This is a genomic window from Aeromonas sp. DNRA1 (assembly GCF_963888745.1).
In the GTDB taxonomy this organism is placed as follows: domain Bacteria; phylum Pseudomonadota; class Gammaproteobacteria; order Enterobacterales; family Aeromonadaceae; genus Aeromonas; species Aeromonas hydrophila.
This window is the reverse complement of record NZ_CAWPKQ010000006.1, coordinates 171,695-259,979: the sequence shown is the minus strand read 5'-3', so window position 1 is coordinate 259,979 and position 88,285 is coordinate 171,695. Positions and strand designations below refer to the sequence as shown.

Annotated in this window: 83 protein-coding genes and 4 tRNA genes (1 of these 87 only partly in view); 25 read left to right on the top strand and 62 right to left on the bottom strand. The window is 60.0% G+C overall.

Annotated elements, in window-relative coordinates; genetic code table 11:
* Positions 1-270: 270 nt before the first annotated feature.
* The 22 genes from gmhB to AACQ43_RS19150 all read right to left on the bottom strand — a co-directional run bounded on the left by gmhB (position 271) and on the right by AACQ43_RS19150 (position 21,675).
* Positions 271-813 carry a D-glycero-beta-D-manno-heptose 1,7-bisphosphate 7-phosphatase gene (gene gmhB, locus AACQ43_RS19255; RefSeq protein WP_168968340.1) on the bottom strand — a complete coding sequence of 181 codons (543 nt, stop codon included), beginning with the start codon at positions 811-813 and terminating at the stop codon, positions 271-273.
* A gap of 112 nt (positions 814-925) precedes the next feature.
* Positions 926-2,110, bottom strand: coding sequence for an elongation factor Tu (gene tuf, locus AACQ43_RS19250; RefSeq protein ID WP_011707694.1), 1,185 nt, complete (start codon positions 2,108-2,110; stop codon positions 926-928).
* Between the two features lie 54 nt (positions 2,111-2,164).
* Entirely contained in the window at positions 2,165-4,270 is a 2,106-nt protein-coding gene (gene fusA / locus AACQ43_RS19245) for an elongation factor G (protein WP_011707695.1), read from the bottom strand.
* 75 nt (positions 4,271-4,345) lie between these two features.
* Positions 4,346-4,816: a 30S ribosomal protein S7 gene (gene rpsG / locus AACQ43_RS19240; protein ID WP_005306266.1), complete on the bottom strand. Its 471-nt coding sequence runs from the start codon at positions 4,814-4,816 to the stop codon at positions 4,346-4,348.
* Between the two features lie 93 nt (positions 4,817-4,909).
* Positions 4,910-5,284, bottom strand: coding sequence for a 30S ribosomal protein S12 (gene rpsL / locus AACQ43_RS19235; protein ID WP_005306278.1), 375 nt, complete (start codon positions 5,282-5,284; stop codon positions 4,910-4,912).
* A 183-nt stretch (positions 5,285-5,467) separates the two neighbouring features.
* On the bottom strand, positions 5,468-5,746 hold the full coding sequence (gene tusB / locus AACQ43_RS19230) for a sulfurtransferase complex subunit TusB (protein WP_168968338.1): 279 nt from the start codon (positions 5,744-5,746) through the stop codon (positions 5,468-5,470).
* Positions 5,747-5,753: 7 nt separating this feature from the next.
* Complete coding sequence (tusC, locus tag AACQ43_RS19225; RefSeq protein ID WP_168968335.1) at positions 5,754-6,110, bottom strand: sulfurtransferase complex subunit TusC; 357 nt, start codon at positions 6,108-6,110, stop codon at positions 5,754-5,756.
* 9 nt (positions 6,111-6,119) lie between these two features.
* Complete coding sequence (gene tusD / locus AACQ43_RS19220) at positions 6,120-6,512, bottom strand: sulfurtransferase complex subunit TusD (RefSeq protein ID WP_168968333.1); 393 nt, start codon at positions 6,510-6,512, stop codon at positions 6,120-6,122.
* 86 nt (positions 6,513-6,598) lie between these two features.
* Entirely contained in the window at positions 6,599-6,979 is a 381-nt protein-coding gene (locus AACQ43_RS19215) for a RidA family protein (RefSeq protein ID WP_011707699.1), read from the bottom strand.
* Between the two features lie 25 nt (positions 6,980-7,004).
* Positions 7,005-7,721, bottom strand: coding sequence for a helix-turn-helix transcriptional regulator (locus AACQ43_RS19210; RefSeq protein ID WP_005306294.1), 717 nt, complete (start codon positions 7,719-7,721; stop codon positions 7,005-7,007).
* Positions 7,722-7,918: 197 nt separating this feature from the next.
* Positions 7,919-12,223, bottom strand: a complete 4,305-nt coding sequence (gene rpoC, locus AACQ43_RS19205; RefSeq protein ID WP_011707700.1) for a DNA-directed RNA polymerase subunit beta' — start codon at positions 12,221-12,223, stop codon at positions 7,919-7,921.
* A gap of 80 nt (positions 12,224-12,303) precedes the next feature.
* A complete protein-coding gene (gene rpoB / locus AACQ43_RS19200) occupies positions 12,304-16,332 on the bottom strand; it encodes a DNA-directed RNA polymerase subunit beta (RefSeq protein WP_010635847.1) in 4,029 nt (1,342 codons plus the stop codon).
* Between the two features lie 224 nt (positions 16,333-16,556).
* Positions 16,557-16,922: a 50S ribosomal protein L7/L12 gene (gene rplL / locus AACQ43_RS19195; protein WP_011707702.1), complete on the bottom strand. Its 366-nt coding sequence runs from the start codon at positions 16,920-16,922 to the stop codon at positions 16,557-16,559.
* 51 nt (positions 16,923-16,973) lie between these two features.
* Positions 16,974-17,474 carry a 50S ribosomal protein L10 gene (gene rplJ, locus AACQ43_RS19190; protein ID WP_011707703.1) on the bottom strand — a complete coding sequence of 167 codons (501 nt, stop codon included), beginning with the start codon at positions 17,472-17,474 and terminating at the stop codon, positions 16,974-16,976.
* 256 nt (positions 17,475-17,730) lie between these two features.
* Positions 17,731-18,432, bottom strand: a complete 702-nt coding sequence (gene rplA, locus AACQ43_RS19185) for a 50S ribosomal protein L1 (protein ID WP_011707704.1) — start codon at positions 18,430-18,432, stop codon at positions 17,731-17,733.
* A gap of 4 nt (positions 18,433-18,436) precedes the next feature.
* Entirely contained in the window at positions 18,437-18,865 is a 429-nt protein-coding gene (rplK, locus tag AACQ43_RS19180; RefSeq protein ID WP_005318556.1) for a 50S ribosomal protein L11, read from the bottom strand.
* A 133-nt stretch (positions 18,866-18,998) separates the two neighbouring features.
* Positions 18,999-19,550 (bottom strand): transcription termination/antitermination protein NusG, encoded by a 552-nt coding sequence (nusG, locus tag AACQ43_RS19175; protein ID WP_005306318.1) that lies wholly within the window; start codon positions 19,548-19,550, stop codon positions 18,999-19,001.
* 9 nt (positions 19,551-19,559) lie between these two features.
* The gene (gene secE / locus AACQ43_RS19170; protein WP_011707705.1) at positions 19,560-19,931 is read right to left on the bottom strand and encodes a preprotein translocase subunit SecE; all 372 of its coding nucleotides are present in this window, start codon (positions 19,929-19,931) and stop codon (positions 19,560-19,562) included.
* 60 nt (positions 19,932-19,991) lie between these two features.
* A tRNA-Trp gene (locus AACQ43_RS19165) sits at positions 19,992-20,068 on the bottom strand.
* 53 nt (positions 20,069-20,121) lie between these two features.
* Positions 20,122-21,306, bottom strand: a complete 1,185-nt coding sequence (gene tuf, locus AACQ43_RS19160; RefSeq protein ID WP_011707694.1) for an elongation factor Tu — start codon at positions 21,304-21,306, stop codon at positions 20,122-20,124.
* A gap of 171 nt (positions 21,307-21,477) precedes the next feature.
* Positions 21,478-21,552 (bottom strand) — tRNA-Gly (locus tag AACQ43_RS19155).
* 38 nt (positions 21,553-21,590) lie between these two features.
* Positions 21,591-21,675 (bottom strand) — tRNA-Tyr (locus AACQ43_RS19150).
* A 262-nt stretch (positions 21,676-21,937) separates the two neighbouring features.
* Here AACQ43_RS19150 and coaA point away from each other — a divergent pair.
* Entirely contained in the window at positions 21,938-22,876 is a 939-nt protein-coding gene (gene coaA, locus AACQ43_RS19145) for a type I pantothenate kinase (RefSeq protein ID WP_011707706.1), read from the top strand.
* Positions 22,877-22,951: 75 nt separating this feature from the next.
* On the opposite strand, the gene birA is transcribed toward coaA, so the two are convergent.
* Positions 22,952-23,917 carry a bifunctional biotin--[acetyl-CoA-carboxylase] ligase/biotin operon repressor BirA gene (birA, locus tag AACQ43_RS19140; RefSeq protein WP_024945204.1) on the bottom strand — a complete coding sequence of 322 codons (966 nt, stop codon included), beginning with the start codon at positions 23,915-23,917 and terminating at the stop codon, positions 22,952-22,954.
* Positions 23,914-24,951 carry a UDP-N-acetylmuramate dehydrogenase gene (gene murB, locus AACQ43_RS19135; protein ID WP_168968331.1) on the bottom strand — a complete coding sequence of 346 codons (1,038 nt, stop codon included), beginning with the start codon at positions 24,949-24,951 and terminating at the stop codon, positions 23,914-23,916. Before murB ends, birA begins: the two co-directional genes overlap by 4 nt.
* 127 nt (positions 24,952-25,078) lie before the next feature.
* Here murB and AACQ43_RS19130 point away from each other — a divergent pair, with 127 nt between their 5' ends.
* A complete protein-coding gene (locus AACQ43_RS19130) occupies positions 25,079-25,732 on the top strand; it encodes a potassium channel family protein (protein WP_168968329.1) in 654 nt (217 codons plus the stop codon).
* A complete protein-coding gene (locus AACQ43_RS19125; RefSeq protein ID WP_011707710.1) occupies positions 25,729-27,084 on the top strand; it encodes a TrkH family potassium uptake protein in 1,356 nt (451 codons plus the stop codon). Before AACQ43_RS19130 ends, AACQ43_RS19125 begins: the two co-directional genes overlap by 4 nt.
* 27 nt (positions 27,085-27,111) lie before the next feature.
* Here the strand turns inward: AACQ43_RS19125 and AACQ43_RS19120 are convergent, their stop codons facing one another.
* Complete coding sequence (locus tag AACQ43_RS19120; RefSeq protein WP_168968327.1) at positions 27,112-27,939, bottom strand: AraC family transcriptional regulator; 828 nt, start codon at positions 27,937-27,939, stop codon at positions 27,112-27,114.
* A 101-nt stretch (positions 27,940-28,040) separates the two neighbouring features.
* On the opposite strand from AACQ43_RS19120, the gene AACQ43_RS19115 reads away from it, so the two are divergent.
* Both AACQ43_RS19115 and AACQ43_RS19110 read left to right on the top strand, forming a co-directional pair.
* On the top strand, positions 28,041-28,574 hold the full coding sequence (locus tag AACQ43_RS19115; protein WP_049045960.1) for a carboxymuconolactone decarboxylase family protein: 534 nt from the start codon (positions 28,041-28,043) through the stop codon (positions 28,572-28,574).
* 10 nt (positions 28,575-28,584) lie between these two features.
* Positions 28,585-29,019 (top strand): DUF417 family protein, encoded by a 435-nt coding sequence (locus tag AACQ43_RS19110; protein ID WP_168968325.1) that lies wholly within the window; start codon positions 28,585-28,587, stop codon positions 29,017-29,019.
* A 41-nt stretch (positions 29,020-29,060) separates the two neighbouring features.
* On the opposite strand, the gene AACQ43_RS19105 is transcribed toward AACQ43_RS19110, so the two are convergent.
* Positions 29,061-31,028 carry a DNA topoisomerase III gene (locus AACQ43_RS19105; RefSeq protein WP_168968323.1) on the bottom strand — a complete coding sequence of 656 codons (1,968 nt, stop codon included), beginning with the start codon at positions 31,026-31,028 and terminating at the stop codon, positions 29,061-29,063.
* Between the two features lie 363 nt (positions 31,029-31,391).
* On the opposite strand from AACQ43_RS19105, the gene AACQ43_RS19100 reads away from it, so the two are divergent.
* A complete protein-coding gene (locus AACQ43_RS19100) occupies positions 31,392-32,522 on the top strand; it encodes a NapC/NirT family cytochrome c (RefSeq protein ID WP_168968321.1) in 1,131 nt (376 codons plus the stop codon).
* Between the two features lie 22 nt (positions 32,523-32,544).
* Entirely contained in the window at positions 32,545-35,025 is a 2,481-nt protein-coding gene (gene torA / locus AACQ43_RS19095; protein WP_168968319.1) for a trimethylamine-N-oxide reductase TorA, read from the top strand.
* A 142-nt stretch (positions 35,026-35,167) separates the two neighbouring features.
* Here the strand turns inward: torA and AACQ43_RS19090 are convergent, their stop codons facing one another.
* The 4 genes from AACQ43_RS19090 to AACQ43_RS19075 all read right to left on the bottom strand — a co-directional run bounded on the left by AACQ43_RS19090 (position 35,168) and on the right by AACQ43_RS19075 (position 38,133).
* A complete protein-coding gene (locus AACQ43_RS19090; RefSeq protein WP_010635837.1) occupies positions 35,168-35,629 on the bottom strand; it encodes a hypothetical protein in 462 nt (153 codons plus the stop codon).
* A gap of 41 nt (positions 35,630-35,670) precedes the next feature.
* Positions 35,671-37,020, bottom strand: a complete 1,350-nt coding sequence (locus AACQ43_RS19085; RefSeq protein ID WP_039212974.1) for a sensor histidine kinase — start codon at positions 37,018-37,020, stop codon at positions 35,671-35,673.
* A 37-nt stretch (positions 37,021-37,057) separates the two neighbouring features.
* On the bottom strand, positions 37,058-37,714 hold the full coding sequence (locus AACQ43_RS19080; RefSeq protein WP_011707717.1) for a response regulator transcription factor: 657 nt from the start codon (positions 37,712-37,714) through the stop codon (positions 37,058-37,060).
* An 86-nt stretch (positions 37,715-37,800) separates the two neighbouring features.
* A complete protein-coding gene (locus tag AACQ43_RS19075; protein WP_049045946.1) occupies positions 37,801-38,133 on the bottom strand; it encodes a PepSY domain-containing protein in 333 nt (110 codons plus the stop codon).
* Between the two features lie 63 nt (positions 38,134-38,196).
* Between AACQ43_RS19075 and AACQ43_RS19070 the strand changes: the two genes are divergently transcribed.
* Positions 38,197-38,442 (top strand): PepSY domain-containing protein, encoded by a 246-nt coding sequence (locus tag AACQ43_RS19070; protein ID WP_010635834.1) that lies wholly within the window; start codon positions 38,197-38,199, stop codon positions 38,440-38,442.
* Positions 38,443-38,486: 44 nt separating this feature from the next.
* On the opposite strand, the gene msrQ is transcribed toward AACQ43_RS19070, so the two are convergent.
* Both msrQ and msrP read right to left on the bottom strand, forming a co-directional pair.
* On the bottom strand, positions 38,487-39,119 hold the full coding sequence (msrQ, locus tag AACQ43_RS19065; protein ID WP_011707719.1) for a protein-methionine-sulfoxide reductase heme-binding subunit MsrQ: 633 nt from the start codon (positions 39,117-39,119) through the stop codon (positions 38,487-38,489).
* A gap of 19 nt (positions 39,120-39,138) precedes the next feature.
* Positions 39,139-40,140 carry a protein-methionine-sulfoxide reductase catalytic subunit MsrP gene (gene msrP, locus AACQ43_RS19060; RefSeq protein WP_043164186.1) on the bottom strand — a complete coding sequence of 334 codons (1,002 nt, stop codon included), beginning with the start codon at positions 40,138-40,140 and terminating at the stop codon, positions 39,139-39,141.
* A gap of 370 nt (positions 40,141-40,510) precedes the next feature.
* Here msrP and AACQ43_RS19055 point away from each other — a divergent pair, with 370 nt between their 5' ends.
* Positions 40,511-40,993, top strand: coding sequence for a DUF1097 domain-containing protein (locus tag AACQ43_RS19055; RefSeq protein WP_168968317.1), 483 nt, complete (start codon positions 40,511-40,513; stop codon positions 40,991-40,993).
* Positions 40,994-41,064: 71 nt separating this feature from the next.
* On the opposite strand, the gene AACQ43_RS19050 is transcribed toward AACQ43_RS19055, so the two are convergent.
* The 4 genes from AACQ43_RS19050 to cydH all read right to left on the bottom strand — a co-directional run bounded on the left by AACQ43_RS19050 (position 41,065) and on the right by cydH (position 44,457).
* Positions 41,065-42,345, bottom strand: coding sequence for a sigma 54-interacting transcriptional regulator (locus AACQ43_RS19050; RefSeq protein ID WP_024945193.1), 1,281 nt, complete (start codon positions 42,343-42,345; stop codon positions 41,065-41,067).
* A complete protein-coding gene (locus tag AACQ43_RS19045; RefSeq protein ID WP_011707723.1) occupies positions 42,342-42,857 on the bottom strand; it encodes a hypothetical protein in 516 nt (171 codons plus the stop codon). Before AACQ43_RS19045 ends, AACQ43_RS19050 begins: the two co-directional genes overlap by 4 nt.
* A gap of 8 nt (positions 42,858-42,865) precedes the next feature.
* Entirely contained in the window at positions 42,866-44,266 is a 1,401-nt protein-coding gene (locus AACQ43_RS19040) for a sensor histidine kinase (RefSeq protein WP_011707724.1), read from the bottom strand.
* Positions 44,267-44,364: 98 nt separating this feature from the next.
* Positions 44,365-44,457, bottom strand: a complete 93-nt coding sequence (gene cydH / locus AACQ43_RS19035; protein WP_017409791.1) for a cytochrome bd-I oxidase subunit CydH — start codon at positions 44,455-44,457, stop codon at positions 44,365-44,367.
* Positions 44,458-44,586: 129 nt separating this feature from the next.
* On the opposite strand from cydH, the gene folK reads away from it, so the two are divergent.
* The gene (gene folK / locus AACQ43_RS19030) at positions 44,587-45,102 is read left to right on the top strand and encodes a 2-amino-4-hydroxy-6-hydroxymethyldihydropteridine diphosphokinase (RefSeq protein ID WP_168968315.1); all 516 of its coding nucleotides are present in this window, start codon (positions 44,587-44,589) and stop codon (positions 45,100-45,102) included.
* A gap of 2 nt (positions 45,103-45,104) precedes the next feature.
* On the opposite strand, the gene AACQ43_RS19025 is transcribed toward folK, so the two are convergent.
* Positions 45,105-45,809: an SDR family oxidoreductase gene (locus tag AACQ43_RS19025; RefSeq protein ID WP_168968313.1), complete on the bottom strand. Its 705-nt coding sequence runs from the start codon at positions 45,807-45,809 to the stop codon at positions 45,105-45,107.
* Positions 45,810-45,928: 119 nt separating this feature from the next.
* Between AACQ43_RS19025 and AACQ43_RS19020 the strand changes: the two genes are divergently transcribed.
* Positions 45,929-46,333: a CBS domain-containing protein gene (locus tag AACQ43_RS19020; RefSeq protein WP_076362071.1), complete on the top strand. Its 405-nt coding sequence runs from the start codon at positions 45,929-45,931 to the stop codon at positions 46,331-46,333.
* Here AACQ43_RS19020 and AACQ43_RS19015 read toward each other — a convergent pair.
* Entirely contained in the window at positions 46,330-46,866 is a 537-nt protein-coding gene (locus tag AACQ43_RS19015; protein WP_168968311.1) for a DUF2301 domain-containing membrane protein, read from the bottom strand. The genes AACQ43_RS19020 and AACQ43_RS19015 overlap by 4 nt on opposite strands.
* Before the next feature lie 85 nt (positions 46,867-46,951).
* Here AACQ43_RS19015 and AACQ43_RS19010 point away from each other — a divergent pair, with 85 nt between their 5' ends.
* Positions 46,952-47,716, top strand: a complete 765-nt coding sequence (locus AACQ43_RS19010) for a substrate-binding periplasmic protein (RefSeq protein ID WP_168968309.1) — start codon at positions 46,952-46,954, stop codon at positions 47,714-47,716.
* A gap of 93 nt (positions 47,717-47,809) precedes the next feature.
* Here the strand turns inward: AACQ43_RS19010 and asnC are convergent, their stop codons facing one another.
* Positions 47,810-48,271 carry a transcriptional regulator AsnC gene (gene asnC / locus AACQ43_RS19005; protein ID WP_011707730.1) on the bottom strand — a complete coding sequence of 154 codons (462 nt, stop codon included), beginning with the start codon at positions 48,269-48,271 and terminating at the stop codon, positions 47,810-47,812.
* Positions 48,272-48,424: 153 nt separating this feature from the next.
* Here asnC and asnA point away from each other — a divergent pair, with 153 nt between their 5' ends.
* Positions 48,425-49,417 (top strand): aspartate--ammonia ligase, encoded by a 993-nt coding sequence (gene asnA, locus AACQ43_RS19000; RefSeq protein WP_016352287.1) that lies wholly within the window; start codon positions 48,425-48,427, stop codon positions 49,415-49,417.
* 209 nt (positions 49,418-49,626) lie between these two features.
* Here asnA and AACQ43_RS18995 read toward each other — a convergent pair whose 3' ends face one another.
* The 4 genes from AACQ43_RS18995 to rluD form a co-directional block, all read right to left on the bottom strand.
* A complete protein-coding gene (locus AACQ43_RS18995) occupies positions 49,627-50,451 on the bottom strand; it encodes an MBL fold metallo-hydrolase (RefSeq protein WP_168968307.1) in 825 nt (274 codons plus the stop codon).
* Positions 50,452-50,511: 60 nt separating this feature from the next.
* Positions 50,512-53,085 carry an ATP-dependent chaperone ClpB gene (gene clpB / locus AACQ43_RS18990; RefSeq protein ID WP_073352100.1) on the bottom strand — a complete coding sequence of 858 codons (2,574 nt, stop codon included), beginning with the start codon at positions 53,083-53,085 and terminating at the stop codon, positions 50,512-50,514.
* Positions 53,086-53,361: 276 nt separating this feature from the next.
* A complete protein-coding gene (gene pgeF, locus AACQ43_RS18985; protein ID WP_168968305.1) occupies positions 53,362-54,099 on the bottom strand; it encodes a peptidoglycan editing factor PgeF in 738 nt (245 codons plus the stop codon).
* Positions 54,100-54,351: 252 nt separating this feature from the next.
* The gene (rluD, locus tag AACQ43_RS18980) at positions 54,352-55,332 is read right to left on the bottom strand and encodes a 23S rRNA pseudouridine(1911/1915/1917) synthase RluD (protein WP_011707736.1); all 981 of its coding nucleotides are present in this window, start codon (positions 55,330-55,332) and stop codon (positions 54,352-54,354) included.
* 117 nt (positions 55,333-55,449) lie between these two features.
* On the opposite strand from rluD, the gene AACQ43_RS18975 reads away from it, so the two are divergent.
* On the top strand, positions 55,450-56,205 hold the full coding sequence (locus AACQ43_RS18975) for an outer membrane protein assembly factor BamD (RefSeq protein WP_017409782.1): 756 nt from the start codon (positions 55,450-55,452) through the stop codon (positions 56,203-56,205).
* 148 nt (positions 56,206-56,353) lie between these two features.
* Here AACQ43_RS18975 and AACQ43_RS18970 read toward each other — a convergent pair whose 3' ends face one another.
* From AACQ43_RS18970 to yqhD, 7 genes are all read right to left on the bottom strand, one after another.
* The gene (locus AACQ43_RS18970) at positions 56,354-57,682 is read right to left on the bottom strand and encodes a CoA-disulfide reductase (protein ID WP_168968303.1); all 1,329 of its coding nucleotides are present in this window, start codon (positions 57,680-57,682) and stop codon (positions 56,354-56,356) included.
* Positions 57,683-57,775: 93 nt separating this feature from the next.
* A complete protein-coding gene (locus AACQ43_RS18965) occupies positions 57,776-59,176 on the bottom strand; it encodes an L-cystine transporter (protein ID WP_065475185.1) in 1,401 nt (466 codons plus the stop codon).
* Between the two features lie 165 nt (positions 59,177-59,341).
* Complete coding sequence (locus tag AACQ43_RS18960; RefSeq protein WP_041216800.1) at positions 59,342-60,649, bottom strand: L-cysteine desulfidase family protein; 1,308 nt, start codon at positions 60,647-60,649, stop codon at positions 59,342-59,344.
* Between the two features lie 310 nt (positions 60,650-60,959).
* Positions 60,960-61,712, bottom strand: coding sequence for a substrate-binding periplasmic protein (locus AACQ43_RS18955; RefSeq protein ID WP_168968301.1), 753 nt, complete (start codon positions 61,710-61,712; stop codon positions 60,960-60,962).
* Between the two features lie 95 nt (positions 61,713-61,807).
* Complete coding sequence (pntB, locus tag AACQ43_RS18950) at positions 61,808-63,292, bottom strand: Re/Si-specific NAD(P)(+) transhydrogenase subunit beta (protein WP_041216802.1); 1,485 nt, start codon at positions 63,290-63,292, stop codon at positions 61,808-61,810.
* Between the two features lie 11 nt (positions 63,293-63,303).
* Positions 63,304-64,830: a Re/Si-specific NAD(P)(+) transhydrogenase subunit alpha gene (gene pntA, locus AACQ43_RS18945; protein ID WP_168968299.1), complete on the bottom strand. Its 1,527-nt coding sequence runs from the start codon at positions 64,828-64,830 to the stop codon at positions 63,304-63,306.
* Positions 64,831-65,337: 507 nt separating this feature from the next.
* The gene (yqhD, locus tag AACQ43_RS18940) at positions 65,338-66,501 is read right to left on the bottom strand and encodes an alcohol dehydrogenase (RefSeq protein ID WP_168968297.1); all 1,164 of its coding nucleotides are present in this window, start codon (positions 66,499-66,501) and stop codon (positions 65,338-65,340) included.
* Between the two features lie 146 nt (positions 66,502-66,647).
* On the opposite strand from yqhD, the gene AACQ43_RS18935 reads away from it, so the two are divergent.
* Positions 66,648-67,550: an AraC family transcriptional regulator gene (locus AACQ43_RS18935; protein WP_168968295.1), complete on the top strand. Its 903-nt coding sequence runs from the start codon at positions 66,648-66,650 to the stop codon at positions 67,548-67,550.
* A 17-nt stretch (positions 67,551-67,567) separates the two neighbouring features.
* A complete protein-coding gene (locus AACQ43_RS18930; protein WP_168968293.1) occupies positions 67,568-68,080 on the top strand; it encodes a lipocalin family protein in 513 nt (170 codons plus the stop codon).
* 65 nt (positions 68,081-68,145) lie between these two features.
* Here the strand turns inward: AACQ43_RS18930 and AACQ43_RS18925 are convergent, their stop codons facing one another.
* Together AACQ43_RS18925 and AACQ43_RS18920 are read right to left on the bottom strand one after the other, a co-directional pair.
* Positions 68,146-70,038: a methyl-accepting chemotaxis protein gene (locus tag AACQ43_RS18925; RefSeq protein WP_076362093.1), complete on the bottom strand. Its 1,893-nt coding sequence runs from the start codon at positions 70,036-70,038 to the stop codon at positions 68,146-68,148.
* A 209-nt stretch (positions 70,039-70,247) separates the two neighbouring features.
* Positions 70,248-70,745, bottom strand: a complete 498-nt coding sequence (locus AACQ43_RS18920; RefSeq protein ID WP_113740328.1) for a lactoylglutathione lyase family protein — start codon at positions 70,743-70,745, stop codon at positions 70,248-70,250.
* Positions 70,746-70,845: 100 nt separating this feature from the next.
* On the opposite strand from AACQ43_RS18920, the gene AACQ43_RS18915 reads away from it, so the two are divergent.
* Positions 70,846-71,718, top strand: coding sequence for a LysR family transcriptional regulator (locus AACQ43_RS18915; protein ID WP_168968291.1), 873 nt, complete (start codon positions 70,846-70,848; stop codon positions 71,716-71,718).
* 41 nt (positions 71,719-71,759) lie between these two features.
* Here AACQ43_RS18915 and AACQ43_RS18910 read toward each other — a convergent pair whose 3' ends face one another.
* From AACQ43_RS18910 to AACQ43_RS18900, 3 genes are all read right to left on the bottom strand, one after another.
* Entirely contained in the window at positions 71,760-72,638 is an 879-nt protein-coding gene (locus AACQ43_RS18910) for a DUF2971 domain-containing protein (RefSeq protein ID WP_168968289.1), read from the bottom strand.
* 122 nt (positions 72,639-72,760) lie between these two features.
* On the bottom strand, positions 72,761-74,137 hold the full coding sequence (locus AACQ43_RS18905; protein ID WP_168968287.1) for a phosphatidylserine decarboxylase family protein: 1,377 nt from the start codon (positions 74,135-74,137) through the stop codon (positions 72,761-72,763).
* A 292-nt stretch (positions 74,138-74,429) separates the two neighbouring features.
* Positions 74,430-74,506: transfer RNA gene (locus AACQ43_RS18900), tRNA-Trp, on the bottom strand.
* A 208-nt stretch (positions 74,507-74,714) separates the two neighbouring features.
* Between AACQ43_RS18900 and AACQ43_RS18895 the strand changes: the two genes are divergently transcribed.
* The 5 genes from AACQ43_RS18895 to AACQ43_RS18875 all read left to right on the top strand — a co-directional run bounded on the left by AACQ43_RS18895 (position 74,715) and on the right by AACQ43_RS18875 (position 77,642).
* Positions 74,715-75,257 carry a hypothetical protein gene (locus AACQ43_RS18895; RefSeq protein WP_016352300.1) on the top strand — a complete coding sequence of 181 codons (543 nt, stop codon included), beginning with the start codon at positions 74,715-74,717 and terminating at the stop codon, positions 75,255-75,257.
* Positions 75,258-75,356: 99 nt separating this feature from the next.
* Positions 75,357-75,551 (top strand): hypothetical protein, encoded by a 195-nt coding sequence (locus tag AACQ43_RS18890; protein WP_123785055.1) that lies wholly within the window; start codon positions 75,357-75,359, stop codon positions 75,549-75,551.
* Positions 75,532-76,452, top strand: coding sequence for an aspartate carbamoyltransferase (gene pyrB / locus AACQ43_RS18885; protein ID WP_016352301.1), 921 nt, complete (start codon positions 75,532-75,534; stop codon positions 76,450-76,452). The genes AACQ43_RS18890 and pyrB overlap by 20 nt, the downstream gene beginning before the upstream one ends.
* Before the next feature lie 16 nt (positions 76,453-76,468).
* The gene (gene pyrI, locus AACQ43_RS18880) at positions 76,469-76,933 is read left to right on the top strand and encodes an aspartate carbamoyltransferase regulatory subunit (protein ID WP_011707750.1); all 465 of its coding nucleotides are present in this window, start codon (positions 76,469-76,471) and stop codon (positions 76,931-76,933) included.
* Positions 76,934-77,150: 217 nt separating this feature from the next.
* Entirely contained in the window at positions 77,151-77,642 is a 492-nt protein-coding gene (locus AACQ43_RS18875; protein WP_016352302.1) for an arginine repressor, read from the top strand.
* A 177-nt stretch (positions 77,643-77,819) separates the two neighbouring features.
* Here AACQ43_RS18875 and AACQ43_RS18870 read toward each other — a convergent pair whose 3' ends face one another.
* From AACQ43_RS18870 to arcA, 4 genes are all read right to left on the bottom strand, one after another.
* Complete coding sequence (locus AACQ43_RS18870) at positions 77,820-79,223, bottom strand: YfcC family protein (RefSeq protein WP_011707752.1); 1,404 nt, start codon at positions 79,221-79,223, stop codon at positions 77,820-77,822.
* Between the two features lie 123 nt (positions 79,224-79,346).
* On the bottom strand, positions 79,347-80,351 hold the full coding sequence (gene argF, locus AACQ43_RS18865; RefSeq protein WP_033114793.1) for an ornithine carbamoyltransferase: 1,005 nt from the start codon (positions 80,349-80,351) through the stop codon (positions 79,347-79,349).
* A gap of 101 nt (positions 80,352-80,452) precedes the next feature.
* Complete coding sequence (gene arcC, locus AACQ43_RS18860) at positions 80,453-81,379, bottom strand: carbamate kinase (protein ID WP_005356275.1); 927 nt, start codon at positions 81,377-81,379, stop codon at positions 80,453-80,455.
* Positions 81,380-81,441: 62 nt separating this feature from the next.
* Positions 81,442-82,662, bottom strand: coding sequence for an arginine deiminase (gene arcA / locus AACQ43_RS18855; protein WP_011707755.1), 1,221 nt, complete (start codon positions 82,660-82,662; stop codon positions 81,442-81,444).
* A 745-nt stretch (positions 82,663-83,407) separates the two neighbouring features.
* Here arcA and AACQ43_RS18850 point away from each other — a divergent pair.
* The 3 genes from AACQ43_RS18850 to AACQ43_RS18840 all read left to right on the top strand — a co-directional run bounded on the left by AACQ43_RS18850 (position 83,408) and on the right by AACQ43_RS18840 (position 84,702).
* The gene (locus tag AACQ43_RS18850; protein WP_017409769.1) at positions 83,408-83,584 is read left to right on the top strand and encodes a hypothetical protein; all 177 of its coding nucleotides are present in this window, start codon (positions 83,408-83,410) and stop codon (positions 83,582-83,584) included.
* Positions 83,585-83,684: 100 nt separating this feature from the next.
* Positions 83,685-84,332 carry an AAA family ATPase gene (locus AACQ43_RS18845; protein WP_011707757.1) on the top strand — a complete coding sequence of 216 codons (648 nt, stop codon included), beginning with the start codon at positions 83,685-83,687 and terminating at the stop codon, positions 84,330-84,332.
* Between the two features lies 1 nt (position 84,333).
* A complete protein-coding gene (locus AACQ43_RS18840) occupies positions 84,334-84,702 on the top strand; it encodes a CopG family transcriptional regulator (RefSeq protein ID WP_011707758.1) in 369 nt (122 codons plus the stop codon).
* 601 nt (positions 84,703-85,303) lie between these two features.
* Here AACQ43_RS18840 and AACQ43_RS18835 read toward each other — a convergent pair.
* The 3 genes in view from AACQ43_RS18835 to mglA are tightly spaced (at most 51 nt apart) and all read right to left on the bottom strand, a layout consistent with a single transcriptional unit that may run on beyond the window.
* Positions 85,304-87,037: a methyl-accepting chemotaxis protein gene (locus AACQ43_RS18835; RefSeq protein ID WP_168968285.1), complete on the bottom strand. Its 1,734-nt coding sequence runs from the start codon at positions 87,035-87,037 to the stop codon at positions 85,304-85,306.
* 51 nt (positions 87,038-87,088) lie between these two features.
* A complete protein-coding gene (mglC, locus tag AACQ43_RS18830) occupies positions 87,089-88,099 on the bottom strand; it encodes a galactose/methyl galactoside ABC transporter permease MglC (protein ID WP_040069707.1) in 1,011 nt (336 codons plus the stop codon).
* Between the two features lie 16 nt (positions 88,100-88,115).
* Positions 88,116-88,285 carry the end of a galactose/methyl galactoside ABC transporter ATP-binding protein MglA gene (mglA, locus tag AACQ43_RS18825; RefSeq protein ID WP_029302302.1) on the bottom strand. The gene runs 1,351 nt beyond the window's last position, so 170 of the gene's 1,521 nt are visible here — the last part of the coding sequence; the start codon falls outside the window, past its right edge; its stop codon occupies positions 88,116-88,118.

Here is an 88,285-nt window from a genome sequence, read left to right as displayed (position 1 = left end):
ACACAGATTGCTTGATTCAAATTGTTAAAGAGCGACGCAGCTTTTGCTGCTGCGGGAGTGGCATTCTACTCAACCGCCTTCTCGAGTCAAGCCTTATTTACAAAGGCTTTTCGAGGCTACCGACTCGGCTTTCTGCGTTGCCGCTTGCCGTGTCGATGGAGGCGCATTATAGGGAGTGAATTAGTTCTGGCAAGCAGATAATTGCAAAAAGATGGCTTTCATCATTCAACCGCTCACAAAGCCACCAAAAAGCATTTAAAACCAGCAAAATCAGCCCACGGTGGGGACTGCTACGGCAAAATCATGCAGATTGTCATAGATGGCATCGGCCAGCTCGACACCAGCATCCGTTACCGGCTTGCCCGTTCTGACCATGATCTTGTGACCAACCCCGGCATTGATGGCAGCTTTTAGATCGGAAGGCTTGTCACCCACCATATAAGAGCGGCTCATATCGATGTTCAGTTCTTGCTTGGCAAGCAGCAACATTCCCGGTTCTGGTTTGCGGCAGTCACAGGGAGCACCATGCTCCGGATGATGCGGGCAGAAGTAGATACCATCGAGATCCACGTCGCGATCGGCCAATGACCAATCCATCCACTCGGTCAGATTCATGAAATCATCTTCGCTGAAATAACCGCGGGCGATACCAGACTGGTTGGTGACAACGACCAGCAGATACCCTTTCTTCTTCATCAGCTGCAGGGCTTCGATGACCCCGGGCAAAAAGTGGAAGTCATCTACCTTGCTGACATAACCGGTGTCTTCGTTGATGACACCATCACGATCCAGAAAAATGGCTGGTTTGCTCACAGAAACGACCTCTATCAATGATTTCGCAAAGTATCTCACAGGCCATTTAAAGCCCCAAAAGTAAAAGGGGTGGCCGAAGCCACCCCTTTCATGTGCGTATTTAAAGTATCGATTAAGCGATAACTTTAGCTACAACACCAGCACCTACGGTACGGCCACCTTCACGGATGGCGAAACGCAGGCCGTCGTCCATCGCGATCGGTGCAATCAGGGTAACAACCATCTTGATGTTGTCGCCCGGCATTACCATCTCTACGCCTTCCGGCAGCTCGATGGTACCGGTCACGTCGGTAGTACGGAAGTAGAACTGCGGACGGTAGCCTTTGAAGAACGGGGTATGACGACCACCTTCTTCTTTGGACAGCACGTACACTTCAGATTCAAACTTGGTGTGCGGCTTGATGGTGCCCGGCTTGGCCAGTACCTGACCACGCTCTACGTCTTCACGCTTCACGCCACGCAGCAGTGCACCGATGTTCTCGCCTGCACGACCTTCGTCCAACAGCTTACGGAACATTTCAACGCCGGTACAGGTGGTCTTGGTGGTATCTTTGATACCAACGATTTCCACTTCTTCACCAACTTTGACGATACCGCGCTCTACACGACCGGTTACTACGGTACCACGGCCAGCGATGGAGAATACGTCTTCGATAGGCATCAGGAACGGCAGGTCGATTGCACGCTCCGGCTCCGGAATGTAGGTGTCCAGGTGGCCAGCCAGTTCCAGGATCTTCTCTTCCCACTGAGCTTCGCCTTCCAGCGCTTTCAGTGCGGAACCACGGACTACCGGCAGGTCATCACCCGGGAAGTCGTACTCGGACAGCAGTTCGCGAACTTCCATCTCGACCAGTTCCAGCAGCTCTTCGTCATCTACCATGTCACACTTGTTCATGAACACGATGATGTACGGAACGCCTACCTGACGACCCAGCAGGATGTGCTCACGAGTCTGCGGCATCGGGCCGTCAGTCGCTGCTACTACCAGGATCGCGCCGTCCATCTGGGCAGCACCGGTGATCATGTTTTTAACGTAGTCGGCGTGACCCGGGCAATCTACGTGGGCGTAGTGACGGGTAGCGGTGTCATATTCTACGTGGGAGGTGTTGATGGTGATACCACGCTCACGCTCTTCCGGTGCCTTGTCGATCTGGTCGAAGGCGAAAGCCTTACCACCGAAGTGCTTGGCCAGCACGTTGGTGATAGCGGCAGTCAGGGTGGTTTTACCGTGGTCAACGTGGCCGATGGTACCGACGTTTACGTGCGGTTTATTACGCTCAAATTTTTCTTTAGACACGACGTAGTCCTTCTAGGTTAAACCCGCCTACCGTCGTAGGCGGGGAATCTTAAATTACTTGGATTTGCGCTCTTCGATCACGGCCTGGGCGACGTTGGTCGGTGCATCGTGATACTTGGCGAATTCCATGGCGTAGGAAGCACGACCCTGGGTAGCAGAACGCAGGGCGGTAGCGTAACCGAACATCTCGGCAAGCGGCACCAGGGCACGAACGATCTTGCCGGACGGGCCATCTTCCATACCTTCGATCAGGCCACGACGACGGTTCAGGTCACCGATCACGTCGCCCATGTAGTCTTCCGGAGTCTCGACTTCTACTTTCATGATCGGTTCGAGCAGAACCGGGTTGGCCTTCATGAAGCCAGCCTTAAAGGCCATGGAAGCAGCGATCTTGAACGCCAGTTCGGAAGAGTCGACATCGTGGTAGGAACCGAAGTGCAGACGCACGCCCAGATCCATTACCGGATAACCTGCCAGCGGGCCGGACTTCAGCTGCTCGCGGATACCCTTGTCAACACCCGGGATGAACTCACCAGGAATGACGCCGCCCTTGATGTCGTTGACGAATTCGTAGGCTTTGCCTTCTTCCAGCGGGTACATGTCGATCACAACGTGACCGTACTGACCACGACCACCGGACTGCTTGGCGTGCTTACCTTCGATATCCTTGACGGTGTTACGAATGGTTTCACGGTAGGCAACCTGCGGCTTACCTACGTTCGCTTCTACCTTGAACTCGCGACGCATACGGTCAACGATGATGTCCAGGTGCAGCTCACCCATACCGGCGATGATGGTTTGGCCAGACTCTTCGTCAGTCCATACGCGGAAGGACGGGTCTTCCTGAGCCAGACGGCCCAGAGCCAGGCCCATCTTCTCTTGGTCAGCCTTGGTTTTCGGCTCAACTGCGATGGAGATTACCGGTTCCGGGAATTCCATACGCTCGAGGATGATCGGCGCTTTTTCGTCACACAGGGTGTCACCGGTGGTCACGTCTTTCAGACCGATGGCGGCAGCGATGTCGCCTGCGCGAACTTCTTTGATCTCTTCACGCTTGTTGGCGTGCATCTGAACGATACGGCCAAAACGCTCGCGCTTCTCTTTAACGGAGTTCAGCACGGAGTCACCGGAGTTAACCACACCGGAGTAAACGCGGAAGAAGGTCAGGTTGCCTACGAACGGGTCGGTAGCAATCTTGAATGCCAGAGCAGCAAACGGCTCGTCATCAGAAGCATGACGCTCGTCTTTGGTCTCGCCATCCAGCTTCAGACCGTCGATGGCTGCTACGTCGGTCGGCGCCGGCAGATAGTCAACCACGGCATCCAGCATGGCCTGTACGCCCTTGTTCTTGAACGCGGAGCCACAGGTAACCAGGATGATTTCGTTGTTCAGAACGCGCTGACGAAGAGCTTTCTTGATCTCTTCCTCGGTCAGTTCTTCACCACCCAGGTATTTTTCCATCAGGTCTTCAGACGCTTCAGCAGCGGCTTCAACCAGGGTCATGCGCATCTCTTGCGCTTTTTCCAGCAGCTCAGCCGGGACGTCTTCGTAATCGAAGGATACACCCTGGTCAGCTTCGCTCCAGTTGATGGCTTTCATCTTGACCAGGTCGATAACGCCCTTGAAGTTCTCTTCTGAACCGATGTTCAGTTGCAGCGGAACCGGGTTACCTTTCAGACGGGTCTTGATGTGCTCAACGCAGCGCAGGAAGTTGGCACCGGTACGGTCCATCTTGTTGACGAACGCGATACGGGGAACCTTGTACTTGTTAGCCTGACGCCATACGGTTTCAGACTGTGGCTGAACGCCACCTACGGCACAGTACACCATCACGGCGCCGTCCAGAACACGCATGGAACGCTCTACTTCGATAGTAAAGTCAACGTGGCCCGGGGTATCGATGATGTTGATACGGTGCGGTTGGAACTGTTTGCCCATACCGGACCAGAAAGCGGTGGTCGCGGCGGAGGTGATGGTGATACCACGCTCTTGTTCCTGTTCCATCCAGTCCATGGTGGCAGCGCCATCGTGAACTTCACCGATCTTGTGACTTACACCGGTGTAAAACAGAACGCGCTCGGTAGTAGTAGTCTTACCGGCGTCGATGTGAGCGGAGATACCGATATTACGATAACGCTCAATGGGGGTTGTACGAGCCATTGTCATCCTCTTACTAGGGCACTTGTCCCCAGATAATTAAAGGTGCGCAGAGCCAAAAGACCCTGCGCAAGCGGATTACCAGCGGAAGTGAGCGAAAGCCTTGTTCGCTTCAGCCATACGGTGTACGTCTTCACGTTTCTTGACAGACGAACCCTTATTGTCAGCGGCATCCAGCAGCTCGCCAGCCAAACGCTGAGCCATTGATTTTTCACCACGTTTACGAGCGGCATCAACCAACCAGCGCATTGCCAGGGCATTGCGGCGAACCGGACGAACTTCTACCGGTACCTGATAGGTTGCACCACCGACACGACGAGATTTAACCTCGACGGCCGGACGAATGTTGTCCAGGGCTTCTTCGAATACGGCCAGGTGCTCTTTGCCAGTCTTGGTGGCAATGATGTCCAGCGCGCCATATACGATGGCTTCGGAAACAGATTTCTTACCGTCAACCATTACTACGTTGACAAATTTAGCCAGCAGCTCTGATCCGAACTTGGGATCCGGCAGGATTTTACGCTGACCAACAACACGACGTCTTGGCATTTCAAATTCTCCGTAACTTCAGGGGTTACCCAAAACTAGAAAGTTATCTAACTAGAAACGAATTAACGTTTGGCCTTACTTAACGGAGAACCATTAAGCTTTCGGGCGCTTCACGCCATACTTGGAGCGAGCCTGCTTACGGTCTTTAACACCGGCACAGTCCAACGCACCACGAACGGTGTGATAACGAACACCTGGCAAGTCTTTTACACGACCGCCACGGATCAGAACAACAGAGTGCTCTTGCAGGTTGTGACCTTCACCGCCGATGTAGGAGGTGACTTCGAAGCCGTTGGTCAGACGTACACGGCATACTTTACGCAGTGCAGAGTTAGGCTTCTTCGGGGTGGTGGTGTATACACGGGTGCACACGCCACGCTTCTGAGGGCACGCTTCCAGCGCCGGCACGTTGCTTTTCACAACGAGCTTGATGCGTGGCTTGCGAACCAACTGGTTAATAGTTGCCATCAAAAGGCTCCTGATAATGACTTCATAAACATGTGAAAAATCCTCCCCGCAGATACGGGGACGCGAAATTTTATGCCCTGTTGTCAAGGGAGTCAAGATTTATACAATCCGAGCCAGGAAAGGCAGTGAGGGAGCCTTGGCAAATATCGGTAACCGTCTGAAATGGTTATATAAAACTGGCAGTTAGCCAGCCCAGGTCTGCGGCGAGCCTTTTTCCGCAATCAGGACCACCAAGCCGGCCATGTCCAGATCCAACCCGATCCGTTGTTGCAACCCCCTAGCCTGCAGGTCTTCCCGCATGACATAGAGCGGCACTCCAGCCAACCGCGCACACCACTGAGGGGCCGTGGCAGCGACGACGGCATCCTGCATCAGCACCAACACATCCTCCGGCTGGCGGTAGGTCAGCGCCTGCTCCAGGTCCTGGCTCTGGAAGGGAGAGGTCAATATCAGCTGTATCATGGTCACCTCAAAAGCAGATATGGGTAGCACAGGCATCCCACTGGTGCCGGATGTCGGTGCGGGACAGACCGGTCACGGGGATCAGCAGGTCAGCCACCGTCAGGCCACGCTCGGCCAGCGAGTCGGTGCACACATAGACCTCCTCAATGTCATAGAGCTCGAGCAGTTTGAAGGTCGGCGCATAGTGACGCTGCAAGATGGCCTGCGGCTGCTGCTCCTTGAGCAGTTGCAGCACACCATCCCCGATGAGGAACAGGGCCAGCGACTCGGTCATGGCCGAAGTGGCCAGCAGGGCATCCAGACCTTCCCGCCCGGCGGCAGTACCGTGCGGTCCACGCCGGCAAATAAACGCTATCTTGTGCATGGCTGCCTCTTAAAACTGGACGAATCGATCGGCGGTCAGGCTGGCCTCCGCCAGCTGACCCAGGCCACTCAGGCAAAATGGCGGCTCCAGGTTGAAGTGTGCCCTGCCCAGCCCCTTGGCCTCCTGCTCATCCAGCACACCGCGCCGCATGGCGGCAGCGACGCACACATCGATACGGATCCCTTGCTGGTTGGCCAATTCACGCCACAGGGCGACCAGGTTGCTCTCATCGGAGGCGGGAGCATGCAGCCCGTTACCGTTGTAGACCCCATCCTGGTAGAAGAACAGGTGAGACAAGCAATGGCCCTGCTCGATGAGGCTCAAGGCAAAACGATAGGCGGTGCTGGCCGACTGGGTGCCATAGGCGGGCCCCGTTACCAGCAGGGCAAAATTCAGACTCATATCCGGACTCCTGCGCATGTGTTCGTCCATTCTACGCCAAACACAAAAAAGCCCCTCCTGGGAGGGGCTCTTCGTGCAGCCTTGGATCAGACGTAAGCGATGGCTTCGACTTCAACCAGCACATCCTTCGGCAGACGCGCCACTTCCACGCAGGAGCGGGCAGGAGCGGCGTCACCGAAGTAACGGGCATAAACCTGGTTGAAGGCAACAAAGTTGTTCATGTCGCTGAGGAAACAGGTGGTCTTCAATACCTTGCCGGTATCGGCTCCCGCTTCTTTCAATACTGCAACCAGGTTCTTCATCACCTGCTCGGCCTGCGCTTCGATACCGCCAGCCACTATCTCCATGGTGGCCGGATCGAGCGGGATCTGCCCGGAGGTGAAGACCAGCTCGCCCAGTTTGGTGGCCTGAACATACGGGCCAATTGCGGCAGGCGCCTTGTCGGTTGCAATAACTTCTTTAGCCATTCTTGTCTATCCCCTTCTATGGCGCTTACTCGTTTTCGTCTTCACCCTGCTTGCGCTGTCGGATGTACAGATAAACGGTATGTTTGGAAATGTTCAGCTTGTCGGCGACCAGGTTGATCGAGTCCTTGATATCAAATATGCCCTTCTCGAACAGCTGGGTCACGATAAACCTGTTTTTAGCGTTGTTGGCAACGGTTGGATCGCGGTTGATCTCGTCGATGGTATTGTCCACCGTCTGGGCAACCAGCTCTTCCACACTGTTGGCAAAGGTCTCCGGCGACTGACGCTCGACTTGTTGCGGTGTCGGGAAAAATTCGGCGACGAACTCGTGAAAAGGCGCGTTGATATGCAGGTTGATACAGATGAGGCCGATCACCTGCTTGTCGCTGTTCCTGATGGCGATGGTACTCGACTTCATCAGGGCACCGGTACGGCTGCGAGCAAAATAGCTCTGGGTGTAATCCTGGCCGGTATTCTCGATGTCCTTGAGCATACGCAGCGCGAGATCGGTAATGGGGGCCCCCTCATTCCGTCCCGTATTGAACCCGTTGGCAATCTTGATCACGGACTCGTGCAGATTTTCCAGGGAGTGAAGCACCACTTCACAGTGCTTGCCGAACAACTCGGCCAAGCCATCGATCAGCCCATCGTATGAGCGCAACAATTCCCTGTCTTCGTCTGTAAAAGTGCGACCGATCAGTTGCTCTTCGGGAAGCATCACTTCCTCGATACCGACAGTCATGTTCTACCCCTGTAATACCCATTCAACTTTCCCGAGTTTTCAGTTGCGAGAGTGCAATGTCAACTTTTTTTGATTTTTTACTCTGCAACCTTGCTCTGGATCATCCGAATATCCGCGTGGCGTCTGGCTTTGACGAGAAAATCGACAATAAAAAAGGGCCCCATGAAGGGGCCCTTTTCATTCACTACAGCGGAAGATTACTCTTCGTCAAAACTGCCGGCTGCATTGAGCAGATCCGCCAGGTTTTGCTGAGCTTCATCGGCAGTCACCTGCGGTACGCCAACAGCACGGGCTGCGGCGGCACGCTGGTTGATCCGGCCGTGGTGGTAGGCAAAGCCGGTACCAGCCGGGATCAGACGACCCACGATCACGTTCTCTTTCAGGCCACGCAGTTCATCACGCTTGCCGCCAACGGCTGCTTCGGTCAGAACACGGGTGGTTTCCTGGAAGGAAGCCGCGGAGATGAAGGACTCGGTGCTCAGAGATGCCTTGGTAATACCCATCAGGATGTGACGGAAGGTGGCCGGGGTCTTGCCCTCAGCAACCAGCTTACGGTTGGCAATCTTCACGCGAGCCACTTCAACCTGTTCGCCTTCGATCAGGTCGGTGTCGCCAGCGCTCAGGATCTCGCACTTGCGCAGCATCTGACGCACGATGACTTCGATGTGCTTGTCGTTGATCTTAACGCCTTGCAGACGGTAAACGTCCTGCACTTCGTTGGCGATGTAGTTGGCGACCGGGCTGATACCGCGCAGACGCAGAATGTCGTGAGCAGACTCAGGACCGTCCGCCAGCACTTCACCCTTCTCAACTTTTTCACCTTCGAACACGTTCAGGTTACGCCACTTCGGAATCATCTCCTCGTAGACATCGCCACCATCGGTCGGGGTGATGACCAGACGGCGTTTGCCCTTGGTCTCTTTCCCGAAGGAGATGGTACCGGAGATCTCGGCCAGAATTGCCGGTTCCTTCGGTTGACGTGCTTCGAACAGATCCGCAACGCGCGGCAGACCACCGGTGATGTCCTTGGTACCGCCGGACTCTTGCGGGATACGCGCTACCGCGTCACCCACGCCCACGTTGGCACCATCTTCCAGGTTCACGATCGCCTTGCCCGGCAGGAAGTACTGGGCGGCTACATCGGTACCCGGGATCATCACGTCCTTGCCGTTCAGGTCGACCAGTTTAACGGTCGGACGCATCTCTTTACCGGCACTCGGACGCTCGTTGACATCCAGCACGACGATGGAGGAGAGACCGGTCAGCTCGTCGGTCTGACGAGTAATGGTCACGCCATCGATCATGTGTTCGAAGTGCAGGCGACCTGCCACTTCGGTGATGATCGGGTGAGTGTGCGGATCCCAGTTGGCGACGGTTTCACCAGCGTTCACGGCCTGGCCATCTTTCACTTCCAGCACGGAACCGTAAGGCAGCTTGTGGCTTTCCTTGGTACGGCCCATCTCGTCCATGATGGTCAGTTCGGTAGAACGGGAGGTGATAACCAGTTTGTCGTCACTGTTGTGAACGAACTTGGCGTTCTGCAGCTTGATGCTACCGGTGTTCTTGACCTGGATGCTGCTCTCGGCAGCGGCACGGGATGCGGCACCACCGATGTGGAAGGTACGCATCGTCAGCTGGGTACCCGGTTCACCGATGGACTGGGCGGCGATAACACCGACAGCCTCACCCTTGTTAACCAGGTGACCACGGGCCAGATCACGGCCGTAGCAGTGAGCACAGTTACCGAAGTCGGTCTCACAGGTGATGGCAGAACGTACCTTCACGCGGTCAACGGAGTTGCGCTCCAGCAGGTCACACAGCTGCTCGTCGAGCAGGGTGTTGCGTGCTACCAGCACTTCGTCTTCAGTACCCGGCTTGATCACGTCATCGGCAACCACACGGCCCAGCACGCGCTCACGCAGCGGTTCCACCACGTCGCCACCTTCGATCAGCGGAGTCATCCACAGACCTTCGGTAGTGCCGCAATCGTCCTCGGTGATCACCATGTCCTGTGCCACGTCAACCAGACGACGAGTCAGGTAACCGGAGTTCGCAGTCTTCAGTGCGGTATCCGCCAGACCCTTACGAGCACCGTGAGTGGAGATGAAGTACTGCAGTACGTTCAGACCTTCGCGGAAGTTCGCGACGATCGGGGTTTCGATGATGGAACCATCCGGCTTGGCCATCAGGCCACGCATACCGGCCAGCTGACGGATCTGGGCTGCGGAACCCCGCGCACCAGAGTCGGCCATCATGAAGATGCTGTTGAACGAGGCCTGCTCTTCTTCTTCACCCAGCGAGTTGACGTTACGCTCTTTGGACAAGTTCTCCATCATGGCCTTGGAGACGCGCTCGTTGGCGCTGGCCCAGATATCGATAACCTTGTTGTAGCGTTCGCCCGCGGTCACCAGACCGGACAGGAACTGGTCCTGGATCTCGGCAACTTCGGCTTCTGCAGCGGCGATGATGTCTTTCTTGGCATCCGGGATGACCATGTCATCGATACCAACGGAAGCACCGGACAGGGCCGCATAGTGGAAACCGGTATACATCAGCTGGTCAGCGAAGATGACGGTGTCCTTCAGGCCCTGCTTGCGATAGCAGGTGTTCAGCAGACGGGAGATGAGCTTTTTGCCCAGCGCCTTGTTGGATACGGATTTGATCCAGTTCTGCGGGTTGGCATCCAGGTCAGCCTGCTCTGCAGCAGTCAGCACCTTCGGCTCGTCGATCAGCGCGTATTCCATGCCTTTCGGCAGGATCAGGCTCAGGATCGCACGACCAACGGTGGTGTTCTTCATCTCGGTGTGAGCACGCAGCGAACCGTCTTCCTGACGCAGGTATTCGGTGATGCGAACTTTCACGCGAGCATGCAGATCGGCCAGACCGGCGCGGTACACTTTCTCGGCTTCTTTCGGGCCGGACAGCACCATACCTTCGCCCTTGGCGTTGATACGAGCGCGGGTCATGTAGTACAGACCCAAGACCACGTCCTGAGACGGAACGATGATCGGCTCACCGGAAGCAGGCGACAGGATGTTGTTGGTGGACATCATCAGCGCGCGCGCTTCCAGCTGGGCTTCCAGGGTCAGCGGTACGTGGACCGCCATCTGGTCACCGTCGAAGTCCGCGTTATAGGCGGCACAGACGAGCGGGTGCAGCTGGATGGCCTTGCCTTCGATCAGGGTCGGTTCAAACGCCTGGATACCCAGACGGTGCAGGGTCGGTGCACGGTTCAGCAGAACCGGATGTTCGCGGATCACTTCGTCCAGGATGTCCCAAACGACAGCTTCTTCGCGCTCCACCATCTTCTTGGCGGCCTTGATGGTGGTCGCCAGACCGCGGGATTCCAGCTTGCCATAGATGAAGGGCTTGAACAGCTCCAGCGCCATCTTCTTCGGCAGACCGCACTGATGCAGACGCAGAGTCGGACCTACGGTGATAACGGAACGACCGGAGTAGTCGACACGCTTACCGAGCAGGTTCTGACGGAAACGACCTTGCTTACCCTTGATCATGTCGGCCAAGGATTTCAGCGGGCGCTTGTTGGAGCCAGTGATGGCACGACCACGACGGCCGTTGTCCAGCAGGGCATCGACGGACTCTTGCAGCATGCGCTTTTCGTTGCGCACGATGATGTCCGGAGCAGCCAGATCCAGCAGGCGCTTCAAGCGGTTGTTACGGTTGATCACGCGACGGTACAGATCGTTCAGATCGGAGGTCGCGAAACGGCCGCCGTCCAGCGGTACCAGCGGACGCAGGTCCGGCGGCAGCACGGGCAGCACTGTCATGATCATCCACTCCGGCTTGTTGCCGGACTGCAGGAAGGCTTCCATCAGCTTCAGGCGCTTGGTGGTCTTCTTGCGCTTGGTCTCGGAGTTGGTCTGATCCAGCTCTTCGCGCATGGTGCGCACTTCGCCTTCCAGATCGATGGCGCGCAGCAATGCCAGGATTGCTTCGGCACCCATCTTGGCGTCGAATTCGTCGCCCCACTCTTCCAGTGCGTCCAGGTACTGCTCTTCGGACAGCATCTGGCTGCGCTCGAGGTTGGTCATGCCGGGTTCGATCACTACATAGGATTCGAAATACAGCACGCGCTCGATGTCACGCAGGGTCATGTCCAGCAGCAGACCGATACGGGACGGCAGGGACTTCAGGAACCAAATGTGGGCAGTCGGGCTGGCCAGCTCGATGTGGCCCATACGCTCACGACGGACCTTGGTCTGGGTCACTTCTACGCCGCACTTCTCACAGATCACACCACGGTGTTTCAGGCGCTTGTACTTGCCGCACAGACACTCGTAGTCCTTCACCGGTCCGAAGATACGGGCGCAGAACAGACCATCACGTTCCGGCTTGAAAGTCCGGTAGTTGATGGTCTCAGGCTTTTTGACCTCACCGAATGACCAGGAGCGGATCATGTCAGGAGAGGCCAGACCGATCTTGATACTGTCAAACTCTTCGGTCTTGGTCTGAGCCTTCAAAAACTTGAGTAAGTCTTTCACGTGTTTCCCCTGTCAGGAGTCTAACCTCGGCGCCCCTTTCGGGGCGCCCACGTCAATTCTCGAACAATAAGAGCGAGCTCTTACTCTTCGTCCAGCTCGATGTTGATACCCAGAGAGCGGATTTCCTTCAGCAATACGTTGAAGGATTCGGGCATGCCCGGCTCCATACGGTGGTCGCCATCCACGATGTTCTTGTACATCTTGGTACGGCCGTTCACATCGTCAGACTTGACGGTCAGCATCTCCTGCAGGGTATATGCCGCACCGTAAGCCTCCAGGGCCCACACTTCCATCTCACCGAAACGCTGACCACCGAACTGTGCCTTACCACCCAGCGGCTGCTGGGTAACCAGGCTGTAAGAACCGGTAGAACGCGCGTGCATCTTGTCGTCTACCAAGTGGTTCAGCTTCAGCATGTACATGTAACCCACGGTGACCTTACGCTCGAAGGCGTTACCGGTACGACCGTCGAACAGGGCGATCTGACCGGATTCCGGCAGGTCGGCCAGCTTCAGCAGGGCCTTGATTTCACGCTCTTTGGCGCCATCAAAGACCGGCGTAGCGACCGGCAGACCCTTGCGCAGGTTACCGACCAGGGTACGCACGTCGTCGTCGGACAGCTCGGCCACGTTCACTTGCTGGGTGTCTTTCTCGCCCAGGTCATAGACCTGTTGCAGGAAGTCACGCATCTCGTGCAGTTCGCGCTGTTCCTTGACCATGCGGTCGATCTTCTCGCCGATACCCTTGGCCGCGAGGCCCAAGTGCACTTCGAGGATCTGACCGATGTTCATACGGGACGGTACGCCCAACGGGTTCAGAACGATGTCGACCGGACGGCCGTACTCGTCATGGGGCATATCCTCGACCGGACAGATCTTGGAGATAACACCCTTGTTACCGTGACGCCCCGCCATCTTGTCACCCGGCTGGATGCGACGCTTGACGGCCAGATAGACCTTGACGATCTTCAGTACGCCCGGCGCCAGGTCATCGCCCTGGATGATCTTGCGACGCTTGTTCTCGAATTTCTTGTCGAACTCGGCCTTCAGCTCAACGTGCTGTTCAGCGATCTGTTCCAGCTCGATTTGCTTGGCTTCATCTTCGATGGCCAGTTCAAACCACTTGGAGCGATCGAGCTTGTTCAGACGGTCTTCGCTGTAACCGGCGGCCAGCAGCAGGTTGCGGGAGCGGCCGAAAATGCCGTCTTCCAGGATCTTGAACTCTTCGGTCAAGTCCTTCTTCGCTTCCTTCAGCTGCATCTCTTCGATTTCTTTGGCGCGCTTGTCTTTTTCCACGCCATCGCGGGTAAAGACCTGCACGTCAACCACGGTACCGTACACACCGTTCGGCACTCGCAGGGAGGAGTCCTTCACGTCGGACGCCTTCTCACCGAAGATGGCGCGCAGCAGCTTCTCTTCCGGCGTCAGCTGGGTTTCACCTTTCGGCGTTACCTTACCGACCAGAATGTCGCCGCCCTTCACTTCAGCACCAACGTAGACGATACCGGACTCGTCCAGCTTGGACAGAGCGGCTTCACCCACGTTCGGGATGTCAGCAGTGATCTCTTCCGGACCCAGCTTGGTGTCACGGGAGATACAGGCCAGTTCCTGGATGTGAATGGTGGTCAGGCGATCTTCCTGAACAACACGCTCGTTCACCAGGATCGAGTCTTCGAAGTTGTAACCGTTCCACGGCATGAACGCGACGCGCAGGTTCTGACCCAGCGCCAGTTCACCCAGGTCGGTGGACGGGCCGTCAGCCAGCACGTCGCCCGCCATCACCGGCTCCCCCAACATCACGCACGGACGCTGGTTGATACAGGTGTTCTGGTTGGAACGGGTGTATTTGGTCAGGCTGTAGATGTCGATGCCGGCTTCGCCAGGCAGCAGCTCATCTTCGTTGACCTTGATAACGATACGGGAGGCATCGACGTAGTCGATCATGCCACCACGCTTGGCCACTACGGTAACACCGGAGTCAACGGCCACAGCGCGTTCCATACCGGTACCAACCAGCGGCTTGTCGGCGCGCAAAGTCGGTACAGCCTGACGTTGCATGTTTGAACCCATCAATGCGCGGTTCGCGTCATCGTGTTCCAGGAACGGGATCAGGGCCGCTGCCACAGATACGATCTGCTGCGGGCTCACGTCCATATACTGGATCTGGTCGGCGTTCATAAAGGTGGATTCACCTTTGTGACGGCACGGGATCAATTCATCTTTCAGACGGCCATCTTCGGTGGTCGCGGCGTTAGCCTGTGCGATCACGTACTTGCCTTCTTCAATAGCAGACAGATAGTCCACTTCGTCGGTGATCACACCGTCAATGACCTTGCGGTACGGGGTCTCGAGGAAACCGTACTCGTTGGTACGAGAGTACACGGACAGCGAGTTGATCAGACCGATGTTCGGACCTTCAGGAGTTTCGATGGGGCACAGACGACCGTAGTGGGTCGGGTGTACGTCTCGAACTTCAAAGCCGGCACGCTCACGAGTCAAACCGCCCGGGCCCAGCGCGGAAATACGACGCTTGTGGGTCACTTCGGACAGCGGGTTGTTCTGGTCCATGAACTGGGACAGCTGGCTGGAACCAAAGAACTCTTTGACTGCGGCGGAGATCGGCTTGGCGTTGATCAGATCCTGCGGCATCAGGGTGTCCAGGTCGCCCAGGGAGAGACGCTCCTTGACCGCACGCTCGACACGCACCAGACCGACACGGAACTGGTTTTCAGCCATTTCACCGACAGAACGGATACGACGGTTACCCAGGTGGTCGATATCGTCCACTTCGTCGTTACCGTTACGGATGTCGATCAGGCGCTTCATCACATCGACGATGTCGTCTTTGGTCAGAGTACCCACGCCGGTCTCGTCTTCACGAGCCAGACGGCGGTTGAACTTCATCCGACCTACGGTAGACAGGTCGTAACGCTCGGAAGAGAAGAACAGGTTCTCGAACAGCTGTTCTGCGGCTTCGCGAGTCGGCGGCTCACCCGGACGCATCATGCGATAGATTTCAACCAGAGCTTCCAGGCGGCTGGAGCTGGAGTCGATACGCAGGGTCTCGGACATGTAGGCACCGTGATCCAGTTCATTGGTGAACAGAACCTCGAAGTGCTTGAAGCCGGCTTGGGAGAGGTTGGCTACCGCTTCCAGGCTCAGCGCCTGGTTGGCAGTCACTACCATCTCGCCAGTTTGCGGATGTGCGTAGTCCTTGGCAGCAACTTTGCCAACAACATACTCAACCGGTACCTCAATCTGGGTAACGGAATCTTTTTCCAACTGACGGATGTGACGCGCAGTCACTCGACGACCGGTCTCAACCACCACGGCGCCATTGGCCACGATGTCAAAGGTCGCAGTTTCACCACGCAGGCGCTCCGGCACCAGATCCATCATCAACTTGCCATCTTTGACTTCGAAACCGATGGTCTCGAAGAAGGTGGCCAGAATCTGTTCGGAACTGAAATCCAGGGCACGCAGAATAATGGATGCCGGCAGTTTACGACGACGGTCGATACGGACAAACAGGTTGTCTTTCGCATCGAACTCGAAGTCCAGCCAGGAGCCACGGTAGGGAATAACGCGCGCGTTATACAGCACCTTACCGGATGAATGTGTTTTGCCTTTATCGTGGTCGAAGAAGACGCCCGGGCTACGATGCAGCTGGGAGACGATTACCCGCTCGGTACCATTGATAACAAAGGTGCCGTTCTCGGTCATGAGCGGAATTTCGCCCATGTATACTTCTTGTTCCTTGATGTCTTTGACGGTGCCGGCAGCTGCTTCACGGTCGTACAGAACCATACGAAGCTTGACACGCAGCGGCGCGGAGTAGGTCACTCCACGGATCTGGCATTCTTTTACGTCAAATACCGGCTCACCCAGGCGATAGCTGACATACTGAAGCTCAGCACTACCGGAGTAACTGGTGATCGGGAAAACGCTACGGAAAGCGGCCTCTAGGCCATATTCACCTTCCGGGTCAGCCTCGATGAACTGCTTGAAGGAGTCCAGCTGAATGGACAACAGATAAGGCGTGTCCAGTACCTGGTCTCGCTTACCGAAGTCCTTACGAATGCGTTTTTTTTCGGTATAAGAGTAAACCATAGGGTTCCTCAGCTCGCTGATAAGTGACCCACTCTGTCCCACGGGACAGCTCTGTCTCAACACCGTTTTGTGTTGGCCCGGACGAATGAAAACAGTCCGGATTGCTGGTGCACCGAGAGTCGTAAACGGTGTGAAATGCTCTCAGTCTACAGCGCAAAAAGGCTGGTGAACAAAAATTCACCAGCCCTAGCCTGTTTTATCAGGCTAATCTACATAAATGCAGATTATTTGATCTCAACAGAAGCACCGGCAGCTTCCAGCTCTTTCTTCAGAGCTTCAGCTTCGTCTTTGGAGACGGCTTCTTTCAGGTTAGCCGGAGCAGCTTCTACCAGGTCTTTGGCTTCTTTCAGGCCCAGACCGGTGGCGCCACGAACGGCTTTGATGACGGCAACTTTGTTGGCACCGGCAGCAGTCAGAACTACGTCGAACTCGGTCTTCTCTTCTACTGCTTCAGCAGCAGCCGGGCCGGCCATTACGGCAGCAGCGGCAGAAACACCGAACTTCTCTTCCATAGCTTCGATCAGCTCAACAACTTCCATTACGGACATGGAAGCAACAGCTTCGATGATTTGGTCTTTAGTGATAGACATGACAAAAATTCCTGATGTTGAATAAACTCAAACAGCCTAGATAGGCGAGAATCAAGCAGCAGCTTGTTTCTGGTCGCGAACAGCAGCGATAGTACGAACCAGCTTGCCAGCAGAGGCTTCCTTCATGGTAGCCATCAACTTCGCAATTGCTTCTTCGTAAGTCGGCAGCGTGGCCAGACGATCAATTTGTGCTGCGGCGATAAACTCACCGTTAAAAGCGCCAGCCTTGATTTCGAACTTTTGGTTCGCTTTGGCAAACTCTTTGAACAGACGAGCGGCAGCGCCCGGGTGTTCGTTAGAGAAAGCAATCAAGGTAGGACCGGTAAATGCGTTGTTCAGGCACTCGTATTCGGTACCTTCTACCGCGCGACGCAGCAGGGTGTTACGCACAACGCGCATGTACACACCGGCTTCACGAGCGGTTTTACGCAGGACGGTCATCTTGTCTACAGTCACGCCGCGAGAATCGGCAATCACTGCAGAAAGAGCGCCTTTGGCAGCTTCGTTGACTTCAGCAACAATTGCCTTTTTGTCTTCGAGTCCCAATGCCATTGGCTTAACTCCTGGATTGAATCCGGGTCAAATGACCCAGTACTGACACATCCCCCCTACCTTTACAACAGAGGGGAACGATGCGGTAGCAGGATTCCAGAAGAGAAAGAATCTTTCTCGCTGGGTTTCCGGCACCGTCTACGCAGGAAGTATTAAGGCCTTACAGCCTCCTGCGGTCTTGGACGGAGGTCGAAGCCCCCAACCAATCAAGGCGCAAAATTATAGATTAAATTTTGCGCCTTGTAAAATCCATCAATTAGGCCTGAGCTTCCAGAGAAGCTTGGTCTACGGCAACACCGGCACCCATGGTGGTGGAGATGCTGACTTTTTTGATGAATACACCCTTGGCGGAAGACGGCTTGGCCTTTTTCAGGGCAACCAGCAGAGCTTCCAAGTTTTCTTTCAGCTGAACTTCATTGAAAGAAACCTTGCCCAGGGTGGTGTGAATGATACCGTTCTTGTCATTACGGTAACGAACCTGACCAGCCTTGGCGTTCTTGACGGCTTCGGCAACGTTAGGAGTTACAGTACCAACTTTCGGGTTCGGCATCAGACCGCGCGGGCCCAGGATTTGACCCAGCTGACCAACAACGCGCATGGCATCCGGGGATGCGATAACTACGTCGAAGTTCATCTCACCTTTCTTGACCAGATCGGCCAGATCGTCCATACCAACCAGTTCAGCACCGGCAGCTTTGGCAGCTTCAGCGTTGGCACCTTGGGTGAATACGGCTACGCGCACTTCGCGACCGGTACCGTGCGGCAGTACAGTTGCACCACGTACGTTTTGGTCGGATTTACGAGCATCGATACCCAGGTTAACGGCAACGTCAACGCTTTCAACGAACTTGGCAGTAGCCAGTTCTTTCAGCAGGGCAATGGCTTCGTTGATGGAGTACTCTTTGGTACCGTCAACTTTTTCGCGAATAACGCGCATACGCTTGGAAAGTTTTGCCATTGTCTTAATCCTCCACTACCAGGCCCATGGAACGAGCGGAGCCGGCGATGCAACGTACTTTTGCATCCAGATCGGCACCGGTCATATCCGGCTCTTTGGTCTTGGCGATTTCTTGCAGCTGAGCCACAGTCACCTTACCAACCTTGTCTTTGTTCGGCTTGGCAGAACCAGACTGGATACCAGCAGCTTTCTTCAGCAGGAAGGCAGCGGGCGGAGTCTTGGTTTCGAAGGTGAAGGAACGGTCGCTGTAAACGGTGATCACGACCGGAGTCGGTGAGCCTTTTTCCAGCTTTTCTGTACGGGCGTTGAACGCCTTACAGAATTCCATGATGTTCACACCATGCTGACCCAGAGCAGGACCAACGGGAGGGCTGGGGTTAGCACTGCCAGCCTTAACTTGCAGCTTGATATAAGCTGTGACTTTCTTAGCCATTACAAAAATACCTCAGAAATGGGTTCTAACGCCTCGGAGACATGCTCCTGCAAACGGCTCCCCAACTAATAAAGGGGCAGCGAATTATAATGACATTCGCTGCCCCTGACAACCGTTAACGAACAGAGTTTAATCAGCCCTTTTCGACCTGACCAAAATCCAGCTCTACCGGTGTAGAACGACCGAAGATCAAAACGGAGACCTTCACGCGGCTCTTTTCGTAGTCCACCTCTTCAACGGTACCGTTGAAGTCAGCGAACGGACCATCGGCAACCCGCACCATTTCACCCGGTTCAAACAGGGTTTTCGGACGCGGCTTGTCGTGGGCATCTTGCAGACGATTGAGGATGGCATCCGCTTCTTTATCAGAGATAGGAGCAGGACGATCAGAGGTGCCACCAATGAAGCCCATGACGCGCGGTACGTTGCGTACCAAGTGCCACGTGGTCTCATCCATGATCATCTGAACCAGGACGTAGCCCGGGAAAAACTTGCGCTCACTCTTGCGCTTCTGGCCAGCGCGCATCTCGACCACTTCTTCGGTCGGGACCAGCACTTCACCGAACATGTCTTCCATGCCATGCATCTTGATATGTTCACGCAGGGATTTGGCAACACGGCCTTCATAGCCGGAAAACGCCTGCACCACATACCATCTCATACGTTGTTCACGTTGTTCAGTCATGGCTTATCCTTACACACCGGTAATCAGGTTGACCAACCAGACCAAGGCACCGTCCAGAATGAACAGCAACAGCCCCATCACGGCAGTCACCGCCAGCACAATCAGGGTTGTCTGAATGGCTTCCTGGCGGGTCGGCCATACGACCTTGCGGACTTCCAGGCGAGACTCACGGGCAAATGCCAGTGTCGCCTTTCCCTTGGTGGTTTGCAGGGCTACTGCACCGGCAGCAGCAATGACAACGACCACACCCAGGGCGCGGACGGCAGCGACGACATCGTTGAGCAGGTAATTACCCACTACAGCGGCCGCCAGGATAATGAAAACCAGGCCCCAAAGCAGGGTATCCTTGCTTCCGCCCTGGCTCTCAGAACTAACACTCATACAACCCACCTGTATCTGACGTAACCAAAGACACAAAAGCCCCGTACGAGACGAGGTATATGGCAGGGGCGGCAGGACTCGAACCCGCAACCATCGGTTTTGGAGACCGCTGTTCTACCAATTCGAACTACGCCCCTGCATAAGAAAGCCCCTATTATAGGGGCTTTGCTTTATTTATGTAAGCCAAAGATTAAGCGATAACTTTAGCTACAACACCAGCACCTACGGTACGGCCACCTTCACGGATGGCGAAACGCAGGCCGTCGTCCATCGCGATCGGCGCAATCAGGGTAACAACCATCTTGATGTTGTCGCCCGGCATTACCATCTCTACGCCTTCCGGCAGTTCGATGGTACCGGTCACGTCGGTAGTACGGAAGTAGAACTGCGGACGGTAGCCTTTGAAGAACGGGGTATGACGACCACCTTCTTCTTTGGACAGCACGTACACTTCAGATTCAAACTTGGTGTGCGGCTTGATGGTGCCCGGCTTGGCCAGTACCTGACCACGCTCTACGTCTTCACGCTTCACGCCACGCAGCAGTGCACCGATGTTCTCGCCTGCACGACCTTCGTCCAGCAGTTTGCGGAACATTTCAACGCCGGTACAGGTGGTCTTGGTGGTATCTTTGATACCAACGATTTCCACTTCTTCACCAACTTTGACGATACCGCGCTCTACACGACCAGTTACTACGGTACCACGGCCAGCGATGGAGAATACGTCTTCGATAGGCATCAGGAACGGCAGGTCGATGGCACGCTCCGGCTCCGGAATGTAGGTGTCCAGGTGGCCAGCCAGTTCCAGGATCTTCTCTTCCCACTGAGCTTCGCCTTCCAGCGCTTTCAGTGCGGAACCACGGACTACCGGCAGGTCATCACCCGGGAAGTCGTACTCGGACAGCAGTTCGCGAACTTCCATCTCGACCAGTTCCAGCAGCTCTTCGTCATCTACCATGTCACACTTGTTCATGAACACGATGATGTACGGAACGCCTACCTGACGACCCAGCAGGATGTGCTCACGAGTCTGCGGCATCGGGCCGTCAGTCGCTGCTACTACCAGGATCGCGCCGTCCATCTGGGCAGCACCGGTGATCATGTTTTTAACGTAGTCGGCGTGACCCGGGCAGTCTACGTGCGCGTAGTGACGGGTAGCGGTGTCGTATTCTACGTGGGAGGTGTTGATGGTGATACCACGCTCACGCTCTTCCGGTGCCTTGTCGATCTGGTCGAAGGCGAAAGCCTTACCACCGAAGTGCTTGGCCAGCACGTTGGTGATAGCGGCAGTCAGGGTGGTTTTACCGTGGTCAACGTGGCCGATGGTACCCACGTTAACGTGCGGTTTATTACGCTCAAATTTTTCTTTAGACATGATCGTCCCTCTAAACTAACGCTGAGTACGCGGTGGCAAGCTAACCACAGAACAGTTTATATGATGGATTTGAATCTGGTGGGGAAGAGAGGCTGGTGCTGACAGGCAGGTTCGATTGCCGAACTCACCCTAAGGTGTGGCTCTGCTATCGCCTGAGCCGTATCAGCATCTTGGAGCGGGCAGCGGGAATCGAACCCGCATCATCAGCTTGGAAGGCTGAGGTAATAGCCATTATACGATGCCCGCATTTCTCTAACCCAAAGAACTCAAACCGCAGAGAAATATGGTGGAGGGAGAAGGATTCGAACCTTCGAAGGCAGAGCCGTCAGATTTACAGTCTGATCCCTTTGGCCGCTCGGGAACCCCTCCAGTTGCATAAATGCCACAACGGTAATTCTGCTTGCACCCGTTGTTTTATCGCTTTTGCCGAGCAAATAGACGACAGACATCTAAGCGTCGCGCATTTTATGGTAAGCATTTTGGGGATGCAACCATTGCGCCTTGCAAAATGTGCATTATTGCCGGGAACCAGGCAAAAAAGGACTCACTCTCCGCTCGAAACCGTCGCTTCTCTTGTCGCTCCCCACCCCTTGGTGTATGGTCGCCCTGCCCAAGAAACAGTGATGACACCATGACGACAGAGCATAACCCCTATCTGCAATTCACCCGCGAACAATGGGCGTTATTGCGCGACTCGGTCCCTTTAACCCTGACCGAGCACGATCTGCAGACCCTGCGCGGGATCAATGAAAAGGTGTCATTGCAGGAGGTGGAAGAGATCTACCTGCCCCTCTCCCGCCTGCTCAATCTCTACGTCAAGGCCAAACAGCGCCGCAGCCGGGTACTGGAACAGTTTCTCGGTCAGTCCCGCGGCAAGGGTACCTACATCATCAGCATCGCCGGCAGCGTGGCGGGCGGCAAGAGCACCACGGCGCGCATCATGCAGGCATTGCTGGAGCGCTGGCCGGAACACCCGCGGGTGGAGCTGGTCACCACCGACGGCTTTCTCTATCCAAACAAGGTGCTGGAAGAGCGCGGCCTGATGCGCCGCAAGGGCTTCCCGGAGTCCTACGACATCCGTCATCTGGTGGAATTTGTCGCCAACATCCGCGCCGGCCACGAAAAGGTCGAAGCGCCCGTCTACTCCCACCTTATCTACGACATCATCCCTGATGAGAAGAAGGTGGTGGAGCAGCCGGACATCCTGATCCTCGAAGGACTCAATGTACTGCAGAGCGGCATGGATTATCCGCAAGAGCCTCACCGGGTCTTCGTCTCCGATTTCGTCGACTTCTCCATCTATGTGGATGCCGAGGCCGAGCTGCTGCGCACCTGGTATATCGAACGCTTCCTCAAGTTTCGCAGCGGTGCCTTCTCGGATCCCGACTCCTACTTCCACCACTACGCCAAACTGGCGGAGAGCGAAGCAACCAAGATCGCCAACAACATCTGGCAAGATATCAACTATCTGAATTTGAAAGAGAACATACTGCCGACCCGGGAGCGGGCCAACCTCATTCTGACCAAGGGCAACGAGCACGCCATCGAGCAGATCAAGCTGCGCAAGTAGCAGCTACCAACACGAATCAACATGAAGAGGGGGCCCGCAGGCCCCCTCTTCTATTCATGACGATCGCCACCGCCTTCAGTCGCCCCGGCGCAGGGAGATTTCGCCCCCAAGGTAGAACTTGATCCCCTCTGCGGTCTCCAGCCGCAGGGCGCCGCGATCATCGATGCCGCGCGCCACGCCGCGGATCTCCTGCTCGCCCATCAGCAGCCGCACCGGCCGGCCGGCGAAGTGGTCGAGCCGGTTCCAGTCCGCCACGAAGCTAGCGAGACCACTCTGCTCGAAGGTGAGCATGGCCTGCTGCAGGTGATCGAGCACCCTGCCGGCCAGCAGATTACGATCCACCAGTTCCGGCTGGATATGGCGCAGTTCGGACCAGGCCTGATCGATCCGCTCCCCCTCCCGGCTCGGCATCGCCAGATTGAGGCCGACCCCGATCACCAGATGGCAGCTGGCACCGGCACTGCCGCTCATCTCCACCAGAATGCCCGCCAGTTTGCGGCCCTGATAGTAGAGGTCATTGGGCCATTTCAGCTCCACCCCCGGATAACCGAGGGATTCCAGCGCCTGCACCACGGCCACGCCGACCGCCAGGCTCAGTCCCATGGCAGCGGCCATGCCCTGCTCGAGCCGCCAGTACATGCTGAGGATCAGCTGGCACCCGAAGGGGGAGACCCAAGGCTTGCCGCGCCGGCCACGACCGGCGGTCTGACACTCGGCCAGGCAGCTCTCGCCCGAGCTCAGCTGGTTGACCCGCTCCAGCAGGTACTGGTTGGTGGAGTCGATGACCGGAAAGCAGTGTACCGGCGCCATGGGCGCCAACGCCTGCAACTGCGCCTCGTCATAGAGCGCCATCGGCACCGCCAGCCGATAACCCTTGCCGGTCAGGCTGAACAAGTCCAGCCCCAGCTCCTTGAGCGCGGCCATGTGCTTGCTGACCGCCGCCCGGCTGATGCCAAGCTGCTCACCCAGCTGTTCACCGGAGTGAAACTGGCCGTCGCTGAGCAGGGTGATCAGGGTCTGTCTGATGGGGGTCAGGGTCATGAGAGCACCTCGTCGAGCCAGGTTTCACCGCTGCGCCCCATGAAGCGCACCTCGTGCTCCAGCAGCACGCCGAATTTCTGCTCCACGCTGTCGCGTACGTGAGCCGCCAGCGCGATCAGCTCCATGGCGCTGGCTCCGCCCAGGTTGACCAGCACCAGGGCCTGCTCCTGATGCACGGCGGCGCTGCCGATGGCAAAGCCCTTGAGGCCGCACTGATCGATGAGCCAGCCCGCGGCCAGCTTGGCCTGCCCGTCAGCGGTCGGGTAACAGGGAAGGTGCGGATATTGCTGCTTGAGCTGGTCGGCCTGCGCCGCCGTCACCACGGGGTTCTTGAAGAAGCTGCCGGCATTGCCGAGCACGGCCGGATCCGGCAGCTTGGCCATGCGGGTGGCACAGACGGTGTCGAAGATGGCCTGCGCCGTGGGCTGCTCACCGAGCGCGGCCAGCGGGCCATAACCCGCCACCGGCTGCCAGGCCTTGGCGAGGCGCAGCCCGACGGCGGTGATGAAGTGGCTGTCCTGACAGGCGTGCTTGAAGATGCTGTCGCGATAGCCGAACCCGCAGGCGGCCGCCTCGATGCGCTCCAGCTGGCCGCTCTGCCAGTTGAACGCCTCCACATAGGCGCAGACGCTGGCCAGCTCGACCCCGTAGGCGCCGATATTCTGCACCGGGGCAGCCCCGACCGTACCCGGGATCAGCGCCAGGTTCTCGAGCCCGAACCAACCCTGCTGCAGGGTATGACACACCAGCTCATGCCAGTTCTCGCCGGCCGCCACGTGCAGCAACCAGTGATCCCCCTCGTCGTGCAGCGTTATCCCCTTCAGACGGTTGAGCACTACAACACCGGCGAAGTCATCACAAAACAGCACGTTGCTGCCACCTCCCAGCACCAGCCGCGGCAAGTCGGCCAGCTCGAGGTCGGCTACCAGTTGCGGCAGATCGTCGATCCGTTCCACTTCGGCCAGCCAGCGGCAATGGGCATCGAGGGCGAGGGTGTTGAGCGTCAACAAGGAGGCGTAAGGGGTGAGTTTCATCTGCGTGTCCCGACAATGGCAAGCGGGCAGTCTACCTTATATTGCCGCCGGACGAAAAATCCGCCCCCCTTTTCGGACTCATGCCGCAGGAGTAGAGTATCCGGCTCCGACGCTTGAGGAAGTACTCATGAACAACCAATTTGCCGTCATCGGCCTGGGACTGTTTGGCAGCGCCCTGTGTGAAGAGCTGCAACGGCAGGATGCCGAGGTGCTGGCAATAGACATCGACGAGAGCAAGACCCGTCAGATAGCCACCCTCTGCAACCACGTCATCGTCGCCGATGCCACCGACGAGGCCACGGTAGCCGAGCTGGGGCTGGCCGACTTCGACATCGTCTTCGTCGCCATCGGTGACAACCTCGAGACCAGCATCCTCACCACCCTCGTCCTCAAGGAAGCCGGCGTGAAGAAGGTGTGGGTCAAGGCACGCGACAAGTTCCACGCCAAGATCCTGCAGAAGGTGGGGGCCGACAAGGTGATCAACCCGGAGTGGGACATGGGCCGCCGGGTCGCCCAGAGCATGCTGGACAACCGGCTGTTCGACTATCTGGAGCTGGGCCACGACATGGTGCTGACCGAATTCGTCATCGGTTTGCCGCAAAATGGCCGCTCCCTCGCTGACCTGCATCTGCTGCAACAGACCGAACTGCAACTGCTGGCCATCAAGCGCGGCCAGGTGCTGCACAACGTGCTGACCGGCAAGATGGAGCTGCAACTGGGTGACATCCTGATCCTGGCGGGCAACAAGCACGCCATCGACCACTGGCTGGAAACCCTATGACCCGCTGGCGTAGCAACTACGCCTTCGCCCTACACCGGGACGACGAGTCGCGCTGGAGCGAAGCCAAGCTGATCCTCGGCAGCTTCCTGATCATCCTGCTGGTCGGCACCCTGTTTCTGGTGCAGCCCTCCAGCCACAACGGCGAAGTGAGCTTCATCAACGCCCTGTTCACCGCCACCTCGGCCATCAGCGTGACCGGCCTCGGCGTAGTGGATACCGGCACCGCCTTCACCCTGCAGGGGCAGATCTTTTTGCTGATGCTGATGGAGATTGGCGGCCTCGGCCAGATGACCATGACCCTGCTGCTGATCGCCATGTTCAGCAAGCGGGTCGGTCTGCGCCAGCAGGTGCTGGCCAAGGAGGCGCTGGGCCAGGAGGGGTCGGTCAACATCATCCAGCTGGTGAAGCGGATCGTGCTGTTCGCCTTCATCGCCCAGCTCATCGGCACCGGCCTGATGGCCATCCGCTGGGTACCCGAGCTCGGCTGGGAGCGCGGCCTCTACGTCAGCTTCTTCCACGCGGTCTCGGCCTTCAACAACGCCGGCTTCTCGCTGTTCGCCAACAACCTGATGGACTACCGGGATGACCCCATCATCAGCCTGACCATAGCCGCGCTGATCATACTGGGGGGGATCGGCTTCACCGTCATCGTCGACCTGGTGCGCAACCGCCGCTGGCGCAAGCTCAAGCTGCACAGCAAGTTGATGCTGATCATGACCCCGGGCCTGCTGCTGCTGGGCACCCTGATGTTCTGGCTGCTGGAGCACAACAACCCGGGCACCCTCGGCAAGGCCTCCTTCGGCGGTCAGTGGCTGGCGGCTTTCTTCCAGTCCACCAGCGCCCGTACCGCCGGCTTCAACTCCATCGACATCGGCCAGATGGTGCCCGCCTCCCTGCTGTTCATGATGATGCTGATGTTTGTCGGGGCCGGCGCCACCTCCACCGGTGGCGGCATCAAGGTGACCACCTTCGCGGTAGTGCTGCTGGCGACCAAGGCGTTTCTGACCAAGCGCCCCCATGTCACCGCCTTCGGCCGCACCCTGTCACCCCAGATCGTGACCCGCTCGCTGGCCATCATCATCGTCAGCACCATGGTGCTGATGCTGGCCATGTTCCTGCTGATGCTCACCGAGCAGCAGTCCTTCGACAAGATCATGTTCGAGACCATCTCGGCATTTGCCACCGTGGGGCTCTCCACCGGCATCACCGCCGGTCTGAGTGAACCGGGCAAGCTGATCCTGGTGCTGGTGATGATCTGCGGCCGTCTCGGTCCGCTGACCCTAGCCTTCATGCTGGCCCGTCCGAGCGAGACCCGCATCAAGTATCCGGAAGAAGCCGTCTACACCGGCTGATGATACCGGGGCCGGCTGCGGCCCCGGTCATTCGCGCTGCCGCGTCTTGAGCCAGCGTCCCGGGCTCATGCCGAACTCCCGTTCAAACGCCCGCCCAAAGGCAGTTCCGCCGCTGTACCCCGCCCCCAGAGCCACCTGAGTGATGGACTCCCCTGCCAGCAGCTGCTGACTGGCCAGCAACATGCGCCAGCGCGTCAGATAGCCCAGTGGCGTCTGCCCGGTCAGCGCCTGGAAATGGGCAGCGAAGCGGGCGCGCGACATGCCCGCCTCCCGCGCCAGCGTCTCGACCGTCCAGGGCTCGTCTCCCCGCTGATGCATGACCGTGACTGCCCGAGCCAGACGCGGGTCGGAAAGCGCAGCCAGCATCCCCTGCCGGCAGTGCCCCTGTTCCACCAGATGGCGCAGCAGCAAGATCAGCAGCACCTCCAGCAGACGGGAGAGGATCGGTGGCTGGCCGTAACGGTCGGCGAAGGCCTCCTCGAACAGCAGGGTCAGCACCGGCGCCATGGCCGGGATCGTCTGCAGCGGCAGTACCAGCGTATCCGGCAGCGCCAGCTGCAATGGTGAGTCACCGGTCGGTCCGAACGACACGCTGGCGCACACCAGATCGCAGCCTGCCAGCTGACGCGGCTCGAGCCTGTGTCCCCGCGCACGGGGAAACAGGATCAGGGTCGGTTCAGTCAGCAGCAGGGGCTCTCCCCCCTCCTCGCGCAGCAGCAATTCGCCACGGCGCAGCAGGTGCAGGTGGCCACCATCCGGATAGTCATGGCTGTGGGAGTGCTGGCACAGATTGCCAGCAAAGAAGAGGTTGGCCCGGGGCGCGGCATGGGCCAGCAGTATCGAGAGTGGATCCATATTTGAGACGATAAGTCGCCAATGGTGGACTATGGGTGATAAACCGTATCACAGAAGCGGGCACACTGTCTCCTGAATCCCAACCCCTACAGGAGTACACCATGAGTCGCATTCACCCCGTGAGCCAGCCCAAACCGGCTGCCGCCCCCACCTTCGCCGCCCTCAAAAGCAGCCTTGGCAAGGTTCCCAACCTCTACGCCACCCTGGCCCATTCACCCGCGGTGCTCAACGGCCTGCTCGGTTTTGCCGATGCGCTGGGCAAAGGGCGACTCAGTGCCCGCCAGCGGGAGCTGCTGGCACTGGCCATCGGCCAGGCCAACGCCTGCCAATACTGCCTTTCGGCCCACACCCTGCTGGCTGGCCGGGCCGGTTTCGATGACGACGCCATTCGGGCTGCTCGTCTGGCCCAGGCGGCGGATCCACTCGATCACGCCCTGCTGCAGCTGGCAGTCGCCCTGGTTACCCAGCGCGGTGTCATCAGCGATCAACAACTGGCCGCAGCCCGTGCCGCGGGTGTGGATGATGAGCTGGCAATGGAGGTACTGGGGCAGGTGGTCATCAATACCCTGACCAACTACGGCAATCATCTGGCGGCAACCGACATCGACTTCCCGCCGGTCACTCTCACCCCCTAAAGGAGCATGAATGGAACGCCATGACCGAGGTTTTCTGATCGCCCTCGCCGGGGTGGTACTGACCCTGCTCTGGATCGGCGTGTTCAAGTTCACGCCGACCGAGGCGGCGGCCATCCGGCCGCTGGTGGCAAGCCATCCGCTGATGAGCTGGCTCTATGCCGTGCTCTCGGAGCAAACCGTCTCCAATCTGATCGGACTGGTCGAGATCCTGATCGCTGGCGGCCTGATTGCCGGCCTGTGGCGACCGCGCCTGGGCTACTGGAGCAGCCTGGGGGCCATCCTGACCTTCCTCGTGACCCTCAGCTTTCTGCTGACCCTGCCGGGCGTCTGGAAGCTGGTCGACGGAGTGCCGGTCACCGAGTTCTTCATCTTCAAGGATCTGGTACTGCTTGGCGTTGCCTGGCACTACCTCAATTTGAGTCGCGCCAGACTGGCCGACGCCTGACGACAATGCCTTTTTGCGCCCCGCCAGGGGCGCTTTTTTTATCAGGCAGCCTTGGCCGGCCGCTTGCTCCCCCGCTTGGCTGTCCCGGTCGAGCCACCAGCCGCCGTGCTGCGCTTGCGCTTGGTGAAGCGGCGCTTGTCGGCTCCGGGCGCTGCCTTGGGCAGGGCGCTGAAGCTCGCTCCCGAATCCTGTCTGGCGCCGTCGATCAGGCCGTTCAACTGCTCGGTCAGCGGCCCCATGAATTGCTGATAGCTCGTCTGCCGCTCGGCAATCCGGCCGAGATGCTGTTCCCATAGCGCCGTCATGTCAGGGGTGGTCGCCGTGGCAGGCAGCGCCTGAATGAGAGCCCGCCCGGTCGGGGTCGCCTTGATGCTCTTGCCCTGGCGCACCAGAAAACGGCGCTTGAACAGCAGATCGATGATGCCCGCCCGGGTCGCCTCGGTGCCGAGGCCGTCGGTCTCGCGCAGGGTCTTGCGGATCTCGGGATCCTGCACATAGCGGGCGATGCCGGTCATGGCCGCCAGCAGAGTGGCATCGGTGAACGACTTGGGCGGCTGGGTCATCTTCTCCTGCAGCTCCCCCCGCTCGCACAGCAGTTGTTCGCCCTTGCGCAGGGCCGGCAGGGTCCCCGCCTCCTCCTCATCATCTTCCTCCACCCCGAGCAGCGCCTTCCAGCCCGCCTTGAGGATCCGCCGCGCCTTGGCCTGGAACAGGCCGCCAGCGATGCGCAGCAGTACCTTGCTGTCGTTGTACTCGAACGGCGGGTAGAACTGCAGCAGGTACTGACGGGCAATCAGGCCGTAAAGCTTCGCCTCGTCAGCCCCCAGCGTGGCCGGGTTGCCCTGCTTCTCGGTGGGGATGATGGCGTGGTGGGCATCCACCTTGCCGTCGTTCCACGCCTTGCTGCGGATCTTGCCGTCCGCCTCGCTCACCGCCTTGGCCAGCGCCGGCGCCGTGCTGGCGATGGCCTCCCGCACCTGGCCGGCCCGGTTGAAGTGATCGCTCGGCAGATGACGGCTGTCGGATCGCGGGTAGGTAATCAGCTTGTGGCGCTCGTAGAGCCCCTGGCAGACGTCCAGCACCCGCTTGGCGTCCATGCCGAACCGCTTGGCGGCATCGATCTGCAGACTGGAGAGGTTGTAGGGCAGCGGCGCCGCCTGCTTGCGGGCCTGCTCCTCCACCTCCTCCACCAGTGCGGGTTGGCCCTGGATCCGCTCCACCACCTTGGCGGCCAGCGCCCGGTTGAGCACTCGCCCCTCCTCGTCCTGCCAGGGCAGACAGGCCTCAGAGGGCAGCCACTTGGCGCTGAAACGCTCGTGGCCTTCGGTCTGTAGATGGGCCAGCACCTCGAAGAAGGGCTTGGGCACGAAGGCTTCTATCTCGAGATCCCGCCGTACCACCAGCCCCAGCAGCGGCGTCTGCACCCGGCCGACCGACAGCAGCTCGCTGCACCCCCCCTTGCGGCCAAGCAGGGTATAGGCGCGGGTCATGTTGATGCCGTAGAGCCAGTCGGCCCGGCTGCGGGCCAGCGCCGACACCGCCAGCGGCACGAACTCCTTGTTGTCCCTGAGCTTGTCGAGGGCACGGCGCACCGCCGGCGGGTTGAGATCGCTGATGAGACAGCGCAGCACCGGCCTGGTTTTGCCGTAGCCGAGGAAGTCGATCACCTCGTCCACCAGCAGTTGCCCCTCCCGATCCGGGTCACCGGCGTTGACCACGCAGTCCGCTTGTTTGAGCAGGCGCTTGATGACGGTGAGCTGGGTCTTGGTCTTCGGCTTGGCCACCAGCTGCCACTGGGCCGGAACGATGGGCAGCGACTCCATGCGCCACTGCTTGTAGGCGGCGTCATAGGCATCGGGCTCGGCCTGCTCCAGCAGATGGCCGATGCACCAGGTCACCACATCCCCCTGCGCAGTTTCGATAAAACCGTCCCCCTTCTTGTGGGGCTTGGGCAGCACGTCGGCAATGGCACGTCCCAGACTGGGCTTCTCGGCGATGAAGAGTCGCATGGCAAACACCTGAATACTGTATATGTGAACAGTATATAACGGGCCCTGGGCAAAGCCCAAACCCTCCGCGGGTGCGAGGCGACAGGCCCTTGCCGAGGCAGGCTCGATGAGAGGGGGTAGCGGATGGGTACCCTGCACCGCCAAGCCGTGGATGGCAGGCCCAGGTTAGTCATGCCTCAAACGAGGACAAAAAAGACGGTAAAATCGCAGGAAGTTAAATTAAATTCAATTAAATGATAAATTACAAAATAATAAATGCATTTAAAATAACAATACAGAATATAAATCATGATAGAGGTCAATCAACTACCTCTCCATGAATACTACTATATTGGTAATATTTGATCGTAGGAAAACGCCGTCATGCTTGGAAAATTGTTGAGAAAAACCTGGTTCTGGCTACTGCTGCTCGGGGCCCTCTTGGGCGTTGCAGCGCTGGGGGTCACGGTGACCGTCATGCACAAGACCAGCTCCACCGAGTTCTGCGTCTCCTGTCACTCCATGCAGACCCCGCTGGCCGAGTATCAGGGCAGCGTCCACTTCCAGAACGTGAAGGGCATCCGCGCCGAGTGTGCCGACTGCCACATTCCGGGTGATCCCACCTCCTATCTGTGGACCAAGATCCGCGCCGTGAAGGACATCTATCACGAGGCGATCGGCACCCTCGACACCCCTGAGAAATACGAGGCCCACAAGCTGCGCATGGCGCAGTCGGTGTGGGACGAGCTGAAGGCCAACGACTCCGCCACCTGCCGCAGCTGCCACAGCTACGCAGCCATGGACATCCTGGCCCAGCGCCCCAACGCCCGCGCCGAACACCCGGTCGCCATCAAGGAGGGCCAGACCTGCATCGACTGCCACCGCGGCGTCGCCCACATCATGCCCGACATGAGCGGCCTGGCCGCCGCCGGTGCCAGCGAGCTGGCGCAGGCTGCCGCCCAGACCCCGACCAACGTCACCACCCGTTACGCCATCGCCACCACACCGCTCTATCTGGATGCCAGCGCCAAGACCGACGAAGGCACCCTGATGCCCTCCACCCAGGTGGAAGTACTGGCCAACGACAACGGTCGCGCCCAGGTGCGTATCGACGGTTGGCAGCAGGACGGAGTGAGCGAGGTGTTCTACGCCGCTCCCGGCAAGCGCATCCTGAGCACCCTGCTCGGCGACAAGGCCAAGGCGCAGCTCACCACCGGCAAGAGCGAAACCGACAGCGCCACCAACCTCACCTGGCATCAGGTCAGCCTGACCGCCTGGGTGGATCAGAGCCAACTCATCGGCGATCAGGGCAAGCTGTGGCAGTACGCCTCCACCCTGATGTCCAACAACTGTACCGGCTGCCACGGCCTCACCGCACTGGATCACTTCAACGCCAACCAGTGGATCGGCGTCATCAAGGGGATGGAATCACGCACCTCCCTGACCCCGGAACAGGCACGCATGTTGACCCAATACGTCCAGAAACATGCCAGTGACATGAACGCGGCGCACTAAGGCTGGCACAGAGGAAATCGTCATGACTTTTTTTACCGATAAGCAAACCAATCTCTCCCGCCGCAACCTGCTCAAGGGGCTGGGCGCCTGCGCCGCCCTGCCGCTGCTGGCCGGCGTCTTCCCGAAAAGCGCGCTGGCCCAGGCCATCAGCACGGCGCTTGAACAATTCCCGACCCTGGTGCCCGCCCAGAAAGGCATCCTGACCGGCGCCCACTGGGGAGCGTTCGAGGCCATCGTTGAAGAAGGCCGCATGGTGCGGGTCCAGCCGGTGGCCGATGATCCGGCCCCCAACGATCTCATCGACATGGCGCCGTTCCAGGTGCACGCCAAGAACCGCATCAAGTACCCCATGGTGCGCAAGAGCTGGCTAGAACAGGGCCCAGGCGCCAAACCCGAGCTGCGCGGCGCCGACGAGTGGGTGCGGGTGAGCTGGGAGAAAGCCATCGCCCTGGTGGCCGGCGAGATAGGCCGGGTGCAGAGCGACTTCGGCCCGCAGGCGATCCACGCCGGTTCCTACGGCTGGAAGAGCGTCGGCATGTTCCACAACAGCCGCACCCTGCTGCACCGCCTGATGAACCTGGCGGGCGGCTTCACCGGTTATGCCGGCGACTACTCCGCCGGCGCCGCCCAGGTGATCATGTCCCACGTGATGGGCTCCATTGAGGTGTATGAGCAGCAGACTGCCTGGCCCAACGTCATCGAGCACGCCGAACTGGTTGTGCTGTGGGGGGTCAACGCCCAGGTCACCCTGAAAAACAGCTGGAACATGCCGGATCACGAGGGTCAGGCCGGTTTCAAGGCGCTCAAGGAGAAGGGTACCCGCATCATCAGCATCGACCCTGTCTACAACGAAACCGCCAAGCAGGCCAATGCCGAGTGGATTGCACCGAACGCCTACACCGACGTGGCCATGATGCTGGGGGTGGCCCACACCCTCTACAGCGAGCAGAAGCACGATCAGGCCTTCCTCGATCGCTACACCACCGGCTTCGACAAGTTCCTCGCCTATCTGCTCGGCCAGGAAGACGGCCAGCCGAAGAGCGCCGAGTGGGCGAGCACCATCTGCGGCGTCGATGCCAAGGTGATCCGCCAGCTAGCCCTCGACATGGCATCCAAGCGCACCATGATCATGGCGGGCTGGGGCATGCAGCGGCAGCAGCACGGTGAGCAGCCGAACTGGATGCTGGTCACCCTGGCCGCCATGCTGGGCCAGATCGGCCTGCCGGGTGGCGGTTACGGCTTCAGCTACCACTACTCTTCCGGTGGCAGCCCCACCGCCAAGGGCGGCATCCTGGCGGGCATCTCCGCCGGCAATGCGCCGAAGAACGGGCCGGCGCCGATCCCGGTGGCCCGCATCGCCGACTGTCTGGCCAACCCCGGCAAGACCATCGACTTCAACGGCCGCAAGGTGACCTACCCGGACATCAAGCTGGTCTACGTGGCGGGCGGCAACCCCTTCCACCACCACCAGGACACCAACAACCTGGTCAAGGCCTGGCGCAAGCCGCAGACCGTGATCGTCCACGAGCCCTACTGGACCGCCACCGCCAAGCACGCTGACATCGTGCTGCCGGCCACCACCAGCTACGAGCGCAACGATCTGGAGATGGGCGGCGACTACTCACAGCGCTACGTCTTCCCGATGCACCAGTGCGTGCCGCCCCAGTTCGAGGCGCGCAACGACTTCGACATCTTCCGCGACGTGGCCGCCAAGCTGGGCCTGCAGGAGCAGTACACCGAAGGCAAGGACGAGATGCTGTGGCTCAAGCAGATGTACGACGGCATGGCCGCCCAGGCCCGTGGCGCCCGGGTTGCGCTGCCGCCATTCAACATGTTCTGGGAGTCCAACAACTACATCCGCTTCCCGGTGCCCGAGGCGAACCGCCAGTGGATCCGTCACGCCGACTTTCGCGAGAACCCGCTGCTCAACCCGCTCGGTACCCCGTCCGGCAAGATCGAGATCTTCTCCAGCACGGTGGCCGGCATGGGTTATGCCGACTGCGCCGGCCATCCCAAGTGGTATGAGCCCAAGGAGTGGATCAAGAGCAAGGAGGCAACCCGCTATCCGCTGTCGCTCAACACCTCCCACCCGACCCAGCGGCTGCACTCCCAGCTCGACAACACCCCGCTGCGGGACAAGTTCGCCGTCGCCGATCGCGAGGCGATCCTGATCCACCCGGACGACGCCAAGGCGCGCGGCATCCAGGATGGCGATCTGGTGCGGGCCTTCAACGACCGCGGCCAGATCCTGGTGGGGGCCCTGCTCTCGACCGACATCCGCCCGGGGGTGGTGCGGGTGTGCGAAGGGGCCTGGTTCGATCCGGCCAAACCGGGCGAGGCGGGGAGCCTGTGCAAGAACGGCAACGTCAACTGCCTCACCTTCGACGAAGGCACCTCCAGCCTAGCGCAGGGCAACTGCGGTCACATGGCCCAGTTGCAGATCGAGAAGTACCAGGGCCCGGCCCCGGTCAACACCGCCCATGCGGTGCCGACCAACGCCTGAGCAGAGGAGTGAGCAACAAAAACGGCGCCATCAAGGCGCCGTTTTCTTATCGCGGTTTGGGGTGTGGCTCAGAAGTCACCCTCAACCATCTACTCTTGCGGACACTCCACCCGCTTTGCAGCCAGAGCACGGACAAGGTGGCTTAGAAGTCCCCTTCCACCATGTACTCTTCCGCACACTCCACCAGCTGGGGCCAGAGTTCTTCCGGCACCCAGGCATCCGGGTCATCTTCATCCCCGTCGTATTGGCTCCAGAAATAGCGGCGCAGGCCGGAGGCGAAGTCATCGCTCAGCTCGGCCAGCTCGGAGAGCGGCCCCAGCCAGGCGATGCGGCGCAGGCCGGAGGCGAGATCGTTGATAGCGTCCATCAGGCCGCGATCGTCGAAGCTCTGCTCCACCAGCAGGGTGAAGCGCTCGCGCGCCCGCTCGGTCTGATCCTCATCCAGCTCGCCCACGTCGGCCAGCAGGTCGACGAAATCTTCCAGCAGGAAGGCAATCAGGCTGTCGCGATCCTCAAACCACTGGATCTGGGCCCCCTTGGTGCCCAGCACGGAGGCATCGAACGAATCGTCGAGGTGACACAGTGCCCATGGATCATCAGTCATGGTTCTCTTCCTCAGGCTAAAACAGGTGCCATATCTTATGCCTAGCTCTCTACTCTTGCCACCTTGGGCAGCGAGAGAGAAGCCGCCAGCCCGCCCAGTTCGGCGCGCCCCATGATGAGGCTGCCGCGGTAGGCTTCCGCCAGATCGGAGACGATGTTGAGGCCCAGACCCGAACCCGGCACCTTCTCGTCGAGCCGCACCCCGCGCAGCACCGCCTTGGCGATCTGATCCTCGCTCATGCCGGGGCCGTCATCCTCGATGCGCAGGGTGATCCAGCCCCCCAGCTCGGCGCTGGAGATGCGCAGCTGGCCGGCCGACCACTTGAAGGCGTTCTCCAGCAGGTTGCCCACCATCTCGTCGAAGTCCTGCTCCTCCACCCCGACCGCCAGGGTGGCCGGCACCTGCAGATCAACTTCCCGGCCCGGATAGAGGCGGGAGAAGGCGCGGCAGATGTACTCCACCCGCGCCCGCACCGGGGTCGACACCCCGAGGATCTTGGCGGCGCCGGTCACCCGCGCCTTGCCGAGGTGGTAGTCGATGTGGCGCTGGATCTGATCGAGCTGCTCGCCGAGGGCGGCCTGATCTTCCGGCGGCAGCTGGGCCACCTGGTTGCGCATGATGCTGAGCGGCGTCTTGAGGGCGTGGGCCAGGTTGCCAGTGTGGGAGCGGGCCCGCTGCAACAGCTCGCCGTAGTGGTGCAGCAGCCGGTTGATGTCCTCCACCAGCGGCTGGATCTCCAGCGGATAGCGCAGCCGGAACCCCTCCTGATGGCCCTGATGGACCCGGCTCAATTCGCGGCGCAACAGATGCAGCGGCCGCAGGCCGTAGACGATCTGGAACATGAAGCCGAGCACCAGCCCGGTCGCGGCAAAGCCGAGACCGAGGAACAGGCTGATGCGGGTCTTCTTCAGGGTCTGGGTCAAGGCGCTGCTGTCCTTGGCCATCACCAGGGTGAACACCCGATCCGAACCGGGCAGCAGCACGGTGCGGGTCATGATCAGCAGCGGCTCCTTGTTGGGCCCCTTGCCGACGAAGAGGTCCGGATCGCCGAAGGCCGACTTCAGGCCGTGCACGTCGAGGTGCACATCCCACAGGGAGCGGGAGCGGCTGACCACGCTCTCCCCCAGCTCCAGCTGCCAGTAGTAACCGGAGTAGGGCTGGCGAAAGCGGGGGTCGGCCATGGGTTCGGTGACCACCGGCAGGCCATCCGGCTGGATCTCGAGGCGGGAGAGCAGATCGTAGAGCTGCAGGCGCAGGCCGTCGGCCTCCGCCTCCTGCCAGTAGTTGCGCATCATGGTCTGCAGGCTGAAGCCGGTGGCGAACAGGAACAGGCCACACCAGACCATGGCGATGACCACCAGTCGCCCACGCAGGGTGCGCACCAGCCTCATTCAGCCGCTCCGGCGCACGAGGGCATCAAGATCCGGCTCATTCGTTGATCCGATAGCCGAGACCGCGCACCGTCTCGATGAGATCGGAGTGGGTCTTCTTGCGGATCCGGCCGATGAACACTTCCACCGTGTTGGAATCGCGGTCGAAATCCTGGGCATAGATATGGTCGATCAGTTCGCTGCGCGACACCACCTTGCCCCTGTGCTGCATCAGATAGCCAAGCACCCGGAACTCGTGGGCGGTCAGCTTGATGGGGGTGCCTTCGTACCACACCTGGGACGCTGCCATGTCGAGCCGCACCCCGCCGATCTCCAGTATCGAGCTGGCGTTGCCCGCCGCCCGTCGCACCAGGGCATGGACTCGGGCCACCAGCTCGGCCACCTGGAACGGCTTGGTGAGGTAGTCGTCGGCCCCGGCGTTGAGCCCCTCGATCTTCTCGTGCAGCTGGCCACGAGCGGTCAGCACCAGTACCGGGGTGTCGATCCCCTTGCTGCGCCACTCCTTCAGCACGCTCAGGCCATCGCGGCCCGGCAGACCGAGATCCAGAATGATGGCGTCATAGGGCTCGGTCTCGCCGAGAAAACCGGCCTCGTTGCCGTCGTGGCAGAGGTCGGTCACGAAACCGGACAGGCGCAGCTGTTCCGCCAGCTGGCCCGCCAGGGTCTTCTCATCTTCAACTATCAGAATTCGCATAAATGGGTATCCAAAGCAGGGTTGTGCCGGTACCGGCGGCGACTGGGGAACGAACCGGATGGCGGCGCGTTCGCGGACTCACTCCATCACTCCTCTTCCGGGGGCGGACGCGGAGCGAACAGCCGCTCCAGATGGTGGCCCTTGAGCCACACCATCTCCAGGTTGTCGGCCCGATAGCCCACCTTGATGACGCTGTTCTCGCTGTCGATCAGCTTGAGTTCGTACAGCCAGATGCCGTCCTCCTCCCCCAGATCGACCCGCAGCACCCGTACCGGCAGGCGGGAAGCCACCTCCATCACCTCATGAAAGGGGCGCACCCGTCCCTCGCTGACCGCCTGCTGCAGCAAGGCCTCGTTCGGCGTGGCCGCCTGTGCCAGTACCGGCAGCAGCAACCCAAGCAGAGACAGGGCTCTATTCATGGATGATTCATCTCCCAAAACCTAACATAATGCCGTTTATAGTCTGCCAGCCATGAATCCGGAATGAATATGATCCGACGCAGTTTCCTGCTGATCCTTTGCCTCTTCTCCACCCTCGGCTGGGCGGCCGAGAGCCGTCTCGACATGGCCGGGCTGGTCAAACTACTGGTGGCCCAAGGGTATCACGACATTCGGGAAGTGGAGCTGGAAGGGGACAAATTCGAGGTGGAAACCCTGGATGCCCAGGGGCAGCGGGTACGACTCCTGGTGGACGCCCATACGGGTGACATCAAAAAAGAGGCCGACTAGGCCTCTTTTTTATTTCAGGTTGCCGGGGCGGCGCACTGCCGGCCTCATGCCTCTCTCAGTTTCTGCGGCCGAAGCCGGCGCCAGGGGCGCAGCAGCTTGTCGCGGCGCGGCACCAGCAGGGCGCAGGCCAGCAGCAGGTAGATGAGCGGCTCTTGCCAGCCGCTCTTGAGCGACCACCAGTAGTGCACCGGCACCAGCAGGGCCACCGCGTAGATCCAGTTGTGCAGCTGCTGCCAGGCCGGCCCCATGCGCCGCAGCAGGGCCGGGATCGAGGTGAGGCTGAGCGCCAGCAGCAACAGCAGCGCCACCATGCCCACCACTATGTAGCTGCGCTTGACCAGCTCGCCGCCAATCAGCCCCCAGTCAAACTGCAGATCCAGCCCCAGCCAGACCATGAAATGCAGACCGGCCCAAGCGGCGCACCAGAGCCCGAGCGGGCGGCGCAGCTTGATGAGCTGCCCCTGCCGCCAGCGTTTGGCCAGCGGCGATACCAGCAGGGTGAGCAGCAGCAGATTGAGCGCCCCCTTGCCCAGATAGTGGGTCAGTCCCTGTACCGGATCCCCTCCCAGCAGGCCGCCGGGCACGGCCACCAGCAGCCAGAGCAGAAACCCCAGCGAGGCGAGGTGTACCAGCGCCCGCAACAGGGTGATGTGACGCGCCGTCAGTCGCAGAGTCATGGTGTCAGCTCCTCTCGTCTCAATACCACTTGCGCAGATCCATGCCCTGATAGAGGGACGCCACCTCGTCGGCATAGCCATTGAATGGCAAAGTCGGCTGGCGCTTGGCCCCGAAGATGCCCCCCTCGCCGATGAAACGCTCGCTGGCCTGACTCCAGCGCGGGTGATCCACCGCTGGATTGACGTTGGCGTAGAAGCCGTATTCGTTGGGGGCCAGCAGGTTCCAGGTGGTGGGCGGCATCTCCTCCACCAGCCGGATGGAGACGATGCTCTTGATGCTCTTGAAGCCGTACTTCCAGGGCACCACCAGCCGGATCGGCGCGCCGTTCTGGGCCGGCAGAGCCTTGCCGTAGAGCCCCATCGCCAGGAAGGAGAGCGGGTGCATCGCCTCGTCGATGCGCAGCCCCTCGACATAGGGGTAGTCGATGCCGCCACCGAGGGAGCGCGACGCCTGTCCTGGCAACTGTTCCGGATCATAGAGAGTCTCGAAGGCCACGAACTTGGCGCGGCTGGTGGGCTCGGCCCGGCGGATCAGATCCGCCAGCGCGATGCCGCTCCAGGGCAGCACCATGGACCAGGCCTCCACGCAGCGCAACCGGTAGATCCGCTCCTCCAGCGTGCTCTTGTTGATGAGATCCCACACGTCCAGGGTAAACGGCTTGGCCACCTCCCCTTCCACCTTCAGGGTCCAGGGCTCGGGCTTGAGGTAGTGGCCGTTGCGGGCCGGATCCCCCTTGTCGGTGCCGAGCTCGTAGAAGTTGTTGTGGGTAGTGGCCTTCTCCTCCGGCGTGAGGATCAGCCCCTCCGGCCGGGCGGCGGCGTGGATGTTGAGCGCCCGGGTGGCGACCGGCGCCGGCTTGTCGCCAGAGAAGAGATCGAGCACCCCGGCCTGGGTCGGAAACGCCAGGGTGGCGGCGCCGAGCCCCAGCCCTTTCAGGATCAGACGGCGATCCTGATAGACAGCTTCCGGCGTGACGTCCTGTTCGGTGAGGTGGTGGGCAGAGCGGCGCTTGAGCAACATGGAAAAACTCCCGGGGCGATGAGGGTAACAATCATAAGACCCGCCCCGGCCGAGTTTTATTTCACGGAAAATTACATGAATTGATAGAGGGGCAGTGCCTTGGCCATGGTTCCGACCAGAAACAGCACTACGAACACCAGCAGGGGAACGATCACATTTGGCACCATCAGACTCACTCCATGAGCAGGACAGGGCCTCTAACTATGGAGCAGGGGCCAGCGCCTCACCATGAAATATTTTCGCGAGCGCAAGCGTATTCCTGAGTTGAAATGAGTGATGCAGATCACACACAATCCCGCCCCTGCTTGCCGCCCCTCTTGCGCGGGGTAGGCTCCCTTTTTTCCGAATTTCACTACTGAAGAGTCACGCCATGAGCCCATTGATCGCCATCGCCATCACGACCGGGATCCTCTCCGCCGTCTGGGGCTGGGTCGCCGTTACCCTCGGCCTCGTCTCCTGGGTCGGCTTCCTCGGCTGCACCAGCTATTTTGCCTCCAGCGGCGGCTACAAGGCGCTGCTGCAGACCCTGCTGTGCAATGCCAGCGGCATGCTGTGGGCCCTGCTGCTGATCCATGGTGACGCCTGGTGGGGCGCCGGCGTGGCCGGCTACCTGATGACCGGGGTGGTGGCCACCCTGATGTGCGTGCAGGCCAAGCAGCAGTGGCTCGGCTACATTCCCGGTACCTTCGCCGGTTGCTGCGCCACCTTTGGTGCGGCGGGAGAGTGGCGCCTGATCCTGCCGTCGCTGGTAATTGGTGCGCTGTTTGGCTACCTGATGAAGGCGAGCGGCCTCTGGCTCTCCCGCAAAACCCAGAAAACCCAGGCCATCGCTGGCGTCACCGACCCGGCCTGATCCTGGCGATGTGGCGATCCGGCCTGAAACAAGAGGGGCGGTCCGTCATCGACGGGCCGCCCCTCTGTCATTTATCCCTTCGACTTGAAGTTCGCGGCTTCGATGCCGTGCCGATTCAACAGCTTGTAGAAATCGGTGCGGTTTCTGCCCGCCATGTTGGCCGCCAGGGTCACATTGCCCTCGGTGGTGCGCAGCAGCCGGATCAGATACTCCTTCTCGAACTCGGCCCGCGCCTCGTTGAACGAGGGGATGCCGCCACTGCCGCCGCTCAGGGCAGATTCCACCATGGCGGCACCGATCACCGGACTGCAGCAGAGGCTGGCCAGCTGCTCCACCACGCTGCAGAGCTGGCGCACGTTGCCGGGCCAACCCGCCGCCGCCAGCAGGGCCAGCGCCTCCGGCGAGAAGCCGAGGGCGGCGCAGTCACCGTGGCGGCTGCGATAGTCATCCAGCGCCTGCCTAGCCAGCAGCGGTATGTCTTCGCTGCGGGCGCTGAGGGGGGGCAAGGTGATGTTGGCCACGTTGAGCCGATAGAAGAGGTCTTCCCGAAAGCGCCCCTCCTCCATCGCCGCCACCAGATCCTGATGGCTGGAGCTGATGACCCGCACCTCGGGCGTGCCCTGGCCGTACTCCTGCAGCACCTGCAGCAGTTTGGCCTGCAGCGATTCCGACAGGTCCCCTATCTCGTCGAGGAACAGGGTCGCTCCCTTCGCCTGTTCAAACAGGCCGGACTGGCCATTCTCGCCGAACAGCTGCAGATCCAGTACCGCCCACGGCAGCGCGGCACAGTTGATGACATGCAGCGGCTTGTCACGCCGGCTGCTGGCCTGGTGCAGCGCCTGGGTCATGACGCCCTTGCCGGAGCCGGAAGGGCCCATGATCAGCACGGGCACTTCCATGGCGGCGATGCTGCCAGCCTGGATCAGCAACTGCTCCATCTGCGGGTTGCGGGTCAGGATCAGCGATTGCCAATCCTGTCGCTGCTTTGGGCGCGTCAGGCTCAACGCGTGCTCTATGGTGGCGAACAGCTCATCCTTGTCGATGGGCTTGGTGAGAAAGCTGAACACCCCGGAGCGGGTTGCCTGAATGGCATCGGGAATGGTGCCATGGGCGGTCATGATGATGACCGGCAGCCCCAGCCACTGGGACTGGATCCGCTCGAACAGCGCCAGCCCGTCCATGCCGGCCATGCGCAGATCGCTCAGCACCAGATCGGCCCGTTGCTGACGCAGCCGGTCCAGCGCCCCTTCGGCGCTGTCGGCGGTATCCACCTCATAGCCCTGGCTGCGCAGGCGCATGCTCATCAGCTTGAGCAGGCTGGCATCGTCATCGACCAGCAGGATGCGACTCATTTCAGCGCCTCGCCATTGCCGTTCAGCTTGCGCTGATTGAGTTGATCATCGATGGCGGAGAGTTGCTCGATCTGGCGGCGCAGACGCTGCACCTCCTGACTCTGATCGTCGCGCCGGCTGTCGCGGGCCAGCAGCTCCTCGCCGAGGGCTATCCAGCTGCGCAGGAAGGCCTGGGCATCCAGCCCCAGCTCCGGCAGCAGGCTCTTGAGCTTGTCCAGACCAGCTCGCCGGCTGGCCACCGACTCGGACGGGTGGGTGTTGACCATGGCCAGGCTGACCCGGCTCTCGATATCGGTCGCCCCCTTGAGACGCTGACGCTCCTGGGCCCGCTGCTGGGCATGGCTGGCCAGCAGCCAGTCCGAGTATTGCAGGCGCACCTGCATCTCCTTGTTGGCAAACTCCATCCGTTTGGCGAGGGCGAGATCCGGCGACGCCGCCGGGTCACGCGCTGGCAGCAGGGAACAGCCTGTGAGCAGGCTCATCATCAATACCGGAACAACACATTGTTTCATCTTGGGCTTCACTTCAACGTCAACCGGAAACAGACATCCGCCTGTTCATCTTCAACCAATACCAACTCGCCGCCAAGGCTCATCGCCGATTCCCGGGCGATGGAGAGCCCCATTCCGGAGCCTTTCAGCAGCCCCTGGCGCACAATACTGCCCTGCTCGAAGGGCTCGAAGATCCGCTCCCGCTCGGCCAGCGGAATCGCGGGCCCTTCGTTGGCCACCTCCAGCCAGCTGCCGTTGCCATCCTGCCCGGCGCGGATCCATATCTGCCCGCCGCTGGCGCCGTAGCTGACCGCATTGGAGAACAGATTATCGAGGATCAGCCGCAAGCGATATGGCTCGGCCTGCAGGGTGATCGGATCGGTCGGCAAGTGTACACTGATTTGTTTGGATTCCAGCGCCAGCCGGTACTCTGCAGACAATTCTGACAGCAGGGGCGCCAGCGCCACCGGGGTCAGGGTGAACACCTCCTGCTGGCTGAGCCGGTTGAAGTCGAGCAGCCGTTCGATCAGGGTCTGCAGCCGGCGGCTGTTCTCCTCCAGCATCTGGCAGATCTCCTGCTGATCCGGGGTGAGCGGCCCTACAAGCTGCTCGGAGAGCAGATCCGCCCCTTCCCGCAGCACCGCCAGCGGGGTCTTCAGCTCGTGGGAAACGTGACGCAGGAACTGGTATTTCTGCTGCTCCAGCTCCTTCAATTTATCGTGCAACCAGACGATCCGCTCCCCCAGCAATACCAGTTCGGCCGGCCCGTCCACCGGGCGTTTGTCCGGTTCCACGCCGGCACCCAGACTCAAGATCCGCGACTCAATCTGACGCACCGGGTGGATGATCAGATAGGTAAACAGCAGCACCAGCAGCAGGCTGAGCACCGCCACGAAACCGCTGACCCACCAGATCTCCGTCATCAGGGCGGCAATGGTCGCCCGCACCCGGCTGACATGCTCGTCTACCTGGCTGCGAGTGATAATCTCAAGCTGCTGATTAACCTGATTAAATTCATCAAATTTGGGGCTGTTTGACTCGGCCTTGGCACGGGCGAGATCCTGCAGGCTGTCGAGCCAGGCGAGCGCCTGCTCAAGGCCCGTGTAAGCCTCGGCATCCGGGATGGAACTCTGGTGAGCGGCCAGCAGGCTGCGATAACTCGCCAGCTGCTGCTGATAACTGGCCAGGATGCGCTCATCACCCAGCACCGCATAGCGACGAAGAGTACGTTCAAGATCAATGGCTTGGGTGGTCAGCAGCGTCGCTCGACGGGTGTCGCGCACCGCCCGTTCCAGCTCGTCGCTGGTCAACTGGCTGAGGTGTTCGAGGGACTGGCTGTCGTGCCAGATCATGCCGCCCAGAGGCATCAACACCAGAACAAACCCCATCAATACCACTTGCAGCAGGGAGCGTGGGCGTACCTTGGTCATCTTGGACTATCTCAATTCAGCAGGGGTGGGTCAGCATATCTGCACTCCCCCAAAAAGCAAAACCGGCCAAAGGGCCGGTTCATGCTGCAGCTTGGGTATCACGCCAGACCGACGGATGCCACACAGATAATCAGGATCATGGCCAACGCGCCAGATGCGGTCAGCAGTGCCCATTTCAGTTCCACGCTCATGCAAACCTCCTTTCTTGCCAAGATGATAGAGCCTGATCACAACAGACAAACCGATGTTAATGCATAGTTAACCCGATAACCGTGAGCTGTGTATGAATTTCAGATGAGCCCTACCCAAGGACCGGCGACATGTTCTATCTGTGTAGCATTGGATCGAATCTTGACCCCCATCAGCACGTCAGCCAGGCAGTCAGCGAGCTGCTCGTTCACTTTGGCCGCCTGCAGCTGAGCTCGGTGATCCAGACCAAACCGGTCGGGATGCACTCCAGCCATGATTTCCTCAACTGCCTGTTCGTCGCCGAGAGCGAGCTGGCTCCGCACCAGCTCAAGGCACACTTCGTCGCCATGGAGCTGGCCCACGGCCGGGATCGCAGCGATCCGCGCTGCAAGGTGCTGGACCGGCCGCTGGACATCGACATCCTGGCCAGCAGCCAGAGCGATGACTTCTCCACCGCCCGGGTCGACGCCTATCTCGACGAACTGCTGGCGGAGCTCTATGGCCGTGGCCAAGTGCATGATCGCAAGGTGACCCTGCCGCTGCACACCCGCTTGATGGCGGGCAAGGTGATCGAGGAGCGCCAGGTCGGCCTCGCCCCCATCGCCCTGCAACAGGAGATGGTGACCCCGGCCGCGCTCCTGCGCTGACCCTAGATAACGGCCAGACCGCGGCCGCCATCCACCCGGATGCTGGCCCCGGTCATGTAGTCGTTCTGCATCAACAGCTGAACCGCCTGCCAGATGGGCTCCAGCCCCCCTTCCCGCGCCAGCGGCGTCTTCGCCAGCACCTGCTGGCGCCACGCATCGCCATGCTCGTCGAGAAACAGGATGGGGCCCGGCTCTATGGTGTTGACCCGAACGGCCGGCGCCAGCTCGCGGGCAAAGCTCATGGCCAGCGAGTGAGCCCCCGCCTTGGTGGCCACATAGCTGGCAAACTGGGGCGCCGGCGCGTGGATATAGATGTCGGTGATGTGGATGATGCCGGCATTGGCGTTGCGCGCCAGCTGGGACGCCAACGCCCGGTTGAGCTGGAAGGGGGCCGCCATGTGCACCCGGTAGAACAGATCAAACTGGGCCAGTTGCGCCGCCGGATCCGCCGCCTGCGGCTCAAACGCCGAGGCGTTGTGGATCACCAGCGCCAGATCCTGATGAACGGCCAGCGCCTCGATCAGCTTGCCGACCTCCTCCTCGCGAGAAAAATCCGCCTGCACCAGTTCGACCCCGATCGCTCGCAGCCGCGCCAGCTCGGGTCGTTCGCTGCGATAGCTGCCCGTCACCTGCCAACCCGCCGCCACCAGCTGTTCGCACAGATAGAAACCAAGCCGGCGGCCACACCCCGTCACCAATGCACGCATACCCTCTCCTTGATTGTCCGGCCGGGGGATACCTATCGATCCCCACGGCACAAGCCATTGGCCGTGGCCGCCACCCGACGGGCATAGTGGCGCCATTGCCACCTTACGGAGCCACTTCCATGTTACAGATCCGCGATCACATGAGCCGTTCGACCCACTCCCTCACCCCGCAGCTCGGCTTGGCCGAGGCGCTGGACCGGCTGCATGACTCAGGTCTCAGCGGCCTGCCGGTGCTGGATCCGCAGCAGCGGCTGATCGGTTTTCTCTCCGAGCAGGATTGTATCCCGAGCCTGCTCACCGGCAGCTATCACTGCGATACCCGCACCCGGGTCGAGGATCTGATGAGCCGGACACCTCTTTCGGTCAGCCCGGATGACAGCATACTGGATCTGGCCCGCCAGATGACCGAGGCCAGACCCAAGGTCTATCCGGTGCTGGAGGGGAACCGGGTTGTCGGCATCATCAGCCGCCGGCAGGTCATGCAGGCCCTCAACGCCCAGATGAAAGCCTGCCTGCCCACCTAGATCTGGTAGCGCCCCTTGTCGCCGATATCGAAGTGCAGTGGCATGCGCCACTTGGCCAGGGAGAGCAGGCAGAGCAGCAACCCGCACACCAGCGCCACCAGGGCGGCGGCCCAGCCGATGCCGGCCAGCTCCAGCAGCCACAACAGGGGCAGCAGCAAGGGGACCGCCCTGATCCCCGGAATGGCGAAGCAGAACTGCTCCTTGAAGGCCAGCCCCGCCAGCGTGGCCAACGCCGCCCCCAGCACCAGCACATCCGGCGCACCGCTCGCACTGAGCAGCAGGGCGCCCCAGCCCATTCCCTGCAGCACAAAGCGAATGCGCTTGTCATAAACATGCAGGCATAACCCGCATACCCCGCTGGCCACAGCCAGCGTCACCAGCCAGCTCGCCGGCGCCAAAAAATCCTGTCCGAGCAGCAGGCTTGCCCCTCGACACAGCAGCAGCAAGGCTGCCAGACTCAAGCCAAGGCGATAGAGGCAGACCGACACTCTGTCGATGCCGTCCAGCTCGCTTTCAATTTCAGGGTTTGCCATCGGCGGTCGCCTCTGTTGCAGGTAGGGGCCAATATACTTGAATTATGCCCGCGAGCGATTCCCTATTCCGTGCAGGAGATGTGGTTTGCGAAGATTCATTCTGCTCTGGCTGTTGTTCCCCCTCTGGCTGCAGGCCAAAGAGTTGATCATCGGCGGCACCCTGGAGCCGCCGCTGAAGTTTCTGGATGCGCAGGGCGTTCCCCATGGTCTGGACGTGGACGTGGTCAGCACCATCTTCGGCAAGCTGCGCATTCCCATCCGCATCGAGCTGACCGACTCCGGCGCCCGGCTGACCCGCAACGCCGAAACCGGGGTCTACGACCTGGTGATGACCCACTCCTACAAGCCGGAGCGGGAGCGCTATCTGCTCTACCCCCAGCAGGCCCACCTGCGCCACAGCTGGCACTTCTTCGTGCGCAAGGCCGATCTGCTGAAGATCCGCTACGACACGCTGGCGGACCTCAAACCCTGGCGCATCGGCATCACCAAGGATTTCTCCTATACCCCGGAGCTAACCGCCGCCCTCGCCGACCCGGCCTATCACTTCCAGGAGATCCCCATCAACCAGCTGCAACTGCGCAAGCTGATCGCCGGGCGCATCGACGTGGTGCCCATGCCGCTGGTCACCGCCTTCGCCCAGATCAAGGAGGAGGGGCTGGAGGGCAAGCTCGATTACCTGCCCAAGCCGCTCAAGGCCAGCCCTTACTACACCGTCTGGACCAAGGCCAGGGCCGATGCCACCACCCCGGCCCTGATGGCGGCCTACGACGCCGAGCTGCTGCGCATGAAGCGCGACGGCCGGCTCAAGGCCATCTACGACCAGTACGGCATCCCCTATATCGAGCCCTGATCCCGACCGTCAGGGCTGCACGTCTCGCAAGATCGGCTATGCAGTGAGATCAGGGTTTCGCCTGTGACATGGATCTCCTGCGTCCCTCAGTCCTTAAGGCTTCACATCCCGCAAGATCGGGTTTTGCAGCGAGATTAACGTCTCGGTGGACTGGATCTCGTCGATGGTCTGGATCTTGTGGATCAGCACCGTCTGCAACTCGTCGATGGAGCGGGTCATCACCTTCATGAAGATGCTGTAGTGGCCCGTGGTGTAGTAGGCCTCCACCACCTCGTCCAGCGCCTGCAGCTTGGCCAGCGCCGAGGGGTAATCCTTGGCGCTCTTCAGATTGATGCCGATGAAGCAGCAGACGTCGTAGCCCAGCTTCTTGGGGTTCACCTGCACCCGCGTTCCCTCGATGATGCCCGCCTGCTTCATCTTCTCCACCCGCACATGAATAGTGCCCGGGCTGACCAGCAGTTGTTTGGCAAGCTCGGCATAGGGAATGCGCGCATTCTCCATCAGGGCGGTGAGGATGGCCTGATCGAGATTATCGATCCGATAATTTTCCGGCACTTTTTTGCACTCCCTTTGATGATTCATCATTAATCATCGGTATATTTTGAAGAAAAAAATACACAAAGCCTATTTCCATTATTGAATATTGAATTTAGTTGGCAATCTGTTGAAGAATCCTCACATCCAACGGGTTCAAGACAGGTATTCAGCATGAAACAGCACTACATTCGCAGCCAGCAACAGATCAGCTTCGTCAAAGAGATGTTCTCCCGCCAACTCGCCCAGCAACTGGGTCTGATGGAGGTGCAAGCCCCCATCCTGAGCCGGGTCGGCGATGGCACTCAAGACAACCTCTCTGGCCACGAGAATGCGGTGCAGGTCAAGGTGAAGACCCTTCCTGAGCACAGCTATGAAGTGGTGCATTCACTGGCCAAATGGAAGCGCCAGACCCTGGGTCGCTTCGGTTTCGGCCCGGGCGAAGGCATCTACACCCACATGAAGGCGCTGCGTCCGGACGAGGATCGCCTCACCCCCATCCACTCCGTCTACGTGGATCAGTGGGACTGGGAGAAGGTGATGCCGAGCGAGCGCCGCGATCTGGCCTACCTGCAGGAAACCGTGCGCGGTATCTGGGCTGCCATCAAGGCCACCGAGCGCGCGGTCTGTGCCGAGCACGAGCTGACTCCCTTCCTGCCGGCCGAGATCCAGTTTCTGCACAGCGAAGAGCTGCTGACCCGCTACCCGGACCTCGATGCCAAGGGGCGCGAGCGCGCCATCGCCAAGGAGCTGGGTGCCGTGTTCCTGATCGGCATCGGCGGTGCCCTCTCCCACGGCGAGCGCCACGACGTGCGTGCCCCGGACTACGACGACTGGAGCAGCCACAGCGAGCTGGGGCTGGCCGGTCTGAACGGTGACATCCTGGTGTGGAACCCGGTGCTGCAGGACAGCTTCGAGATCTCCTCCATGGGGATCCGGGTCGACGCCGAGGCGCTGCGCCGCCAGCTGGCCATCACCGGCGACGAGGATCGCCTGCAGTACGACTGGCACCAGGATCTGCTGGCCGCTCGGATGCCGCAAACCATCGGCGGCGGCATCGGCCAATCCCGTCTGGCCATGCTGTTGCTGCAAAAAGAGCACATCGGCCAGGTCCAGGTCGGCGTCTGGCCGGCCGAGATGAAAGCCGCCGTACAAGGCATGCTGTAACGAATGAAGGCCATGCCGGCATCATCGCGCGGGCATGGCAACAGGCAGGTGGCCGTCGGGGTTGAGCGAGCGCATCCCCGGCAGGCTGTAAGAGGCGAGGCCAGCAGTGGCCGCGCTTCGCAATCGGGGGCTTGCCCCTGCGACCCGCTCAACCCACGTCAGGTCGCTTCACTACATTCCTCCCGGCAATCTTCGGATTGCCGTTTTTTTTACGCCGAAAAACTGTGCTCAAAACCCGCCCCAATCTGGCGCTGGCGTGGCAACCCCGCCTTTCTGCCGCCGGTGCAGTGGCAGGCAAACAGCTTCTCCACCGCCTCCTCCTGCAGATAGGCGCCAAGCGCCGCCGCCCGCTGCGAACCGGAAAACTTCAGGTGCAGACCGCCGATGACGGCGTGGATCCGCTCGTCACCACACACCTCCTTGGCCCGCTCGACGATGTTCTCGACCCCGGCGTGACCGCAGCCGACAAAGACGATAAGGCCCTTGGAGCTCTTATAAGCTAGCGCCGAGTCGTCGCTGATGAGGTCTTTCTCCACCCGCCCACCCCGCACTATGTAGCCGAGCAGCGAAGGCGCTGCCCGGTCGCGCCGCACAATGCTGCCAAGGAACACCAGATGATCCGAGAGCCACACCGGCTCGGACGAGCAGTGGGGAAGTAAGCCTCTGGCCGGCAGCGACTCCCGAGCCAGCGCCCCCGACAGGCGATAGAGGTTGCGCCGCCAGAAGGGCAGCGACAGGAAGTAGCCCCGCTCGCAGAACACGTCCGGACAGGCGATGAGCGGGATGGGTCTTGGATAGGCGGGCAGCGAGCCGACCCCGCCCACATGGTCGTAATGACCGTGAGAGAGCACCACATGGGTGAGAGAGGCGAGATCGATCCCCATCACGGCGGCGTTGTGGCACAGCGCCCGGCCACGGCCGCTGTCGAACAGCACCCTGAGGCCGTCACACTCCAGCAGCAGCGCCAACCCTCGCTCGGGCAGACAGCCAGGCAGATGAACGTCGTCATCCACCAGCACGGAAAACTTCAGCATCTCAATCCCTCAGAAAACAAAACGCAGGCACGAGGCCTGCGTTTTTCATCGACAATCCCATTACTGGGTCATGGTGAGGCCATTGCTGTCGGCCCCCAGCACCAGCTTTTTGCCCGGCACGATGCGACCGGAGAGCAGCGCCTGCGCCAGCGGGTTCTCCACCTTGTGCTGGATCGCCCGCTTGAGGGGACGCGCCCCGTAGACGGGATCGAACCCGGCGTGCACCAGCTTCTCGAGCAGCGCCTCGCTCACCTCCACCTCGTAACCCTGGGCCTCGAGTCGGCCCATCAGGCTCTTGAGCTGGATGCGGGCGATGGACTTGATGTGCTCCTCGCCGAGCGGGTGGAACACCACGGTCTCGTCGATCCGGTTGATGAACTCCGGCCGGAAGCTGCGGGTCAGCACCTCCATCAGCATGCCCTTCATCTCGTCGTAATCCTTCTCGGAGTGGTGCTCCTGAATGAGATCCGACCCCAGGTTGGAGGTCATGATCACCACCGAGTTGCGAAAATCGACGGTACGGCCCTGACCATCGGTCAGGCGGCCATCGTCCAGCACCTGCAGCAGGATGTTGAACACATCCGGGTGTGCCTTCTCCACTTCATCCAGCAGGATCACCGAGTAGGGGCGACGGCGTACCGCCTCGGTCAGATAACCGCCCTCCTCGTAACCCACGTAGCCCGGAGGCGCCCCCACCAGACGGGCCACGCTGTGTTTCTCCATGAACTCCGACATGTCGATCCGCACCATGGCGTCCTGGGTATCGAACAGGAACTCGGCCAGCGCCTTGCACAGCTCGGTCTTGCCCACCCCGGTGGGCCCCAGGAACAGGAAGGAGCCGATGGGGCGGTTCGGATCGGACAGCCCGGCACGGGAGCGGCGAATGGCGTTGGAAACCGCCTCGACCGCCTCTTCCTGGCCGATCACCCGGCTGTGCAGCTGATCTTCCATCCGCAGCAGCTTGTCGCGTTCCCCTTCCAGCATGCGAGCCACCGGAATACCGGTCCAGCGGGCCAAGACGTCGGCTATCTCCACGTCGGTGACCCGGTTGCGCAGCAGGCTGGTCTCCTGCATCTCGGCCTGGGTGGCGAGATCCAGCTGTTTCTCCAGCTCAGGAATGCGGCCGTACTGCAGCTCGGACATGCGACCCAGGTCGCCTGCGCGGCGCGCCACATCGAGATCCTGACGGGCCTGCTCGAGGGCCGCCTTGATGTGCTGGGTGCCGGCAAGCGCGGCCTTCTCGGCCTTCCACACCTCATCCAGCTCGTTGTATTCGCGATCTTTTTCGCTGATTTCCTGATTGATCAGCTCAAGCCGTTTGCGGCTGGCGTCATCGTCCTCCTTCATCAGCGCCTGCTGCTCCAGCTTGAGCTGGATGATGCGCCGCTCGAGCCGGTCGAGGGACTCGGGCTTGGAGTCGATCTGCAGCCGGATGCTGGCCGCCGCCTCGTCGATGAGGTCGATGGCCTTGTCCGGCAGCTGGCGATCCGCGATATAGCGGTGCGACAGCTGGGCCGCCGCCACGATGGCAGGGTCGGTGATCTGCACGTGGTGGTGCAGTTCGTAACGCTCTTTCAGGCCGCGCAGGATGGCGATGGTGTCCTCCACGCTCGGCTCCTCCACCAGCACCTTCTGGAAGCGGCGCTCCAGCGCGGCATCCTTCTCGATGTACTGGCGATACTCATCCAGAGTAGTGGCACCGACGCAGTGCAGGTCGCCACGGGCCAGCGCCGGTTTCAGCATATTGCCCGCATCCATGGCACCTTCACCCTTGCCGGCGCCGACCATGGTGTGCAGCTCGTCGATGAAGAGGATGACGTTGCCCTCCTCCTTGGCCAGATCGTTGAGCACGGCCTTGAGCCGCTCCTCGAACTCGCCACGATACTTGGCACCGGCCACCAGCGCCCCCATGTCGAGCGACAGCACCCGCTTGTTCTTGAGCCCCTCCGGCACCTCGCCATTGATGATGCGCTGGGCCAGCCCTTCGACGATGGCGGTCTTGCCGACGCCGGGGGCACCGATCAGCACCGGGTTGTTCTTGGTACGGCGTTGCAGCACCTGGATGGTGCGGCGGATCTCGTCATCGCGGCCGATCACCGGGTCGAGTTTGCCGATCTCGGCCCGCTCGGTCAGATCGATGGTGTATTTCTCCAGCGCCTGGCGATTCTCCTCGGCGTTGGCATCTTCCACCTTCTTGCCGCCACGCACCTTGTCGATGGCCGCTTCGAGCTTCTCTTTGGTCAGCCCCTGAGCGCGCAGCAGCTCGCCCAGCGTGCCCTTCTCGTCGAGGGCAGCCAGCACGAACAGCTCGGATGAGATGAACTGATCCTTGCGCTGCTGAGCCAGCTTGTCGCAGACGTTGAGCAGCCGGCCGAGGCCGTTGGAGAGCTGCACGTCCCCTTCCACGCCGCTGACGCGCGGCAGGCGATCCAGCTCCTCGCCGAGGCGGGAGCGCAGGGCATTGATATCCATCCCGGTCAGGGTGAGCAACGGACGGATGGAGCCGCCATCCTGATTGACCAGGGCGGTCATCAGGTGAACGGGTTCGATGAATTGGTGGTCACGACCCAGAGCCAAAGACTGGGCATCGGAAATAGCAATCTGGAATTTGCTGGTAAGGCGATCGAGGCGCATTGCACTCCCCCTTCAAACAGGCAGACGCCGCTTGCGCGGCAAACAACATAACTTTCTGAGATGAAAGATGAGGCCCGTACGGACTATTTCAAGGGGCAGGGCTGGTTATTTTTTCTGCAAAGCGGGAAGCAGGCAGGATCCCCGCCCTTGCCAGATGCAGGGCGGGGAGCGTCGTCAGGGCGCCAGCCAGATTATCGAAGCCATACGACCGGTCTGGCCGTTGCGACGATATGGGCAGTAGCACTGCTCGCTGTATGGGGGGACGCCCCCAGACACTTACTCAGCCAGCCAGATAATCGAGGCCATGCGACCGGTCTGGCCATTGCGACGATAAGAGTAGAACTGCTCACTGTCGCTGAAGGTGCAGTATTCGCCGCCATATACGGCGGTGACGCCGGCGCGAGCGAGGCGCAGCAAGGCCAGCTGATAGATATCCGCCAGCCATTTCCCTTCGCTGGACGAAGGGACGAACGCAGCCGCCGCCTCGGCCTGCTCGGCCATAAAGGCCTCGCGCACCTCGCCACCCACTTCAAACGCAGTGGGGCCGATGGCCGGACCCAGCCAGGCCAGGATCTCGTCCGGCTCGCAGCCCATGGCGGCGATGCTCGCCTCCAGTACGCCACCCAGCAGCCCGCGCCAACCGGCGTGAGCGGCGGCCACTACGGTGCCGGCCCGATTGCAGAACAGCACCGGCAGACAGTCGGCGGTCATCACGATGCAGGCCTGACCCGCCTCACGGGCACAGGCGGCATCCGCATCCGGTGCACAGTCATAATCGCGGCCGACGGGATACACCGCGGTGCCGTGCACCTGATTGAGCCAGTTGAGAGTGCCGGGGATCCCAGCTGCCTGCTGCAGCCGGGTCCGGTTGGCCTCGACCCGTGCCGGCACGTCCCCCACGTGGGCCCCCAGGTTGAGGCCGGCAAAGACCCCCTCGCTGATACCGCCGTCACGGGTGGTCGACAGGGCGCGGACCTTGGCCGGTGCCGGCCAGTCGGGTTCGATCCATTTCATCTGTGGCTCCTTTTCTTCATATAAAACGGGGCCCCTTGGCTGCAACCAGTCAAGGGGCCCCATATCAGGTCATGCAGGGCGGGTTACGGCAGGAATCGTCGCAGAGCCGCCCTCTTCATCAGTTCCAGACCAGATCGTCTGGATTGGCCAGGGTGATCTTGGTATGCAGCACTTCCATCAGCTCATCAATTCCAGACTAAATCGTCTGGATTGGCCAGGGTGATCTTGGTGTGCAGCACTGCCATCAGCTCATCAATTCCAGACTAAATCGTCCGGATTGGCCAGGGTATCCGCACGCAGCACTTCCATCAGGTCCAGCATGTCCTGCGGCGTGGGGGAGTGCCATTCCATCACTTCACCCGTGATGGGGTGCGCCAGCTTCAGCATGGTGGCGTGCAGTGCCTGACGATGGAAGCCACGCAGGGCCTCGGTCAGCTCGGGGGTGGCGTTGCGCAGCAGACGCAGACGGCCACCGTAAGCGGGATCCCCCACCAGCGGGTGCTTGATGTGGGCCATGTGGACGCGGATCTGGTGGGTACGACCGGTTTCCAGTCGCAGTCGCAGACGGGTGTGGCCACGGAACTTCTCGTGCACCCGGTAGTGGGTGACGGACTCGCGCCCATTGGGCACCACGGCCATGTGGGTGCGCTGGGTCGGGTGACGGCCGATGGGGGCATCGACGGTGCCACCTGCGGTCATGTGACCGATGGCGATGGCTTCGTACTCACGGGTAATCTGGCGCGCCTGCAGCGCTTCCACCAGATGGGTCTGGGCCGGAATGGTCTTGGCGACCACCATCAGACCCGTGGTGTCTTTATCCAGACGGTGCACGATACCGGCGCGAGGCACCTCGGCGATGGCGGGGTAGCGGTGCAACAGGGCGTTGAGAATGGTGCCATCCGGCGTGCCGGCACCCGGGTGAACCACCAGACCGGCCGGCTTGTCGATCACCAGAATGTGTTCATCTTCATAGACGATGTTGAGCTCGATGTTCTGGGCATCCCAACGGGTATCATCCGCCAGCTCGACATCCACATGTACCTTCTGCCCGGCCAGCACTTTCTCGCGCGGGGTATTGGCAACCTGACCATCCAGGGTCACTCTGTCCTGTAAAATCCACTCCTTGATGCGGGTGCGGGAGTAGTCTGGAAACAATTCGGCCAGGGCCTGGTCGAGTCTCTGCCCGAATTGGTGATCCTGGAATTCGCCTGTCAGTTCAATATGCTGGCTCATGTATGGTCTCTTGAGCGGGGGGTATCAATTCGAAATAATCCGGGTATTCTAGCTTTTCTTTTAGCCAAGCATAACGGATACTTTGCCAATTTCGTGGAAATGGACCGGATGTTGTTGATGGGAAAGAAGTCTCACCTGCTGATGTCGCTCGCCTTGGTCGCTACCTTGATCACAGGCTGTTCCAGCACCAAACCCAAGGTACCGGACGAACCGCCGGAGACCCTGTACCAGAAAGCACGCCTCAAGCTGGATGCCGGTAACTACCTGAATGCTATCGAGTTACTGGAAGCTTTGGACTCGCGCTATCCTTTCGGCGCCTACTCCAACCAGGTTCAGCTCGACCTCATTTACGCCTACTACAAGCAGGATGATACTGCCCAGGCGATCGCCAATATCGACCGTTTTATCCGCCTCAATCCGGCGCATAAAAATATCGACTACGTATTCTACATGCGCGGTCTGACCAACATGGCCGGCGATTACAACTTCTTCCAGGACTTCCTGGGCATCAATCGGGACGACAAAGACCCCTCCTATGCCCGTCAGGCCTTTCAGGACTTCAAGACCCTGTTGCAGAACTATCCCAACAGCGTCTATGCCGCCGATGCCCGTGCCCGCATGATCGGTCTGAAGAACCGGCTTGCCCGTTACGACCTGAGCGTGGCCGAGTACTACGTGAAGCGTGATGCGCTGATCGCCGCCGCCAACCGCGCCAAGCTGATCGTCGAGACCTATCCCGACACGGCCGAAACCGAGAAGGCGCTGGAGATCATGATCAACTCCTACGACAGCCTGAAGATGCCGACCCTGGCCCAGCATGCCCGCGAAGTGCTGGCCAAGAACTACCCGGACAATCGTCTCGGCCGCGGCTGACTCGCAGCAACGCAATGAAAAACCGGAGCCACTGGCTCCGGTTTTTTTATGGGCGCTTTTCATGGACGGCATGACCATCAGCCCCTTCCCCCCGTGCCGGCGGCATGGGGAGAGACGGCGCACATCAGCCACGCCGTCATGCCGTGCGTTACTTGGCGACGTTGCCCGCCACGTTGAGCACATCCCAGGTGCGGGAGAAGGGCGGCGCATAGGCAAAGTCCAGCATGCCGAGCTGCTCGGTGGTCACCCCCATGGTGATGGCGACCGCCAGCGCGTCGATGCGGTGTACCGCCCCCTTGCGACCGAGGATCTGGCCCCCCAGCAGCCGCTTGCTGCCTGCCTCATAGACCAGCTTGACGTGAATGTCGGACTGGCCCGGGCAGTAGTTGGTGTGGCACTTGTCCTTGATCACCACGGTGCGATAGTCGATGCCCATCGCCTTGGCTTCCTGCTCGGAGAGGCCGGTACGGCCCGCCTCCAGCCCCAGCACCTTGAGCGCGGCAGAACCCAGAGTGCCCGGGAACTCCTGCTCGGCACCGGCCAGGTTCTCACCCACCATGCGCCCCAGCTTGTTGGCGATGGTGGCGAGCGGCACATAGACCTGCTGCTGCTTCACACTGTGCCAGACGCTGGCACAGTCACCAGCCGACCAAACGTTGGCCAGCGAGCTGCGTCCCTGCCGATCCACCTTGATGGCACCGTTGCCGAGCCGCTCGATGCCGCTATCGGCCAGGAACTCGGTATTGGGTTTGACCCCGGTGCAGACCACCACTATGTCGGCCTCGTACTCGCCATGGCTGGTGCGCACGCCGGTCACCCGGCCCTCCCCCAGCAGCGCTTCAACTCGCTCGCCGAGATGAAGGGAGACCCCCTGTTCGCGCAGTTCGGTCTCGATGTGCTGGGTGATCTCGCCATCAAACGCATCGGGGATGACCCGCTCCGCCAGCTCGATCAGACGCACTTCTTTACCCTGATGCACCAGTGCCTCCACCACCTCCAGCCCGATAAAGCCGGAGCCGATCACCAGGGCACGGCTGTTGGCCTTGTCCTGCACGGCGGCCTTGAGGGCCAACCCGTCGGCCATCCGGCGCAGACCGAATACCCCTTCCTGCTGCAGGCCGGGGATGGGGGGCATTACTTCGCGGGCGCCGGTGGCGATCATCAGCCGATCGTAGCGATCGGTGAAGGTGTCACCCTTGTGCTCCACTGTCAGCGTCTGCGCGGCGGCATCCAGGCCCAGCACCCGGTGGCCGGTCTTGACCTCGATCCCCTTGGCCGCGAACTGCTCCGGGGTGAACTCGGCCATGTAGCCGGGCTCCTGAAACTCGTCGCCAACGAAATAGGGCAGACCACAGGCGCCGAAGGAGATCACCTCGGACGCCTCATACACCACTATCTCGGCCTCTTTGGCCAGCCGGCGCGCCTTGGCGGCCGCACTCATGCCGGCGGCTTCGCCACCGATGATCACGATTCTCATACTCGCTCCTTTCCAGGCAACGGGGAGGGCATACCCTCCCCGCTCTCTCTTGTTTGCTCGCCGGGGCAGGATCGGCTCCCCCGGACAGACGGATCAGATGGTGGACTCTTCGCCGTCCAGACACACCTCGTGCTCGCTGTTGAACACCGCCATGTCGGTCTCCCCCAGCAGACGACTGGTGACGGTACCGGCGGTGATGGAGCCGGAGACGTTCAGCGCAGTACGACCCATGTCGATCAGCGGCTCGATGGAGATCAGCAGACCGGCCAGCGCCACCGGGAAGTCCAGCGCGGAAAGCACGATCAAGGCGGCGAAGGTGGCACCGCCGCCAATGCCGGCTACCCCGAAGGAGCTGACGGTGATGATGGCAATCAGGGTCATGATGAAGCCCGGATCCATCGGGTTGACCCCGACAGTCGGCGCAATCATCACCGCCAGCATGGCCGGATAGATGCCGGCGCAGCCGTTCTGGCCGATGGTCGAACCGAACGAGGCGGCGAAGTTGGCGATCCCCTCAGGAATGCCGAGCGCCTTGGTCTGAGTCTGCACGTTCATCGGGATCGAACCCGCACTGGTGCGGGAGGTGAAGGCAAAGGCCAGCACCGGCATGATCTTCTTGAGGAAGCGGGCCGGGTTGATGCCCACCAGCGCCACCAGCAGCAGGTGCACGGCGAACATGATGGCGATGGCGCCGTAGGAGGCCAGCACGAAGTTGAGCAGGTTGATGATGTCGGCGTAGTTGGAGCCGGACACCACCTTGGTCATCAGCGCCAGCACACCGTAGGGGGTGAGGCGCAGCACCAGGGTCACCATCCGCATCACGATGACGTGGGCGACCTGCATGAAGTGACCGAAGCTCGCGAAGATCTCCGGCTTCTTGCGGGCGATACCAGTGGCTGACAAACCAATGAAGATGGAGAAGATCACCACGGCGATGGTGGAGGTCTTGCGCGCGCCCGTCATGTCGAGGAAGGGGTTGGCCGGGATGAACTCCAGCACCATCTTGGCAAAGGACATGCTCTCGACACTGCCGAGGGTGGTCTGCAGGGCCGCGCCACGGGCGGTCTCGGCAGCGCCAGCGGTGAGCCCCTCGGCAGTCAGGCCGAACAGGTTGGACATCAGGATGCCCGCCCCGGCGGCAATCATGGTGGTGAAGATCAGCACGCCTATGGTCATGGCGCTGATCTTGCCGAGTGCGGTGCCGCCGTTGAGCTTGAGGATGGCCCCGATGATGGAGACCATGATGAGCGGCGTGATGATCATCTGCAGCAGCTTCACGTAGCCGCTGCCGACGATATCCAGGTAGTCGCCGGTCTGTACCAGCACGTCGGAACCGGCGCCGTAGAGCAGCTGCAGGGCGGCGCCAAACAGGATGCCCAGCCCCAGCCCCGAGAAGACCCGGCGGGTGAAGCTGACGTGGGTTTGCTGCAACCGATAGAGAAACAGCAGCAACATGACCAGGATGGCCAGATTACCTATAACGCTAAGAGTCATGACGATATTCCCCAAATAATCGGGCCGGGCCCGAGGTGTACGGGCGAGTGCCCAGTGCGCACTCTCCCCTGAAACGTGCCGCATCGTGGCGGCCCGCCCCCCGGTGTGGCCGGGGTGGCGTCAACAGGCAGAAAAACGGAGGGTGGCCTGCGCCACCCTCTTGCATCACTCGGCCTTGCCTTGTTGCTTGGCCCGCATGATGTTGATGATCTCGATATCGGTATCCAGCATCCCCTGTTTGGAGAGGCGACCCAGGTTGGCGATGGTCTGATCCACGTCGTCGGAGACGATGCCTTCGCTCTGGGGCACGTGCAGGTTGTTGATGGCCATCAGCGACGATTTGACCGCCGCCGAGGTGGAGGTAGAGACCTTCATGGAACAGGCGCTGCCCGCGCCGTCGCAGATGATACCGGAAACGTCGCCGATCATGTTGTTGATGCAGTGACTAATTTGCTCGAACTGGCCGCCCAGCAGCCAGGTGATGGCGGCCCCCGCCCCCATGGCGGCGGTGCTGGCGGCACAAAGGGCCGACAGCTTGTTCTGGTAAGTCTTGATGTAGATGGCCACCAAGTGGCTCATCACCAGCGCCCGGGTCAGCTGCTCGTCGCTCGCCTGGAGGAAGCGGGCGGCCGCCACCACCGGCATGGTAGCGGCAATGCCCTGGTTGCCCGAGCCCGAATTGGACATGGCGGGCAGCATGGCGCCATCCATGCGCGCATCGGAGGCGGCAGACGACAAACGCATGGCCAGGGTCATCAGATCATCGGAGAGCAGCTTGCGCTCCACCTGCTCGGTGAGGATCTTGCCGATGCGCAGGCCATAGCCCTGCAACCCTTCATCTGCCAGCGCCTGGTTCATGGTGGCGGCCTCGCGGATAAAGTCGATCTCCGCCAGCGGTACCTGCAGGGCGAACTCGACAATCTCGCGCAGGGTCATGGCTGGTTTGCTGGAAGGGGCGGCCTGGATCTGCACGCCGGGGGCGCTGTCTTGCGCCATCAGCACCTCGCCGTCACGCTCCATCAGGATGATGCGGGTATGATCGGTACAGATCACCACCCGGGCGCTGTGCCCCTCCACCTGTGCCAGCACCTCGGCGTAGAGCACGTCCGGCACGTCCTTCACATCCACCTTGATGGCGGGCAACAAGCTTTTGGCCTCTTCCACCTGGGCCGGGGTCAGGGCCTTGAGCACCTCCAGCCCGGCATCCGGGTTACCACCGGTGATGCCGACGGCGGCCGCCACCGGCAGACCTATCATGCCGGTACCCGGCACGCCGACCCCCATGCCGTTCTTGAACAGGTTGCCGCTGACCCAGACGCTGACGCGGGTCGGCACCTGCCCCAGCAGCTTGCGGCAGTTGGCCGCCGCCAGCGCCACCGACATGGGTTCGGTGCAGCCAAGGGCCGGCACCACTTCACGCTTGAGCAGGGTAATAAAGTCGGTCCATTGTGCTTTCATTGCGATGTGTCTCATGTTCACGGTGCCCGATGCGGGCTTGTCATTGTGCTGTCCACCGCGCAGTGGCGGAGCGGCATATAACCAGTATGGCGGGAGATGCCGGGTCGGCTGCAGCGGTCGAGGGCCGAGCCGATGATCGGGGCCGTCTGAGTCGCTGGGCCATTCGATCAACTTTTGGTAACTCTAAAGCAATGGGACTCAAATAAATTTGAGCCGCTTCGCTTTTTGCGCAGGCATTATGCCCAACTGGCGGTGAAGTGCCACAAAATGTGAACAAGCGCACGACAGGTCGCTGCCGACCTGGTTCAGCCGGCAGCGGGGAAAGTCAGAGCCCGTAACGGGTCAGCAGGGACTGATATTCGGGGGTCTGTTTGAACGCCTTGAGGGCGAGGGAGAACTGATAGGCCAGCCGTTCATTGCCGGGCCTGTGAGTGAAGGCGAGGAAATTGCGGTTGCTCTCACTCACCAATTTTTCGCTGTGGCCGACCTGCTCCTGCAGCCCCTGCCCCTTGAGCAGGTAACGGCCCACCATCTGGTTCATCACGACGGCATCGAGCCGTCCCGCCATCATCAGGTGCAACTGCTTGATCATGTTGCTCTCTCCGGTCATGGCCACCCGGGTAAACAGGGACGAGGTGAGGAACTCCTCGCCATAGGCGTAGTCGGCCTGGGTACCGATACGCAGCCCCTTGAGGCTGGCCAGCCCCTGGAAGTCGACGGGCCTGGCGAACGGGAAGAAGAGCACCTCCCCGCTTTGGGAGAGGGGTTCATCAGGATAGTGCAACCACTCCAGCCGGCGCTCTTCGAAGAAGGCATCGACGATGGCATCGCCGCGCTGGAACCTGGCCTCCTGCAGCACCCGCTTCCAGGGCAGTACCTTGACCGTGGTCCGGTAACCCATCCGCTTGAGCACGGTGCGGGCCAGCTCCAGATCGGCACCGCCCAGGCTGCCGTCATCGAGCCGCATCACATAGGGCGGCCACAGCTCGGTCAGCAGGGTCAGGGTTGGTGGCTCGCTTGCCTGTGCCGCCCACCCCCACCAGAGGCAAAGCAGGATCCATCCTTTACGCCACACCATGCAGTGATCTCCTCTGTGTATTGGCTGAGGATATACCAAAAAGTGAGTAATAAAAAAGGAGGCCGAAGCCTCCTTTTTGCTGTCCTCTCCGGCGCTTACAGCGCTTTCAGGATAGCCTCGACACTGGCCTTGGCATCGCCAAACAGCATCTGTGTGTTCTCCTTGAAGAACAGCGGGTTCTGGACACCGGCGTAACCAGTGTTCATGGAGCGCTTGAAGCCGATGACGTTCTGCGCCTTCCACACTTCCAGCACCGGCATGCCGGCGATGGGGCTGCCCGGATCTTCCATGGCGGCCGGGTTGACGGTGTCGTTGGCACCGATCACCAATACGGTGTCGGTATCGCTGAAGTCTTCGTTGATCTCGTCCATTTCCAGCACGATGTCATACGGGACTTTCGCTTCCGCCAGCAGCACGTTCATGTGGCCTGGCAGACGACCGGCAACCGGGTGGATACCGAAGCGCACCTTGACGCCGCGATCACGCAGCTTCTGGGTGATTTCAGCCACCGGGTACTGGGCCTGCGCCACCGCCATGCCGTAGCCCGGGGTGATGATGACGGAGCTGGAGTTCTTCAGCAGGTCAGCCACATCTTCAGCGCTGGTTTCGCGGTATTCGCCCATCTCCTGGTCGGCCGTGGAGGCCACGCCGTCGGAGCCGAAGCCACCGGCGATCACCGAGATGAAGGAGCGGTTCATCGCCTTGCACATGATGTAAGAGAGGATCGCACCGGAGGAACCCACCAGCGCACCCACCACGATCAGCAGGTCATTGGAGAGCATGAAGCCCGCCGCCGCCGCCGCCCAACCGGAGTAGGAGTTCAGCATGGAGACCACCACCGGCATGTCGGCGCCACCGATGGAGGCCACCAGGTGCCAGCCGAAGGCGAAGGCGATCAGGGTCATTACCAGCAGGGCGAAGGTAGAACCGCCCGCGTTGACGAAGTAGACCATCAGCGCCAGCGAGGCGACCACGGCCAGCAGGTTCAGCTTGTGGCGGTGCGGCAGCATCAGCGGCTTGGAGGAGATGAGGCCACGCAGCTTGCCAAACGCCACCACGGAACCGGTGAAGGTCACAGCACCGATGAAGACGCCGAGGAAGATCTCGACCAGGTGGATGTTCAGCATGGCGCCGGAGAGGTGCTCGACCTGGGCTATGCTTGCCGCCTGCTCGAACGCCGCACGGGCGGCTGCCAGGGTGGCATCCAGGTTGGAACCGACGGACACCACCACTTCGGCAGGCGCAGAGGGGTGCAGATCGATGAAGCTGTTGAAGCCCACCAGCACGGCCGCCATACCCACGAAGCTGTGCAGCACGGCCACCAGCTCGGGCATCTCGGTCATCTCGACCTTGAGCGCCAGACGCACGCCGATGGCACCGCCGATCACCATGGCCAGAATGATCCAGTGCACGCCACTGGTTTCCGGGTTGAACACGGTCGCGAGCAGGGCGATGGCCATCCCCGCGATACCGAACAGGTTGCCATGCTTGGCCGTCTCTTGCTTCGACAGTCCCGCGAGACTGAGGATGAAGAGCACGGCGGCAACGATATAGGATGCTGTTACCAGTCCTTGAGACACGTTAAACCCCCTTAATCCTTACGGAACATCTTCAGCATGCGCTGAGTGACGGTGAAGCCACCGAAGATGTTGATACTGGCAATCAGCACGGCGACGAAGGCCAATGCGGTGACCAGGGTCGACCCTTGCCCAATCTGCAGCAGGGCACCGACCACGATAATGCCGGAGATGGCATTGGTGACCGACATCAGCGGCGTGTGCAGGGCGTGAGAGACGTTCCACACCACGTAGTAACCGACCACGCAGGCCAGGATGAATACGGTGAAGTGGGAGAGGAACGCCGCAGGCGCCACGGCAGCAACCCAACCGAAGGCGGCGATGCCGAGGGCACCGAACACGAACTTCTTGTTGGAGGGCTTGGCCGCTTCCTTCTTGGCGGCCGGTTTGGCGGCAGCCGGTTTTTGCGGGGCGGCAGAGACCGAGATGGCGGGCGGCGGGAAGGACACTTCACCGGCCTGGATCACCGTCATGTTGCGCTGCACCACGTCTTCGAAGTTGATGGCAACGTTGCCGTCCTTCTCCTTGCACATCAGCTTCATCAGGTTGACCAGGTTGGTACCGTAGAGCTGGGAGGATTGGGCAGGCAGACGGCCCGGCAGATCGGTGTAACCGATCACCTTGACGCCGTTGCCGGTGACATGCAGTTCACCCGGCACAGTGTATTCGCAGTTGCCGCCAGCCTGGGCAGCCATGTCCACGATCACCGAGCCCGGCTTCATGCTGTCCACCATCTCTTTGGTGATCAGCTTGGGTGCCGGCTTGCCCGGGATCAGGGCGGTGGTGATGATGATGTCCACTTCCTTGGCTTGCTGGGCAAACAGCGCCATCTCGGCCGCGATGAACTCCTCGCTCATCACCTTGGCGTAACCGTCGGAGGAGGAACCATCCTCGCCACCGAAGTCCAGCTTGAGGAACTCGCCACCCATGGACTCGATCTGCTCGGCCACTTCCAGACGGGTATCGAACGCACGCACGATGGCACCGAGGGAACCGGCAGTACCGATGGCGGCCAGACCGGCTACGCCGGCACCGATCACCAGTACCTTGGCGGGCGGCACCTTGCCGGCTGCGGTGATTTGGCCGGTGAAGAAGCGACCAAACTGGTGCGCGGCTTCCACCACGGCGCGATAGCCACCGATGTTGGCCATGGAGGAGAGGGCATCGAGGGACTGGGCACGGGAAATCCGCGGCACCATGTCCATCGCCATCACATTGATGTTGCGCGCGGACAGCTTCTTGACCAGCTCAGGGTTCTGGGCAGGCCAGATGAAGCTCACCAGGGTGGCACCATCTTTAATTTGTGCGATCTCGGCATCGGTCGGCGCATTGACCTTGAAGATGAGGTCGGCTTGCCAGACGCTCGGCACCACGTTGGCACCGGCAGCCTCGAAGGCGGCATCATCGAAGCTGGCCAGCAGGCCGGCACCTGCCTCGATGGCGACCTCGAAGCCGAGCTTTTTCAGCTGCTCAACGGTGGCCGGGGTCGCTGCGACCCGGGTCTCACCGGCGAGACTCTCTCTCGGTATTCCAATCTGCATGACTATTCCCTGATGGTTAATAAACAATCGCTGCCCAGTGTCGCATTTCTGGCGAAACAAGACATGACCAAAGTGCAGGTCACGGGCCCTTTGTTATGAAAATCAGTAGGCTTTACCTCAACCTCCTGTCATGGCCAGGCCCCCGCTTTTCAGGCGCGAAGGTGATTAGTATCAAATTTTGGAGTTTTATTACAACCGCAGTCCCGGCGGGGCGCGTACAGAATTCAGCCCGTCCCGGACCATGATTTAAAAAAACAAACCAAATTAGCGACTTATACCAGTAAAAAGCGCTGGAAAAAGTGATCCAACCAGTCAAAAAAAATGTTTTACCGGCCCTCTATCTTAGCGCTTTTTGTTCTTACGAAATCCGCACGGATCACAGATATCGGGCCGAAAACGAAAAAAGTAACTGTTTTGTAACAGACAAGGGGCCGGCTACCCGCCAAATGAGCGGATCCGGCCCCTGCTATTTAATCGTTTCGATGGTGACGGGCCAGTGCGCCCCGTTTACCAGGCCGCCTCATAAATATGCTGGCTCTGCACCAGGTCGATATCGCCGTGCTCGCCGATGGCGGTCATGCCGTGTTCCGCCAGCTTGCCGAGCATGGTATCAATTCCTGCGTCCGCCACGCCGTAATCCCGCAGCCGGGTCTTGACCCCCATTCGCTCGAAGAAGTCGCGGGTCGCGGCGATGGCATCGTCGATGCGCTCCGCTTCGCTGCCGCTGCGCAGATCCCACACTCGCTCGGCGTATTGCAGCAGCTTGGCGTGTTTCTGCTGGCGCTTGGCCTGCAGCAGGGCCGGCAGCACCACTGCCAGGGTCTGGGCGTGGTCGAGGCCGTGCAGGGCGGTGATCTCGTGGCCCAGCATGTGGGTCGCCCAGTCCTGCGGTACACCGGCCCCGATCAGGCCATTCAGCGCCAGGGTGGCGCTCCACATGATGTTGGCGCGCACCTCGTAGTTTTCCGGTTCCACCAGCGCCTTGGGGCCCTCTTCCAGCAGGGTCAGCAGCAAGCCTTCGGCGAAGCGGTCCTGCACCTTGGCGTTGACCGGATAGGTGAGGTACTGCTCCAGGATGTGGATGAAGGCATCCACCACCCCGTTGGCCACCTGACGGGCCGGCAGGGTGTAGGTCAGCACCGGATCGAGCACGGCGAAGCGCGGCATCACGAACGGTGAGAAGAAGTGCACCTTGTCGCCGCTGCTGCGACGGGTCACCACGGCGCCCATGTTCATCTCGGAACCGGTAGCCGGCAGGGTCAGCACGGCGCCGAGCGGGATGGCGGAGCGCACTTCGTTGCCCACGGTCTCGAGGATGTGCCAGGGATCCCGGGCCGGATCATAGTGGGCGGCCGCGGCGATGAACTTGGTGCCGTCGAGCACGGAGCCGCCGCCGACTGCCAGCAGGAAGTCGACCCGCTCGGCGCGGGCCAGCTCGACCGCTCCCATCAGGGTTTCATAGGTGGGGTTGGGCTCGATGCCACCGAATTCAAACAGGGTCATGCCGGCCAGCTCGCTGCGGATCTGGGCCAGCAGGCCGCTACGCACCACGCTGCCGCCGCCGTAGGTGATGAGGATGCGGGCATCGCGCGGCAGCTGTTCACGCAGCTGGGCGACCTGGCCCTTGCCGAACAGGATCTTGGTCGGGGTATGCAGGGTAAAGTTGTTCATCGACATTGCCTTTGTGAGTATCTGGCGGCTTGGCCGCAAAAATGTGATTGCATTTTTCTCCAGACAACCAATACCATCAAGGCAACATCCTGCTTTATTTTTGCCTATTCCTACAAAGCAGCCAAAACAGAACCCAAGAGTATCCCATGCAGACCCGCTACACCGATCTCGCCGCCAAGCTGGCCCGCCACGTCACCGCCCCAGGCATCACCCCCTCGCCGGTGGATCAGGTGAGCCTCATCTACACCACCGAATACCACGGCCGCACCCCGGTGCTCTATCAGCCGCGGATGATAGTGATCCTGCAGGGGCACAAGGTGGGCTATCTGGCGGACCAGGTGTTTCGCTACGACCCCAACCACTACCTGCTGATGACCCTGCCGCTGCCCTGCGAGTGCGAGTGCTTCGCCTCCCCCGAGCAGCCTCTCATCGGCTTCTCCCTCGAGATCAACCTGGTGACCCTGCAGGAGTTGCTGCTGGAGCTGGGGGATGCCCTGCCCGCACTTGCCCCGCAAAAGAGCGGCGTCCACTCAGTACCCCTGTCGGAGGCCATGTTCTGCGCCGCCGAGCGGCTGATCGATCTGATGGACAAGCCCCACCACGCCAGAGTGCTGGGGCCGCAGACGGTGCGGGAGATGCTGTTCTACGCCCTGCACGAGGGGGGCGGCCCGGCGTTGCAGGCGCTCGCCAATCGCCACAACCATGTGGGCCAGATTGCCCGGGTGCTGCGTATGATAGAGTCGCGTTACGCCGACAACCTGACCATGGAGGAGCTGGCGCGGGAGGTGAACATGAGCGTCTCCGCCTTCCACCACCACTTCAAGGCGGTCACCGCCACCTCGCCGCTGCAGTACATCAAGTCGTTTCGCCTCCACAAGGCGCGGATGATGATGCTGCACGACGGCATCAAGGCGGGGACCGCGGCGACCAGGGTCGGCTACGAGAGCAACTCCCAGTTCAGCCGGGAGTACAAGCGCTTCTTCGGCAGCACGCCGACGGATCAGGCCTCCCGCTTTAGGGAAGGCCAGCTGCGCATCATAGAGGGATAACCAGAGAGGAATTGTTCATGCGTGCACTGCTTTACCTGCTCACCGCCTGCCTGCTGACGGCCTGTACCGGCCTCGCTGACGGCATCCGCCCCGTTACCGGCTTCCAGCTCGATCGTTATCTTGGCACCTGGTACGAGATAGCCCGCCTCGACCACGGTTTCGAGCGCGGACTGGAGCAGGTGAGCGCCACCTACAGCCTGCGCGACGATGGCGGGGTCAAGGTGCTCAACCGCGGCCAGCAGAGCGACGGCAGCTGGCGCGAAGCCGAGGGCAAGGCCTACTTCGTCGACAAACCGGACGAAGCACGGCTCAAGGTGAGCTTCTTCGGCCCCTTCTACGGCGGCTACAACGTCATCGAGCTGGACCCCGATTACCAGCTCTCGCTGGTGACCAGCTACAACCACGATTATCTCTGGATCCTCGCCCGCTCACCCAATCCGCCCAAGGACAAAGTGGATGCCCTAGTCGCCAAGGCGGCATCGCTGGGCTTTGCCACCGATCAGCTGATCTGGGTCAAACAGACCCCTTGAGCCTGTCGTGAAATAAGAAAGGGCAGCCCGCGGGCTGCCCTTTTTCATGAACGTTCGAGTGATGATCAGAGCCTGAAGCGGCCGATCTCCAGCTCCAGCCGCTCGGTCAGCCCCTTCAGCTCGGCCGCCTGCGCAGCCTCCTGATTGGCCTGCTCGGCCAGCTCCTGGGAGACGTGACGGATGTTCTCGGTGTTGCGGCTAATCTCGCTGGTGACCGAGGTCTGCTCTTCGGCCGCCGCCGCAATCTGGGTCGCCATGTCGCTGATGGCGCCGATTGCCTCGTTGATCTGCCCCAGGCTCAGGTTGGCAGACTCTGCATCCTCCACGCTGGTACCTGCCAGCTGGCGGCTAGTCTCCATGCCGCTCACCGCCCGGCGGGTGGTCTGCTGCAGGGTCTCGATCATCTGCTGGATCTCGTCAGTGGAGTCGTGGGTGCGGCGTGACAGCACCCGCACCTCGTCCGCCACCACCGCAAAGCCGCGGCCCTGCTCGCCGGCCCGGGCGGCCTCGATGGCGGCGTTGAGCGCCAGCAGGTTGGTCTGCTCGGCGATGCCGCTGATGGTGGCCAGAATGCCGCTGATCTTCTGGGCGTGGGCATCCAGCTCCACAATGATCTGGCTGGCATCGGCCACTTCGTCAGCCAGCCCGGTGATGCTGCGCTGGCTCTGACCGACCTGTGACTGACCAGCGACCGCCAGCTTGACCGCATCGCCGGAGGTAGTGGCGGCAAACTCGGCGTTGCCGGCGATCTCCTGAGTGGCGGAGGCCATCTCGGTCACCGCGGTCGCCACCATCACGATCTCGTCCTGCTGCTGGCGCACCCGCTGGCTGCGGGACTGGGCGCCGGCCGCCTGGGCGCGGGACTGGGCCGCCAGCTCGACGGTGACGTCGCGCAGCCGGCTGACGATGCCATGCAGCCGCGCCACGAACTGGTTGAAGCTCTCCGCCAGCTGACCCACCTCATCCTTGCTGCGAGTGTTGATGTGCACCGTGAGGTCCCCCTCGCCGTGAGCGATGTCGTGCAGCGCACCGGCCACCCGGCCCAGATCGGCAAACAGATACTTGAACATGGCGGTGAGCAGGGCGCTGAACACCAGCATCAGCACCAGGGTCAGCCCCACCAGCTGCCACAGCAAGGAGGCGAGCGGCGCCTCCAGCACGTCGCGATACATCACCATGGCCAGCAGCCAGTCGGTGCCCGGCACCGGCTGCACCGCCAGCAGCACGTCGCGCCCGTCCAGGGTGGCGGCGTGCAGTTCGTTGTTCTCGCGGCCCCACTGCTGGAAGGTGGCCGCCGACAGATCGGGAGAGAGCTCACCAATCTGCTTGAGCGCCAGCTCCTTGTTGGGGTGGCCGACGATGAGGCCGCTGCTGTCGAGCAGCATGGCGTACCCCTCGCCCTGCACCTGCATCGCCAGCACCTCGTCGATCAACTTGTCGAGCGCCAGGTTGGCCCCCACGGCGCCGACCAGTTCGCCCTGATGGAGCACCGGCTCGGAGAGAGTGACCACCAGCTTCTGCATGGTGACGCTGACATAGGGAGCGGTGACGATGAGCTGCCCCGCCTTCACCGCGTCCTGATACCAGGGGCGCTCGCGCGGGTCATAGTTGCCGGTGTTGAGGGAAGGATCCTGGCGGGTCATCACCCCCTGGGTCGAGCCAAAGTAGGTGAGCCCGAACCCGCCCGAGGTATAGGCCTGCTTCAGGTGCGGCACCAGCTCGGCCTGCGGGTTGTCGGCGATCAGATTCACCAGCGCGTGTACCGTGTTCTTGCGATCCGCCATCCAGTCGCCGATGGCGACCGAGTAGGCGTGACCATAGTTGACCGCCTCGCTCTGGATGGCGCTCATGGTGCGGGATTTGAGGGTGTGAAAGGCAACGATGCCGAGCAGTGAGGCCATCAGCAGCACCACCCCCAGACTGGTGGCCAGCAGCTTGCCGCGCAACGAAAGTGTCATGACTACGGATCCTTGTTGTTGTGACGGGCCAGGGAGAGACCCTTATTTAATCAAGGCTATCGGCCACATGCTGAACAGACTTTAGTGAATCCCAGTATTTTTACATCTATCAACAACAGAACCCGCTATCTGCATGAACAAGATCGCTATTCCATGCTACTGACCATCGCAACAACAAAGCAGCAGGCCGCCCGAAGGCGGCCTGTCACTTACCCCTGATATGCACCGGCGGAGTAGGTCAGCTCATAGCTGTGGCTGTAGATCTCGACGATGTTGCCGAAGGGGTCTTCCATGTAGACCATGCGGTAGGGCTTCTCGCCCGGATAGTATTCGCGCACCGGCATCCGCTGCTTGCCACCCGCTGCGACGATGCGCGCCGCCAGCCCCTCGACATCCGGATCCTGCACGCTGAAGTGGAACACTCCGGTCTTCCAGAATTCGAAGTTGTTTTCGCGCTGCTCGCTGTTGGGGAACTCGAACAGCTCGATGCCGATCTTGTCGCCGGTGGAGAGATGAGCGATGCGGAAAGAGCCCCAGCCCGGGCCAAATACGTCGTTGCACATCACGCCGATGGCGGAGTCATCCTCGCTGATGGTGGTCGCCGGCATGATGAGATACCAGCCCATCACCTTGGTATAGAACTCGACTGCCTTGTCGAGGTCAGTCACCGTGATGCCGATGTGGGAGAAGTTGCGCGGGTAAGTCATAAGTCACCTTGAAATTGTGTGTGGGAAACAGGTGACATGATAGGAAGAGACGCCATAATGAAAAATAAGGTCAAACTCATGGAATGCATAAATTAAATTTATGGTTAATCCACTCTGGCTCCACACCCTGGTGGTGGTGCATGAAACCGGCAGTTTTACCCGTGCCGCCGATCGGCTGGATCTCACTCAGGCCGCCGTCAGTCAGCATATCTCGCGCCTCGAGGCCGAATTCGGCCCCCTGCTGCTGCGCAAGCCCCGTCAGCTGGAGCTCACCCCGCGCGGACTGGTGCTGCTCGACTTCGCCCGCCAGCAGGCGCAGGCCGCCGAACAGCTTCGGGCCCGTCTCTCTGACGATGACCCTCACCGCGGCGCCATCACCCTCAGCACCCCCGGCAGCATTGGCCTGCTGCTCTATCCCCTGCTGCTCGACCAGCAACAGGAGCACCCCGGACTCACCATCCAGCACCGCTTTGCCCCCACCCCCGACATAGTGCAGGCGGTGCTGGCAGGGCGCAGCGATCTGGGACTGGTGGATCAACCGCCGGAGCACCCTAGCATCGCCGCCGAGCCCTTCGCCCGCGAACCCCTCTGTCTGGTGGTGCCCAATGACGGTGAGGAGCAGAGCTGGCAGCACCTCTGTCAGCTCGGCTTTATCGATCACCCGGATGGCCGCAGCATGGCTCAGCGCCTGCTGGGACGACGCTACCCCGGCCAGCGCTTTGACGAGATCCCGCTGCGCGGCTTTACCAACCAGATCGGCCTGATCCTGGAGCCGGTCGCCCGTGGCCTCGGATTTACCGTGCTGCCCCGCTTCGCCGTCACCGCCTTTGCCCAACAGGAGAAGATCCGGGTGCTCCAGAGCCGAATCGAGGTGATCGACACGCTCTGGCTTATCTACCGCGCCGAGTGGCCGCTTCCCGCCCGCCACCTGCGGTTGGTGGAGACTCTAAAAGAACAGGTTAAAACGATATAATTACCAACTGAGACATTTCATTCATGTTCTTGCGATTATGTTTATAAGGATGAACTAATAAGCCTAATCGCAACTTTATATTCATTTTTTAACGCATACGCTTCATAAATTTCTTTAACCCCTATTTCATTTGCTATAGCTAGCATTTCACTCTTATCTTCATCTGACATCTTATCACCAATAAAAATCCTTCTTATCGAACCTTCCCTATATCTTAAAAGCAATTCTTGCTTATGATAGTTAATATATCTTACTTCATTTTCATACCTCCACTCCTTGCTCTTTGAACACATCATACTACCCAGAATCATTCCCACATCAAATTTAGATGAGGCATCACCTGAGCAACTCATCCTCATTAGTTCAACTGGGTTTAGCATTAATGGTTTTTCTCGATACTCAACCTTAAAACTAAAAACATCATCGTCTCTGAAAATTAAAGGATTATTAGTCCCAAGCTCCATTTCGGCAGAGTCTAGCTCTAAAGCAAAACCTCTCAAGCCGTCACCATAATGCCCCCACATCAATGGTTCAGAAATAACATCGCACTCATCAGACTTGGTAATAAAGCAGCTAATGCCTGATTTTAAAAAATCCTGTCTTTGGTTTTCCAGAATATCCTTGGCAATGTTAACCAAGATAGTTTTAAGCTCATCATCACGCCCAAAATCAAAAACCTTCAGCATATATTCATCTATTGTTTCACACCCATTTCCGCGGCACATTGTTTTGAATGCGTTTTTATTCCATAGAGCAGTGACCAGCTCAATCAGTCCTTTACTATCAACAGGCTTAATTGATTCTTCATATAACCCTTCGAATGGATCATTAAACTTTATAGGAGAAGAAAACCACGAGGAGTAGTTAAGCAGTGCCCTTTTTGAATTTTCATTGCATGGCTGAAATTTAAATAAACTCACTAACTCCTCCAAAAAAATAAAGATGTATTACTGCTAATGTGGGAGCAAGTTATAAATAAAACAAGCTAAGAATTATAAAAAAGGCCGCCTCTAGGGCGGCCTTGTACTATCCAGTGACGGTACTACTTAACCCGGGCGATGGCGGTATTGAGCCGCATATTGGTCGCATCCAGCCCGGGGGTCTGGCCATGGAAGTCGAACTCCAGCCTGACCCCAGGACGGAACAGCAGACAGTGGGTAGAGCCGCCGAAGTGGAACATGCCGAGCGGATCTCCCTTCTGCACCCGATCCCCCGCCTGCACCGTGATCTCGCAGCTCGACACCTCGGCCATCCCCACCGGCACCACGCACATCAGGCCGATTTTGGGGTTGTCGGCCTCGATGAAGATGAGTGCCCGGGTTGCCACCGAGGTGAGGAACGGCTGGGAATTGTTGGGGGCGCTGGGATCCGCCCCCTGCGGGTCGGCAAAGCCTTCGAACTGGTTTTCCAGATAGTAGGTGCCGTTGACGATGCGCACCTTGCGGATGATGCCGCTCACCGGGCTGTGCCAACGATGGTAGCTGAGCGCGCTGAGGAAGGCCTGGTAGACGGTGCCGCCTTCGAAACGGGGCGCCAGATCGTCAAAATCGAGCATGTTGTCCAGCGAATAGGGCTGCCCCTTGAGCCAGAACTGATCGCTGCGGCTCACCTCCTTGCACACCTGCAGTGGCGCCGACTCGCAGGCGTTGACGATGACACTGTCATCCGTCGGCGCAGATACCGGCCGCACCCCGGCCCGAAAACGTCGGGTGAAGAAGTCGTCCCAGCAGCGGAACCCGTGGTATTCGGCTTCCGGCTCGCACTCGAAGATCTGCTCGAAGCTGCTCGGCGTGGGGTTGGGCCCCTCCCCGACCGCCTCGTTCGCCACCTTGACCATCTCGGCCTTGGCCACCTTGCCAAGCCAGGGCACCACCAGGGTCTCCTGATCCAGCCGGCTGACCGGCTCATTCAATACATAACGGGAAGCCGGGCTTTGCAGAAACTGGGCCCAGTAGTCGAGGATCTTTTTGAACTGCTGGTTGATCAGGGCGTTGGCAAAGAAGTGATAGCCGGCCTGGGTGGCCATGGGCCAGTCGAGCAGGGCATTGATGGGAAAACCGATGAGACCGGATGGCTCATGGCTGGGGATGTCCTGATACGCCTCGGGCGCCGTGGTCATGATGCCGTTGAGCAGCCCCAGGAACTCCTCGAACGAGCGTACCTCCGGCTGACCGAGCGGGGTCAGGTGCTTGTGGCGCCAGGCTTCCTTGAACATGGCTTCGGCCTGGGCATGCAGCGCAGGGTCGGCATGGACCAGATCCCGCAGCTCGGCGATAGGGGGCACCAGCACCAGCGCCCGCTGCTGCTGGGTCACGTAGTGCTTGATCCGCCGGATCCAGCGCTCGATATGGGCGCCATCGCGGGGGATCCAGCCACCGGGACGGGACTTGTTCAATCGGGTTTCCACTGCCTTGTTCATGGTTCGCTCTCCTCAGCTGATGTTCACGCCCACAATCCACGGCTTGAGCATTGAGTGCCGGCCTGCCAACGGCAGACCAGGGCACCGACCCTGTTATGTAGCACAGGGAGCGCGGCGGGACGATTGCCAGAAACGACAGGGCAAACCGGCGCAACAACGACTAGCGGTCGGGATGAACGAGTACAACGGGAGGGAGCGCCCTGCTACAGCAGGCGGGACAAGGGACGACGGGAAAAAACGGGAGACCCGGAAAAGCGAAAAGCCAGCTCAATGAGCTGGCTTCTCTGAAAAATGGCAGGGGCGGCAGGACTCGAACCCGCAACCATCGGTTTTGGAGACCGCTGTTCTACCAATTGGAACTACGCCCCTGCAACAAACGAGGCGAATTATACAAAGCCGGGATCAAAGGTAAAGGCTTTTTTCTCACTTTCGGTGCGATTGAACAAAGGACGAGCAGATCTCGTCACTTTTTACAGCCAAAGGGGGTAACTCGCTGTATTTACAGCCTTGTTTGGGTAGGAAAGCAGCGGCAATGGGGGTAGGGTGAAGAGGTGGCCAGGCAATGAGGAGGCTGCTCATGCTCAATTATCGGTTACTTCAACAACTTGCACCGCTCAACTTCCGGGATGAGAGCAAAACCGAGGCCCTGCCGGACTATCTGGCACGGGTCGCCCCGCTGGTGCCCTTCATTCCCGACAATGTGCTCTCCCAGTGGATTTACCGCCATTGGCGCGGTTTTGAATCCAACTGGAGCTTTATCGATCTCGCCCGCCACCAGTTCGAGTGTGAAAGCTGGCCCACCGCCAGGATCATCGAGCAGACCGGCTCCCGCCATATGGAGGTGGTCGAACGCTGGGGCGAGATGCTGAGACACAACCGTTACGTCCGTCGCTCCTGGCTCGGGGAGTACATGCTGAGTCAGGGTACCTGGTCCGAACCCATCATAGTGCTGGCATCGGCGGCGGGCAGCAGCTACCCGGACGGTCACCCGCTGCCACAACCCTATTGCCTGCTGGAGGGGCACCACAGACTCGCCTATCTGCGCAGCATGGCCGAAGATGCGCAGCCATTGCAGGCTGAACACCAGGTGTGGGTTTGCCGGCCAGTTCACGACAGTTAAACGTTTTTCAGTGCAAATCTTGCCTTTGAAATAAATTTTTGACAATTCAAAATGCGACTCTATAATCTGTCCGGTTTGAAAAAAGGTCAGGACAGGACGATGCAGTTTTTGCTGAAAAAGACAGCCTTGCAGACGGGTGGAGCGCACCAGAGCGGCCCCGTTGTTTCCGGTTCCCGACCCACAGATCCCCAATTGTTTTTAAAAAAAGCCCCTGTTTCAGGGGCTTTTTTTTGTGCCCGAAAAACCTTCATTGATGTCAAAGGGAATGCAGACGATGACCAATCCACTCTATAAGAAACATGTCATCTCCATTTCGGACCTGACCCGGCCCGACATGGAACTGGTGGTCGCAACCGCACAGCGGTTGAAGGCCGAGCCCGACACCCGCTTGCTGAAAGACAAGCTGGTTGCCAGCTGCTTCTTCGAAGCCTCCACCCGTACCCGCCTGTCGTTCGAGACCGCGGTCCAGCGCCTGGGCGGCAACATCATCGGCTTCGCCGACGGTGGCAACACCAGCGCCAAGAAGGGCGAGACCCTGGCCGACTCCATCAAGATCATCGGCTCCTACACCGATGCGGTGGTGATGCGTCATCCGAAAGAGGGGGCTGCCCGCCTCGCCTCCGAGTTCTCCCGCGTGCCGGTCATCAACGGCGGTGACGGTTCCAACCAGCATCCGACCCAGACCCTGCTCGACCTCTTCTCCATCCACGAGACGCAAGGCAAGCTGGACGGTCTCAACGTCGCCTTCGTCGGTGACCTCAAGTACGGCCGTACCGTGCACTCGCTGGCCCAGGCCCTCAGCCTGTTCAACTGCCGCTTCTTCTTCATCTCACCGGAAGCGCTGGCGATGCCGGATTACATCTGCGAGGAGCTGGAAGAGAAAGGCATCCAGTTCAGCGTGCACGAGACCATGGAAGAGGTAATGCCGGAGCTGGACATCCTCTACATGACCCGGGTTCAGAAAGAGCGCTTCGACGAGACCGAATACAAGCACATGGCCGCCAAGTTTGTGCTGGAAGTGGCCACCCTGGAAGGCGCCAAGCCCACCATGAAGATCCTGCACCCCCTGCCCCGCGTCGACGAGATCGACGTCGCGGTCGACAAGACGCCCCACGCCTACTACTTCCAGCAGGCGGAGAACGGGGTTTATGCACGCCAGGCGCTACTGGCTCTGGTACTGAACGAAACCGTCTAAGGGAAAGGGGTATATCATGTCCGAGAAGAACCAACTGCAAGTCGAAGCCATCCGTCACGGCTCCGTCATCGACCACGTCCCCGCCGGCCAGGGCATCAAGATCCTCAAGCTGTTCCAGCTGATCGAGACCCAGGAGCGCATCACCGTCGGTTTCAACCTGAAATCCGGCGCGCTGGGCAAGAAGGATCTCATCAAGATCGAGAACACCCGCCTGACCGAACAGCAGGCCAACCAGCTGGCGCTGTTCGCCCCCAAGGCGACCGTCAACATCATCGAAGACTTCGCCGTGGTGAAGAAACACCAGCTGGAGCTGCCGGAGTTCATCGCCGGGGTGTTCCACTGCCCCAACTCCAACTGCATCTCCCACAACGAGCCGGTGGACAGCTACTTCCGGGTGCGCGAGGTGAAAGGCGTGGTACGGATGAAGTGCAAGTACTGCGAGAAGTCCTTCACTCAGGACATCGTCAGCGAACGCTACTGATAGCCAGACTCAAAAGATATCCAGGTGGGCCCCAAGGGGCCCATTTTTGACCCCTGTCACATCACCAAATAACCAGTTGGTTATAATTTGCCATCCAAACAGAGCTATTCCCGCTCATTTCCTGCCAGTGCATTGATTGCCAGTATTTTTTGCTGATATTCAGCGAATGCGGCAGATATCGAGCGTTTACCGTCGGTCATCATCAAAGGAATTCGCCGTGGTCAAAACCCTCAGTCGTCCCGTGGAACAAGAGCCCGATCTGGCCCAGCTGGATGCCTGTCGCCAGATCATCGGCCAGCACTGCTACAGCACCCAGGAGGAGATCCGGCGCGAGCTGTCGGAGCGCGGTTTCGCCGACATCAGCCAGTCCACCATCTCCCGCCTGCTGCGCCGGCTCGGCGTGGCCAAGGCCCAGAACGCCAACGGCAAGAAGGTCTACACCCTGGTGGACGAGCAGCTGGAGCCCGCCGGCAGCACCCGCTCCATCCACGACATGGTGCGCGAAGTGGTGCACAACCAGCAGATGGTGCTGATCCACACCACCCCGGGTGCCGCCACCGTGGTGGCCCGCCTGCTGGATCGCAACGCCAATCCCGAGATCATGGGCGCCGTCGCCGGCAACGACGTGGTGCTGGTCGCCCCGCGCCACATCAGCCGCACCCGTCAGGCCCACGCTGCCGTGGTACGCACCCTGGCCCAAGCCCGCTAAGCCCTCTCCCACAAATAGCTCGAGGCGACCCGCGGGTCGCCTTTTTGTTGCCGCTGATATGCGCCAAAACGGTTCATCCGTATCCGTTCTCTCCTCTCCACGACTTGAATCGTCATGAGTCAGCCATAAAAAACGGGAGCCACCGGCTCCCGTTTTCAGCTTTCTCTTCGTTGTGAATCAGAGCACTGCCCCCAGGCTCAGGCAGACCACGATCAGCACGGTCAGCAGACCAAGCAGCGGGGCCACCCATTTCAGCCAGCGTACATAAGGCACCTTGGCAATCGCCAGGCCACCCATGACCACGGCGGAGGTCGGGGTCACCAGGTTCACCAGGCCGGAGGCGGACTGATAGGCGGTGACCACCAGCTCGCGACCCACGTTGGCGAAGTCGGCCAGCGGCGCCATGATCGGCATGGTCAGCACGGCCAGGCCAGAGGAGGACGGCACCAGGAAGGAGAGCACCACTTCCAGCACGAACATCACGTTGATGAACACCACGGTGGAGAGGCCGGTCACGATCCCTTCTGCGCTGTGCAGTATGGTGTGAGTGATCATGCCGTTGTCCATCACCACCACGATACCGCGGGCGATACCGATGATGAGGGCGACGCCGAGCAGGTCGCGGGCACCGTCGATGAAGTTGGAGGTCAGCTCCTCTTCACTCATGCGGGAGATGACACCGACGATGATGGCGGCGGCCAGGAACACGCCGGAGATCTGCGCCATCCACCAGCCCAGTACGGCCACCCCGTAGATCATCACGGCGAAGGCGGCGACGAAGATACCCAGCACGATTTTACGGGTCAGGGTGAACTCCAGCATCTGATCGCTCTTGTTGCCAAGGAAGTGGGCACGGTTCTCTTCCCACTTGTCAGCCACCAGGGATTTGCTCGGGTCATTGCGCACCATCTTGGCGTAACGCATCACATAGGCCACGCACAGCAGCCAGCCGGCAACCAGCATGGCGACGCGCAACCAGATGCCGTCGGTGAAGGAGATACCGGCCGCGTTGGCGGCAATCACGGTGGCGAACGGGTTGATGGTGGAGCCCAGGGTACCGATACCAGCCCCCAGCAACACGGTTGCGGCTGCCACGACCGGGTCAAAGCGAGCGGCCATCATCACCGGCACCAGCAGGGTGTAGAACGGCAGCGACTCTTCGGCCATGCCGTAGATGGTGCCGCCCGCGGCGAACAGCGCCATCAGGATCGGGATCATCCACTCTTCCCGGCCGCGCAGACGGTCGGTTACACGCTCGATACCGGCATCGATGGCACCTGTCTTGGTCACAATGCCAAGAAAACCACCGATGATCAGGATGAACAGGGAGACGTCGATAGCGCCTGCCTGATAGGTGTCATGGTTATAAAGACCGTCAATGGGTGCCAACAGCACGTCGACGATCCCCTGGGGATTGCCCTCCACCAGTTTGTAGGTACCCGCCACCGGCACTTCCTTGCCGAGGGCTTCGTTCATGGTCATTTCATATTTGCCGGCCGGCACTATCCAGCTCAGGGCGGCCACCAGGGCGATCAGCACGAACAGTATCGTGTAGGCTGACGGGAACTTGAATTTGGTCATGGTCCAGCTTCCTTCTGTGGGTGTGGTATCCATGCAGGCTGCGGGTCGTAGGGTTAGAGGTATTATGCCGCTGTCACATGGTCGAAAAGCCGGGGGTCACCCCCCGGCACCACTACTGCGACCTTAGTCGCCCAGCGTAGCAACCATCACTGCCTTGATGGTGTGCATCCGGTTTTCGGCCTCGTCGAACACGATGCTGTGCTCGGATTCGAACACATCCTCGGTCACTTCCAGACCTTTCATGCCATATTTGTCAGCCACTTCCTTGCCCATGGTGGTCTCGTCGTTGTGGAACGCCGGCAGGCAGTGCATGAACTTCACATCCGGGTTCTTGGTGGCGTTGATGACATCCATGTTGACCTGATACGGAGTCATCAGTTTGACGCGCTGATCCCAGGCTTCTTTCGCTTCACCCATGGATACCCAAACGTCGGTGTAGAGGAAGTCGGTGCCCAGCACACCCTCTTTGACATCTTCGGTCAGGGTGATGCGTGCGCCGGTCTCTTCGGCGATCAGGCGGCACTTGGCAACCAGCTCCTCTTCCGGCCAGAAGGCTTTCGGAGCGACCAGACGAATATCCATACCCATTTTGGCGGCGCCGACCATCAGGGAGTTACCCATGTTGTTGCGGGCATCACCCAGATAGGCGAACTTGATTTGATCCAGACGCTTGCCCTTGCCGTGCTCCAGCATGGTCATGAAGTCAGCCAGGATCTGGGTCGGGTGGAATTCGTTGGTCAGGCCGTTCCATACCGGTACACCGGCGTAGGCACCCAGCTCTTCCACGATCTCCTGACCGTAGCCACGGTATTCGATACCGTCATACATGCGACCCAGTACCCGGGCGGTGTCCTTCATGGACTCCTTGTGACCGATCTGGGAACCGCTTGGGCCAAGGTAGGAGACTTGCGCGCCTTGATCGAAGGCCGCCACTTCAAACGCACAACGGGTGCGGGTGGAGGTCTTCTCAAAAATCAGGGCGATGTTCTTGCCGACCAGATGCTTGCGCTCGTAGCCACCGTATTTGGCTTTCTTCAGGTCGATGGCCAGATCGATCATGTATTGGATTTCGCGCGGGGTGAAGTCCAGCAGTTTCAGGAAGTTACGGTTACGCAGATTAAAAGCCATGATGAGTTCTCTCTATATTTGTTCAGACCAATTTAGGCAGTAGTGTTGACTACGCATTCTTCAGTACAGATTTGTGCAGACCCCGGAGGGCCGAGTTTCAATTACGCATTCACGGTACGGGTGGCGACGATATTGGTACCGGCTTCACCCTTGAGGATGGCGAGGCCATCTTCCAGAGAGCCGATGCCGACCATGCCGCCGGTCGCTTTGACAAATTCACAGGAGGCTTCGACTTTCGGTCCCATGGAACCTGCGTCGAACTTGACCCCGGCCAGCTCGTCCGGGCTGGTGACTCGCAGCGGACGCTGGGTCGGTTTGCCCCAATCCAGATAGACGGCATCGGCATCGGTCAGGATCAGCAGGGCGTCGGCCTTGATCTGTTTGGCCAGATAGGCGGCAGACATGTCCTTGTCGATGACGGCTTCGATACCGGTCAGGCTCTGGCCATCCCAGGTCACGGGGATACCACCACCACCGGTACAGATGATGAGGTGGCCCTGGGCAATCAGGGTTTCGATGGCGTCGCCTTCGACGATGCGCTGGGGCAGCGGGGACGGCACTACGCGGCGGAAGAACTTGCCGTCAGCCTTGACCACCCAGTGCTTCTCTTCTGCCAGGGTGCGGGCTTCAGCCTCTTCGTAGACGGGGCCAATAAATTTGGTCGGGTTGGCGAATGCCGGATCCTTGGGATCGACCTGCACCTGAGTCAGCAGCGCGGTGACGTTGCGGCTCGGCATCAGGTTTTTCAGCTCCTGAATCAGCATGTAGCCGATCATGCCCTGGGACTCGGCACCCAGCACATCCAACGGATAAGGGGATACCTTGGTGTAGGCGCTGTTTTGCAGAGCCAGCAGGCCGACTTGCGGGCCGTTGCCATGCACCAGCACCACGTTGTACTCCTGAGCGATCAGAGCGATGGTCTTGGCGGCAGTTGCGATGTTCTTGCGCTGGATATCCGCTTCAAGGGGCTCACCACGACGGAGCAGAGCATTGCCACCCAGAGCGACGACGACAGTTGGTTTTTTCATAGTGGTTAATCTCGAGTTTGGTTCTGTGTGGCGCCAGCTTTTGCCGGCGCCACGCCGTCTTGTTAAATGCCGTCGCGTTCCATCGGGCAGCTCATGCAGCGGGCGCCGCCGCGACCACGTCCCAGCTCTTCACCCGGGATGGGCAGCACTGTGATGCCAGCCTTGTCGTACTTCTCGTTGGTGTAGGTATTGCGCTCGTAACCCACCACCACGCCGGGGCGCACGGTCAGCACGTTGTTAGCGTCGTTCCACTGCTCGCGCTCGGCCTCGAAGGTGTCACCACCAGTGGTGATGAGCTTGAGCTGATCGACACCCAGCGCCTTCTCGATGGCGGTGACGAAGTAACCCTCTTCCTTGATGTTCATGCCGGTAGCGCCGCCCGGAGTCAGGCTCCAGCAGTTCACATCCTTGCGGATGACTTCCGGATAGACGGAGAAGGTGTCGATGTCCATGTGGGTCATCACGGTATCCAGGTGCATACAGCTGCGGTGTTTCGGCAGTTGCATGGCGATAACCTGTTTGGCCTGCCCGTGTTTGAACAGCCCGCGAGCCAGATGCTCTACACCTTGCGGGGTGGTGCGCTCGGACATACCGATGAGCACGGAACCGCGGCCGATGACCAGCACGTCGCCACCCTCGATGGTGGAGTTGTCGTAGTCGCGATCTTCATCACCGAAGTATTTGATGAAGTCTTGGCCGGCGAACTGCGGGTGCCAGCGGTAGATGGCCTTCACATGGTTGGTCTCGCGACGACGGGCGGCCTTGGCCATGGGGTTGATGGAAACACCGCCATAGACCCAGCAGGAGGTGTCACGGGTAAAGAGGTGGTTGGGCAGCGGCTCGATGATGAAGTCAGTCGGGGCGTGCATGCCGACTACCATGTTGACGCCGCTGTAAGGCATCTCGGAGTAGGTCAGGCCGCCGGAGAGAATGCGGGCCAGTTCACGGTGCGGCATGTCTGCCAGGAAGCAGCGCACGTCGTTGGCAAAGGAGGTGCCGAGGCGATAGTCGGAGACCTGATGTTGCAGCAGCCAGGTTTTGGCTTCCGGCACGTCCAGGGTTTCGGCCAGCAGATTGGTCAGCAGGAAAACTTCGACATTCTGATCGCGCAGTACCTGAGCGAATTTGTCGTGCTCCTGACCGGCACGTTCAACCGACAGGACGTCATCAAACAGCAGATCCTGGCAGTTGGAAGGAGTCAGACGCTTCAGACTGAGGTTGGGGCGGTGCAACATGACACGGCGCAATTGGCCAACTTCAGAACCTACATAAAATTTGCTCATGATTATATTCCGTCTAGCAGTGGTCCCTGCGAGTGATTGAATAGATTCCTTCTATTCATGCTCGTGGCTAAGGCGGGATATTCTTTATGTAGGGTAATCGGCTTGTGTTCTATCCTGCCCTTGCCTTTCGAGACCGAGGTTAGACCTGCGAATCACACTAAACTTAGACATTGATCACATTCACTTATAACTGAATAAAATCACGGTTTATTCTTTGATAGGGATAACAGAACTGACAATCTCCCATTCATCACCTTCGTTTAAATACGCACTTTTCATCGTGAATTTTTCATATTTCTTCTTATTTCATTCATCCACTATATCTACTAAGGGATATATAGAAAAACAAAAAAACTTAAATTTCATAGAGATAAAAACAAAATCAACATTCATTGAATTTAATATGCAAAAAATTGAATTTTATGAGATTTCAAAGCGGTGATACGGGGAAATAAATAGTCATTACCTGCCTGCTCACTGAATAATCTGTTTGTTGTCCCAGATCATGGCATCTCGTCCAACCCGCTCGCGTAGGCCCACTGCGGCGCACCTGCCGGCTCATCATTTATATGGATATGCACCCAGTCCGCATCTTGGCCGCTCATTTTTCAGGACGCCTGCCATCGGCTCTTTTCAAACTTTTTTCATTAGTTGAATTTATTTCAGCACCTTGCGTCACCAACCACCTCGGCTTAACTCAGAAAGTGATCAGGATCACACCCGTTTTATCACCAAGGAGCTAACCATGAAGATCAAATCACTGCTGTTGTTTGCAAGCCTGCTGCTGCCCATGACCCCTGCACTGGTCAGTGCAGAAGGGGCGCCGGCCATGCCGCTGGTGGTATGCCAGGTCGATAAGGCTCCCCAGATGCTGGTGCCGGCCTATGTCTGTCAGTGGTATGGCGGCAGCCAGCATTACTGAGAGTGAGAGCCCAAGAGGAGGCCACCTCCTCTTGGCTTGTCATGGCCCGACCCCCTCCTATACTCAATGCAGCTGTTTTTCATAGGGATAGGAGACGGTCATGATCCTGCTGGTCGGTGGCGAAAAAGGGGGGAGCGGCAAGAGTTGCCTGGCCCAGAATCTGGCGGTTTACCTCAGGACCCAGTTTCATGGCGAGGTGTTGCTGGTCGATTGCGATCCACAGCGCACCACCTCGGACTGGATCCAGGAGCGCAATGACAATCCGGACCTGCCCCAGATAAATTGTGTTCAGCTCTACGGCAACATCCGCAACGACTTGCTCAGCCTGAAGAACCGCTATGACTATCTCATTGTCGATTGCGGCGGCCAGGACAACCGGGCATTGCGCTCCACCATGGCAGTTGCCACCCACGCCCTGATCCCGCTACGTCCCAAACGCCGCGACCTCAAGACCTTGCCGCACATGGAAGACCTCATCACCACCTGCAAGATGGTCAACCCCAGCCTGCGGGCGGCCGTGGTGCTGACCCAGTGCCCTGCCCTGCCCAACCAGGTGAAGCGGATCCTGGAGGCCAAGGAGGTGTGTTCTTCCTTCGGTGTCGACGTACTCAACTCCATTACCTATGGCCGCAATGTCTACGATGACAGCGAGGAGAAGGGGTTGTCGGTGATGGAAATAGAACCGGATGGCAAATCGGCCGAAGAGATCCGGGCCATCGCCAAGGAGTTTCTGGAGCTGGGGGTGTGAGATGGGCCTTGCCGACCTGAAGAAAAAACACAATCTGCATCATCAGAAGAAGTTCACCATTGACGAGTTCATCGAAGATGCTGACTTCTACGCCAAGGGCAAACCCAAAGTTGTCAGCCTGGAGCTGAATCTGCATCGGGAGGAAGCCCTCACTGCACTCGCCTTCATCGAAAACGGTGAACACCTAAAACCCAGCTACAAAAAAGCGACCTTTTCCCTGAGTACCACGGCCATCGATGAGCTTGGCAGCCTGACCCAGCAGGATGGCATGAACAAATCCCTGTTGCTGCGTCTGTTTACCCATTACTTCTCCTCCTTGAGCCCGGAAGAGCGCCAAACCATCTATGAACGGCTACAGGAACACAACTGACACGACAGTAGTGACACTTGTTATCGCCGCCAGCTCCCCGCGCTCTGCTCCCCTCATCCCTTTCTGAACCCCGGTTAAACTGCGTGTGAGACATTCGCCACTCACCTCGTGAGCAAAGCGCCAGAAAAGCTCTCGCGATAGTCGGAAGATGGGATCAAAAAACCTGAACGCAAATAAACCAAAACACTGATTTAAAATGAAATATATCGAAACAAGTTTCCTTCGTAACGAGATGCGTAAAAACGTTTTTCAATCTGCCGTTGTCGTACCCCGTGAAATCCTTATAGTTACTCCTGCACGGACGCAATGAAGTCGGTCAGGAAGACTGGCTGCCAGGGTTGGGCAAATGGACTCACCACAGGATGTGGTAAAGGACACCTCCCAGGACGGAGAAAGTGCGACGGGAATGGATGACTCGTCAGGCCATGGTGGCTAAAGGACACCCCAAAGGATTGGGAAGGGGAAACCTAAAGGAAGAGGTATAGTCAGGGATTGCAGGGAGCAACTTCGTTCAAGGACATGAGCGATAAGACTATCGGGGGCGACGCAAGTCGCCCCCATCTTTTTTGGCCATTTTTCTTCAGCGGCCAGCCTCCGACATCTACTCGAGCCGGAAGTGGCCCACGATCTCCCGCAGCCTGTCGTAGGTCTGCTGCATTGCGGCGGAGCTGGCTACCGTTTCCTCCCCGTTGTGAGTCAGCTGGCGGATCACCTCAGCAATCGCACTCATGTTGCGATTGATCTCCTCGGCTACTGCGCTCTGCTGCTCCGCCGCCGTGGCGATGTGGCTGATAAGATCGTTGATCTCCACCACCTCTCCCGCCATCAGATCCAGCGATTCATTGACCCGGGTGGTGTTCTCGGCGGCCCCCTGGCAACTCTGTTTGGTGTTGCTCATGGCATCCACCACCGTTTGGGTACCCCGCTGCAGACTGGCCAGCATGGTCTGGATCTCCGCCGTGCTCTGCTGGGTGCGAGCGGCGAGAGAACGCACCTCGTCCGCCACCACCGCAAAGCCGCGCCCCTGCTCGCCAGCCCGGGCAGCCTCGATAGCGGCGTTAAGGGCCAGCAGGTTGGTTTGTTCGGCAATACTGCCAATCACCCCCAGCACGGAGCCAATCTGCTGCACATCCTGCTGCATGGCTTCGATGGAGCGGGCAGTGGCTTCCACTTCGTCGACCAGCGCCATCACACTGGCCATGGCCTGATCCACCACCTGACGGGACTGGCTCGCCAGCTGCTGGCTCTGGCCGGTGAGCTGGGCGGTACTGGCCGCACTTTCAGAAACGGAGACCGCGGTGCGACTCATCTCATTGATGGCGGTCACCACCTGCTCGGTCTCCCGCACGTGATCCGCCAGCAGGGACTGGGCTGCACCGGTCTGGCTGGCCAGCCCCTCGATACCGCTGTTGAGCTGGCCGCTGGCCTGCCGTACCTCGTTCATCATCTCCTGCAGCCGCTCGATAAAGCGGTTGATACCGGCCGAAATCTGGCCCAGATCATCGGTACTGGTTACCGCCAGCCGGCGAGTCAGATCGCCGCTGCCACGGGAGAGCTCCAGCACCAGATCCCGCAGCGAAAGGATGGGGCGGTAGGCCAGATTGAGCGCCAGTACGGCGAGCACCATCACCACCACCGCCACCCCGAGCAACGCCATGATGATCTGGCCGTTGAGCGCCTGGGTCATGGTGCGGATGTAGTCGAGATCGATGTAGCCGGTCAGCGTCCAGCTGCTGCCACGGATATCCAGCGGATTGGGACGAGCTTCGTTCTCTCCCTGCGGCTTGCTGCTGTAGAGCACATTGCCCTGGCCATCGGCCAGCGAGAAGTAACGCCCCTCGCCGCTCACCTTCTCCAGCAGGTTCTTGAACTCGCTCATGTCGAGGTAATAAAGGTAGGCAGAGTCGGCCCCTCGCGGCACCAGAATGGAGATGACGGGTTTGCCATCCACCTGCTGCAGCGGGCTGACGGTGATCTGGTTGTTGGCGGCAGGGATCAGCTTGCGCAGCGCATCGACCTTGGCCGTGTCGTTGATAACCCCGCTCACGTCGAACGCCATGTCGCCGATCACCTTGACGATATTGTGAAAGCCGGTCTCTTCCAGCGTCTTCTTGACGTTGGTCACCCCGAAGTTGAGGTTGGCCGCCAGCAGGATTTTTTGATTGATGTCGCTGGCCAGCTTCTCTTTGACCAGAGTGATCTGTTCGTTGATGTTCTTGGTCGCCTGGGTGCGGATGTAGGCGCTGATGAAGTGATTGACGCTGAACCAAGCGGTACCTATGGTGACCAGAATGGCCAGCAGCAACAGGATGTAAATCTTGACCTTGAATGGCATGGGATCCCTCCAGAAGAGAGGGCTGGCACTGCCAACCCTCCCTGCCAATCGTTATTTCTTCTTGGCGTACTTCATGGAGTCCAATGCCACCGCCAGAATGATGATGCCGCCCTTGATGATGAACTGCCAGTAAGGGCTGACGCCGATATAGGTCAAACCATAGTTGATCAGGGTGAAGATAAGTACGCCGGTGATCACACCTGCGACAGTTCCCACCCCGCCGGCAAACGACACCCCGCCCACCACGCAGGCCGCGATGGCATCGAGCTCGTACATGAAGCCGAGGTTGTTGGTGGCGCTACCGATCCGGCCCGCCTCCAGCATGCCGCCGAAGGCGTAGAAGACTCCAGCCAGCGCATAGATCATCACCAGATTGACCGCCACGTTGACGCCGGAGACCTTGGCTGCTTCCGGGTTGCCGCCGATGGCGAAGATGTTCTTGCCAAAGCGGGTCTTGTTCCACAGCACCCAGACAAAGACGCTGGCGATGGCCGCGTAGAAGGTGAGGTACGAGAGCTTGAAGCCGCCGATCCGGATAAAGCCTTGGGCGAAGCTGGAGAAGCGGGGGTCAAACCCGGCCACCGGCGAGGCGCCCACCGAGTCGAAGTAGAGGGAGTTGATACCGTAGACGATGATCATGGTCCCCAAGGTGGTGATAAAGGGGGTCACGTTCAGATAGGCGACGATAAGACCGTTGACCAGGCCTATCAGGGCACCCACCACGCAGACCAGCAGGATCACCGCAGGAATGGGCACCTCCCCCAGCGTCGGGAACACCTTGTTGACGTTGGTCAGCGCCTGCAGCATGGTCGCAGCGATGAGTGCAGCCAGACCGACCTGACGACCGGCCGAGAGATCCGTACCCTGGGTGATGATGATACCTGCCACCCCCAGCGCTATGATGACCCGTACCGAAGACTGGGTCAGGATGTTGCTGAAGTTGGTGAGACTCAGGAAGGAGGGTTCCTTGATCACGATGATCATGAGCAGCACCAGCAGCACCACGTAGATGCCGTTCTCCTTGAGCGCCCGCATCAGATTGAAATTTTTAGCCGACTCCATAAATGTCTTCCTGTCTCTAGAGGTACAGAGATGCCAGGCGCAGTATCTCGCTCTGGTCAGTTTCTTTGGTATTGACGATCCCGGCGACCCGGCCATTGCTCATGACCATGATGCGATCCGTGATGCCGAGCAGTTCGGGCATTTCCGACGAGATGATGATGATGCCCTTGTCCTTCTTCGCCAGCT

Coding starts and splice junctions, on each gene's coding strand:
- coaA (WP_011707706.1), top strand. CDS start 21,938: ATGACGACAGAGCATAACCCCTATCTGCAATTCACCCGCGAACAATGG.
- AACQ43_RS19110 (WP_168968325.1), top strand. CDS start 28,585: ATGGAACGCCATGACCGAGGTTTTCTGATCGCCCTCGCCGGGGTGGTA.
- AACQ43_RS19125 (WP_011707710.1), top strand. CDS start 25,729: ATGACCCGCTGGCGTAGCAACTACGCCTTCGCCCTACACCGGGACGAC.
- torA (WP_168968319.1), top strand. CDS start 32,545: ATGACTTTTTTTACCGATAAGCAAACCAATCTCTCCCGCCGCAACCTG.
- AACQ43_RS19045 (WP_011707723.1), bottom strand. CDS start 42,857: ATGAAACAATGTGTTGTTCCGGTATTGATGATGAGCCTGCTCACAGGC.
- pntA (WP_168968299.1), bottom strand. CDS start 64,830: ATGCAGATTGGAATACCGAGAGAGAGTCTCGCCGGTGAGACCCGGGTC.
- rplA (WP_011707704.1), bottom strand. CDS start 18,432: ATGGCAAAACTTTCCAAGCGTATGCGCGTTATTCGCGAAAAAGTTGAC.
- msrP (WP_043164186.1), bottom strand. CDS start 40,140: ATGTTGCTCAAGCGCCGCTCTGCCCACCACCTCACCGAACAGGACGTC.
- rpoB (WP_010635847.1), bottom strand. CDS start 16,332: ATGGTTTACTCTTATACCGAAAAAAAACGCATTCGTAAGGACTTCGGT.
- arcA (WP_011707755.1), bottom strand. CDS start 82,662: ATGAGCAAATTTTATGTAGGTTCTGAAGTTGGCCAATTGCGCCGTGTC.
- pgeF (WP_168968305.1), bottom strand. CDS start 54,099: ATGAAATGGATCGAACCCGACTGGCCGGCACCGGCCAAGGTCCGCGCC.
- rplL (WP_011707702.1), bottom strand. CDS start 16,922: ATGTCTATCACTAAAGACCAAATCATCGAAGCTGTTGCTTCCATGTCC.
- AACQ43_RS19210 (WP_005306294.1), bottom strand. CDS start 7,721: ATGACTGTCGGTATCGAGGAAGTGATGCTTCCCGAAGAGCAACTGATC.
- pyrI (WP_011707750.1), top strand. CDS start 76,469: ATGTCCGAGAAGAACCAACTGCAAGTCGAAGCCATCCGTCACGGCTCC.
- argF (WP_033114793.1), bottom strand. CDS start 80,351: ATGGCTTTTAATCTGCGTAACCGTAACTTCCTGAAACTGCTGGACTTC.
- AACQ43_RS19040 (WP_011707724.1), bottom strand. CDS start 44,266: ATGACCAAGGTACGCCCACGCTCCCTGCTGCAAGTGGTATTGATGGGG.
- AACQ43_RS19080 (WP_011707717.1), bottom strand. CDS start 37,714: ATGCGAATTCTGATAGTTGAAGATGAGAAGACCCTGGCGGGCCAGCTG.
- AACQ43_RS19070 (WP_010635834.1), top strand. CDS start 38,197: ATGAATATGATCCGACGCAGTTTCCTGCTGATCCTTTGCCTCTTCTCC.
- nusG (WP_005306318.1), bottom strand. CDS start 19,550: ATGACTGAACAACGTGAACAACGTATGAGATGGTATGTGGTGCAGGCG.
- AACQ43_RS19085 (WP_039212974.1), bottom strand. CDS start 37,020: ATGAGGCTGGTGCGCACCCTGCGTGGGCGACTGGTGGTCATCGCCATG.
- tuf (WP_011707694.1), bottom strand. CDS start 21,306: ATGTCTAAAGAAAAATTTGAGCGTAATAAACCGCACGTTAACGTGGGT.
- mglC (WP_040069707.1), bottom strand. CDS start 88,099: ATGGAGTCGGCTAAAAATTTCAATCTGATGCGGGCGCTCAAGGAGAAC.
- AACQ43_RS18920 (WP_113740328.1), bottom strand. CDS start 70,745: ATGACTTACCCGCGCAACTTCTCCCACATCGGCATCACGGTGACTGAC.
- tusD (WP_168968333.1), bottom strand. CDS start 6,512: ATGAGTCTGAATTTTGCCCTGCTGGTAACGGGGCCCGCCTATGGCACC.
- AACQ43_RS18840 (WP_011707758.1), top strand. CDS start 84,334: ATGGGCCTTGCCGACCTGAAGAAAAAACACAATCTGCATCATCAGAAG.
- AACQ43_RS18895 (WP_016352300.1), top strand. CDS start 74,715: ATGCTCAATTATCGGTTACTTCAACAACTTGCACCGCTCAACTTCCGG.
- arcC (WP_005356275.1), bottom strand. CDS start 81,379: ATGAAAAAACCAACTGTCGTCGTCGCTCTGGGTGGCAATGCTCTGCTC.
- AACQ43_RS19100 (WP_168968321.1), top strand. CDS start 31,392: ATGCTTGGAAAATTGTTGAGAAAAACCTGGTTCTGGCTACTGCTGCTC.
- AACQ43_RS18955 (WP_168968301.1), bottom strand. CDS start 61,712: ATGGTGTGGCGTAAAGGATGGATCCTGCTTTGCCTCTGGTGGGGGTGG.
- AACQ43_RS19075 (WP_049045946.1), bottom strand. CDS start 38,133: ATGAATAGAGCCCTGTCTCTGCTTGGGTTGCTGCTGCCGGTACTGGCA.
- asnA (WP_016352287.1), top strand. CDS start 48,425: ATGAAACAGCACTACATTCGCAGCCAGCAACAGATCAGCTTCGTCAAA.
- rluD (WP_011707736.1), bottom strand. CDS start 55,332: ATGAGCCAGCATATTGAACTGACAGGCGAATTCCAGGATCACCAATTC.
- AACQ43_RS18960 (WP_041216800.1), bottom strand. CDS start 60,649: ATGAGACACATCGCAATGAAAGCACAATGGACCGACTTTATTACCCTG.
- folK (WP_168968315.1), top strand. CDS start 44,587: ATGTTCTATCTGTGTAGCATTGGATCGAATCTTGACCCCCATCAGCAC.
- rplK (WP_005318556.1), bottom strand. CDS start 18,865: ATGGCTAAGAAAGTCACAGCTTATATCAAGCTGCAAGTTAAGGCTGGC.
- AACQ43_RS19020 (WP_076362071.1), top strand. CDS start 45,929: ATGTTACAGATCCGCGATCACATGAGCCGTTCGACCCACTCCCTCACC.
- AACQ43_RS19055 (WP_168968317.1), top strand. CDS start 40,511: ATGAGCCCATTGATCGCCATCGCCATCACGACCGGGATCCTCTCCGCC.
- pyrB (WP_016352301.1), top strand. CDS start 75,532: ATGACCAATCCACTCTATAAGAAACATGTCATCTCCATTTCGGACCTG.
- AACQ43_RS18850 (WP_017409769.1), top strand. CDS start 83,408: ATGAAGATCAAATCACTGCTGTTGTTTGCAAGCCTGCTGCTGCCCATG.
- msrQ (WP_011707719.1), bottom strand. CDS start 39,119: ATGACTCTGCGACTGACGGCGCGTCACATCACCCTGTTGCGGGCGCTG.
- rpsG (WP_005306266.1), bottom strand. CDS start 4,816: ATGCCAAGACGTCGTGTTGTTGGTCAGCGTAAAATCCTGCCGGATCCC.
- AACQ43_RS18930 (WP_168968293.1), top strand. CDS start 67,568: ATGCGTGCACTGCTTTACCTGCTCACCGCCTGCCTGCTGACGGCCTGT.
- AACQ43_RS18915 (WP_168968291.1), top strand. CDS start 70,846: ATGGTTAATCCACTCTGGCTCCACACCCTGGTGGTGGTGCATGAAACC.
- AACQ43_RS18970 (WP_168968303.1), bottom strand. CDS start 57,682: ATGAGAATCGTGATCATCGGTGGCGAAGCCGCCGGCATGAGTGCGGCC.
- AACQ43_RS19115 (WP_049045960.1), top strand. CDS start 28,041: ATGAGTCGCATTCACCCCGTGAGCCAGCCCAAACCGGCTGCCGCCCCC.
- AACQ43_RS18845 (WP_011707757.1), top strand. CDS start 83,685: ATGATCCTGCTGGTCGGTGGCGAAAAAGGGGGGAGCGGCAAGAGTTGC.
- rplJ (WP_011707703.1), bottom strand. CDS start 17,474: ATGGCATTGGGACTCGAAGACAAAAAGGCAATTGTTGCTGAAGTCAAC.
- AACQ43_RS19015 (WP_168968311.1), bottom strand. CDS start 46,866: ATGGCAAACCCTGAAATTGAAAGCGAGCTGGACGGCATCGACAGAGTG.
- clpB (WP_073352100.1), bottom strand. CDS start 53,085: ATGCGCCTCGATCGCCTTACCAGCAAATTCCAGATTGCTATTTCCGAT.
- tusC (WP_168968335.1), bottom strand. CDS start 6,110: ATGCACAAGATAGCGTTTATTTGCCGGCGTGGACCGCACGGTACTGCC.
- AACQ43_RS19215 (WP_011707699.1), bottom strand. CDS start 6,979: ATGGCTAAAGAAGTTATTGCAACCGACAAGGCGCCTGCCGCAATTGGC.
- AACQ43_RS19025 (WP_168968313.1), bottom strand. CDS start 45,809: ATGCGTGCATTGGTGACGGGGTGTGGCCGCCGGCTTGGTTTCTATCTG.
- AACQ43_RS18925 (WP_076362093.1), bottom strand. CDS start 70,038: ATGACACTTTCGTTGCGCGGCAAGCTGCTGGCCACCAGTCTGGGGGTG.
- AACQ43_RS18965 (WP_065475185.1), bottom strand. CDS start 59,176: ATGACTCTTAGCGTTATAGGTAATCTGGCCATCCTGGTCATGTTGCTG.
- AACQ43_RS19090 (WP_010635837.1), bottom strand. CDS start 35,629: ATGACTGATGATCCATGGGCACTGTGTCACCTCGACGATTCGTTCGAT.
- AACQ43_RS18905 (WP_168968287.1), bottom strand. CDS start 74,137: ATGAACAAGGCAGTGGAAACCCGATTGAACAAGTCCCGTCCCGGTGGC.
- AACQ43_RS19120 (WP_168968327.1), bottom strand. CDS start 27,939: ATGGATCCACTCTCGATACTGCTGGCCCATGCCGCGCCCCGGGCCAAC.
- fusA (WP_011707695.1), bottom strand. CDS start 4,270: ATGGCTCGTACAACCCCCATTGAGCGTTATCGTAATATCGGTATCTCC.
- AACQ43_RS18995 (WP_168968307.1), bottom strand. CDS start 50,451: ATGCTGAAGTTTTCCGTGCTGGTGGATGACGACGTTCATCTGCCTGGC.
- AACQ43_RS19105 (WP_168968323.1), bottom strand. CDS start 31,028: ATGCGACTCTTCATCGCCGAGAAGCCCAGTCTGGGACGTGCCATTGCC.
- AACQ43_RS18835 (WP_168968285.1), bottom strand. CDS start 87,037: ATGCCATTCAAGGTCAAGATTTACATCCTGTTGCTGCTGGCCATTCTG.
- AACQ43_RS18870 (WP_011707752.1), bottom strand. CDS start 79,223: ATGACCAAATTCAAGTTCCCGTCAGCCTACACGATACTGTTCGTGCTG.
- secE (WP_011707705.1), bottom strand. CDS start 19,931: ATGAGTGTTAGTTCTGAGAGCCAGGGCGGAAGCAAGGATACCCTGCTT.
- murB (WP_168968331.1), bottom strand. CDS start 24,951: ATGAAACTCACCCCTTACGCCTCCTTGTTGACGCTCAACACCCTCGCC.
- birA (WP_024945204.1), bottom strand. CDS start 23,917: ATGACCCTGACCCCCATCAGACAGACCCTGATCACCCTGCTCAGCGAC.
- AACQ43_RS18975 (WP_017409782.1), top strand. CDS start 55,450: ATGGGAAAGAAGTCTCACCTGCTGATGTCGCTCGCCTTGGTCGCTACC.
- rpsL (WP_005306278.1), bottom strand. CDS start 5,284: ATGGCAACTATTAACCAGTTGGTTCGCAAGCCACGCATCAAGCTCGTT.
- AACQ43_RS18890 (WP_123785055.1), top strand. CDS start 75,357: ATGCAGTTTTTGCTGAAAAAGACAGCCTTGCAGACGGGTGGAGCGCAC.
- AACQ43_RS19130 (WP_168968329.1), top strand. CDS start 25,079: ATGAACAACCAATTTGCCGTCATCGGCCTGGGACTGTTTGGCAGCGCC.
- yqhD (WP_168968297.1), bottom strand. CDS start 66,501: ATGAACAACTTTACCCTGCATACCCCGACCAAGATCCTGTTCGGCAAG.
- cydH (WP_017409791.1), bottom strand. CDS start 44,457: ATGAGCGTGGAACTGAAATGGGCACTGCTGACCGCATCTGGCGCGTTG.
- AACQ43_RS19050 (WP_024945193.1), bottom strand. CDS start 42,345: ATGAGTCGCATCCTGCTGGTCGATGACGATGCCAGCCTGCTCAAGCTG.
- AACQ43_RS18935 (WP_168968295.1), top strand. CDS start 66,648: ATGCAGACCCGCTACACCGATCTCGCCGCCAAGCTGGCCCGCCACGTC.
- tusB (WP_168968338.1), bottom strand. CDS start 5,746: ATGATACAGCTGATATTGACCTCTCCCTTCCAGAGCCAGGACCTGGAG.